Origin of the sequence: Flavobacterium sp. P21 (genome assembly GCF_050632225.1) — a bacterium.
Lineage (GTDB): Bacteria > Bacteroidota > Bacteroidia > Flavobacteriales > Flavobacteriaceae > Flavobacterium.
Genome location: NZ_CP192585.1, coordinates 4,840,620 through 4,955,962, shown reverse-complemented (window position 1 = coordinate 4,955,962; position 115,343 = coordinate 4,840,620). Strand labels below are relative to the sequence as shown.

At 34.3% G+C, this 115,343-nt stretch carries 90 protein-coding genes, 1 tRNA gene, 18 pseudogenes and 1 riboswitch (2 of these 110 cut by a window edge); of the genes and pseudogenes, 63 read left to right on the top strand and 46 right to left on the bottom strand.

Annotated elements, in window-relative coordinates; all coding sequences use genetic code 11:
* From ACQ9BO_RS24915 to ACQ9BO_RS24890, 6 genes and pseudogenes are all read left to right on the top strand, one after another.
* On the top strand, window positions 1-1,051 hold the 3' portion of the coding sequence (locus ACQ9BO_RS24915) for a glycoside hydrolase family 2 TIM barrel-domain containing protein (protein WP_431242908.1). Its footprint begins 2,096 nt before the window's first position; only the last 1,051 of its 3,147 coding nucleotides appear in the window; its start codon lies beyond the left edge, outside the window; it ends in the stop codon at window positions 1,049-1,051.
* 5 nt (window positions 1,052-1,056) lie between these two features.
* A pseudogene (locus ACQ9BO_RS24910) lies at window positions 1,057-3,377 on the top strand (glycoside hydrolase family 20 protein).
* 21 nt (window positions 3,378-3,398) lie between these two features.
* A complete protein-coding gene (locus ACQ9BO_RS24905) occupies window positions 3,399-3,668 on the top strand; it encodes an alpha-L-fucosidase (RefSeq protein WP_431242907.1) in 270 nt (89 codons plus the stop codon).
* A complete protein-coding gene (locus ACQ9BO_RS24900; RefSeq protein WP_431242906.1) occupies window positions 3,620-3,892 on the top strand; it encodes an alpha-L-fucosidase in 273 nt (90 codons plus the stop codon). Before ACQ9BO_RS24905 ends, ACQ9BO_RS24900 begins: the two co-directional genes overlap by 49 nt.
* A complete protein-coding gene (locus tag ACQ9BO_RS24895; RefSeq protein ID WP_431242905.1) occupies window positions 3,834-4,883 on the top strand; it encodes an alpha-L-fucosidase in 1,050 nt (349 codons plus the stop codon). Before ACQ9BO_RS24900 ends, ACQ9BO_RS24895 begins: the two co-directional genes overlap by 59 nt.
* A gap of 50 nt (window positions 4,884-4,933) precedes the next feature.
* Window positions 4,934-7,129 (top strand): GH92 family glycosyl hydrolase, encoded by a 2,196-nt coding sequence (locus ACQ9BO_RS24890; protein WP_431242904.1) that lies wholly within the window; start codon window positions 4,934-4,936, stop codon window positions 7,127-7,129.
* Between the two features lie 89 nt (window positions 7,130-7,218).
* On the opposite strand, the gene ACQ9BO_RS24885 is transcribed toward ACQ9BO_RS24890, so the two are convergent.
* From ACQ9BO_RS24885 to ACQ9BO_RS24860, 6 genes and pseudogenes are all read right to left on the bottom strand, one after another.
* A complete protein-coding gene (locus ACQ9BO_RS24885) occupies window positions 7,219-8,622 on the bottom strand; it encodes a discoidin domain-containing protein (RefSeq protein ID WP_431242903.1) in 1,404 nt (467 codons plus the stop codon).
* The gene (locus ACQ9BO_RS24880) at window positions 8,534-9,346 is read right to left on the bottom strand and encodes an alpha-L-fucosidase (RefSeq protein ID WP_431242902.1); all 813 of its coding nucleotides are present in this window, start codon (window positions 9,344-9,346) and stop codon (window positions 8,534-8,536) included. Before ACQ9BO_RS24880 ends, ACQ9BO_RS24885 begins: the two co-directional genes overlap by 89 nt.
* A gap of 36 nt (window positions 9,347-9,382) precedes the next feature.
* A complete protein-coding gene (locus ACQ9BO_RS24875) occupies window positions 9,383-10,825 on the bottom strand; it encodes an alpha-L-fucosidase (protein ID WP_431242901.1) in 1,443 nt (480 codons plus the stop codon).
* A 40-nt stretch (window positions 10,826-10,865) separates the two neighbouring features.
* A pseudogene (locus tag ACQ9BO_RS24870) lies at window positions 10,866-11,874 on the bottom strand (isoaspartyl peptidase/L-asparaginase family protein).
* 220 nt (window positions 11,875-12,094) lie between these two features.
* Window positions 12,095-13,726, bottom strand: a complete 1,632-nt coding sequence (locus ACQ9BO_RS24865) for a prolyl oligopeptidase family serine peptidase (protein ID WP_431242900.1) — start codon at window positions 13,724-13,726, stop codon at window positions 12,095-12,097.
* 38 nt (window positions 13,727-13,764) lie between these two features.
* A complete protein-coding gene (locus tag ACQ9BO_RS24860; RefSeq protein WP_431242899.1) occupies window positions 13,765-14,547 on the bottom strand; it encodes a hypothetical protein in 783 nt (260 codons plus the stop codon).
* 481 nt (window positions 14,548-15,028) lie between these two features.
* Between ACQ9BO_RS24860 and ACQ9BO_RS24855 the strand changes: the two genes are divergently transcribed.
* From ACQ9BO_RS24855 to ACQ9BO_RS24795, 13 genes and pseudogenes are all read left to right on the top strand, one after another.
* The gene (locus ACQ9BO_RS24855) at window positions 15,029-15,895 is read left to right on the top strand and encodes an AraC family transcriptional regulator (protein WP_431242898.1); all 867 of its coding nucleotides are present in this window, start codon (window positions 15,029-15,031) and stop codon (window positions 15,893-15,895) included.
* 359 nt (window positions 15,896-16,254) lie between these two features.
* Complete coding sequence (locus ACQ9BO_RS24850) at window positions 16,255-16,602, top strand: L-rhamnose mutarotase (RefSeq protein ID WP_431242897.1); 348 nt, start codon at window positions 16,255-16,257, stop codon at window positions 16,600-16,602.
* Window positions 16,589-17,074: an amidohydrolase family protein gene (locus ACQ9BO_RS24845; protein ID WP_431242896.1), complete on the top strand. Its 486-nt coding sequence runs from the start codon at window positions 16,589-16,591 to the stop codon at window positions 17,072-17,074. Before ACQ9BO_RS24850 ends, ACQ9BO_RS24845 begins: the two co-directional genes overlap by 14 nt.
* A complete protein-coding gene (locus tag ACQ9BO_RS24840) occupies window positions 17,025-17,417 on the top strand; it encodes an amidohydrolase family protein (RefSeq protein WP_431242895.1) in 393 nt (130 codons plus the stop codon). Before ACQ9BO_RS24845 ends, ACQ9BO_RS24840 begins: the two co-directional genes overlap by 50 nt.
* 72 nt (window positions 17,418-17,489) lie before the next feature.
* Window positions 17,490-18,269, top strand: a complete 780-nt coding sequence (locus tag ACQ9BO_RS24835; protein WP_431242894.1) for an SDR family oxidoreductase — start codon at window positions 17,490-17,492, stop codon at window positions 18,267-18,269.
* A gap of 158 nt (window positions 18,270-18,427) precedes the next feature.
* A pseudogene (locus ACQ9BO_RS24830) lies at window positions 18,428-19,764 on the top strand (alpha-L-fucosidase).
* A 116-nt stretch (window positions 19,765-19,880) separates the two neighbouring features.
* Window positions 19,881-21,785 carry a glycoside hydrolase family 3 N-terminal domain-containing protein gene (locus ACQ9BO_RS24825; RefSeq protein ID WP_431242893.1) on the top strand — a complete coding sequence of 635 codons (1,905 nt, stop codon included), beginning with the start codon at window positions 19,881-19,883 and terminating at the stop codon, window positions 21,783-21,785.
* A complete protein-coding gene (locus ACQ9BO_RS24820; RefSeq protein WP_431242892.1) occupies window positions 21,763-22,551 on the top strand; it encodes a glycoside hydrolase family 3 C-terminal domain-containing protein in 789 nt (262 codons plus the stop codon). Before ACQ9BO_RS24825 ends, ACQ9BO_RS24820 begins: the two co-directional genes overlap by 23 nt.
* Window positions 22,552-23,180: 629 nt before the next feature.
* On the top strand, window positions 23,181-23,369 hold the full coding sequence (locus ACQ9BO_RS24815) for a hypothetical protein (protein WP_431242891.1): 189 nt from the start codon (window positions 23,181-23,183) through the stop codon (window positions 23,367-23,369).
* The gene (locus tag ACQ9BO_RS24810; protein ID WP_431242890.1) at window positions 23,354-24,121 is read left to right on the top strand and encodes a substrate-binding domain-containing protein; all 768 of its coding nucleotides are present in this window, start codon (window positions 23,354-23,356) and stop codon (window positions 24,119-24,121) included. The genes ACQ9BO_RS24815 and ACQ9BO_RS24810 overlap by 16 nt, the downstream gene beginning before the upstream one ends.
* 274 nt (window positions 24,122-24,395) lie before the next feature.
* Complete coding sequence (locus tag ACQ9BO_RS24805; protein WP_431242889.1) at window positions 24,396-25,103, top strand: TonB-dependent receptor plug domain-containing protein; 708 nt, start codon at window positions 24,396-24,398, stop codon at window positions 25,101-25,103.
* Window positions 25,104-25,114: 11 nt separating this feature from the next.
* Window positions 25,115-27,727 carry a hypothetical protein gene (locus ACQ9BO_RS24800; protein WP_431242888.1) on the top strand — a complete coding sequence of 871 codons (2,613 nt, stop codon included), beginning with the start codon at window positions 25,115-25,117 and terminating at the stop codon, window positions 27,725-27,727.
* 144 nt (window positions 27,728-27,871) lie between these two features.
* Window positions 27,872-29,323 carry a SusD/RagB family nutrient-binding outer membrane lipoprotein gene (locus ACQ9BO_RS24795; RefSeq protein WP_431242887.1) on the top strand — a complete coding sequence of 484 codons (1,452 nt, stop codon included), beginning with the start codon at window positions 27,872-27,874 and terminating at the stop codon, window positions 29,321-29,323.
* 346 nt (window positions 29,324-29,669) lie between these two features.
* Here the strand turns inward: ACQ9BO_RS24795 and ACQ9BO_RS24790 are convergent, their stop codons facing one another.
* The 4 genes and pseudogenes from ACQ9BO_RS24790 to ACQ9BO_RS24775 form a co-directional block, all read right to left on the bottom strand.
* Window positions 29,670-30,287, bottom strand: coding sequence for a M28 family metallopeptidase (locus ACQ9BO_RS24790; protein ID WP_431245203.1), 618 nt, complete (start codon window positions 30,285-30,287; stop codon window positions 29,670-29,672).
* A gap of 181 nt (window positions 30,288-30,468) precedes the next feature.
* A complete protein-coding gene (locus tag ACQ9BO_RS24785; protein ID WP_431242886.1) occupies window positions 30,469-30,636 on the bottom strand; it encodes a hypothetical protein in 168 nt (55 codons plus the stop codon).
* Window positions 30,637-30,648: 12 nt separating this feature from the next.
* Window positions 30,649-31,980, bottom strand: a complete 1,332-nt coding sequence (locus ACQ9BO_RS24780; RefSeq protein WP_431242885.1) for an alpha-L-fucosidase — start codon at window positions 31,978-31,980, stop codon at window positions 30,649-30,651.
* 167 nt (window positions 31,981-32,147) lie between these two features.
* Window positions 32,148-33,829, bottom strand: a pseudogene (locus tag ACQ9BO_RS24775) (GLPGLI family protein).
* Window positions 33,830-34,377: 548 nt separating this feature from the next.
* Here ACQ9BO_RS24775 and ACQ9BO_RS24770 point away from each other — a divergent pair.
* The 12 genes and pseudogenes from ACQ9BO_RS24770 (at window position 34,378) to ACQ9BO_RS24715 (ending at window position 45,649) form a co-directional block, all read left to right on the top strand.
* The gene (locus ACQ9BO_RS24770; protein ID WP_431242884.1) at window positions 34,378-35,604 is read left to right on the top strand and encodes a glycoside hydrolase family 3 protein; all 1,227 of its coding nucleotides are present in this window, start codon (window positions 34,378-34,380) and stop codon (window positions 35,602-35,604) included.
* On the top strand, window positions 35,574-36,557 hold the full coding sequence (locus ACQ9BO_RS24765) for a glycoside hydrolase family 3 C-terminal domain-containing protein (protein ID WP_431242883.1): 984 nt from the start codon (window positions 35,574-35,576) through the stop codon (window positions 36,555-36,557). The genes ACQ9BO_RS24770 and ACQ9BO_RS24765 overlap by 31 nt, the downstream gene beginning before the upstream one ends.
* Window positions 36,558-36,679: 122 nt before the next feature.
* A complete protein-coding gene (locus tag ACQ9BO_RS24760) occupies window positions 36,680-37,324 on the top strand; it encodes a hypothetical protein (protein WP_431242882.1) in 645 nt (214 codons plus the stop codon).
* Window positions 37,321-38,876, top strand: a pseudogene (locus ACQ9BO_RS24755) (GH92 family glycosyl hydrolase). The gene ACQ9BO_RS24760 and the pseudogene ACQ9BO_RS24755 overlap by 4 nt, the downstream one beginning before the upstream one ends.
* 269 nt (window positions 38,877-39,145) lie before the next feature.
* Window positions 39,146-40,390: pseudogene (fucP, locus tag ACQ9BO_RS24750) on the top strand (L-fucose:H+ symporter permease); the annotation flags it as partial.
* Window positions 40,391-40,406: 16 nt separating this feature from the next.
* Window positions 40,407-42,062: pseudogene (locus tag ACQ9BO_RS24745) on the top strand (UxaA family hydrolase).
* Window positions 42,063-42,153: 91 nt separating this feature from the next.
* Window positions 42,154-42,919 (top strand): annotated as a pseudogene (locus ACQ9BO_RS24740) (SDR family NAD(P)-dependent oxidoreductase).
* Between the two features lie 84 nt (window positions 42,920-43,003).
* Window positions 43,004-43,858: pseudogene (locus ACQ9BO_RS24735) on the top strand (fumarylacetoacetate hydrolase family protein).
* Window positions 43,859-44,282: 424 nt separating this feature from the next.
* Entirely contained in the window at window positions 44,283-44,447 is a 165-nt protein-coding gene (locus ACQ9BO_RS24730; RefSeq protein ID WP_431245202.1) for a glycoside hydrolase family 20 zincin-like fold domain-containing protein, read from the top strand.
* Entirely contained in the window at window positions 44,428-44,784 is a 357-nt protein-coding gene (locus ACQ9BO_RS24725) for a family 20 glycosylhydrolase (protein WP_431242881.1), read from the top strand. Before ACQ9BO_RS24730 ends, ACQ9BO_RS24725 begins: the two co-directional genes overlap by 20 nt.
* Window positions 44,762-44,827 (top strand): hypothetical protein, encoded by a 66-nt coding sequence (locus ACQ9BO_RS24720; protein ID WP_431245201.1) that lies wholly within the window; start codon window positions 44,762-44,764, stop codon window positions 44,825-44,827. The genes ACQ9BO_RS24725 and ACQ9BO_RS24720 overlap by 23 nt, the downstream gene beginning before the upstream one ends.
* Before the next feature lie 43 nt (window positions 44,828-44,870).
* Window positions 44,871-45,649 (top strand): annotated as a pseudogene (locus ACQ9BO_RS24715) (beta-N-acetylhexosaminidase).
* A 125-nt stretch (window positions 45,650-45,774) separates the two neighbouring features.
* On the opposite strand, the gene ACQ9BO_RS24710 reads toward ACQ9BO_RS24715, so the two are convergent.
* A complete protein-coding gene (locus tag ACQ9BO_RS24710) occupies window positions 45,775-46,836 on the bottom strand; it encodes a WD40/YVTN/BNR-like repeat-containing protein (RefSeq protein ID WP_431242880.1) in 1,062 nt (353 codons plus the stop codon).
* 365 nt (window positions 46,837-47,201) lie between these two features.
* Window positions 47,202-47,275: transfer RNA gene (locus tag ACQ9BO_RS24705), tRNA-Met, on the bottom strand.
* 153 nt (window positions 47,276-47,428) lie between these two features.
* On the opposite strand from ACQ9BO_RS24705, the gene ACQ9BO_RS24700 reads away from it, so the two are divergent.
* Together ACQ9BO_RS24700 and ACQ9BO_RS24695 are read left to right on the top strand one after the other, a co-directional pair.
* Window positions 47,429-47,821 carry an START-like domain-containing protein gene (locus ACQ9BO_RS24700; RefSeq protein WP_132988366.1) on the top strand — a complete coding sequence of 131 codons (393 nt, stop codon included), beginning with the start codon at window positions 47,429-47,431 and terminating at the stop codon, window positions 47,819-47,821.
* A 54-nt stretch (window positions 47,822-47,875) separates the two neighbouring features.
* Window positions 47,876-48,711, top strand: a pseudogene (locus ACQ9BO_RS24695) (aminotransferase class IV).
* Here ACQ9BO_RS24695 and ACQ9BO_RS24690 read toward each other — a convergent pair.
* The 7 genes and pseudogenes from ACQ9BO_RS24690 to ACQ9BO_RS24660 all read right to left on the bottom strand — a co-directional run bounded on the left by ACQ9BO_RS24690 (window position 48,708) and on the right by ACQ9BO_RS24660 (window position 54,824).
* Window positions 48,708-49,268 (bottom strand): YqgE/AlgH family protein, encoded by a 561-nt coding sequence (locus tag ACQ9BO_RS24690; protein ID WP_026727618.1) that lies wholly within the window; start codon window positions 49,266-49,268, stop codon window positions 48,708-48,710. The pseudogene ACQ9BO_RS24695 and the gene ACQ9BO_RS24690 overlap by 4 nt on opposite strands.
* A gap of 128 nt (window positions 49,269-49,396) precedes the next feature.
* A complete protein-coding gene (locus ACQ9BO_RS24685; protein ID WP_431242879.1) occupies window positions 49,397-49,669 on the bottom strand; it encodes an HU family DNA-binding protein in 273 nt (90 codons plus the stop codon).
* A 179-nt stretch (window positions 49,670-49,848) separates the two neighbouring features.
* A pseudogene (gene fmt / locus ACQ9BO_RS24680) lies at window positions 49,849-50,795 on the bottom strand (methionyl-tRNA formyltransferase).
* Window positions 50,795-52,690 carry a RecQ family ATP-dependent DNA helicase gene (locus ACQ9BO_RS24675; protein WP_431242878.1) on the bottom strand — a complete coding sequence of 632 codons (1,896 nt, stop codon included), beginning with the start codon at window positions 52,688-52,690 and terminating at the stop codon, window positions 50,795-50,797. Before ACQ9BO_RS24675 ends, fmt begins: the two are co-directional and overlap by 1 nt.
* 65 nt (window positions 52,691-52,755) lie before the next feature.
* Window positions 52,756-53,289, bottom strand: a complete 534-nt coding sequence (locus ACQ9BO_RS24670) for an ATP-binding protein (protein ID WP_320568625.1) — start codon at window positions 53,287-53,289, stop codon at window positions 52,756-52,758.
* A 165-nt stretch (window positions 53,290-53,454) separates the two neighbouring features.
* The gene (locus tag ACQ9BO_RS24665) at window positions 53,455-53,892 is read right to left on the bottom strand and encodes a hypothetical protein (RefSeq protein ID WP_431242877.1); all 438 of its coding nucleotides are present in this window, start codon (window positions 53,890-53,892) and stop codon (window positions 53,455-53,457) included.
* Between the two features lie 17 nt (window positions 53,893-53,909).
* A complete protein-coding gene (locus ACQ9BO_RS24660; RefSeq protein ID WP_431242876.1) occupies window positions 53,910-54,824 on the bottom strand; it encodes an alpha/beta hydrolase fold domain-containing protein in 915 nt (304 codons plus the stop codon).
* Between the two features lie 253 nt (window positions 54,825-55,077).
* Here ACQ9BO_RS24660 and ACQ9BO_RS24655 point away from each other — a divergent pair, with 253 nt between their 5' ends.
* From ACQ9BO_RS24655 to ACQ9BO_RS24640, 4 genes are all read left to right on the top strand, one after another.
* Window positions 55,078-55,374 (top strand): DUF493 family protein, encoded by a 297-nt coding sequence (locus tag ACQ9BO_RS24655; protein ID WP_207294875.1) that lies wholly within the window; start codon window positions 55,078-55,080, stop codon window positions 55,372-55,374.
* Between the two features lie 4 nt (window positions 55,375-55,378).
* Window positions 55,379-56,098, top strand: coding sequence for a DUF4290 domain-containing protein (locus ACQ9BO_RS24650; protein WP_431242875.1), 720 nt, complete (start codon window positions 55,379-55,381; stop codon window positions 56,096-56,098).
* An 88-nt stretch (window positions 56,099-56,186) separates the two neighbouring features.
* On the top strand, window positions 56,187-57,500 hold the full coding sequence (gene murA, locus ACQ9BO_RS24645) for a UDP-N-acetylglucosamine 1-carboxyvinyltransferase (RefSeq protein ID WP_431242874.1): 1,314 nt from the start codon (window positions 56,187-56,189) through the stop codon (window positions 57,498-57,500).
* An 88-nt stretch (window positions 57,501-57,588) separates the two neighbouring features.
* Window positions 57,589-58,464 (top strand): cation diffusion facilitator family transporter, encoded by an 876-nt coding sequence (locus ACQ9BO_RS24640; RefSeq protein WP_431242873.1) that lies wholly within the window; start codon window positions 57,589-57,591, stop codon window positions 58,462-58,464.
* 171 nt (window positions 58,465-58,635) lie between these two features.
* On the opposite strand, the gene ACQ9BO_RS24635 is transcribed toward ACQ9BO_RS24640, so the two are convergent.
* From ACQ9BO_RS24635 to ACQ9BO_RS24615, 5 genes and pseudogenes are all read right to left on the bottom strand, one after another.
* On the bottom strand, window positions 58,636-59,163 hold the full coding sequence (locus ACQ9BO_RS24635) for a DUF5686 family protein (RefSeq protein WP_431242872.1): 528 nt from the start codon (window positions 59,161-59,163) through the stop codon (window positions 58,636-58,638).
* Window positions 59,126-60,640, bottom strand: coding sequence for a DUF5686 family protein (locus tag ACQ9BO_RS24630; RefSeq protein ID WP_431242871.1), 1,515 nt, complete (start codon window positions 60,638-60,640; stop codon window positions 59,126-59,128). Before ACQ9BO_RS24630 ends, ACQ9BO_RS24635 begins: the two co-directional genes overlap by 38 nt.
* 26 nt (window positions 60,641-60,666) lie before the next feature.
* Window positions 60,667-61,125, bottom strand: a complete 459-nt coding sequence (locus tag ACQ9BO_RS24625) for a carboxypeptidase-like regulatory domain-containing protein (RefSeq protein ID WP_431242870.1) — start codon at window positions 61,123-61,125, stop codon at window positions 60,667-60,669.
* 157 nt (window positions 61,126-61,282) lie between these two features.
* The gene (gene aroQ, locus ACQ9BO_RS24620; RefSeq protein WP_431242869.1) at window positions 61,283-61,696 is read right to left on the bottom strand and encodes a type II 3-dehydroquinate dehydratase; all 414 of its coding nucleotides are present in this window, start codon (window positions 61,694-61,696) and stop codon (window positions 61,283-61,285) included.
* A gap of 136 nt (window positions 61,697-61,832) precedes the next feature.
* Window positions 61,833-62,394, bottom strand: a pseudogene (locus tag ACQ9BO_RS24615) (porin family protein).
* A gap of 271 nt (window positions 62,395-62,665) precedes the next feature.
* Here ACQ9BO_RS24615 and ACQ9BO_RS24610 point away from each other — a divergent pair.
* The 7 genes from ACQ9BO_RS24610 to ACQ9BO_RS24580 all read left to right on the top strand — a co-directional run bounded on the left by ACQ9BO_RS24610 (window position 62,666) and on the right by ACQ9BO_RS24580 (window position 68,827).
* The gene (locus ACQ9BO_RS24610) at window positions 62,666-63,175 is read left to right on the top strand and encodes a hypothetical protein (RefSeq protein WP_431242868.1); all 510 of its coding nucleotides are present in this window, start codon (window positions 62,666-62,668) and stop codon (window positions 63,173-63,175) included.
* A 153-nt stretch (window positions 63,176-63,328) separates the two neighbouring features.
* Window positions 63,329-63,904 carry a porin family protein gene (locus ACQ9BO_RS24605; RefSeq protein WP_431242867.1) on the top strand — a complete coding sequence of 192 codons (576 nt, stop codon included), beginning with the start codon at window positions 63,329-63,331 and terminating at the stop codon, window positions 63,902-63,904.
* Window positions 63,905-64,126: 222 nt separating this feature from the next.
* Window positions 64,127-64,705 (top strand): porin family protein, encoded by a 579-nt coding sequence (locus ACQ9BO_RS24600; RefSeq protein ID WP_431242866.1) that lies wholly within the window; start codon window positions 64,127-64,129, stop codon window positions 64,703-64,705.
* Window positions 64,706-64,912: 207 nt separating this feature from the next.
* A complete protein-coding gene (locus ACQ9BO_RS24595; protein WP_431242865.1) occupies window positions 64,913-65,470 on the top strand; it encodes a porin family protein in 558 nt (185 codons plus the stop codon).
* An 88-nt stretch (window positions 65,471-65,558) separates the two neighbouring features.
* Entirely contained in the window at window positions 65,559-66,185 is a 627-nt protein-coding gene (locus ACQ9BO_RS24590; RefSeq protein ID WP_431242864.1) for a porin family protein, read from the top strand.
* An 81-nt stretch (window positions 66,186-66,266) separates the two neighbouring features.
* The gene (gene xerD / locus ACQ9BO_RS24585; RefSeq protein ID WP_431242863.1) at window positions 66,267-67,163 is read left to right on the top strand and encodes a site-specific tyrosine recombinase XerD; all 897 of its coding nucleotides are present in this window, start codon (window positions 66,267-66,269) and stop codon (window positions 67,161-67,163) included.
* Window positions 67,164-67,306: 143 nt separating this feature from the next.
* On the top strand, window positions 67,307-68,827 hold the full coding sequence (locus tag ACQ9BO_RS24580) for a PAS domain-containing sensor histidine kinase (protein ID WP_431242862.1): 1,521 nt from the start codon (window positions 67,307-67,309) through the stop codon (window positions 68,825-68,827).
* A gap of 79 nt (window positions 68,828-68,906) precedes the next feature.
* On the opposite strand, the gene rny is transcribed toward ACQ9BO_RS24580, so the two are convergent.
* From rny to ACQ9BO_RS24565, 3 genes are all read right to left on the bottom strand, one after another.
* On the bottom strand, window positions 68,907-70,466 hold the full coding sequence (gene rny, locus ACQ9BO_RS24575) for a ribonuclease Y (RefSeq protein ID WP_431242861.1): 1,560 nt from the start codon (window positions 70,464-70,466) through the stop codon (window positions 68,907-68,909).
* Window positions 70,467-70,675: 209 nt separating this feature from the next.
* Window positions 70,676-70,969, bottom strand: coding sequence for a cell division protein ZapA (locus ACQ9BO_RS24570; protein WP_132988385.1), 294 nt, complete (start codon window positions 70,967-70,969; stop codon window positions 70,676-70,678).
* Between the two features lie 7 nt (window positions 70,970-70,976).
* A complete protein-coding gene (locus tag ACQ9BO_RS24565) occupies window positions 70,977-71,267 on the bottom strand; it encodes a hypothetical protein (protein ID WP_431242860.1) in 291 nt (96 codons plus the stop codon).
* Window positions 71,268-71,446: 179 nt separating this feature from the next.
* Between ACQ9BO_RS24565 and ACQ9BO_RS24560 the strand changes: the two genes are divergently transcribed.
* The 4 genes from ACQ9BO_RS24560 to ACQ9BO_RS24545 all read left to right on the top strand — a co-directional run bounded on the left by ACQ9BO_RS24560 (window position 71,447) and on the right by ACQ9BO_RS24545 (window position 77,018).
* Window positions 71,447-73,129, top strand: a complete 1,683-nt coding sequence (locus ACQ9BO_RS24560; protein ID WP_431242859.1) for a M23 family metallopeptidase — start codon at window positions 71,447-71,449, stop codon at window positions 73,127-73,129.
* A 244-nt stretch (window positions 73,130-73,373) separates the two neighbouring features.
* Complete coding sequence (locus ACQ9BO_RS24555; RefSeq protein WP_431242858.1) at window positions 73,374-75,602, top strand: TonB-dependent receptor plug domain-containing protein; 2,229 nt, start codon at window positions 73,374-73,376, stop codon at window positions 75,600-75,602.
* Window positions 75,599-76,264, top strand: a complete 666-nt coding sequence (locus ACQ9BO_RS24550) for a hypothetical protein (protein ID WP_431242857.1) — start codon at window positions 75,599-75,601, stop codon at window positions 76,262-76,264. The genes ACQ9BO_RS24555 and ACQ9BO_RS24550 overlap by 4 nt, the downstream gene beginning before the upstream one ends.
* A gap of 31 nt (window positions 76,265-76,295) precedes the next feature.
* A complete protein-coding gene (locus tag ACQ9BO_RS24545; protein ID WP_431242856.1) occupies window positions 76,296-77,018 on the top strand; it encodes a hypothetical protein in 723 nt (240 codons plus the stop codon).
* 161 nt (window positions 77,019-77,179) lie between these two features.
* Here the strand turns inward: ACQ9BO_RS24545 and ACQ9BO_RS24540 are convergent, their stop codons facing one another.
* From ACQ9BO_RS24540 to ACQ9BO_RS24520, 5 genes and pseudogenes are all read right to left on the bottom strand, one after another.
* Window positions 77,180-77,881 carry a DUF2971 domain-containing protein gene (locus tag ACQ9BO_RS24540; RefSeq protein ID WP_431242855.1) on the bottom strand — a complete coding sequence of 234 codons (702 nt, stop codon included), beginning with the start codon at window positions 77,879-77,881 and terminating at the stop codon, window positions 77,180-77,182.
* 120 nt (window positions 77,882-78,001) lie between these two features.
* A pseudogene (locus ACQ9BO_RS24535) lies at window positions 78,002-79,832 on the bottom strand (ABC transporter ATP-binding protein).
* 233 nt (window positions 79,833-80,065) lie between these two features.
* Window positions 80,066-81,793 (bottom strand): phospho-sugar mutase, encoded by a 1,728-nt coding sequence (locus ACQ9BO_RS24530; protein WP_431242854.1) that lies wholly within the window; start codon window positions 81,791-81,793, stop codon window positions 80,066-80,068.
* Between the two features lie 44 nt (window positions 81,794-81,837).
* The gene (locus tag ACQ9BO_RS24525) at window positions 81,838-82,794 is read right to left on the bottom strand and encodes a glycosyltransferase family 2 protein (RefSeq protein WP_431242853.1); all 957 of its coding nucleotides are present in this window, start codon (window positions 82,792-82,794) and stop codon (window positions 81,838-81,840) included.
* Between the two features lie 8 nt (window positions 82,795-82,802).
* Complete coding sequence (locus ACQ9BO_RS24520; protein WP_431242852.1) at window positions 82,803-83,333, bottom strand: DUF4199 domain-containing protein; 531 nt, start codon at window positions 83,331-83,333, stop codon at window positions 82,803-82,805.
* Window positions 83,334-83,581: 248 nt separating this feature from the next.
* On the opposite strand from ACQ9BO_RS24520, the gene ACQ9BO_RS24515 reads away from it, so the two are divergent.
* Together ACQ9BO_RS24515 and ACQ9BO_RS24510 are read left to right on the top strand one after the other, a co-directional pair.
* The gene (locus ACQ9BO_RS24515; RefSeq protein ID WP_008464817.1) at window positions 83,582-83,836 is read left to right on the top strand and encodes a type B 50S ribosomal protein L31; all 255 of its coding nucleotides are present in this window, start codon (window positions 83,582-83,584) and stop codon (window positions 83,834-83,836) included.
* 198 nt (window positions 83,837-84,034) lie between these two features.
* Window positions 84,035-85,210 carry a GlmU family protein gene (locus ACQ9BO_RS24510; protein ID WP_431242851.1) on the top strand — a complete coding sequence of 392 codons (1,176 nt, stop codon included), beginning with the start codon at window positions 84,035-84,037 and terminating at the stop codon, window positions 85,208-85,210.
* A gap of 261 nt (window positions 85,211-85,471) precedes the next feature.
* Here ACQ9BO_RS24510 and ACQ9BO_RS24505 read toward each other — a convergent pair whose 3' ends face one another.
* Entirely contained in the window at window positions 85,472-85,915 is a 444-nt protein-coding gene (locus ACQ9BO_RS24505; RefSeq protein WP_431242850.1) for a PepSY-like domain-containing protein, read from the bottom strand.
* 349 nt (window positions 85,916-86,264) lie between these two features.
* Here ACQ9BO_RS24505 and ACQ9BO_RS24500 point away from each other — a divergent pair.
* The 3 genes and pseudogenes from ACQ9BO_RS24500 to ACQ9BO_RS24490 all read left to right on the top strand — a co-directional run bounded on the left by ACQ9BO_RS24500 (window position 86,265) and on the right by ACQ9BO_RS24490 (window position 90,746).
* A pseudogene (locus tag ACQ9BO_RS24500) lies at window positions 86,265-87,900 on the top strand (ABC-F family ATP-binding cassette domain-containing protein).
* A 384-nt stretch (window positions 87,901-88,284) separates the two neighbouring features.
* The gene (locus ACQ9BO_RS24495; protein ID WP_431242849.1) at window positions 88,285-89,295 is read left to right on the top strand and encodes a porin; all 1,011 of its coding nucleotides are present in this window, start codon (window positions 88,285-88,287) and stop codon (window positions 89,293-89,295) included.
* A 20-nt stretch (window positions 89,296-89,315) separates the two neighbouring features.
* The gene (locus ACQ9BO_RS24490; RefSeq protein WP_431242848.1) at window positions 89,316-90,746 is read left to right on the top strand and encodes an anion permease; all 1,431 of its coding nucleotides are present in this window, start codon (window positions 89,316-89,318) and stop codon (window positions 90,744-90,746) included.
* Here ACQ9BO_RS24490 and ACQ9BO_RS24485 read toward each other — a convergent pair.
* A pseudogene (locus tag ACQ9BO_RS24485) lies at window positions 90,743-91,047 on the bottom strand (N-acetyltransferase). The gene ACQ9BO_RS24490 and the pseudogene ACQ9BO_RS24485 sit on opposite strands and share 4 nt — an antisense overlap.
* 280 nt (window positions 91,048-91,327) lie before the next feature.
* Here ACQ9BO_RS24485 and ACQ9BO_RS24480 point away from each other — a divergent pair.
* The 5 genes from ACQ9BO_RS24480 to ACQ9BO_RS24460 all read left to right on the top strand — a co-directional run bounded on the left by ACQ9BO_RS24480 (window position 91,328) and on the right by ACQ9BO_RS24460 (window position 98,373).
* Entirely contained in the window at window positions 91,328-91,987 is a 660-nt protein-coding gene (locus ACQ9BO_RS24480) for an alpha/beta hydrolase (RefSeq protein WP_431242847.1), read from the top strand.
* Window positions 91,988-92,836: 849 nt separating this feature from the next.
* A complete protein-coding gene (locus ACQ9BO_RS24475) occupies window positions 92,837-93,412 on the top strand; it encodes a hypothetical protein (RefSeq protein WP_431242846.1) in 576 nt (191 codons plus the stop codon).
* A 171-nt stretch (window positions 93,413-93,583) separates the two neighbouring features.
* A complete protein-coding gene (locus tag ACQ9BO_RS24470) occupies window positions 93,584-96,376 on the top strand; it encodes a hypothetical protein (protein WP_431242845.1) in 2,793 nt (930 codons plus the stop codon).
* A gap of 757 nt (window positions 96,377-97,133) precedes the next feature.
* Window positions 97,134-97,955 carry a hypothetical protein gene (locus ACQ9BO_RS24465; RefSeq protein ID WP_431242844.1) on the top strand — a complete coding sequence of 274 codons (822 nt, stop codon included), beginning with the start codon at window positions 97,134-97,136 and terminating at the stop codon, window positions 97,953-97,955.
* Entirely contained in the window at window positions 97,915-98,373 is a 459-nt protein-coding gene (locus ACQ9BO_RS24460) for a hypothetical protein (protein WP_431242843.1), read from the top strand. Before ACQ9BO_RS24465 ends, ACQ9BO_RS24460 begins: the two co-directional genes overlap by 41 nt.
* Window positions 98,374-98,675: 302 nt before the next feature.
* Here ACQ9BO_RS24460 and ACQ9BO_RS24455 read toward each other — a convergent pair whose 3' ends face one another.
* Window positions 98,676-99,191, bottom strand: a complete 516-nt coding sequence (locus ACQ9BO_RS24455) for a DUF2892 domain-containing protein (protein WP_431242842.1) — start codon at window positions 99,189-99,191, stop codon at window positions 98,676-98,678.
* A gap of 168 nt (window positions 99,192-99,359) precedes the next feature.
* Between ACQ9BO_RS24455 and rpmH the strand changes: the two genes are divergently transcribed.
* Together rpmH and carB are read left to right on the top strand one after the other, a co-directional pair.
* Complete coding sequence (gene rpmH, locus ACQ9BO_RS24450; RefSeq protein ID WP_008464848.1) at window positions 99,360-99,521, top strand: 50S ribosomal protein L34; 162 nt, start codon at window positions 99,360-99,362, stop codon at window positions 99,519-99,521.
* A gap of 145 nt (window positions 99,522-99,666) precedes the next feature.
* The gene (gene carB, locus ACQ9BO_RS24445) at window positions 99,667-102,522 is read left to right on the top strand and encodes a carbamoyl-phosphate synthase large subunit (protein WP_431242841.1); all 2,856 of its coding nucleotides are present in this window, start codon (window positions 99,667-99,669) and stop codon (window positions 102,520-102,522) included.
* A 272-nt stretch (window positions 102,523-102,794) separates the two neighbouring features.
* Here the strand turns inward: carB and ACQ9BO_RS24440 are convergent, their stop codons facing one another.
* The 4 genes and pseudogenes from ACQ9BO_RS24440 to ACQ9BO_RS24425 all read right to left on the bottom strand — a co-directional run bounded on the left by ACQ9BO_RS24440 (window position 102,795) and on the right by ACQ9BO_RS24425 (window position 104,829).
* Complete coding sequence (locus tag ACQ9BO_RS24440) at window positions 102,795-103,190, bottom strand: DUF4252 domain-containing protein (protein ID WP_431242840.1); 396 nt, start codon at window positions 103,188-103,190, stop codon at window positions 102,795-102,797.
* Between the two features lie 87 nt (window positions 103,191-103,277).
* Window positions 103,278-103,859: a DUF4252 domain-containing protein gene (locus ACQ9BO_RS24435; RefSeq protein ID WP_431242839.1), complete on the bottom strand. Its 582-nt coding sequence runs from the start codon at window positions 103,857-103,859 to the stop codon at window positions 103,278-103,280.
* A 16-nt stretch (window positions 103,860-103,875) separates the two neighbouring features.
* Complete coding sequence (locus ACQ9BO_RS24430) at window positions 103,876-104,334, bottom strand: hypothetical protein (protein ID WP_431242838.1); 459 nt, start codon at window positions 104,332-104,334, stop codon at window positions 103,876-103,878.
* A pseudogene (locus tag ACQ9BO_RS24425) lies at window positions 104,321-104,829 on the bottom strand (RNA polymerase sigma factor). Before ACQ9BO_RS24425 ends, ACQ9BO_RS24430 begins: the two are co-directional and overlap by 14 nt.
* A 162-nt stretch (window positions 104,830-104,991) precedes the next feature.
* Between ACQ9BO_RS24425 and ACQ9BO_RS24420 the strand changes: the two are divergent.
* Window positions 104,992-106,464: a S41 family peptidase gene (locus ACQ9BO_RS24420; protein WP_431242837.1), complete on the top strand. Its 1,473-nt coding sequence runs from the start codon at window positions 104,992-104,994 to the stop codon at window positions 106,462-106,464.
* 70 nt (window positions 106,465-106,534) lie between these two features.
* Here the strand turns inward: ACQ9BO_RS24420 and ACQ9BO_RS24415 are convergent, their stop codons facing one another.
* The 7 genes from ACQ9BO_RS24415 to ACQ9BO_RS24385 form a co-directional block, all read right to left on the bottom strand.
* On the bottom strand, window positions 106,535-107,581 hold the full coding sequence (locus ACQ9BO_RS24415; protein WP_431242836.1) for a YncE family protein: 1,047 nt from the start codon (window positions 107,579-107,581) through the stop codon (window positions 106,535-106,537).
* Window positions 107,582-107,586: 5 nt separating this feature from the next.
* Window positions 107,587-109,440, bottom strand: a complete 1,854-nt coding sequence (locus ACQ9BO_RS24410; RefSeq protein WP_431242835.1) for a TonB-dependent receptor plug domain-containing protein — start codon at window positions 109,438-109,440, stop codon at window positions 107,587-107,589.
* Window positions 109,441-109,467: 27 nt separating this feature from the next.
* Window positions 109,468-109,672: riboswitch (cobalamin riboswitch) on the bottom strand.
* Between the two features lie 67 nt (window positions 109,673-109,739).
* A complete protein-coding gene (gene cobC, locus ACQ9BO_RS24405; RefSeq protein WP_431242834.1) occupies window positions 109,740-110,276 on the bottom strand; it encodes an alpha-ribazole phosphatase family protein in 537 nt (178 codons plus the stop codon).
* Complete coding sequence (locus ACQ9BO_RS24400) at window positions 110,261-111,058, bottom strand: adenosylcobinamide-GDP ribazoletransferase (protein WP_431242833.1); 798 nt, start codon at window positions 111,056-111,058, stop codon at window positions 110,261-110,263. Before ACQ9BO_RS24400 ends, cobC begins: the two co-directional genes overlap by 16 nt.
* Window positions 111,059-111,073: 15 nt before the next feature.
* Window positions 111,074-112,753 carry a nicotinate-nucleotide--dimethylbenzimidazole phosphoribosyltransferase gene (gene cobT, locus ACQ9BO_RS24395; protein WP_431242832.1) on the bottom strand — a complete coding sequence of 560 codons (1,680 nt, stop codon included), beginning with the start codon at window positions 112,751-112,753 and terminating at the stop codon, window positions 111,074-111,076.
* 185 nt (window positions 112,754-112,938) lie between these two features.
* The gene (gene cobU, locus ACQ9BO_RS24390; protein ID WP_431242831.1) at window positions 112,939-113,448 is read right to left on the bottom strand and encodes a bifunctional adenosylcobinamide kinase/adenosylcobinamide-phosphate guanylyltransferase; all 510 of its coding nucleotides are present in this window, start codon (window positions 113,446-113,448) and stop codon (window positions 112,939-112,941) included.
* 101 nt (window positions 113,449-113,549) lie between these two features.
* Entirely contained in the window at window positions 113,550-113,912 is a 363-nt protein-coding gene (locus ACQ9BO_RS24385; protein WP_431242830.1) for a DUF5522 domain-containing protein, read from the bottom strand.
* A gap of 95 nt (window positions 113,913-114,007) precedes the next feature.
* On the opposite strand from ACQ9BO_RS24385, the pseudogene ACQ9BO_RS24380 reads away from it, so the two are divergent.
* Together ACQ9BO_RS24380 and ACQ9BO_RS24375 are read left to right on the top strand one after the other, a co-directional pair.
* Window positions 114,008-115,149 (top strand): annotated as a pseudogene (locus ACQ9BO_RS24380) (ABC transporter substrate-binding protein).
* A 61-nt stretch (window positions 115,150-115,210) separates the two neighbouring features.
* Window positions 115,211-115,343: the start of an iron chelate uptake ABC transporter family permease subunit gene (locus tag ACQ9BO_RS24375; protein WP_431245200.1), read on the top strand. 836 nt of this gene lie beyond the right edge of the window; only the first 133 of its 969 coding nucleotides appear in the window; it begins with the start codon at window positions 115,211-115,213; the stop codon falls past the right edge of the window.

Sequence of the window (115,343 nt, the reverse complement as noted above, 5' to 3'; positions counted from 1 at the left end):
TGCTTTGCCAATTAATTTGGGAGACAAAAAGTTCAAAGAAGCATTTGTAAATATTAGTTATACATTAAAAGATGCTGAACCTCTTTTGCCGAAAGGTTTCGAAATTGCAACGGAGCAATTGCCTTATAAAGGCGAATGGAAAAACGACATTAAAATTGTTGGAGAAGGAAAAATAACAGTTGATAAAAAAGGAAATAGTACGGTTTTTAAAAGTGAAAATGCCGAAATTGCTTTCGATAAAAAAACAGGTTTCATAAATGGATATTCTTTCCATAATTTGCCAATTATTAAAGAAGGTTCTCAGTTACGTCCGAATTTATGGAGAGCACCAAATGATAATGATTTTGGAGCAAATTTCCAGAAAACATTGGTGGCTTGGAAAGAAGCAACAGAAAATCCGACTTTAGTAAACTGGACATTTTCAGCAACAAAAGACAATAAAATTTTGGTAAAAGCAACTTATAGTTTACCTCAAGTTTCTTCTACTTTAGAACTAAATTATGAGCTGAACAGCAACGGAGAGTTGAGCGTAAAAGAAGAATTAAATATTGACAAAACTAAAGAACAGCCGATGTTGCCTAGATTTGGAATGGAAATAATTGTTCTAAAAGATTTTAGCCATATGACGTATTACGGAAAAGGCCCACACGAAAATTATATCGACAGAAATTACAGTTCACAAGTCGGACTTTACAATCAAACAGTTTCTGAGCAATATTATCCGTACATCCGTCCGCAGGAAACAGGAAATAAAACCGATATTAGATTTTTGGAATTATCGGGAAATCAATTAAAATTGACAGTAACTTCAGATATTTTACTATCAGTTACAGCGCTTCATTATTTAAACGAAGATTTAGATGATGGCTTAGAAAAAGATCAAAGACACGCCGCCGAATTGCAAGAAAGAGATTTAACAAGTTTAAAAATCGATTACAAACAAATGGGAGTTGGAGGTATTGACAGCTGGCAAGCGTGGCCAATGAAACAATATCTTTTGCAAGACAAAAATTATCAGTATCAATTTAAAATAACACCATCTTTAAAATAATAGTTATGAGAACATTAAAATCTTTATTCCTCTTAATCTTCTTAGCAGTTTTAAATTCGGGTTATAGCCAGAAAGTTTTTACTGAAAAAGATATTCAGATTGTGCCTAAACCAAATCAGTTGGTGTTGCAGGCTGGATCTTTTGAGTTTTCAAAAAATACCGTTTTTGTTGCAACTAACGATTTTCAAAAGGATATTTCAAATGCCTTGATAAGTAAATTTGAAACTGTCGCTGGCTTTCGTCCTGTTCTGGGAGCGAAAGCGCCAAAGAGCAATTTTATTCAATTTAAAGTTGATCCAAATTTTCATAAAGAAGCTTATAAACTCGAGGTAAACAATAATAGCATTACCATTACAGCAAATGGAAATGCTGGTTTTATCTATGGATTAGAAACGATCAGACAATTGCTTCCAACAGCTATCGAAAGCAAATATGCCATTACATCTGCAAAATGGCAGATCCCGAATGTGACGATTATAGATGAGCCACGTTTTCAATATAGAGGCCTAATGCTGGATTTGTCGCGCCATTTCTTTGATAAAAACTATATTTTATCGACTATTGATCGTTTGGCAATGCACAAAATGAACGTTTTGCATTTGCATTTAGTGGATGATCAAGGCTGGAGAATTGAAATCAAAAAATATCCAAAATTAACCGAAGTCGGCGCATGGAGAGTTGATCAAGAAAATTTAGCTTGGAATGCCAGATTGGTTACAAATCCAGATGAAAAAGGAACTTACGGTGGTTTCTTGACACAAGAAGAATTAAAAGAAATTGTAAAATATGCTGTTACAAAAAATGTTGAAATAATTCCTGAAATCGAAATGCCAGCGCACGTAAGCAGTGCTATTGCGGCGTATCCGGAATTGGCTTGTTTTGATCAGAGAATCGGCGTTCCATCAGGCGGTCTATGGCCAATTACAGATATTTATTGTGCTGGAAAGGAATCGACATTTGAATTTCTTCAGAATGTAATTGATGAGGTAATTACTATTTTCCCTTCAAAATACATTCATATTGGAGGTGATGAAGCGACAAAAACCAATTGGGAAAAATGCCCGAATTGCCAAAAACGAATGAAAGATCATGATTTGAAAAACGTTCATGAATTGCAAAGTTATTTTGTTAAGCGAATGGAAAAATACATCAATTCTAAAGGCAAAAAACTAATCGGCTGGGATGAAATTTTAGAAGGAGGTCTTGCGCCAGAAGCAACCGTAATGAGCTGGCGAGGAACCAAAGGCGGAACTGAAGTATGAAGACAAGGACATGATGTGATCATGACGCCAGAATCTCCTTGTTATTTTAATTTTTACCAAGGACCTCAAAATGAAGAACCATTGGCTTTTGATGCTTATAATCCATTAAATAAAGTTTACGAATTTGATCCTGTTGTTTCAACTATGTCGGCAACAGAAGCAAAGCATGTTTTGGGCGGACAAGCAAATTTATGGGCCGAATTTCTTCCGGGACCAAAGGATTCTGAATACATGATTTTTCCAAGATTGGTCGCTTTATCGGAGGTATTATGGAGCACAAAAGAAAACCGCAATTGGAATGATTTTACAACAAGACTAACTTCATTATTCAAACGTTACGATTATTTGGGAATCAATTATGCAAAAAGTGCCTATTTGGTTACCGCTTCTTCAAGTGCAGATTTAGAGAAAAAACAAGTGAACGTGACGCTAAAAAATGAATTTCCAAATCCAGATATCCGCTATGTTTTCGGCCATAATAATATTGGTCAGAATGCAATAAAATATACAAATCCAATTCAGTTTAAAGAAACGACGGTTTTGAAAGCTTCTCTTTTTCAGGATGATAAACCAGTAGGGAAAACATTTACAGATACAATCGTATTTCATAAAGCAGTTGCGCATAAAGTAAATTATTTGACGCCGTATAATAAAAACTATACTGGCGACGGGCCTTTTACGATGGTAAATACCATTCGCGGTTCTAAAAATTTCCATGACGGACAATGGCAGGCTTGGCTTGTAAATGATATGGAATTGGTGATTGATTTTGAAAAACCAGAAAGTATTCAACAAGTTACAGTTGGAACATTAGAGAGTCAAGGTGCAGGCGTATTTTTTCCGATACAAATAAAAATTTTGCTTTCTAATGATGGCATTAATTACAAAGAAGTTGGAAAAGTTTCGCGTCCGTATGCGGCAAATCCAATTTCTGAATTGAAAGATTTTAAAATCAATTTCCAACAGCAAAATGCCAGATATGTAAAAGTGATTGGGATGAATTTGAAAAAAGCCCAAGAGGCGAAAGCTCATGGCTGTTTGTAGATGAAATTTTAGTGAATTAAATAAAATAACAAAATCATAGTATGAAAAAGGGAATATTCATTTTAGCATTATTATTTTCTGTGCAATTGTTTTCGCAGGCGATTTATGAAGATGAACGTTATGTACCAGAAACAGATCCTGCCGTTTTGAAAAATTTAGAAGAATGGCAAGGAAAAAAGTTTGGTCTTTTAATGCACTGGGGAACTTACAGCCAATGGGGAATTGTGGAATCTTGGTCGATTTGCCCTGAAGATTATGGCTGGTGCGAACGAAAAAAGGAAGTAATCCGAATAATTATACGGAATATGTAAAAGAATATGAAGGATTGAAAAAAACATTCAACCCAACAAAATTCGATCCGACGAAATGGGCGAAAGCGACAAAAGCGGCCGGAATGAAATACATGGTTTTTACCACAAAACACCATGACGGATTTACAATGTTCGATTCAAAATACACTGATTATAAAGTAACAGATGCAGACTTGTCCTTTCAGCACCAATCCGAAAGCGGATATTTTAAAAGAAGTTTTTAATGCTTTTAGAAGCGAAAATATTTCGACTGGAGCCTATTTTTCTAAACCAGATTGGCATAATGAAAACTATTGGGATCCTTATTTTCCTCCTTTTGACAGAAATGTTAATTATGATCCATCATTATATCCTGAAAAATGGCAGAAATATGTTAATTTTACACACAATCAAATTTTAGAGATTCTGACCAATTATGGCAAAGTTGATATTTTGTGGCTAGATGGTGGCTGGGTAAAAAAGAGAGATTTACAGAACATCAAAGAAAACTATGCCTCAAAATTTGAAGAAAACGAATCTAAAAACGGTTTTATAAAACATAGAGTTGTAGATCAGGATCCTAAAATGGATGAATTGGTGGTAAAAGCACGTCAGAAACAACCAGGGTTAATAGTTGTCGATAGAGCCGTTCATGGCAAAAATCAAAATTATTTAACTCCTGAAAATAGAGTTCCTGAAAAAACATTGCCTTATCCGTGGGAATCTTGTATTACCTCAGGTGGTGGATGGTCTTATACCCCTGATGCAAAATACATGACGGGAAGACAAGGAATTCATATGTTGATTGATGTGGTAGCAAAAGGCGGTAATTTATTACTGAATATTGCGCCAAGCCCAGAAGGCGAATGGCGACAAGGTGCTTATGATTTGTTGGTCGCTTACGCAGATTGGATGAAGGTAAACAGTACAGCAATTTATGATACAAAACCAATTGCTCCTTACAAGGAAGAAAATATTTGCATGACGCAAAATAAAGCAGGAAATGTATTTTTGTTTTATTTGGCAAAAGATGGAGAGGACAAAATTCCTTCAGTAGTGACTGTAAAATCTATTAGTCCTAAAGAAGGAACCAAAATTACAATGTTGGGTTCAAAAACTTCTTTAAAATGGACTAAAGAAGCTAAGGGCTTTAAAGTTGTGATTCCGGAAAGTCTGAGAAAGAACCTTCCTTCAAAAGAAGCATGGACTTTAAAAATTGAAGCGATTAACAAATAATATGATATTAAGAAAAATGAGAATTTCACGAGCAAGCATGTTTAATCAACATGTCGCTTTTTGGTATTACAGTTTCTGCGCAACAACCAGCAGAGTTTGTGAATCCATTAATTGGTACTTCAAATTATGGAGCGACTTTTCCCGGACCAATTGCGCCACGCGGCATGGCGAGTATAAGCCCATTTAACGTTGCAGGGACTAAAAACAAACCTTTAGAAAAAGATAGTCAGTGGCTGTCTAATCCATACGTCAATGAAAATACATTTTTGACGGGATTCAGTCACGTCAATTTGAGCGGAGTAGGCTGTCCAGATTTGGGCGTAATTTTGTTGATGCCAACAACAGGAACTGTTGAGACCAATCATTTAAAATATGGATCCACTTATTCTAATGAAATTGCCAAAACAGCTTATTACAGCGTAGATATTGACAAATATAAAGTCAAAGGTGAATTTACAGCATCAAAAAGGGTAGGAGTAAGCAGATTCACTTTCCCGAAAGGGCAAGCTAATATTTTGCTGAATCTCGGTTTGGGATTAACCAATGAAGAAGGCGCGATGATTAAAGTAGTTTCTTCGACAGAAATTGAAGGAATGCGTTCTGTAGGCTCATTTTGTTATAACAGTCCTGAAGATGCTTATCCGGTATATTTTGTAGCGAAGTTTTCAAAACCAGCTTCTAATTATGGTGTTTGGAAAAAAACACAAAAATATGATGGCGTAGAAGCACAATGGATGGGCTACAACGGGAAAACGCGAATGATGAAAAATACCATCAAAACGGTGGTTGGAGATAGTATCGGAACGTATTTTTCCTATCAGTTTGATAAAAAAGAAACAGTTGAGGTAAAAATTGGAGTCTCTTATGTAAGTATAGAAAATGCTCGCGAGAATTTAGAAAAAGAAACAGCAAATAAGCCATTTGATACAATTTACAAAGAAACTTACGACGAGTGGAATAAGGAACTTTCGAAAATTTTGGTCGAAGGAGGTTCTTATCAGGATAAAGTGATTTTTTATACTGCCTTGTATCACACTTTGATTCACCCAAATGTTTTAAACGATAGTAATGGAGAATATCCAGAAATAAAAAGAAGTGAGATTGGTAAAACAGAAGGAACACGTTATACAGTGTTTTCTTTATGGGATACCTACAGAAACATGCATCCATTAATGTCTTTAGTGTATCCGAAGCAACAATCTGATATGATAAAAAGCATGTTGGAAATGTATGATGAAAACGGCTGGTTGCCAAAATGGGAATTGAATTCGACAGAAACATTTACCATGGTTGGAGATCCGGCAAGTATTGTTATAGTTGATGCTTGCTTAAAAGGAATTCAGGATTTTGACATATATAAGGCTTACTATGCCATGTTAAAAGGTGCAGATCAAGTTGAAAATAATCCGTTGCGCCCTGGACTTAAGGAGTATTTGGAAAAAGGATATTTGTCAACTAATTATTCTGGTCCTGTTTCTACTACACAAGAATATAATATGTCAGATTATGCGATTTCACTTTTAGCGAAAGCTTTAGGTGAAAAAGAAGATTATAAGCGTTTTGCAAAACGTTCATTATCGTACCAAAAATTATTTGACAAAGATTTGAAATTACTTCGACCAAAATTAGCTAACGGAAAATGGTACGAGCCTTTTGATCCTGAAGCAGGAGCTAATTTTCAGGCAAATGTTGGTTTTGTTGAGGGCAATGCTTGGCAATATGCCTTTATGGTGCCACATGACATTAGGGGATATATTAAATTAATGGGCGGCGACAAACCTTTTTCTGAACAATTGCAAAAAGTTTTTGACACCAAACAATTTGATATGGCAAACGAGCCGGATATTGCTTATCCGTATTTGTTTAATTACATAAAAGGAGAGGAATACAAGAGTCAGGAACTAGTAAGAAAATTAGTGAGAGAACATTTCAAAAATTTACCAAATGGACTCCCAGGAAATGACGATACAGGAACCATGTCTGCATGGCTGGTATATTCAATGATGGGATTTTACCCGATAACGCCCGGAGATCCAAGTTATACAATTACAACACCAATGTTTGATAAAATAACGATTCAGTTGGATCCAAAATATTACAAGAGAGAAAATATTGTAATTGAACGAGAAGTCAATAGTGACGGAAAAATCAAAGAAATTCAGTTAAATGGCAAAAGCCTGAACAGTTATTTTATTTCACATGATGATTTTGTAAACGGAACAACATTGAAAGTGATTCAGGAATAAGAACACAATATGATCTAAAAAAATAGGCCGTTCATTTGAGCGGCCTGTTTTTTTATAAAAGCTTTAGGAAAAGCAATATTTCTGTTTTATTAGTTTTTTGTTTTTACTCCCAATTCAGCAACTGAAATATAATTTCCATCTTCACTGCTCTTGCCAATAAATTTAATAAATCTCGCTTTCTCCGAAGTTTTTAAAGTAATAATTTGCTCGACAGGATTGCTTTTGATATTCGAAAATTCGCCCTCAGCAACTGTTTTCCAGTGTATGCCATCCGTGCTTACTACCCATTGGTAATTTTTTACAATACCGCCTGTACCATTTTGACGTGGCAAATAAGATAAAGATGAAATTTCCATTTCTTGTCCCATATCTATTCCAATGGATTGTGGGAAAGGTGTTATGGACGTATTTTCGGTTGTACTCCAAAAAGTCATTTCATTATCATCAATAGCATTTGACGCTTTTTCTTTTTCTGGATTTTCAAAAGTAGCGGTAACTATTTTCCAATCTTTTTTGCAGACATTGAAAGATTGAATCACAGTTTCACTTGATTTTAAATCTGCACCAAAAGATTTTGCTTTGATATCGCCTGACAATAAAAATGAAAATGCACTTTCGTAAATCGGAGATTGAACTGTTGGTTCTGTTCCATCAATTGTATAATGAATTTGATTTACAGGGGTTTCTGTAGAAATAGAAACGTTTCCATCCTTATCTCTTTTAATCTTTGGAAGCGCTAATTGTTCTGGTTCTCTAAAAACACCTATATCACTCAAAGCAATACAAACTGGAGATTCTTCAATTCGGATTCTCAATTTTGAAGTTGAAATGTAATTTGGTAAACGAATAAGACGATTTGCTCCGATACTAGTTGCTTCTCCGACTTTTTTCCATTTTCCATTAAAAAAAGCATCAAATTCGACTTTTTCAATACGTTGGCCAAGTTTGATGTTTTCTCTTAGACGAATGATATTAAAAGTTTGTTCTTTATTCCATTCTAAAGTTACGAACGCTTTTTTTACCTCATCATTGGTTGCCCAATACGTATAACGATCATTGTCGGTAAGATTTTTGGTTCCGAAGAATATTTCATTATCGCCTCTAATTTCCGAAGCTTTGATCACAGCTGATTGGGCAAGATTATCGGCAAACAATTTCTTTAGAAAATCGCCAAAATCTTTTAGCGCTTTAACATCATTTGGATGCAACAAACCGTCTGTAGTAGGTGAAATTCCCAAATCCAGACAAGCGCCTCTTCCAACAGATTTCAAATAAATCTCAAATAACTCAGAAACCGATTTAACATGATTATCATCGGTAGTGTGATAAAACCATCCATTTCTTAGCGGGACATCACATTCTGCAGGTTTCCAGAATTTCCCATTTCGAGTTCCTTCCGGTGCTTTATCCGAATTTGTTTCCCCTGGAGCGGCAACTAATTTTCCTGCAGTTGGTTCTGGTGTAAAGGTCGCCCAAGACGTTTCTCGTCGCAAAACCTTGTTCGTTTCCTACCCAACGCACATCGCCATTATCTGCAAAAATAACTGCTCCCGGTTGTAGTTTTTTTGAAATTCCCCAAGTTGTATCCCAACCGTAATAAGTTGAGCGATCGATATTTCGTTTTTCTCTTTTTCCTCCATAATACCCGTCTCCACCATTGGCTCCATCAAACCATGTGATGAATAATTTTCCGTAATTCGAATATAATTCGGTTAATTGCTCACGAAATTTAGTTACATATTGAGGTGTTCCATAATATTCATTATTTCGGTCCCAAGGAGAGCAATAAAGTCCAAATTTCATTCCGGCATTGCGTGTGGCAACTTCAAATTCTTTGACCATATCGCCTTTTCCATTTCGAAAAGGGCTTTTACTGATGTTATAATCTGTAGTTTTTGTTGGCCATAAACAAAATCCGTCATGATGTTTTGCTACAAGAATTACTCCTTTAAAACCGCCAGCTTTTGCCGCATTTACAATTTGGCTGGCATCGAATTTTAAGGGATTGAAAATTTTAGGGTCGGCATCTCCATATCCCCATTCCTTATTTTGAAAAGTGGTTGGCGTAAAATGGACCAAAACATATTGCTCTAATTCTTGCCATTGCAAATGAGCTTCTGTTGGCAAAGCTCCATAAGGCGCTGGAGGACCAATTTTTTGAGCGTTCATCGACACAAAAACAAAACAACTAAAAAGCGTTAATAACTGTTTTTTCATTTTTTTAACTTTGATTCATTTGTCAATATAGGAATCTTAATTTATTTTTAGAACAATTGCTTCCGAAGATGCTAAAGAAGTTCTAAGATTTTGTGGAATGCTAACGATAACTCCACCTTGAGTTTTCTTAGTAGCCAATTTTTGTTTGGTAGCCAATAAAATAACTTTTGGGCTCTTTAAGTCTGTTTTAATGGTAATTTCTGCGGGTAATTCTTTTTCCTCTTTTTCAGGCATATAAATTACGTAGACAGCATTTCCTTTTTGTGTATAACCCACTTTTCCGTCTAAATAGGGAGCGACAGGTTTGGTATCATAAATTGCTTCGCCATTTGCAGAAAGCCATTTTCCTACGTTAGCTAAAGTGGTCTCAATTTTTGGATCAAATTCTCCTTTAGCATCCGGCCCAACTCCTAATAACAAGTTACCTCCTTTTACCACGATATTGGTCATCAATTGAATAACTTCTTTTGATGATTTGTAATGATCATTCGGCACCCATCCCCAAGCGCCACCAAGCGTAATGCAACTTTCCCAAGGCACTGTCAATGGTTTCTCCGGAGTTTTTTGTTCTGGAGTCAAATAATTTTCATATTCGCTAGGAACCCAACGATCTACGACAAGCATTCCCGGTTGTTTTTTACGGGCAGTTTCAGCAATATGTTTCATGTCGATATCCATATCGTATGGATATTTGCAAAATTCTTCAACCTTTTTATTTATTGTAGAAAGTGGTCGAACCCAGCATCCGTCAAGCCAAAGAATATCTACTTTTCCATAATTTGTTGTCAATTCATTTAGCTGGTTTTGAGTGTACTGAACATAGCTTTTCCAACGGTCTGGAAACTTTTTAATGTCATAAGTCGGATTTCTGTCTTTTGGCGGATAGTATGACCACCAGAAATTTTCAGTAGTCCAGTCTGGTTTTGAGAAGTAAACACCAACAGCCAGTCCTTCTTTTCTTGAAGCATCTAAAACATCTTTTAGTACATCAGCTTTTGGATTTTTTGCATAAGGCAATTCTGGATTTGTGATTTTAAAATCAGTAAATTTTGAATCGTACATGCAAAATCCGTCATGATGTTTTGAAGTAAAAATCATGTATTTTGCTCCTGCATTTTTGAACATTTTTGCCCATTTTTCAGAATTCAAATTCGTTGGGTTTAATTTGAATTTTGTATTTCTGTAATCACTGGCATATTTGTAATAATCATCATAGCCGTCTCTGGTTACCCAGTCTTCTGGCGCCAATCCCCAAGATTCCACAGTGCCTAATTGCGTGTAAAGTCCCATGTGGATTAGGACTCCAAATTTATAGCCTTGCCATTTGTCAAGGTTGGCTTTTACTTGAGGGTCTTTTGTCCATACGTAACCGGCTTCTTCTGATTTGTTTGCTTCCATACTGAAATCGCCTTGCGCGTGAACAGAAAGCGAGCCCGCCAAGACAAATGCAGTATATAGTAACTTGAATTTATTTTTCATTTTGTTTTTGGTTAAGTCTTTATTGATGTTGTTGATTTGATTACTTAATGTAAAAATCAGGATCAATTAATCGGTTTCCGGTTTCGTCGTAAACAGCATAGTTAAAACCACTCTGAACACAATACGAGACCGTAATCTCCTTTTTTGTTCAAAGCAATAAAGCCAACCTGAATATCTTTTAGGTTTTTATTTCTGTTTTTCATCAGTTTTACGACGCGCTGAACGGCTTCTTCACAAGCTTTTTGAGGAGATCTTCCTTGGCGCATTAATTCTACAACCAAATGGCATCCCGCAATTCTGATTACTTCTTCACCGTGTCCAGTTGCGGTTGCGGCTCCAATTTCGTTATCCACATATAAACCAGCACCAATGATAGGAGAGTCGCCAAGACGGCCGTGCATTTTGAAAGCCATCCCACTCGTTGTACATGCACCAGAAAGATTTCCGGCCGCATCCAAAGCGATCATTCCAATCGTATCATGATTTTCGATATTGGCAATTGGCTTATATTCGGAAGTTTTTAACCATTCTTTCCATTCTCTTTCAGAATCGGGAACTAATAAATTTTCTTTTTGAAAACCTTGTGACAATGCAAATTGAAGTGCTCCATCGCCAACCAGCATCACGTGAGGCGTTTTTTCCATTACGGCACGAGCTACAGATATTGGATGTTTGATGTGCTCCAAACAGCCGACTGAACCAATATTCGACATTTCGTCCATGATGCAGGCATCTAAAGTCACGCGTCCGTCGCGATCTGGTCTTCCGCCGTAACCAACGCTTCTTTCTTTTGGATCAGCTTCTGGAACTTTTACTCCAGCTTCTACGGCATCTAAAGCTCTACCGCCGTTTTTTAATACTTCCCAAGCCGCTTCATTTGCTTGTAAGCCAAAACGCCAAGTTGAAAGTACTATTGGTTTTCTAACTTTTCCTTCTGGAAGTTCATTTTGTTCCTCTTTAAGTTCTTCCGCATTTCCGGTGAAAGAATTCAATACAACGGCCGCCGATGCGATTGCAGTTGTTTTTAGAAAATTTCTACGATTTGTCATGTCTTGTTTATTTTAATCTGACTGAATTCAATCAGAAAGTAGTTTGTTTTTTGGTTGTAAATAACGCAATTTCAATAAGATTGTTTTTTTCTGTGAGAATAACGCTATTGGTTTGATACTCTGTCTTTATTTGCTAAAAATAGGTGTTTTTATTGAAATACTAAATCGTATTAGTAAAATTAACGTAACTGCTTATTCTAAATTTATTTTTTTATTCTAATTAGAAAAACTCTAAAGTTTTGGCAGACCAATTGTTATCAAAGAAACCTGTTACTTTCATATCTGGCAAACCATTTAAGAGCAAGTCGGTTTTGAAAATCATTACGTCAGGAAAGCCTGTAATTCCTGAAATGTAATTGTTAGCCCAAGTTGCTTTCATTCCTTTTTCAGAAGTTCCAGAAACGACGCCTACCATTGCTGTTTTACTGTCGGATCTTGGTACAACAAAATATGTCGCCAAATCATTTCCTTTTAATGTTCTGTTGTCAATTTTTACTTGCTGATTGTCAATTTGGATTGGAGAATTTTTCAGCAACAATTTCCATGCGCTGTTGTTCGAAGCATTTCCGTAGATAATCACATTTCGGTCTTTGTATTTCTCTAATGAAAATTCCTTGTCAGAAATGACATCGATGCTTCCGTTTCCTCTGTAATAGAAAGTTTCGGCATCAAATCGGGCTCTGTTTTGGTACCATTCTTTTTCCAAAGCCGAACCGCCCGTCGCATAAACGAAGACGACATTATTATCAAATGCAAATTTAAAACCGCCTTGGCGTTCTGCATATTTTTTAGCAGTATTGATTTCGTTGATTAGTGTCCATTTTTCATCTTTTAAAGCTAAAATGGCTTTTTTATCTGAAGCAATCCTCAGAATTTGATCGTCAATGTTGATTGTAATTTCTTTGTTTATTTCCAATGAAGGCAAATCCAATTCCAGTATTGAAGCATTTTTGGTTTTAACAGTAATTGCTCCTTTATCGATTTTGGCATTAATATTAGAAAAATCAAATGGGCGAATTTGTTGTTGCAATTTGATCCAATAATCCGTTGAAGAAACCGCTGGAGTTGCCGTATAGAAATCAATTTCTTTCACATTTTTATTTGCTGGAATGGTTTGGCGTTTGAAAAATTCAAAAATCGGGAACCAGTCTACAGAATGATCTCCGTACCAATGTTCTCCACCAGGATATTCGTAATAACAGAAATTTGGATGAAAAGTTCCCAAAATCTGACGCATTTCGCGCACTTGCGAAATCGGAACAGTCGAATCGGCGTCGCCATGAAGAATATACACTCCGTCTTGTTTTAAATTTTGAACAAGACTTTTTACACGTCCCGAATTTGCAGAACGTTTGATGGGTTCATAAGCTTTGAACATATCATGCATTTCATCTCCTTTATCAAATCCGTAAGTTGAAATATCAGGATAAGAAGCACATGGTGCAATTGCGACAAATTTTCCTGGATAAGTAGTTCCTAAAAACCAAGTTCCGTGACCGCCCATAGAGTGGCCTGTTAAATAGGTTTGCTCTGGAATTGTTTGGAATACTTTTTTGGCTTCTTCCAAAACTTCCAAAGCGTCGATTCTTCCCCAATCTTCCCAATTAAATCCAAAAGGACGACGGTTTGTCGCGGCAACAATAGTGACCCAATCTTTTTGTTTGTAAGCACGCGACTGATTTCTAGCTTCAACAGAAGCACCGTGAACCGATAAAACTAACGCTTTTGGTCCGGTTCCTAAAGCAGGAGCAATGCTGTAATATTGTACACTGTTGTCAACTTTACTAAGAAAAGTGCGTTCATGATGAACTGTAGCAGAACGTTGCTGAATTGGGAATTCTGTTTTGTCCAATACTTTCCCGCTTTTGTCAATTAGCGTAAGTTCTAATTTTAGCTCCCCACTAAAGTCTTTTTTGCGGCTGGAACTTTGAATTTTACTTTTCTTACAAACATCGGCATAATGGCGTCAGTATTGTATGATGCGGTTTCTCCGCTAGATAAATTCGCAACGATTTTTAAGTCTTTCAAATCCTTTTCAGTTGCATTGATGACACGAACTGAAGCCCATTTTTCGTCTTTTTCTCCATTGATAACATCCGGAAGGGTCAAGTCGCGTTTGGTAAATTGAATGTTTTTTGAAAGCGCAATAATTTTTGATTTTACGCGACCAAAACGTCCTTTTGTATAAACAAATTCGTTAGTTCCTTTGCGGAGTTTAAAGGGAATCAAAGTATATCCAAAATCATAATGATCTCCTTCATGAGGCATTCCATTTATATAGGTGCGCGTTCCGCCTGTTGTTTCTAAAAGTACGATTTGTTCTTTTGGAGAATTATATTCGGTAAACAAAAAAGCAGATCTCAAATCCTTTCCGCTAAAAACTCCAACTGAATCTACTTTAATCGTTTGCCAATCTCCTTTTTGCTTGTTCGGATTAACAAATTTTCCTGTTGCGTATTGCCAAGCTATCGGATCTTGTCCGTTGAAAAGCGTACCGCTTTTTTTGTCGGCAGGCAGAAAATAACCTTCAGTGAATTGATGCAAAACACTTCCTTCAGCGGTTGTTTCTATTTTTTCTTTGCCAAAATATTCCACAACATTTCCCGTAGTTTTAGTTTGCGCAGTCAAATTTGAACCGAGAGCAAGAAGGAAAATTAAGAGTTCTTTTTTCATTTGTTTTTTAGTTTTAGTTTTTTGTTCCTGTTTTTCCAATTAAGCTGTCGTTAAATAATTTTTAAGTTTAGAATAAAAAAGGAACATTTGTAGATTTTTAAAACGCTTTTAAATTTTGCTTAAAAACGTTTTGTAAAATTGGTTTTTAATCCAGATATGTATTTTTATCGAGAAATCACTTATTAATTCAATTCTATCATTTTGTCCCAAAAATGGACTTGGTTTTTGGGTTTAATTTTAGCTCTACTTTCAATGTTTTTAGGACTTTCGAAGTAAAAAGCAAGTCGGTTTTTTAGTTTAAAATAAGAGGTAAAAACAACTTTTTTTGATTTTTTTATCTTATTAAAACGATTTAGTATTGTGGAATGCATTTTTATATTATTTTTGTTTTTAGGGTAAATTAAAATTATATCTAAATCAATTTAATAATTAATTCAATTTTATCATTATTTAATTATTAATTATCATTATTATTCGGAAAATGAAAATCGTTAAAACTACTATTGCTTCTTATACAAATACATCGCTATCTGTATTCTCTCGTGAAGAGTCGTTTTTTCAGTCGCCTTTTCATTCACATCCAGAATTTGAATTGGTTTATATATTAGAAAGTCATGGCAAAAGAATTATCGGGAATTCTGTAGAGTCTTTTCAGCCGGGCGATATGGTTTTCCTTGGAGATGATATACCGCATGTTTGGCTCAACGATGAAATTTTTTATAAAGGAATTAATAGCCTTAAAGCAAAAGCCATTGTAATTTATTTTAGCCGAGATCTTTTTGGAAATTCTTTTTATGAATTGCCAGAAGCACAGGAAGTCAAAAAGTTTTTTGCTCAGGCAATAAAAGGCGTTTCCATTACGGGCGAAACCAACGCTTTGATCGCAAAAAAAATGAGTAAACTGCTTAAAAAGAAAGGTTTTGAAGTCGTAATGGGACTTCTTGAAATTTTATTTCTTTTGTCAAAAAGCAAAGATTTGCGATACATTAATGATAATTCATATGTGCCGGTTAATGAGGACAATAAAAATGATCGTCTTGCCGAGGTTTTTAAATATGTAAAATCAAATTACAAAGAAGAAATCTCGCTTGATGAAATTTCAAAAATCGCTAATCTGACACCGACTTCTTTCTGCAGAATGTTCAAAGCTAAAACCAAAAAGCCTTTTGTAGAATATTTAAATGAAATCAGAGTTTCAAATGCCTGCAAATATTTGATCGAAACCGATTTGGGTATTTCTGAAATCGCTTATGAATGCGGTTACAAAACGGCTTCAAACTTCAATAAACTTTTCAAGAAATTAATAGGTACGACACCAAAAGAGTACCGCAAAAATGCTTTGGTATAAGCTACAGCCTCCAATTGTAATTTTGTTAAAAAATAGGTGTTGGATTTTACTCAAAATTGAAATCATAGTTTTGAGGATTTTCTTTTATAACGTACTATTTTTTCTTATCTCATAATTTATTCCAAAAAAGTGAGCTAAAAATCTGTCTTTTTACTGGGTTTATTAAAAAGATAATAAATGCTTAATTAATGATAATTTTGAGCTAAAATAAAAGATTATAATGCAATAATTTTATTTTTTTAAGATTGCGATAAAACTCTGTTTCAAAATATAAAACGATTTAGTTGATAACTTGTACAGAAAAAAGAAACGATAATCAGTAATTTTAGGTCTCAACCTTAAATTTTAAATATAATACTATGGTAACTCAAAAATATTGTCTGGCATTAGATTTACATGAAGATCCGGTTTTAATGGCGGAGTACAAGAGATATCATGAAAAAATTTGGCCAGAAATAACAGAAAGCATTACCAATTCAGGAATTGAGAATCTTGATATTTATTGTGTTGGAAACCGAATGTTTATGATTATTGAAGCCAATGAGACTTTTACTTTTGAAAGAAAAGGTGAAATGGATGCTAATAATCCTGTTGTTCAAAAATGGGAAGAATTGATGTGGAAATACCAAAAAGCTTTACCATGGGCAAAAGAAGGCGAAAAATGGATGATGATGGAAAAAATATTTGACCTGCATGAAAATCGATAGCCACCAACATTTCTGGAAATATGAACCAGTGAAGGACGCTTGGATTACTGACGAAATGAACGTAATCAAGCGTGATTTTTTGCCTGCTGATTTAGAGCCCATATTATTCGAAAATCAGTTTGGAGGTTGTGTGGCTGTTCAGGCTGATCAAAGCGAAGAAGAAACACTTTTTTTGCTGGATTTAGCAAAAGAAAATCATTTCATAAAAGGAGTTGTGGGCTGGATCGATTTGTGTTCCGACAATATTGTTGAGCGTTTGCAATATTGTGCCAAATTCGAAAAATTGAAAGGTTTCAGACATATTATTCAAGCAGAAGCCGATATTGATTTTATGTTGCAACCAAAATTCCAAAATGGAATTTCGCAATTAACAAAACATAATTTCACGTATGATATTTTGATTTTTCCGAAACATTTGGAAAATGTCTGCAAAACTTGTGTCAAATTTTCCAGAGCAAAAATTTGTTATTGATCATTTGGCAAAACCAGATTTTAAAAATAAAGAATTCATAGATTGGGAAAACGGAATTCGAGCAATTGCAAAATTCCCCAACGTGATGTGCAAAGTATCGGGCTTGGTAACAGAAGCCGATTGGAACAACTGGACTAAAGCAGACTTTACACATTGTTTAGATGTGGTTACTGAGGTCTTTGGAATTGACCGCTTAATGTTTGGCAGTGATTGGCCTGTGAGTTTGTTGGTCGCTTCATATGCCGAATCGTGTGAAATTGTAGAAGACTATTTTTCAAAATTTTCAAAAATAGATCAAGATAAATTTTGGAGCAAAAATGCCATCAATTTTTATCATTTATAAAAAAAACGACCGTGATTGTGAGTTCAAATGTATTTGCAATCAAAAAACTATCTAACTAAAATAGCATACAAAATGAATCTTAACCTTACTGATAAAATAATTATTGTAACCGGCGGAGCAAAAGGAATCGGACTTGGAATCTGTAAAGTTTTGGCGGGAGAAGGTGCAATTCCAGTAATTGTAGGAAGAAGCAATGCAGATAATGAAAAAGCAATCAGAGAAATAGAATCTGAAGGAGGAAGAGCATTAGCAGTTTCTGCAGAGCTTACAAATCCTGAAGCTTGTAAAGATGCAGTCGATCAAGTTGTTGCATTATGCGGAAGAATTGACGGATTGGTTAATAATGCCGGAGTAAATGACGGCGTTGGTTTGGAAAGCAGCGATTACGAAAAATTCATGGCTTCGATTCATAAAAATCTCGTGCATTATTATTTAATGGCGCAATATGCATTGCCTGAGTTGAAAAAAACAAAAGGACCGATTGTTAATATTGGTTCAAAAACGGCTGATACCGGACAAGGAAATACATCGGCTTACGCGGCTTCAAACGGAGGCCGTAATGCGTTAACTCGCGAATGGGCTGTTGAATTGCTGAAATATGGAATACGTGTAAACGCTGTAATTGTAGCCGAATGTTATACACCACTGTATGAGACATGGATTAATACGCTTGAGAATCCGGAACAAAAATTAAAAGAAATAACAGCAAAAATTCCGTTTGAAAACAGAATGACAACTGCCGAAGAAATCGCTAATATGACAGTATTCTTATTGTCTGATAGATCAAGCCACACTACAGGGCAACTGATTCATGTAGATGGTGGTTATACACATTTAGATCGCTCATTGTAATCTGAAGATTAAGTAGCAAACAAGCTCAAATAAAATTGTAGCCACTTAAGATTTATATAAGTTGGTATTATAATCATACTGCACGGCAAAGCAGAAAGTAAAGATTTGCCATCACAACAATCACCATAAAACAGTTAAAACTACATAAAAATAAAAAAATGACCAAAAAGATAATCTTAGCGATTTTAGTAATTGGTACAACTATCGCAGGCTATTCGCAAAATAAAATTGAAGCAAAAGATATTGCTGAAAAAATGAAATGGTTTGAGGATGCGAAACTAGGAATCTTTATTCACGCTGGAATTTATTCAGTTGCGGATGTTTCTGAATCATGGAGTTTTCATAACGGAAAAATCTCTGTTGAAGATTATATGAAACAACAAAAAAGTTACACTTTAAGCAATTATGATCCTGCGACTTGGGCGGATATGATTAAAGATTCGGGAGCAAAATATGCTGTAATCACAACCAAACATCATGATGGTGTAGCGATGTACGATACTAAGTTGGGTAAATTGAGTTCAGTTAAAACGTGTCCTGCAAAAAAAGATATGATCAAACCATTTTTGAAGAATTGCGTAAAAGAGATGTAAAATGTGGTGCCTATTTTTCATTAATCGATTGGACTCACAATGATTATCCGGGATTTTTGAAAGACAAAGCACGATACGATATCAAGAAAGAGCCAGCACGTTGGGAGCGTTTTCAGAAATTTTTCCAAGGCCAAATTAAAGAAATTTCAGATTGGTACAATCCAGATTTGTGGTGGTTTGATGGCGATTGGGAACACAGTGCAGAGGAATGGCAGGCTGAAAAAACACGCAAAATGATGTTGGACAGAAATCCGAATACGATCATCAATGGACGTTTGCAAGGTTACGGAGATTATGATACTCCTGAACAAAATTTTCCAGTAGTGCGCCCAGCCTTCAAATGGTGGGAATTGTGTATGACAATGAACGAAAACTGGGGTTACCGCGTGAGCGACAACAATTGGAAAACACCTTATGAAATTGTAACGATTTTTGTAGATGCCGTTTCAAATGGCGGAAATTTATTGCTTGACATCGGGCCAAAACCTGATGGAACTTATCCTGAAACGGTTGTGTCAACTCTAAAAGAATTGGGAGATTGGAACAGAAGAAATGGAGAAGGGATTTTTGGAACTATTCCTGGAATTCCACAAGGGCATTTTTATGGGCCAACAACACTTTCTAAAGATTCAAAAACGCTTTATTTATTTGTTCACGGAAAAACTTCAGGTCAATTGATGTTGAAAGGTCTTGATAATAAAATTCAAGATATTACGGTTTTGGGTTCTAATGTAAAACTGACTCATAAAGTGGTTGGAAAAATTTCATGGAGCGCCGTTCCGGGATTGGTTTACATCGATCTTCCAGAAAGTGCAATCGATAAATATGTGACTTGTATCAAAGTTACTTTAGATGCGCCGATTAAATTATACAGAGGTCATGGAGGATTTCTGACAAACTAATAATTCTAAAATGTCATTTCCTAGATGGGGATGGCATTTTTTCATCTAATTTTTGAATTGATTTCATATAAAAGCCAATAAAACTAATGCCTTATAGGCGTTTCAATAATTTAAGCATGAACAAAAAAATATTTTTACTAGGTCTGTTTCTGGGATTTCAATCATTATTTTCTCAAAATACGCCAAAATATAAAAACCCAAAATTGCCTGTTGAAGAACGCGTTCAGGATTTATTGTCCAGAATGACGACAGAGGAGAAATTTTGGCAAATGTTCATGATTCCTGGTGATTTGTCTGATGGTGAAGCAAATTATAAAAATGGAATTTTTGGTTTTCAGGTTAGTGCCAAAGGAAGTTCTGATGCGAGCAATCAAATTTTAGATTACAGCGCCGCAAGTAATGCTAAAGAAACAGTAAAACTAATTAATAAAATACAGAAATATTTTGTTGAGAAAACACGTCTCGGAATTCCAATTATTGCTTTTGATGAAGCTTTGCACGGATTGGTAAGAGATGGAGCTACCGCTTTTCCACAATCTATTTCATTAGCGACAACTTTCGATCCCGGATTAGTAAAGAGGGTTTCAACAGCGATTGCATTGGAATCAAAAAGTCGCGGAATTCGCCAGATTTTATCGCCAGTTGTCAATCTTGCTTCAGATGTTCGTTGGGGTAGAGTGGAAGAAACGTATGGAGAAGATCCTTTTCTTTCTTCAAAAATGGGCGTAGCTTATGTTTCCTCGTTTGAAGAAAGAGGAGTAATTACAACTCCAAAGCATTTCCTTGCCAATAGTGGCGATGGTGGTCGTGACAGTTACCCAATTGATTACAATGAACGTTATCTGGAAGAATATCAGTTGCCACCTTTTCGTGCATGCTTTACAGAAGGAGGAAGCCGAAGTGTTATGACTTCATACAACACAATAAATGGCAGTCCATGTACAGCAAATGATTGGTTGTTGAATAAAAAATTAAAAGGAGAAATGAATTTTAAAGGATTCATTATTTCTGATGCGAATGCTGTGGGCGGCGGAAATGTACTGCATTATACCGCAAAAGATTATCCAGAATCGGGAGCAAATGCTATCAATAATGGATTAGATGTGATTTTTCAAACAGCTTATGATCATTATAAATTATTTCAACCGCCTTTCCTTGACGGAAGAATCGATATGAAAAATATAGACGAAGCCGTGGCTCGGGTTTTAAGATTGAAATTTGAATTGGGATTATTTGAAAATCCGTATGCGGATGAAAAAGAAACCAACAAATGGAATGGAAATCCAGCCCACAAATTGTTGTCAAGAGAAGCGACCGAAAAAGGAATCGTTTTGCTGAAAAATGAAAACAATGTTTTGCCGTTAAAAAAATCAATCAAATCCATTGCTTTAATTGGAAATGATATTACCGAAGCACGTTTGGGAGGTTACAGCGGACCGGGAAATGGAAAAGTAAATATGCTTGATGGAATAAAAGCAAAGTTAGGAGCATCGGCCCAAATAAATTTTGCAGAAGGAGTTGCAAGAAGAAGCAAAGAATATGTTCCGGTTCCATCTATTCAATTGGCAAGTATTGAAAATGGTAAAACCAAAAATGGCTTATTGGGTGAATATTTCAATAATGTACAATTAAGCGGAAGCCCTGTTTTGACTAGAGTAGATCAGGCAATTAATTTTGATTGGACACTTTATTCTCCAGATCAAGAAAAAATTAATTATGATTTTTATTCTGTCAGATGGAGCGGAAAAATAAAATCCCCAGAAACGGGAATATATAAAATTGGTTTTGAAGGTAATGATGGCTTTCGTCTATATCTGAATGGAAAATTAATTATTGACAATTGGAAAAGTCAAACTTATTCAACTAAACTCGTTGATTTCAATTTTGAAAAAGACAAAGAATACGATATTAAAGTTGAGTTCTTTGAATCGCAAGGGTATGCAAAATTTAAATTGGTTTGGAATGTTGGCGTTGCCAATGATTGGCAAAATAAAATAAATGAAGCAGTCAGCTACGACTAAAAAATCGGATGTTGCAGTAATTGCGACCGGAATCGAAGAAGGAGAATTTAACGACAGAGCTTATCTAGGTCTGCTCGGACATCAGGAAGAATTAATAAATGCAGTCGCCGCTACAGGAAAACCGGTCGTGGTAGTTTTGGTAGGCGGAAGTGCTATCACTATGGATAAGTGGATTAATAATGTGCCATCAATTTTGGATGTTTGGTATCCGGGCGAAGATGGAGGTCATGCTGTTGCCAATATTTTGTTTGGAGATCGAAATCCTGCGGGTCGTCTGCCGATCACTTTTCCAGTTTTTGAAGGACAATTGCCATTGGTTTACAACCATAAGCCAACAGGTCGTTCTGATGATTACACCAATTTAAACGGAGCGCCATTATTTCCTTTTGGCTTCGGATTGAGCTATTCAACGTTTGAATATAGCAATCTTCGTTTTGACAAAAAACAAATTGGAAAATCAGAATCGACAAAAGTGTATTGCACCATAAAAAATATAAGCAATGTTGATGGCGATGAGGTTGTTCAGTTGTATGTGCGAGATGTTTTGGCATCTGTTGCTCAGCCTATAAAACAGTTGAAAGGCTTTCAGAGAATTTCGCTTAAGGCTGGAGAATCAAAAGAAATCTCATTTGATATCAATAAAGAAACGCTTAAAATGTTGAATAAGGAAATGAATTGGGTTGTAGAACCTGGCGATTTTAGAATTATGATTGGCGCTTCTTCAAGAGATATTCGATTAAGAGAGATAATTACGGTTTCGGAATAGCAAAAGCGACTCAAAAAAGGAAAGGTTTTAGAATTAAAGACAAAAGAAACCAAATGAATTTGTGAGTTTTAGCGCTCAAATAAAAACGAATGCAATAAAAAGCTTACAACTTTGAAAATCAATAAAAAAGAAGGCATAAATAGAAGAAAAGGGATTTTCTCTTTTTGATAAAAAATACAAAAAACAAAAAGACAATTATTTATGAAGTTAAAAACAGAATGTGCAAGTAAAGCAATTGTTATATGAATATTAGTTAACATATATTTATGTTAAAAATGTCGCATTTTTCACGATTTTAAAGCATCATTTTTTGCAATATTGATTTTTATTGAATTTTTGCCCTGTTTTTTCGTTTTGTGAGAAAAATAATATTTCGATTTGTGTTGTGTAGTGTTTTATTTTCAAGCGGTTAGGCTTAAAATTTAGTTTTGAGTTTTTTAAATGTTAAAAAAAATAATTTAGCATAAAAAAAATACTAAAACGTTTTTGTAAATCGTTTTATTAAATATATATTTGTTTAAACATATTAACTAAAGTTTAAGATAAGCTTAACGTTTCATGAAAAAAACATCACCATTAAAGATATCGCCAAAGCGACAAATGTATCAGTTACAACTGTTTCATTTGTTTTGAACAACAAGGGCGAAAAGATGGGGATAAGCAAAGAAGTGATTAAGAAGGTTCTTAAAATTAGTGAAGAAATGAAATTCAAACTCAATATGATCGCCAGTAGTTTGAGAACAGGCAAAACAAGATCGATTGGGCTTATTGTAGAAGATATATCAAATCACTTTTTTCTGATTTGGCGAAAGTTATAGAAAGAGAAGCGATAGACTCTAATTACAGAGTATTTTATTGCAGTACAGGAGGAAGTGATGAACGTGCGGTGGAGTTAGTAGATAGTTTGTTGCAGGCTAATGTGGATGGATTTATCATAACGCCAACCGAAAACATGAAAAGTACGATTGATAGACTATTGGAACTTCAATGTCCAGTTGTATTAGTCGATCGTTATTTTGAAGGTCAAGAAGTAAGTCATGTAGTGCTTGATAATTTTGAAGGAGCAGAAAAAGCAACACAATTTCTTTTAGAAAAAGGATTTAAAAAAATTGCTTTTGTTACCAATTACTCACAGTTGATTCAAATGAATCTGAGGAAGCAAGGTTATGTTCATGCATTGAAAGAAGTCGGTTTATATGATGAATCAAGAATTCTGGATATGGATTATCAAATATCAGAAGATAAACGAATAGAAAGAATTTCTGAATTTTTGAATGCCAATACTGATATCGACGCCATATTGTTTGGAGCCAATTATTTGCTGTTGGCAGGATTACAATCTTTAAGGAAACTCGGGTTGAAAATTCCAATAGATAAAGCAGTGATTAGTTTTGATGATCATGACAGTTTCAGGCTTAATTCTCCTTCAATTACAGTGCTCGCACAACCAATTGAAGAAATGGGAAAGAAAACAGTAAAACTCCTAATGCAACAAATGACAGATGGAAGTGATTACGAGATTATAAAAGAAAAGAAAAAGGGAAGTTTAACTATAAGAGAGTCGGTATAGCATAATATTCCTTTTTTTAAAAACCAATTGCTAAAACGTTATAGTAGTAAAGAAAATAAATAACACAGAAAACTCAAACCAATTATTAAACAAAAAAAAACGCGTATGATATAAAAGAAAAAATAGAGATGTGACAAACAAGAAACTCAGTTGTTGCCAGATTGAGAAACTGGTAATATGAAAATTAAAGGTTTTAGTATCCAATGTTTTTTTAAATAATCAGAACCTTTTAATTTAAAAATAAAATTTAAACCAAACCAAACTAATATTAATTATGAGAAAACTGTTATACAAATCATTGTTAGTTTTTCTAATGATGTTGTGTTACCAAGGAGTAAATGCACAAAACAAGACAATCTCCGGTGTAATTACAGATAATACGAATTTGCCGGTTCCTTATGCAAATGTGAAAGAGAAAGGAACAAAGCAAGAGACAATTACTGATGAAAACGGAGGATTTAAAATTTCAGTAAAAGAAGGAGCTACACTTATTATTAGTGCAGTAGGATTTAAAACAGTAGAATTAAGAGCTACTGACGGAATGGACGTTAGATTATCTACTGCTACTAATGAACTTGATGGTATTACGGTTACTGCTTTGGGGCAAACTAAAAAGAACAAATCTATTGGATATGCCACAAGTATAATTAAAGCAGATGCGATTACTAAAACTGCATCGCCTACAATTGCAAACTCTTTATATGGTAAAGCGCCAGGTGTACGTATTACATCTGCTCCAGGTGGATCTGGGCCAATCAATATCCAGATTCGTGGATTGAATAGTGTTTCTGGTAAAAACCAACCACTTATCGTTATGGATGGTATTCCAATTCGTGATGGTGATGTTAACAATGGTGATTATTGGAACCAACCACGTATGAAAAGCAATGGTTTAGCAGATATTAACCCTGAAGATATTGAGAACATCTCGATTCTTAAAGGAGCTTCTGCTTCGTCGCATTATACGGTTCTGAAGCTGTAAATGGAGTTGTTTTGATTACTACAAAATCAGGTAAAGGGAAAAAAGGTTTAGGTATTGATTTCAGTACAAGCTATTCAGGAAATCAAATTGCTTACTTGCCAAGATTTCAATATGAAAGAGGTCCAGGTTGGACAAATGCTAACTACTCTTCAGGATATTTAGCACCAGATGGTTTTGCACATTATGATACTAATGGTGACGGTGTTGCTGATATGAGAGGAGTTTCAGCTAGTAGTAACAACTTCGGTCCTTGGTTTGATGGTCAGCCAATTATGTCTTGGGATGGTGTGGTTCGTCCATATTCTGCACAAAAAGACGGTTATAAAAACTTGTTCCAAAATGCATGGGATGCTACAACAAACGTGGCACTTACAAATACTACTGATAACAGTAATATTCGTTTTTCTTACACACATATTGAATCAGATGGATTGTCTATGGGTAACAGCAATAAGAAAAACAACTTAAGCTTAAATGCATCATTTAAAACAGGTAAATTCTTAAAAACTGATGTTATTGTAAACTACATGAACCAAAAGGTTAACAACCGTGCTTATGCTATGGACCGTTTGGTGAATAATTTTACAGGTATGCTTAGCCCATTTGATAATGGAGATTGGTATAGAGCCAAATACCAAACAAGTTTAGGTTACAAATATGTTCAAGGCGTAAATGGTCAGAGTTTAACTCCATCTGAAAACATTATTCGTAATGGATTCAAAGCGGATATTGGAGATTATTTTTGGAATACAAATGCTAAGCAACAAGATGAGATTACAAACCGTTTGATCGCTAGTGTTACAGAAACACTTACGTTTGGAGATTTTTCATTACGTGGTCGTGTTTCGACAGATTTATCTTCAGTAAATATCGAAAATAGAGATCCTGTAGAAGTTCCTTTAATTTATCAATTTGGAGGTGACAGATCTGGTGCTTTTGGAATGGAATCTCAAGATTACAACATTCTTTATGGGGAGGTATTGTTAACGTATAACAAAAAACTTAACGACGATTTTACTGTAGGGGCGCAAGTTGGTTTCAATGGTTCTCAAGAAACAGGTAAATTTTTAACTCGTTCTACAAATGGAGGATTGAGTGTTGAAGGATGGTACGATATGAATGCTTCTATCAATATGGCAAACAGTACTTCTAAAAGATATGAAATTTTGAAAGATGCTGTTTTTGGAACTGTTAATGGTAGCTACAAAAATTATTTATTCTTAGAAGGCACACTTAGAAGAGACCGTACTTCTACAATGAACCCAAACAACAATTCATTTACATACCCTTCTGTTAACTCAAGTTTCGTATTGTCAGAAGCAGTTAAATTACCAGAAGTTGTTAGTTATGCAAAATTACGTGCTTCTTGGGGAATTGTGGGTAGCTATCCAGAATCTTATTTAGCAAACGTTGCATTTAACCAGACTACATTGGGTACTCAAGGAACAACTACTCCTGTTTTGATTACAACATCTAATGCATCATATGGTAACGAAGGAATTAAGCCTGAAATGAAAAATGAGTATGAGCTTGGTTTTGAAACTAAATTCTTTGACAGAAGATTAGGTTTAGATTTTTCATACTATAATGCAAAAATTAAAGACCAAATTCTTCCTTTGACATTAGCGCCTACTACAGGAGCGAAATCTATCTTGGCTAACGTTGGAGAATTAGCTAACCACGGTTTTGAAGTTTCGTTAACAGGATCTCCTTTTAGAACAGAAAGTTTTTCTTGGGATGTAACATTCAACTGGGCTAAAAACGTAAACAAGCTAGTATCATTGTCTGATGGTTCAAAAGAATATTTGCATGCAGATTATGATGGATCAGCGACTCAATTGAAATCAGTTGTTGGTGAGCCAATGGGAGGTATTTATGCACACCCTGTTAAAACAGATGCTAACGGAAACAAAATGGTTGATTCTGACGGATACTATATGATCGATGGTGATAAATGGGTGAAATACGGATCAGCAATGCCTAAAGGTGTTGGAGGTTTGATCAATACATTTACTTACAAAAACTTCACATTAGATGTGAATATTGATTACTCTTACGGAGGTTATTTAATGCCGACTGGTGTTAACTGGATGACTTCTAGAGGTTTGACAGAAGAAAGTTTGAACTTCAGTACGAATGAGCGTGGTGGTTTAACTTACTACATGGATAATGGTAAAGGAGTTCAGGTTCCTAACAGTGCAACTGCAGGACCAGCTGGTCAACAACTATTCCGTGATGGTATGTTGATGGACGGTATAGCTCCTGATGGTACAAAAAATACAAATGTTATCTCTCAAGCGGGTTACTACAACATGACTTACAACTGGGGTGGACCTCAATACAGCGGCTCTCGTTATGAATTGTATATTCAAAAGAATGATTATGTTAAGTTAAGAGAATTATCATTGGCTTATAATGTTCCGTCTGCTTGGGCCGCAAAAATTGGAGCTACAAGATTAAGCGCTTCTTTCTTCGGACGTAACTTGTTTTTTATCTATAGAACAATTAAGGATATGGACCCTGAAGCAACTACTGCAGGAACAAGATGGGCTCAAAACGTAAACAACGCAGGTTTATCTCCAGCGACTAGAAGTTATGGAGTATCGTTAAGAGCATCATTCTAATTTGATAAATTCTAATTTAAAAAAATACAACATGAGAAAATTATTATATATATCATTAGCGTCAGCAGGACTTTTCTAGGTTCTTGCTCGCAGGATGATTTCGCAGATGCATATAGAGATCCATCTAAGATTGAAACTACAACTGTGCCTAAACAGTTCGCTGGATTCTTAAAAGTTAATTTTGAGGATGTAATTCCGTCATATTGGAACTATTTTACAGTTCTTAGATCAACTTCTCTTACGTACACTCAAGCACACGGATTTACCAATACTACAGGACGTTATATTCCTGGAGCGGCTACAGTTTACAGATGGGATAGATATTACAACTTTATTACACAATATAGAGAGTTGGAAAAAGCATTCGTCGCTTTGCCTGATGCTGAAAAAGCAGATAGCAGAATTTATACTATTGCTTCAACAATCTATTTGTATGATCATACACAAAAAATGATCGACAACTATGGTGATATTCCTTTTTCTGAGGCAGGTAAAATCAGTATGACAGGTGGTGATTATACTAAAGCAATTGCGAAGTATGATAGCCAAACTGAGATCTATGCAAAAATGTTAGATGATTTGAAAGGTTTTTCTACTGAATTGAACACAATTACTTTATCTACAAAAACGGGAGTAGAGTTCAAAAATCAGGATTTGATCAACAAAGGAAACTTGGTAATGTGGAAAAACTATTGTAACTCATTGCGTTTAAGAATCCTAAACAGAGTATCTGGAGTTTCTTCTTTAGCTTCGAGAGCAAATACTGAAATCGCTGAAATCATTGCTGAAGGAAAAATTGTTGATGAGAATGCAGAAAACATTGCTTTCAAAGTATATACTCAGGATACAGATTTAGATACTTCAGGCTTCTTCGATGCTTTAGAAACATCTAACAACAACGTTGCTCCAAAACCTATGATTGACCACATGAATGCTAATCTAGATCCTCGTGAGCAGTGGTTGTTTGAAAAAGGAGTAAATGCAACAACTTATGTAGGACTTGATCCATCATTGACTTCAGGAGCGCAAGATCAATTGCTTACTGATGGTAAAATTGCAATCTACAACAGATCTGTAATAAGTAGAAATGATTGGTTGCCTGGTACATTAGTTAACGCGGCTGAAATGAACTTGCTTCTTGCTGAGTACTACTCAAGAAATGGTAATGGAGCTACGGCAAAAATACATTTTGAGAAAGCAATCAGACAATCTATCGAATACTATGTAAGATTAGGAGATAAAGCAGATGATTTAACTTGGAAGCCAACTTCTGAGCCAACTGCGGCTGAAATAGATGCTTATATTCTTAAAATCAACTTTGCAGGCGCTACTACAGCGGCGGCTCAGTTGCAGTTAATTGCTTTCCAAAAGTACATTCACTTCAACATCATGCAAGCTGACGAAGCTTGGGCAGAACAAAGAAGATTGAAACTTCCAGCATTAACTTTCATGGAAGATGAAACAAGTTCTGTTAGAAAAACACCTCCTACACGTTGGACATATCCAAGTTCAGAGAGTGTTTATAACACTGCAAATTACAATACTGTAAAAGCAAATGATAATTTAAGTACCAAAATTTTCTGGGACGTAAAATAATTTCATTTTTAATGTTTGGTTAGTACTTGGTAAGCCCCAGATTCAGGAGATCCTGAGTCTGGGGTTTTGTTTGTGAAAACCTAATTTCAACAATGTGACAGTTGTTGAAACTCAACCAAACTAATATTGATCGAGTTGAGAAGACTCGATACTTTTAGAGACTTTGTTTTTTAGGAACTGTTACACTCTTTGTAAAATTTATTAAAAGAGATTTTGTTGTAAGAGGTTGATTTTTAAGTGGAAATAAAAGAATAAAGGAGCACAAAAAAAGGCGAATCTACTTTGATTCGCCTTTTTTAATCTGTATGATCTATGAAATATGTGATAAATTTGCATTCTCACTTTTCTAATTCTGCTTGATAAAAGTCAACGGTTGCTCATAATTGGCAATAGCCGTCAGAGCATTGTAAATGTATTTTGAAACCAAAATAGCTCCCTCGCTATTAATTAAAGCAGTGTCATCTTCTGGTGTATGATATTGCGGATGTCCGCCTGTATGCAGTCCGATCACTGAAATATTGTTTTTGTAAAAAGTAACATGATCAGAACCGCCTACATCTCCCGCAAACACAATTGAATTAAGTCCACTATTTTCGCCCAATTTTTTCATCAATTCTACACCGTCGGGAAAAGTGCCGGCGCCTCCCATATAAAGTTCTTTTTTATCGTTTAATCTTCCAACCATATCCATGTTGATCATCACTTTTACGGCATTTTTATCTACTGGCAAATGATTGACAAAATATTTAGAACCTAATAAACCTTCTTCTTCGGCACTGAAAGAAATAAAGATAATGCTTCTTTTTGGAGCAGTTTTAGCATGATGCAATTCTTCTAAAATAGATAATAAGGCAGAAACTCCAGAAGCGTTATCATCAGCTCCATTGTGAATCGCAAGCGTGTCTTTTTTCTTGCTTCCTGAGCCTTTTCCGCCCCATCCCCAATGATCATAATGCGCTCCAATGACGATGAATTCTTTTTTAGTTTTTCATCAGAACCTTCGAGATAGCCTACAACATTTTGCGTCGAAACACTATCTGATTTCATTTTATTGATATCTGGTTTTATGAATATTTTGAAAGGCTGGTAATAGTTGTTGTTGAATTCTTTAAGTCCGAATTTTTTGAAATATTTTTTGATGTAAGTCACGCTTCGTTATTGCCTTTTGTTCCGGCCAAACGACCTTCTAACTTATCTGATGCAAGATAAGTGTCATGTTTCAGAAATTTTTCTGCTGAAAATGTTGATTGTGCGTTTCCTCTTTCAGCAGTAATAAAAACAACAGCAGAGAAGAAAATAATTTTTTTAAACATTTGAAAATTAATTTATTGTATTTGCATTTCTATTATGGTATCGATTGTGTCCATTTTGATTCCGTTCAAATAAACAAAAGTCCCTTCTGGCTGTTGTTTGAATTTGATTTTCTTCTTGCTGTCCATCAAATAGCATTTTTTAATTTTTTGCTTCATTTTTGGAATAAAAATATAATCTGCTTGTTTTGGAGTATTGATGATGTGGGCAAACAGAGTTTTGTCTTTTGCCGTAAATACACCCCAATCTTGTGGTTTTGTAATATTGCCTCTTGTTCCGTAAATGCTGTTTCCGTTTTTGTTCATCCAAATTCCTATTTCTTTCAAAGTCTCAACAAATTCGGGTTGAATTGTTCCATCGGCCATTGGACCAACATTCAGCAAGAAATTCGCATTCAGACTTGCGGCGTTTATCATGTAATGCAATAAGTCTTTTGTCGATTTGTATTTTCTGTCATTAATATTGAATCCCCAAGAATTATTCATGGTTTCACAAGTTTCTAAGGGCAACTGAGAAACAGATTGTCCTCCAAATCCGGTAGTGTTTCCGCCTGGTAAATCTTTTTCAAATGCTTGGAAATCTTCTCCTTGAATTGGCAATAAATGGTGATTATTTGAAATCAAACAGTCGGGTTGAATCGAGTGAATCAAAGAATAAATTTCATCATAATGCCAATTGACTTTTGAAGTTAATGTTTTATCGGTGTCATTATCCAGCTGATCCCAATGACCATCAAACCAAATGCCACTAATTTTTCCATAGTTTGAAAGTATTTCAGTCAATTGTCCTTTCATAAAACGGATGTAGCTGTTCCAGTCACTTTTTTGCGTTCTGCCGGTTCCTTTTCCAGTTTTTCCGGTTTCGTATTGATAATCAGTTCTGGTCCAGTCTAAGAGAGAATAGTAGCAAAATAATTTGATGTTTTCTTTATGACATTCATCTGCGAGTTCTTTCAGCAAGTCTCTTTTGAAGTGTGTATTAGTAATTTTCCAGTCTGATAATTTGGTATCAAAATTACTAAAACCATCATGGTGTCGTGTGGTAAAAGTAATGTATTTCATGCCCGTCGCTTTGGCAATTCCAACCCATTTTTTGGCATCAAAATCTTGCGGATTAAATACATTAATCAATCTGCCATACTCTGTAACTTTGATGTTTTGGTTGTTCATAATCCATTCGCCATTTCCCAGAACACTATAAGGCCCGAAATGAATGAACATTCCAAATTTATCATCTTGAAATTCTTTTCGGTTTTTTAAATTTCCTTCCGTTGGTGTGTAATTTTGAGCAATTATTGGTGTTAAGCTCAGCGAGAAAAACAGCAGACAAAATGTGATTTTTTTCATGTTCTTGAGTTAAGTGGTTTGATAGTTAGATTTCAGAAAAAAACGATAATCAAATAAGTATTTTTGGTGAGAATATAATTCGTTGGACTTGATTTGGTTACGTCTCTTTTCTGAAATTTAAAAATAGAAAGACTTACGTTTAATAAATAAGTCGATATTATCTAAATTTAATTATCAATTACCTTTCTCCGATTAGAAATCCTGAAACATTCCAAGCACTGCTCGCTGGTTCCTTCTGGTTTTCCAAGCGGAATCATAACGCGAATGGTATGCTTTCCCGGAGTTAAATTTCCTAAGTCAATTAAATTTGGATTGGTAGTCGTTCCCGGACACCAGTTTGAACGGCTTAAGTCAGATGATGATAAACCGTTGCCAAAATTCCCCGAAGCCGGATTGCTCAATCGGTAAGAACCACAGTCGGTGCGCCAAGGTGTAAATCCAAAAACTTCTTTTCCATCAATAAAAATGGTATTTTTTTCTGCAGAAATTCATCGCCATTTCCCCAACCTCCGTGACCGGTTGTAGTATAACTCAATTTAAAATTTTTGTATCCCTCTGGCACTTCAAATGACATTTCTAATCCTTTTTCATTGTCAAACATAGTTCCGTATTCTTGACCTGCCATTTCCATTACATTGAGTGTGTTGAAAAGAGGAAGAATGTAATCGGCTTTTGTATTGTTGTCTTCGCCTTCGTGAATGGTAATATTCAAGCTTGCTTTATGTCCGCCGGCATCATAGTTCCCGATAAACATTCCGATATAAACTTCTTGATTGCTTAATTTTGGTTGCAACAGCGAAATATCTTGGCGATAAGAAACGCTATCCTGCCAAACTTTATTTTTTAATTGCAGATAGTTGAAATGTTTTACACCAAAAGGAGTGAAAAAACGCATCAATTCCAATAAAGGGGTGAAGTCCTCTGTTGCGGCAACTCCTTGATATTTTTTTCCGTTTCCATTTTCGTAGGTTGGTAATGATTTAACTCCGTCTTTCAATCCGTCAAGAAATGACATTTTTTTGTCCATCGGAATCATAAATACAGATCCTGTTCTGTCGTACGCATCACCATTCGATTGTTGCATTACGTCAACAAAAATGGCACTTCCTTTTTTGATTTCTGGAAGTTTTACTTTTCGAACGATGACTGTTCCACTTGCAAATCGCAAAATGCTGTCGTTCGATTTTGCATCAGAAACAAAATGAATCTGTTCTTTATTAAAAATAGGAATATTGATAAAACGGCTTTTCCACAATAAATCTTTATAAGTCAATTGATCGACAGTTTGTACATTCGGAATTTTTAAAAAAGATGGAATCGTTTTTAATGTTTCAATTTTTGATGCCGTAACAACATTATTTCCATTGCGGATTGTTTCTAAAACCAAACCTAAATCCTGTCCTAAAACTGAAGGCCCGCCTTTTAAGCCTAAATCGGTTGTGTACCAGATTTCGATTTTATTGGAATTTACCGAAGTTGTCGCTTTTTTGCACGTATAATTCAGGATTTTTTTGGTTTCATTGCTGAATTCAAATTTTTGTTTTCCTAAAGCTTCAGTATCATTATTAAGAATCGATTTGTCTTTAAGCTGTGCCCATTGCGAAATGGTTTTGGTATTGAAATCAATAAAAGTCTGCTCGTAAGGAAATGTTGCCTTTTGCTCTAAAATTTTAGAGGTACTAGTCAGACTCAATTCTTTGGAAGTGAACAAAATTAATGGATCTTGGTTTTCAGCAATTTTTCCGTTATAACTTCTTTGATAAGTAATTTTGATGGCCTTTGGCGCTTTTTGCCCAAATGACAATGTAATAACGAAAATGGCAAGTAATGTTAAGGAAATTTTTTTCATATTTGGTTTGGTTTTATGATTGCCTCTCATGCAATAGGAAGCAGTTCATACATAATTAGTTAATAAGAATATCCGAATATAGATTAATTTACTAAATCGATTTAATAAAATAAGATCAAAAAGGGATAAAACAATCAGAGAGTGTTTTTCATTGGGCGTTTAAAAAATTAAAAATGGGATTTAGACTCGAATCTCAGTACGAATTTCGTAAAAAGCTAAAGTAGAAAATTTTCAGTTGTGATCGAATTTAATACGGTCTTTTTTCTTAAAAAATTAGCTTTTTGTTTCTTATCAGCTATTTTATAAAGGTAATTGTTACTTAAATTTAGATAAAATCGAAGTATTATTTAAAGAAAAGATATTATATCTTTAAATTTCCGAAATTACACAGATTAATTAACTGTTTTGAAAAGACTTTATTTCTGTTTTACAGATAGTTGTGTTTTTTTTGAAATGTTTTGGATGGCTTTAGGCCTTTCTTTTTCGTTTGAATTGGTAAAACGTTTTAGAAGAAAAAAATAGATTATGAAATTTTAAATATTGCGATAATGAATTGTTTCAACACTTACCGATTTATACTGTTTTTTTGCCTTTGTATGGGATTTGCAAATGCACAAAAAACTCCAGCTTATAAAAACCAAAGTTTGCCAATTGAGAAAAGGGTAGATGATTTATTGAAACAATTGACTATTGAAGAGAAAATATCTTTATTAGGTTTTGAAAGCAAAGCAGTAAAACGATTGGATATTCCGCAATACAATTGGTGGAATGAATCGTTGCATGGTGTGGCAAGGGCTGGAAAAGCAACTGTTTTTCCTCAGGCTTTAGGAATGGCGGCTACTTTTAATGATCCTTTGCTAAATGAAGTAGCAAATGCAATTTCTACAGAAGCCAGAGCTAAAAATAATATGGCTGTAGCCAAAGACCGTCGCCTGCAATACATGGGATTGAATTTTTGGTCTCCAAATATTAATATTTTTAGAGATCCGCGTTGGGGAAGAGGTCAGGAAACTTACGGAGAAGATCCTTTTCTTACTGGAAAAATGGGAACGGCTTATGTTAAGGGATTGCAAGGAACTGATCCTAAATACATGAAAACGGCGGCTTGTGCCAAACATTTTGCCGTACACAGCGGACCAGAAAAAACAAGACATTCGATTGATGTAATTGTTGATGAAAAAGATTTGAGAGAAACCTATTTGTATGCTTTTAAAAAACTGGTTGATGCAAAGGTTGAAACGGTAATGTGCGCTTATAACAGAGTGAATTCTGAACCTTGTTGCACAGGAAAAACGCTTTTGCAGGATATTTTAAGAAAAGAATGGAAATTCGGAGGACATGTAGTAACCGATTGTTGGGCATTACAGGATATTTACGAAGGCCATAAAACGTTGCCAAATAGTGTAACTGTTGTCGCCGAAGCAATTAAACGTGGCGTAAACATGGATTGCGGCGGATTATTGCAAAAAGATGCCATCAACGCATTGAATCAAAAATTAATTACGGCACAAGATATTGATAACGCATTAGCGCCAACTCTGAGAACGCAATTCAAATTAGGATTTTATGACAAAGCCGAAGATAATCCGTACAGGAAATATGGTATAGACAGTATTGCTAATACGTACCACAGAAAGCTGAGTTTGAAAATGGCAGAACAAAGTATGGTCTTGCTGAAAAACGGTCAATTTGGCGACAGCAAAACAAAAGTATTGCCACTGAAAAAGAAGATTATAAATCAATTATGGTTGTTGGGCCAAATGCAGGCTCATTAGATGCGTTATTAGGGAATTATCATGGAATTAGCGACAAGGCAGTAAACTTTGTTGAAGGAATTGCAGGCGCCGCCGATCCAGACACGCGCGTGGAATATGACATGGGTTGCGATTTTACAAATACGACAGATTTTGGTGGCGTTTGGGTCGCTTCGATGGCAAATGTTACGATTGCTGTTATTGGTTTTACACCTGTTTATGAAGGCGAAGAAGGCGACGCATTTTTAGCCGATGGAAAAGGAGACCGAAAAAACATGGATCTTCCTGCTTCACATATTGCCTATATCAAAGCACTTAGAAAAGGAACAAAAACACCTCTTATCGCAGTAGTAACCGGAGGAAGTGCTGTTGATATTTCAGCAATTGAACCTTTTGTAGATGCTATTGTTTTTGCTTGGTATCCGGGCGAGCAAGGCGGAACTGCTTTGGCAAATCTTCTTTTTGGCAAATCTTCTCCTTCAGGACATTTGCCTGTTACTTTTTATAAATCTTTCAGTGATTTGCCAGATTACAATAGCTATGCAATGAAGGGCAGAACGTATCGCTATTTTGACAAAGAAGTACAATATCCTTTTGGTTTTGGATTAAGTTATTCTTCTTTTGGTTACAATTGGGTTCAACAGCCTAAGGAAGTCAAAATGAGCTCAGATAAAGTTTCAATGCAAATCGAAATCTTTAATACCGGTCAATATGATGCAGATGAAGTAGCTCAGGTTTATATTGAATATCCAAATATGGATAGAAAGCCAATAAAAGAACTAAAAGCTTTTAAACGTGTTTCTTTAGTTAAAGGAAAATCAAAAACAATAACATTGGAAATTCCATTAGAAGAACTTCAAAAATGGGACGATACGACAAAACAATTTAAAATCTATGAAGGAATTTACAATTTAAAAATTGGATCGAATTCAAGAGATACAGTGTTAGAAGGTAGTTTTGAAATTTCAAAGTAAGATAAAAACAAAAGCAAAAAACAGCGACTTGATTCTTTTGTCGCAAAAACAAAAAAAAACAAAAATGAATAAAAATATTAAAGCAAGCATTTTTTACACTTTTGGGCCTTTGCTGTCTGCAAATGCACAGTCAGACCAAACAAAATTTGACACAATATGTAGATCCTTATATTGGGACAGGATTTCATGGTCATGTTTTTATGGGGGCCAATGTTCCTTTCGGAGGCGTTCAACTAGGACCCGTAAATATTTCGCAAGGTTGGGATTGGTGTTCGGGTTATCATTATTCTGATCAAACCATTATTGGATTTTCACATACGCATTTAAGCGGCACCGGAATTGGTGATCTTGGCGATTTTTTATTTATGCCTGCAATTGGCAAAGTGAATTTGAAAAAAGGAACTGCAAAAGATATGGCAAACGGATATATCTCAGATTTTGATCGTAAAGATGAAACGGCAAAGCCAGGATATTATTCGGTTATTTTAAAGAAAAACAAAATCAAAGCTGAAATGACTGCTACCGAGCGAGTAGGCTTTCAGAAATATACATTTCCGGCTTCAGATCAATCACATGTTGTGTTGGATTTAGTAGAAGGAATTGGCTGGGATCGAGCGGTTGATACGTATATCCGTATAAAAAATGATACTTTGATCGAAGGTTATCGTTTTTCAAAAGGATGGGCAAATGATCAGCGAATTTATTTTGCGACCATTCTATCAAAACCAGCGAAAAAATCCAATTGTATGAGAATACAAAAGAAATGATCAACAAAGTAGTTTCGGGAGACAGCGCAAAAGCTGTTATTCATTTCTCCACTTCGAAAGATGAAGTTATTAAGATTAAAGTTGGTATTTCGCCAGTAAGTACTGAAAATGCTTTAATGAATATCAAAAAAGAAATTGCAGGTTGGGACTTCGAAAAAGTAGCAACTCAGGCAGATGAAAAATGGAATAAAGAATTAGGCAAAATGGCTGTAAAATCAGCTGATCCTGCCAAAATGAAAATCTTCTATACCGCTTTGTACCATACTATGATTGCGCCTTCTATTTTTAATGATGCTAATGGCGATTATTACGGTACAGATAAACAAGTTCACAGAGAAGCAGGATTTACCAATTTGACCACTTTTTCTTTATGGGATACATATAGAGGCGCAAATCCTTTATTTACATTGACACAGCCAGAAAAAGTTTCAGATATGATCAATTCGATGTTGGCAATTTATAAAGAATCAGGGCATCTTCCGGTTTGGCATTTAATGGGAAATGAGACTTATTGTATGCCGGGAAATAGTGCTATTCAGATTGTTGCTGATGCGTATTTAAAAGGAATAAAAGGTATTGATGGCGACTTGGCTTTTGAAGCTGTAAAAGCAACCGCAATGCAGGCTGATCGCGGGGTTAATTTTGTAAAAAAGCTAGGATATATTCCGGGAGATAGCTTGAGAGAATCAGTTTCTTATGGATTAGAATATGCAATTTCTGATGGGGCAATTGCCGCAATGGCAAAAAAATGGGAAAGACGGAAGATTATAATTACTTCTTTAATCGTTCAAAAGCCTACAAAAAATATTATGATCCTTCAGTTGGTTTTGTACGAGCAAAGTTAAGCGATACAGCATGGAGAACGCCTTTTGATCCGTTTAAATCCATACATGAAAAAGGTGATTTTTCCGAAGGAAATGCGTGGCAATATACTTGGTTAGTACCGCAAGATGTTGAAGGACTTATTGCATTGCTAGGCGGAGAAAAACCATTTGCAAAAAAACTGGATACTTTATTCACGATTTCTGGTGATATGGGGAAAGAAGCTTCAAGCGATATTACAGGTTTGATTGGGCAATATGCACACGGAAACGAGCCAAGTCATCACATTACATACTTATACAATTTTGTGGGTCAACCTTGGAAAACTGCTGAAAAGGTGCGTTACATTGTCGACAATTTATATACTGACAAACCAGATGGATTATGCGGAAATGAAGATGTTGGACAAATGTCGGCATGGTACGTTTGGAACGCTATGGGAATGTATTCTGCAAATCCTTACAACGGAGTTTATTGCATCGGAAGCCCTTCAATGGATGAATCAGTTTTAAAACTGGCCGATGGAAAAACGTTTACGGTAAAAGCTTTAAACAACAGTTCAAAAAATATTTATATCCAAAAAGCGACATTAAACGGAAAAGAATACACAAAAAGTTATATTCTCCATTCTGATGTTATGAAAGGTGGTGAATTGGTATTTACGATGGGAGCAAAACCTTCTAAAACTTGGGGAGTTTCTGCTAAAGATAGACCATATTCGGCACAGTAAATTGCTTTCGAAAACAAAAAACAAAAAATCCCAAATTCCAAATTTAACGATTTGGATTTGGGATTTTTTTATTGCCTGTATTCTTTTCAGAAAGCAATATTTTTTCATTCGATTTTTTTAGAATTGACAATTACTGATTAAACAAGGACAATATTGAATTAATACATATACCTCAGATATAGTATTTTTATATTTCCAATAACCACAAATTTTAATAAAAAACATATGGCTTTACTAACCGAACTGGATATGCAAAAAAAGTATCTTCTCAAGAAAATAAGAAATGGTTATTTCCTTTTATATTGGTTACCAGTCTTTTCTTTTTCTGGGGTTTTGTGCACAACCTAGACCCAATACTTATTCCACATTTAAGAAAAGCATTCAATCTTACCGATTTAGAATCTTCTTTAATCGATTCTTCTGTATTTGTGGCTTATTTTTTCATGGCTTTGCCTGCAGGATATATTATGAGGAAATACGGTTATAAATCAGGTATTATGATTGGATTGGTTATGTTTGGTATTGGCTCCATTTTATTTGTGCCGGTCGCTAATTCATTACAATATATTTACTTTTTGGGAGCCTTATTTGTTATTGCGTGCGGACTTACTTTTTTAGAAACTGCCGCAAATCCATATGTAACCATTTTAGGCCCATCTGAAACAGCAACAAAGAGATTAAACTTCTCACAATCGTTTAACGGACTTGCCGCTTTTATTGCACCTGCCTATGTGGGACCAATGATTTTATCGGGCAAAAATTTGACAAAGGCAGAAATGGATGCAATGGCTCCAGCAGATTTGCATGCTTATATTTTAGAAGAAGCGACAAGTGTAAAAATGCCTTATTTAATTTTAGGATTGATTATTCTTTCAGTAGCATTGGTTTTCTATTTTACCAATATGCCCGATGTAAAAGATGAAGATAAAGAAGGAGCAGAAGGCGCTAGTTTTTCAGGAGCTTTAAAATCGATGCGCTTGCGTTGGGGAATTTTAGCACAGTTTTTCTATGTTGGAGCACAAGTTTGTGTAGGTAGTTTTTTTATAAAAATGGCGACTACTTCTGCAGGTCTTGGCGAAGATGTAGCGGCTAAATATTTAGGTTTCTTTGGTCTGGCTTTTATGTTAGGACGTTTTGCAGGGACATTTTTCATGCAATACATTAAACCAAGAAAATTATTAATCATTTACGCCATCATTAATATTTTGTTATCCTTAGTGGCCATTTTTGGTTCGGGAATGATTGTGGTTTACACTTTAATAGCAATCGCCTTTTTTATGAGTATTATGTTTCCAACTATCTTTTCAATGGGAATCGACGGGCTTGGTCATAATACTAAAATAGGATCTTCATTGATTGTAATGGCTATTGTTGGGGGAGCTTTACTTCCTCCGGTTTTAGGATTGATTTCAGATATCACAGGAAGCATTCAATACGGTTATGTAGTGCCGCTGACTTGTTTTTCGGTGATACTATTGTTTGCATTTAACGGACATAAAACAAATAAAGCATAAATTCTATTTATATAATATGTTAGAAAACGGAGTTAAAAGATTGGTTATAAAAATGCACCCGGCAGATAATGTTTTGGTTGCCTTAACTGATTTAGCAAAAGGCGAAACAGTAACTTTTGAAGGGCAAGACTATGTTTTGACTGATACTATAAAAGCAAAACATAAATTTTATACAGCTGATTTAAAACAAGGTTCTGAAATCACGATGTATGGGGTTTTGGTTGGAAAAGTGCAAAGTGATGTTGCAAAAGGAAGTCTCATGACCACCGAAAATCTTAAACATGCTCGCTGAACCCTATCACTATCGAGATGTAGATTTCGAATGGCAAGCGCCGGATGTTTCGAAATACCAAAACAGAACTTTTAATGGATACAAAAGAAGCGATGGCCGTGTTGGAACAGCAAACTACTGGTTGTTTATTCCAACAGTATTTTGCGAAAACCGAAATTTGGATGTCATTCGCGAAGCGCTTCACAATGAATTAGGATATTCTGTTAGTGATAAATACACGCAATACACACATTATTTGCTTGAGGCTTATAAGAATGGAGAAGATTTGGACGCAATTGATGTTCAAATGACGCCGACTGCAAATGCAAATAGAATATTTAAAAATGTTGACGGAATCAAATTCCTAAATCATCAAGGCGGTTGCGGTGGTACGCGTCAGGATGCGGCAACTTTGAGCGCTTTATTAGCTTCTTACGCGAATCATCCAAACGTTGCTGGAATTACTTTATTAAGTTTAGGTTGTCAACATTTGCAGATTCAGGATTTTGTAAATGACGTTAAAAAGCAGAATCCGGCTTTTGATAAACCATTATTGGTTTTTGAACAGCAACAAGCCAAAAGTGAAGAACAATTAGTTGCCGATGCAATCAAAAAAACATTTGAAGGATTAGTCGAAATCAACAAATTCGAAAGAACTCCAGCGCCTTTAAGCGAATTGTGTTTGGGAGTAAAATGTGGAGGAAGCGATGGTTTCAGTGGCGTTTCTGCAAATCCTGCTGTTGGTTATACTTCTGATTTACTGGTGGCTTTAGGCGGAAAAGTACTTTTGGCCGAATTCCCTGAGTTATGTGGTGTAGAGCAAAATCTGATCGATCGTTGTACAAACGAAGAGGTAGCGACAAAATTCATTGATTTAATGCAATCTTACGATGCACTTGCACACAAAGTAGGTTCAGGTTTTCACATGAATCCATCGCCAGGAAACATTAAAGACGGATTAATTACCGATGCTATAAAAAGTGCAGGAGCCGCAAAAAAAGGAGGAACAGCACCAGTTGTAGATGTATTGGATTATACAGAACCAGCAACAAAAGCAGGTTTGAGTTTAGTTTGTACACCAGGAAATGATGTTGAAGCAACAACTGGTAAAGCGGCGTCTGGAGCTACATTAATATTGTTTACAACAGGATTAGGAACGCCAACAGGTAATCCGATTTGTCCGGTTATTAAAGTGGCGACAAATTCGGTATTGGCAAAAAAATGAGCGATATCATTGATATTGATTGCGGGCCAATTATTAGCGGAGAAAAATCAATCGAAGAAATGGGAGAAGATATTTTGGAATATTGCATCAAAGCGGCAAGTGGCGAAATTATTCCAAAAGCAGTTTCTTTAAATCAGGATGATTTTATTCCGTGGAAACGTGGTGTATCTTTGTAAAAATGAATTTCTTTTAAAGAAAATTAGATGTATAAAATGCAGGTTTGAAAAAGGTTAATGCTGAATTTTCAAATCTTTAAAAATAAAAAATATGTTTTCATTACAAAATAAAAAAGCAGTAGTTACAGGTGGCGGAAGCGGAATTGGAAAAGCAATTTCTGCTTTATTTGCAAAACAAGGAGCTGAAGTTCATATTATCGAACTAACGGAAGAAAGCGCTAAAGGCGCTGTTGCTGAAATTAAAGCGGCAGGAGGAAAAGTATTTTCTCATGCTTGCAATGTAGCAAACCAAAAGGAGGTAGTTGCAACATTTGAAAAAATTGGAAATATTCAAATTTTGGTAAACAATGCCGGTATTGCTCACGTTGGAAAAGTGGATAATACGTCAGAAGAAGATTTTGACAGAATTATGAATGTCAATGTAAAAGGTGTTTACAATTGTCTTCATGCATCTGTACCGCATTTAAGAGCTTCAGGTGGCGGTGTGATTTTAAATATGGCATCAATTGCTTGCGTGGGTTGGTATTCCGGATCGTTTTGCTTATTCAACAGCGAAAGGAGCAGTAATGGCTATGACATTATCTGTCGCTAAAGATTATATGGCAGAAAATATTCGTTGCAATTCAATTTCGCCTGCAAGAGTTCACACGCCTTTTGTAGATGGATTTATTGCTAAAAATTATCCAGGAAAAGAAGCCGAAATGTTCGAAAAATTGTCAAAAACACAGCCAATTGGCCGTATGGCTAAACCAGACGAAGTAGCGGCTTTAGCTTTGTTTTTGTGCAGTGACGAATCAGGTTTTGTAACTGGTTGTGATTATCCTCTTGACGGTGGTTTTATTAAATTGAACAATTAAGTGAAATGAGAACCGCTTTAAGATTTTAGAATTCAAAAACTTATGCAATCGAATAAGAAAAGTATAATATAATAAAGTAATAAAATGAAACTAATACGATTTGGTGAAGCTGGAAAAGAAAAACCAGGTGTTTTAATAGGCGAAAAAAGATTTGATGTATCCTCACTAGTAACAGATTATAATGAAGCTTTTTTGAGGAAGATGGATTAGAAAAATTAAAAAAGGCTTTAGAGAGCAATCCTGTCTTGCCAGAAGTTGATGCTTCGGTTCGTTTGGGTTCTCCGGTTGCACGACCTTCAAAAATAATTTGTATTGGATTGAATTATGTGGATCATTGCCTTGAAACGAATGCTCCAATTCCGACAGAACCAATTATTTTCTTTAAATCAAGCACCTCTTTATGCGGACCAAATGACAATTTAATCATCCCGAAAAACAGCGAAAAAACGGACTGGGAAATTGAATTGGCTTTTGTAGTTGGCAAAAAAGCAAGTTATGTAGAAGAAGCCGATGCTTTAGATTACGTTGCAGGTTATGCGGTTGCTGAATGATTACAGCGAAAGAGCTTTTCAGATAGAACGCGGCGGACAATGGGCTAAAGGAAAAGGATGTGATACTTTTGCGCCTCTTGGGCCATTCTTGGCAACTCAAGATGAAATAGAAGACGTTAACAACATTCCAATGTGGTTGACAGTAAACGGAAAAACATTCCAAAACAGTAATACTTCTAATTTGGTATTTAAAATTCCGTTTTTAGTGCATTATCTAAGTCAATTTATGACATTGCTTCCTGGAGATATTATCAGTACAGGAACGCCTCCTGGTGTTGGTTTGGGAATTAAACCAGATCCTATTTATCTTAAAGCTGGAGATGTTGTTGAATTAGGAATGGACGGTTTAGGCGACAGTAAACAGCTTGCTGTAGCTTATTCAAAATAGATTAGTTCAATCTTTTGATTTGATTAATAAAAGACACATAGAAACATAATTTTTAAGTTTCTATGTGTTTACAAAATTTATATTGATTTGAGCTAAAAATGTTGTCGTACACACTTCGGCATTTTTAGTTTTTAATGTTAATTAATAAAATTTAAACATGGTAAAATCATTTCTTTTTTCGCTTCTTTTCTGCAGTGCTATGTCTTTTGCTCAAGAAGTAAATATCATTCCATGACCGGTAAAATTGGTCAAAAATGCTGGAAGTTTTGCGATTAATTCAAAAACGAATTTGGTTGTTGCAAATCCAGAAGATAAAGCAACGGCAGACTTTCCTTAATAAATATTTGACCGATTATTATGGTTTTGCTTTGCCTATATCGAAAAATGCCAGTAAAAATTCAATTAAATTAATTAGTAAAAAAACATCAATGGACTTAAAGGCGAAGGATATGCTTTAAAATCGGATAAAAACGGTGTCGTAATAACTGGAAACTCGACTATCGGTACTTTTTATGGAATGCAGACGCTTATCCAGTTGTTGCCTACTGAAAAAAGCAATAATCTTGTTATTGCTCGCTGTAGACGTTAACGATGAGCCTCGTTTTGTTTACAGAGGCGCGATGTTGGATGTTGGACGTCATTTCTTTCCGGTTTCATTTGTGAAAAAATACATTGATTATTTGGCTTTGCATAAACTGAATTATTTTCATTGGCATTTGACCGAAGATCAAGGTTGGAGAATCGAAATCAAAAAATACCCAAAACTTACAGAAATAGGTTCAAAAAGAAATGGAAGCATCATTGGGAGATATCCAGGTACCGGAAGCGACAATACTGTAGAACAAGGATTTTATACGCGAGCAAGAAGTAAAAGAAATTGTGAAATATGCTTCAGACCGATTTATTACCGTAATTCCGGAAATTGAAATGCCAGGACATGGAAGTGCGAGCAATTGCCGCTTATCCTGAATTGAGCTGTTTTCCAAACGAGAAAACAAATCTTCCAGACAATATGATTTCTGACCTAAGCAAAAAAGAAATGGCAAATGGCAGGAACAAAATTGTTCAAGAAACGTGGGGAGTTCACGCCGATATTTTTGTTCCGACTGAAAATACTTTTAAATTTTTAGAAGATGTTATTGATGAGGTAGTGACTTTATTTCCGTCAAAATATATTCATATTGGAGGAGACGAAGCGCCAAAAGATGCTTGGAAAAAAAGCGAATTTTGCCAGCAGTTGATAAAAGAAAAAATCTAAAAGATGAACACGGTTTGCAGAGTTATTTCATTCAGCGCATGGAGAAATACATCAATAAGAAAGGAAGAACGCTCATTGGTTGGGATGAAATCTTAGAAGGAGGTCTCGCGCCTAATGCAGTTGTTATGAGCTGGAGAGGTGAAGAAGGCGGAATTGCGGCGACTAAAGAAAATCATCAAGTTATCATGACACCGGGAAGTCATGTTTATTTGGATCATTCTCAAACTAAAAATGAAAAAGAAGTTACCATCGGTGGATTTTTGCCGTTAGAAAAAGTCTATAGCTACGAACCGATTCCAAAAGAATTGAATGAGCAACAAGCGAAATACATTTTAGGAGCTCAGGGCAATGTTTGGACAGAATATATGGCGAATCCAGCTAAAGTTGAATATATGATATTTCCACGATTGAGTGCGTTAAGTGAAGTGTTATGGTCTCCAAAAGAAAACAAAGATTGGACTCAATTTCAAACTAAAATTGAAACCATGAAAAAACGTTATACGATTTGGGGAGCAAATTATTTCAAAGAGTAATCAAAATAAAAAAAGACAGTTCAAAGTGAGCTGTCTTTTTTTATAATTGAAAAGGCCACAATCGCATAAAAATTAAACTTTAATCTTAGCGGAAAAGCTTAAAAAAAAGACAATTTAGGGTTTAGTTATTTCTTCTTTATTGTATAAAATTCAGAATTGTTTATTCCATACCCCAAATCATTCTCAGGAAAACAAGTTAATCCCAAATAGATTGAGTTATTTAATTCTGATTTTGTCCAAGAATCTCCGCTATTAAAAGTTTGGAAACTTTGACTTCCTTGGAAGGTTGGGAAATCTCCACCTTTATAAGCTGAAACGGTTTCGATATTAAAACCCTCCGACTCGCTATTGAAATGTAAGGTGCCAAATGATGAAAAAGGAAACTTTACAATTTGCCAATTTAGCCCACCATCAGTCGTTTTATATATTTCTGTTACACCATCCATAAATCCAACAGTTTTATTGTAGAAGTATAAATTTCGTATAAAATTAGAAGTTGATACAGGTGTATTTATTGTTTGCCAATTGTTGCCATAATCTATGCTTTTATAGATTTTCTGATTTTCACCGCCTATAAATACGACATTGTCAATGCAGTAAAATTTATCATACACTGGCTTGATCGCTAGGTTTATAAATTCCCAACTTTCACCACCGTTTTCAGTTTTAGCAATATGATAGTTTGTAGAATTAGGAAGATCAGGAGTATATATCAAGGCTAAACCTTTGTTTTCATTGAAGAAATGTAATGATTTTATGCCAATATAATCTGCAAAAAGTTTTTTTGTCCAAGTCTTACCACCATCAGCAGTTTTTAAGAATACACTTCCTTTATCGCAATCTTTGCCAAGACAATTAGTCATTGCTTGCCCAGAAATAAATCCTACGTTTGGATTTATAAAATGTACCGAATTTAAATGCAAGTCTGTTCCTGAGTCTTGTTTTTCCCAAGTTACGCCTGAATTGTTGGTTTTGTAAATAGCGCCATTGAAACCAACTACAAATCCAATTTGAGGATTTATAAAAAACAAATCACGAGGATTTATATCAAAACCAAGCGGTGTTTTAGTAATCTCCCAATTCTTTAGAATTGTAGTGTTCTTAATTTCATTATTTTCCGAGCTATTATCACAACTTGTAAATGTAAAAAATGAAATTATCAAAAAAACGATATAATGTTTGTTCATAGTTCTTTTTTTAACAAAATGGTTATTGTTAATAAGATGGTAGTTATATTTTTTGGTTGCGTCCGAATTGAATGTTTTTTTATAAATACATGAAAAATAGCATTAATCTGTTTTTTTAAGTGGGAAATAAGATTATTAGAATACTTATTTGATCTTTTACTTTCTATTCTGTGCAGATCTTAGAAATTTAATTTTTTTGGTTGTTAGATTAGCTTTCGTAATCTTTAAGTGCGCAAGTCTTTTAGTTAAACTTTTGAGATAGATTTCGATAATTCCTCACTTGAGTTGTTTAAGTAAGATGTTTTTTTAAGCAAAAGGTAAATAAAAAACCCTTAAACATTTCTGTTTAAGGGTTTTGCCTTTTGTAGCGAGGACGGGAGTTGAACCCGTGACCTCAGGGTTATGAATCCTGCGCTCTAACCAACTGAGCTACCTCGCCTGGACTGCTATTAGGAGTAATTCCTGATTGCGGGTGCAAAGATAGAAATAATATTAAAGCATACAAGTATAAAATGAAGAAAAAAAATATTTTTAAAAACGCATTGTTTTTGGACATATATTCTTATATTTCGAAAAAATTAAACGCAAGCACATGGATTCAAAAATACGTTACGAAATCGAGTTCCCGATCAATTCTTCGCCGCAATTATTGTATCAATATATATCAACGCCGTCAGGTTTGTCAGAGTGGTTTGCAGACAATGTAAATTCAAGAGGCGAATTTTTTACTTTTATTTGGAACGACTCGCAGGAAAAAGCGCGTTTAGCATCTAAAAAAACAGGAGAAAAAGTGAAATTTAAGTGGGTTGACGAAAGCAGTAAAGACACTGAATACTTTTTTGAACTGCATATTTTAGTTGATGAATTGACTAAAGATGTATCATTGATGGTGGTTGACTTTGCTGATAAAGAAGAAGTAGGTGAGGCTAAACAACTGTGGGAGAATCAAATCTCAGATCTAAAACATCTTATAGGATCAGTTTAGTATAAAATTATTTTATCCCTTATATTTGCCCTGAACAAAATTCAGGGTTTTTTTATGATCAATTTTAACGGAAACATAGCGCAGGAAGAAAATATACTAACTCAAAACCGTGCTTTTTTATACGGAGATGGCGTTTTTGAAACAGTAAAGGTTTTAAAGAATAAAATTTTATTTCTGGAAGATCATTATTTTCGATTAATGGCTTCAATGCGAGTGGTAAGAATGGAAATTCCTATGGATTTTACAATGGAATATTTTGAAGAGCAAGTTTTGAAATTAGTGCAACAAAAAAATATTTCAGCATCAGCAAGAGCGAGAATTACTGTTTTTAGAAACGATGGCGGATTGTATTTGCCTCAAACTAATAATGTTTCGTACCTAATTAATGCGACCCCGCTTGACAATAGTGCTTATGTTTTAAATTCGAACGAATACGAGGTTGATTTGTATAAAGACTTCTATGTGGCCAAACAATTGTTATCGTCGATTAAAACGACTAATAAGATGGTAAATGTTACGGGAAGCATTTTTGCGCACGAAAATGGCCTTGCAAACTGTTTGCTGATCAATGACACTAAAAATGTGATTGAAGGCTTACAAGGCAATTTATTTATGCTTACGGGCAAGAAATTAGTAACGCCTCCTGTTTCTGAAGGTTGTTTGAATGGTATTATGCGCAAACAGATTTTGGCTTTAGCCAAAAAAGTTGAAGGCATAGAAGTGTCTGAAGAAATAATTTCACCATTTGACCTTCAAAAAGCGGATGAGTTATTCTTGACAAATGTAATCACAGGAATACAGCCGATTACTAAGTATCGAAAAAAGAGTTTACAAGCAGTCTAGCTCATTTATTAGTGCAGAAACTAAATGAATCCATATCTGAAAATTAATTCAGATACGGATTTTCAGGTGCATTTGACCAAATAAGATAATCACCTCCCAGCTCAATTATTTGTTCTTTCCAAAAATGAGTGGTGGATTTCCCGATAATTTTGTTCTTATAATTATTATCGGCGATGATCCAGGAGTTTCCCTGCATTTCATTTTCAAGCTGATTTTCATCCCAGCCGGTATAACCTAAGAAAAAGCGAATGTTATTTTTGCTAATAGATCCGTCGTTTATTAAGTCCTTCGTGGATTCAAAATCACCACCCCAATAAATTCCATTAGAAATCTCGACACTATTCGGGATCAGTTCAGGAATATTGTGAATGAAATATAGATTGTCCTGCTCTACAGGGCCTCCATTGTATATTTTAAAGTTGGCATCAATCTCAGGTATCAGGTCATTAATAGTGTATTTCAAGGGTTTATTAATGATGAATCCTATTGATCCTTCTTTGTTATGGTCTGCTAATAAAATTACCGATCTGTTAAATGATAAATCTCCAATTATTGAAGGCTCGGCAATAAGCAGGTGTCCTTTTTTTAATTTTTCTGAAATCATACGGCTACAATTTTTATTAAATTTAATCATAAAAAAATTAAAATCCCAAATAAAATCGTTAAACCGCACAAAAAAACCCTCCATGAGGAGGGTTTTGATTATAATATAAGTTTAGAGAACTTTCTTACTTAGTTCACTGCACCTTCTAATTCAGCACCAGCTTTGAATTTTACTACATTTTTAGCGACAATTTTGATAGTTTTTCCTGTTTGAGGATTTCTACCGTCTCTTGCGACTCTAGATGATACTGACCAAGATCCAAAACCTACTAAAGAAATTCTTCCACCTTTTTTCAAAGTAGCACCTACATTTCCTAAAAATGACTCTAAAGCTAATTTTGCCATGACTTTTGTGATTCCTGCATCAGCGACGATAGCATCGATTAATTCTGATTTGTTCATAATAATTAGTTATTAATTGTTGGTTAAAAAAATTGTTAATACACAAATTTAGTAGGAAATCCGTTGCGTGCAAGTGTTTTCTTTAATTTTAGCAATAATTGTTAATAACTTGCTTTTTTTGTTCATAAAGCAGGTTGTTCATCGACCAAAATCAGGTAGAAACCCCTGTTTTACTGAGTTTAATACACCTTTGCATCATCAGAAAAAGTGATGCCGTTTAAGATTTCTACTGCTTGCATTCTCTTTTTCCTGGAAATTGCAAACTTAAAAGTTGAATAAAGCCATCTTTTACTGCGATTTTTATTTCTTTTTTGTCGCTAACCAGTTTTCCAGATTCGTACGAATGCGCTTCTGCTATAAGTTTCGCTTCGTATATTTTAATGTTTAATTCTTCATTTTTGTCTTTCAGAAAACACCAAGCTGAAGGATAAGGACTTAGACCGCGAATCAAATCATTGATTTCTTGGCCTGATTTTGTCCAATCGATTTTGCAATTTTCTTTGTTTAGTTTGTAAGCAGTTTTGATGTCATCGTTATCTTCTTGAATTGTAGTGGTTACATTTCCGTTTTCAATAACTTTTAAAGTGTCGATTACAGTTGTGCTTCCAAGATTCATTAGTCGATCGTGAAGTTGTCCAGCATTTTCGGTTGGTTCAATTGCAATTTCCGAATTTAAGATCATCGCGCCCGTATCAATTTTGTCATCAATAAAGAATGTTGTAACGCCGGTTTTATTTTCGCCATTAATGATAGCCCAGTTAATTGGCGCCGCACCGCGATAATTTGGCAATAAAGAAGCGTGAAGATTAAAAGTTCCTAAACTTGGCATTTCCCAAACTACTTTTGGAAGCATTCTAAAAGCAACTACAATTTGAAGATTTGCATTTAAAGCTTTTAATTCGGCTAAGAAATTTTCATCTTTTAAATTGGTTGGTTGCAATAAAGTAAGATTATTTTCAAGCGCATATTCTTTTACCGCCGAATATTTTATTTTTTGTCCGCGTCCTGCAGGTTTATCTGCGGCAGTAATAACGCCAACCACTTCGTAATTGTTTTTGATAATGGTGTCCAAAATGCCAACGGCAAACTCTGGAGTTCCCATAAATATAATTCGTAATTTTTCCATTATGTTTTTAAAGTGTATTTATTGTTTGCCAGTATAATGATATGGTTGTTTTCTAGAAGTTCTTGAATGACTTCTATAACATCATTTGCGTCTAGCTTAATTTGATTTTGAATTTCGCGCGAAGTTAAGGCAGTTGCTTTTAATAAGTGAAGAATTTTATCAGCAATCGAATCGGCTTCTGTGATTTTTCCTTTTTGAGTAATGCAATATGAGCATACGCCGCAATTCTCATTTGTTTCTTCTCCAAAATAATCCAAAACCAATCTGTTCTTGCAGGTTTTGTCTTCCTTTATATAATAGAGTACAGACGAAAGCTGATCGCGTTTCAGTTTATTTTGTTTTTCAAGATATTTCGAAACTCGGTTTATCGTTAAATCATCTTCTCTGACTTCATTAAATAGAATTGTCGCATCGTTATTTTTTGATTTATATTCGATGATTTCTTTCTCTTTTAATTTCTCTAAAAGTGTAGTAACCTGTTCTTCTGTATGATTTGATTTTTTTGCAATTAGCGAAAGATTCAGTGGTGTTTTCATTTCATGAATTCCGGGATAAGTTCTTAAAATCGCCAAAATGATTTCTTCGTCATTCGGATTCAGACTCATGTATCGAATGACTTCTTTTGATTCAATCAAAAACTGCATCGTAACTTTTTCAGAAAATTCCTGAGACATCGTAATAATTCCCTGCTGATTCAAAAACTGCAAAGCATTGTATGTTTTTAAAGTAGGGAAGTCGTATTTGTTGCAAAAATGATTCATTTTAAAAGAATACGAATCGTCTAGACCTTCGCCATAAGCAATTTGAAAATAATTGCACAGTTTGATGTACATGGTTTTCAAAAACTTCTTATCGGGTAAAATATTTATGAATTGCTGTTCGGTTTGTGTCGCATCCGAATTATTATAAAGTAAAACGGAAAATGCTTTTTCGCCATTTCGTCCCGCTCTTCCAGATTCTTGATAATAGTTTTCAAGATTTTCTGGCAATTGCGTGTGAATAACTGTTTTTACATTGTCCTTGTCTATTCCCATTCCAAAAGCATTTGTAGCCACAATAACCTGTGCTTGTTCCGACATCCACAATTGCATGTTTTTATCTTTTTCTTGAGCCGAAAGTCCGCCGTGATAGTATGTTGCTCGAAAGCCTAAAGATTGCAATTGTGTCGAAATATTCAAGCACGATTTTCTATTGCGTACATATATAATAGAAGGTTGCGGATTTTTCTTCAAAATCTGCTCGACACGATATAATTTGTCTTCGACTTCAAATACCATGTATGCAATATTCTTTCTCTCGAAAGATTGCTGGAAAAGTTGGGTGTCTTTTAAACCTAATTCGGTTTTGATATCTTCTACAACTCTTGGCGTCGCCGTTGCAGTTAAAGCTAAAAAAGGAATTTTAGGAAAGAATTTTTTAAGTTCCGAAATTTTTAAATAAGCAGGCCTAAAATCATGACCCCATTGCGAAACACAATGCGCCTCGTCAATAGCAATTAAATTGATAGGAAGATTTTTGATGCGCTCCAAAATCCAATCCGATTGCAAACGCTCTGGCGAAAGATATAAGAATTTATAATTCCCGAATTGGCAATTATCTAAAAGATCAATAATTTCTTCAGTATGAATTCCTCCAGTAAGTGCAATGGCTTTGATATCTCTTTTTTGCAAATTCGCTACTTGATCTTTCATCAAGGCAATTAAAGGCGAAATCACAAGGCAAATTCCCTCGCGCATCATGGCGGGAACCTGAAAACAAATCGATTTTCCGCCACCAGTTGGCAAAAGCGCAAAAGTATCTTGGCCTTCTAAAACCGAATCAATAATTTCTTTCTGCAAAGGTCGGAAACTTTGATGTTTCCAGTATTTTAAAAGAATCTCTTGTGCTTCCTGCATGGCCAATGTGTTAAAGTTAAAAATTTAGAAATCAGTTTCTAGTTTTGCAACTTTAAAACCCGCCACTAAATTTTATCTAAGATATAAAGAATTCTGTTTTCAACCGTATCTTTTGGAACTTCAATCAAATTGTAACCGTATTTTTTATAGGTTTCAATAAGGTGATTTTGAATTTCCACTGCCTGTTCAAAATTTTCATAACGTTCTGTGTCGCTCTGATAAATTTCTTCCCAAGGCGGTAAAATAAAAGTTTTAGAATATTTGAAATCTTCGCATGCTTTTACAAAACTCTCTGGATATTCGTCGCCAATATAATCCATATAAGCCACAACATCAGGAATTCCGCGATCAATAAAAACTACATTATCTGGTTCTTCTTTGGCATTTTTAAATTGCTGAATGCGTCCTTCTAATAACATTTCGCTAAACAATAATGGCTGTTCCAAGAACAATTGCTCGATGCCTCTTTTTTGGGCTTCGAGAGTAACTTCTCTAGAAATTTCAGGGTAACAGCAGTAGCCACGAGCTACTAATTCGTTTATCAGCGTAGATTTTCCTGTACCAGGACCGCCAAGGAGAACTATGATTTCTTTTTGCACTATTCTAAAAATAAAGGGCAAATTTACCTAAACTTATTCATAATTAAAAAGAATATTTAGCAGAAACGAGAAATTTGGTATTTTGGGTGGACATTGTTTGTCACAACTGGACTTCAGTCCAGTTTAGGGATGTGTTTTGAAGTCTTGGATTTGTTTTAGGTTTTTTTAAAGTAATTTCAAATTATTGAAAAATAGAATTTTATGCTTAAATGGTTTTACTTCTTTAAAATATGCGATCTCACAGTTTTTTCCATTTTCAAAAAAGGTGTTTTCCTGGATAATTAGGTAATAGTATCTATTTTTCTTGTCAATTACCAAATAGAGATCATAAAATATGTAGCAAGTTTTGATGATTTCTTCTGAATCAAGTCTGGAAAAATCATATGGTTCTTGATTTCTTTTTAAGGCTAAAGCTATATTTTTTTGCGAATCGATAATTGATTTTAGATATGATAAAACATGGTTTTTGCTCGTTTCTTTCAATGTTTTTAAATAGAAAATACAATCTCCATTTTCGAATTCATGGTATTCTTTAGATAAAGATATTACTTGTTCTAATCTTTTTCTTTTGTTGAATTCTTTAATTTCATTTGAAGTAAGCATTTTTTTCTGAAAATTAATTACTCACAAAAAGAATATTTCCCAGAATCCTTCCCTTTTTTATTAGAAGGAATAATCAAATGCGATTGAAATCTTTTTCCTTTCAAAACATCATTCACAAAATCCAAAACATATTGCTGTCCTTGATGAAAAAGATAACCAGAGAATTCATGCCCGCCTCCACAAAAAGTAATCAGTTCAACATCTTTATGCAAATCATTCATTTGATTGTAAACTGCATAAGATCCAAAAAGAATCAACCAGCCCGAAGCATTTGTCGGGCAAGAACGATGCGAGCCCGCGGCATATGGAACTGTTTCATCACTATTTCCATGCGCCAATAACATCGGAATTGCTTTTTCTTTCGTAATTAAATTAATATCCTGAATTGCTCCCGAGCCTCCAATTAAACCTTTGTATTTGAAGCTTTCTGGAAGATTGCTTTTGTAAAGATTCATTAATTTGTAATCCCAAAAAGTCGCATGGTAGCTAATTTCTGCTCCAGCACTTATTCCCGAAATAAAGATTTTAGAAGTATCAAGGTTGTATTTATCTGCATTTTCGACTAAATAACCAGTCGCTTGCCACATATCACTAACACCAATCTGAATTGCTTTTATTTTTTCGGTCAAAGTTCCTTTGCAACCAAAATCTTTTCCTTTCATATACAAACTATACGAAATGCTGGCAACCGCATATCCATTTTGCGCCATGAATAGTGCGAATTCTTTTTCGCTGGTACGCTCTCCTCCAGAAAATCCTCCGCCAAAAGCAAACATGATCAATGGAGTTTTTTCGTTCGATTTTTTCTTTGGCATATATAAATCTAAATCCAGTTTTAAGGTGTCGTTTTGGAAATAAGTTAGGGTTTTAACTTCTTGTGCTTGGATGTTGTTGGTTATAAGCGCGATAAAAAGTAAAAGAATTTTTTTCATTGTAATGTTTTTTAATCTCGCAAAGACGCAGAGTCGCAAAGAAGTTTAAAAACTTTGCGTCTTCGCGACTTTGCGAGTAAATTTTGTAGTAATGCAATCTCAAATATAAGCGTAAAATTTACAATGAAATAATCTTCTAAATCTTTTTTCTCTGCACCTTTGTAACTTTGTAACTTTGAACCTTTTTTCGAAAGAAAAAATATAAAAAATCTAAATTCAAAAAGCGTATATTTGCGTTTATTTTTAATTACGAATGGAGAACGATAACGAAAAAAATACAGCCGAATTTTACGAAAGATTAAAATTAGAGCTTGACAACGCAAATACTTGGCCAGCAGAATATTTGTACAAGTTCATTGTGCCTTCTGTTGCAGATAATGTGGAGCGTGTTGAAAAAGCTTTTGATAGAATGGGAGCGGTGATTAAAACAACAAAATCAAAAACAGGTAAGTTTACCAGCGTTTCTGTAGATGTTACCATGCACAGTTCTGATGATGTAATCAGTAAATACAAAGAAGTTTCTACTATTGAAGGTATAGTTTCATTATAAACTTATGATCGAAAAATATAAAAGAGAAGCCGCAAGCGACGTTGTCTATAATTTAGAATATAATTCTGAAAGACAGCGATTAATAATTCCCGAATATGGTCGTCATTTACAAAAATTGATCGATCAGGCTACCGCTATTGAAGACGATGAAACGCGTAACAAAGCGGCAAAATATATTATTCAGGTTATGGGAAGCTTGAATCCACATTTACGTGATGTGCCAGATTTTCAGCATAAATTATGGGATCAGCTTTTTATCATGTCTGATTTTAAATTGAATGTTGAATCCCCATATCCAATTCCGTCAAGAGATGTTTTGCAGTTAAAACCAGATGCTTTGCAGTATCCGCAGAATTTTCCGAAATACAGATTTTATGGAAACAACATTAAATATATGATTGATGTTGCCAATAAATGGGAAGAAGGCGAAATGAAAAACGCTCTTGTGATGGTTATTGCAAATCACATGAAAAAATCTTTCTTGAGTTGGAATAAAGACACTGTAAAAGACGATGTGATTTTTGAACATTTGTACGAGCTATCAGGCGGAAAAATCAATTTGTTGCACAGCACCGAAGAACTTTTGAATACTACAGATTTGATGCGCACCAACAAACGTGTGTCAAACAAAACAGCTTCTGGCGGACAGGCAAAAACACAAAACAACAAAAACAATAAAGGAAGTAAACAGAAAAACTTTCAAAAAAACAATAATCAGAAATAAAAGGGGCTAAGATGCTAAGGGACTAAGATGCTAAGAATTTTACCTTAGAACCTCAGAATCTCAGAACCTTAGAACCTTAAAAAAATCTATGGGAATTTTTAAAATCGAAGGAGGAACTCCTTTAAAAGGAGAAATCACTCCGCAAGGAGCAAAAAATGAGGCATTACAAATTTTATGTGCCGTGCTTCTAACAGGAGAGAAAGTAAAAATTAATAACATTCCTGATATTATAGACATCAATAAATTAATCACTTTGTTGGGTAATTTAGGGGTGAAAATTCAACGCAATGAACCAGGTTCAATCACTTTTCAGGCTGATGAGGTTAATGTTGGATATTTAGAAACTGAAGCTTTCAAGAAAGAAGGTGGAGCGCTTCGTGGTTCTATTATGATTGTTGGGTCGCTTTTGGCTCGTTTCGGAAAAGGATATATTCCAAAACCAGGAGGTGATAAAATTGGTCGTCGTAGATTAGATACGCACTTTGAAGGTTTCATTAACCTTGGAGCAAAATTCAGATATAACAGAGAAGATCATTTTTATGGAGTAGAAACTCCTGAAGAAGGTCTTAAAGGAACAGATATGCTTCTTGATGAAGCTTCTGTAACTGGAACTGCAAACATTGTAATGGTCGCAGTTTTAGCGAAAGGAACAACTACAGTTTACAACGCCGCATGCGAGCCTTACTTACAGCAATTATGTAAGATGCTGAACTCTATGGGGGCTAAAATCACAGGAGTTGGATCCAACTTATTGACGATAGAAGGTGTTGAAAGCCTTGGAGGATGTGAGCACAGAATTCTTCCTGATATGATCGAGATTGGTTCTTGGATTGGTCTTGCGGCTATGACAAAAAGCGAAATCACCATCAAAAATGTAAGCTGGGAAAACCTAGGTTTGATTCCGAATACTTTTAGAAAACTTGGAATTACGGTTGAGAAACGTAATGATGATATTTATATTCCTGCTCATAAAGATGGATATGAAGTAAAAACAGATATCGATGGTTCTATCTTAACTATTGCTGATGCACCATGGCCAGGATTTACACCTGACTTGCTAAGTATTGTTTTGGTAGTGGCAACACAAGCAAAAGGAGATGTTTTAATTCACCAAAAAATGTTCGAAAGCCGTTTGTTCTTCGTGGATAAATTGATTGATATGGGAGCTAAAATTATGTTATGTGATCCGCACCGAGCAGTGGTTATGGGACATAATTTCGAATCTCAATTGAAAGCAACTACAATGTCATCTCCTGATATTCGTGCAGGAATCTCATTATTGATTGCGGCGCTTTCTGCAAAAGGAACAAGTACAATCCAGAATATCGAACAAATCGACCGTGGATATGAGCGCATCGATGAACGTTTAAGAGCAATCGGAGCAAAAATCGTGAGAGCTTAAAAAGTTGATTAGCCACGAATTCACGAATTTTTATTTTCAAAGATTATAAAAAATAATTCGTGAATTCGTGGCGAAAAAAATAGTCTAAATGACAAACGAACAAAAAGCTATAAAAGCTACTATTTTTAGTATAATAGGAAACACCTGCTTGGCACTTATAAAAGGTCTCGCAGGTTTTTTTGGCAATTCATATGCCCTGATTGCTGATGCAATAGAATCAACGACAGATATATTTGCGTCTTTATTGGTGCTGTTCGGAATCAAATATTCGAATAAGCCAGCTGATGAAAACCATCCTTACGGACACGGGCGCGCAGAACCTCTAATTACTTTTTTGGTTGTTGGGTTTTTAATTACTTCAGCAACAATTATTGGTTATGAAAGCGTTTCCAATATTGGAACTTCACATGATTTGCCAAAATCTTGGACATTATATGTACTTGGCGGAATAATTATCTGGAAAGAATATTCTTTTCGATTGGTAATGAAGAGAAGCAGGCAGACAAATAGTTCGTCCCTAGCGGCTGATGCTTGGCATCATCGAAGCGATGCAATTACTTCTGTTGCCGCTTTCATCGGAATTTCGATTGCGCTCATAATGGGAAAAGGCTATGAATCTGCAGATGATTGGGTCGCACTTTTTGCGACATTTTTTATTTTGTATAACAGTTACAAAATTTTCAGACCTGCGCTCGGCGAAATCATGGACGAAAATCTTCATGAAGATTTAGTAGAAGAAATTCGTGTAAAAGCTTTATTGGTTCCTGGAATTCTTGGGACAGAAAAATGCTTTATACGTAAAGCAGGAATGAAATACCATGTTGATCTGCATGCGATTGTTTCTGCCAAAATTTCGGTAAAAGAAGGGCACGATTTAGCGCACTTATTAAAAGATACTTTAAGAAAAGAGATTCCAGAACTTGGGCATGTTTTGATACATGTTGAGCCAGATGATTATAGTTAAAGATGCTGAGGTTCTGAGATGCTAAGATGCTAAGTTTTTTTCCTATTGGAAGCGAATGCCAATTTTGTCAGGCTGAGCGAAATCGAAGCCCATTCAAAGAAAGTCATTTTTTTTAGATCTTAAGAAGAGAAAAAACTTAGTATCTCAGAACCTTAGCAACTTAATATCTTTTTAATCTAAAACATTCAAAATCTTCAATCCAAATACGACACCATTCTGCTGTACGCCACCTTGATAAGAATGAACATAATCAACTCGGAATAATTTGAATTTTCCAAAACCTAGATTGTCTAAACCGACTGTGAATTCAGAATATGGTTTTCGGTCTGGAATTGCCAAACTATGAAATCCGATATTCATAGTTGATTTTAAAAGATTGATGAGTGGAATTTTATTGGTTACAAATCCCATGTCGTTGTGCTCTAAATGCATTTCAAAATAGCTGTCATTTGTTGAATTTGCATAATATGGCATTAGATTGAAAACATTCAAATAACGGTCTGTTGTGCCAATGTGAGTCTGATTTCCGTTGAAATGCCTATAATCCATAAAAGCGATGTTTTCGGCATTATAGAATTTTCCTGCTCTGAAATTTGTTCCTAGAATTCCTTTGTTTCCTAACGATAAATCATATTGGACAGAAGCGCCAATTCGCTCAAATTCATATTTTTTCTCGCTGGCGACGAAAGGCTTTTTCAAAAATTAAATATACGGTCGGGTATTTATCGTTTTTGACATTAAACCTTTCATTTGGTCTTGAAATGTATTTGTTCGCAAAATTAATTCTGGCACTCAACGCAGTTTTAAATAAATGATGTTGATCAAAGGCTGGTGTTGTGAAATCATTTGGCGCCAGTGGATTATTGGACGAATAAATATCATCCTGCTTGAAGAAAGAATAATCGGTTGTGTTGAAAAGTGGTTTTCGTTGTTCGTAAGCAATTTTTGCGTTGAGGTTTATTCCGTTTGCAACATCTTGACCGTAATTGATTTGGGCAAATTCCAAATTATACAATTTCATATAATTGTCTTTGAAAAATAAAGAACTTATCGAATTGACAAATTTTGTGATAGGTTCTGCATTATTAAATTGTGCTGTTTTTGTTCCTCCAGAAACATAAATCGAAGCGTAATTTATAGTGTTGAATCGATGGCTAAATTCACCTATGACGCGTAAACGATCGTCGGAAAAGCCGTAATTGAAAGTTGTGCTTATAGATGTGCTTTTCCCTTTTTCTTCATTCCATTTTCTAAATGAAAAGCCAGAATCTAAATTGAAGCCTTGAACAGTATTGAAACTTAAAGAGCTTATGTTTAATAATCCTTTGTAATTGAAAGAATAACTTTTGAATGTATTCTTATAATCATAGCCCATTAAAACATCCCAAACTTTAAATTTATTGTTTTTTGCGTCAATGGAATCCGTATATTTTCTTGATTTTCTAATGGTTAACAGACTGTCTTTTTTAGTATAATCGTTGCTTTCTTCAAGGGTTAAAGGAATTGGACGAATCGAATTCCAGAAAGCATCGTCTTTTTTATTAGCAAGCGGTTCGAAAGCCACAATTTCATTTCCGAAGGTTTTCTTTTCGAAAGAAGCTGGGAATTCATAATTGGAATACACATAATTAAATGTCCCAGAGAATTTAATTCCAAAAACACCAGCATTAAAAGAGAGCGATTGCGCATTTTTTGACCATATTTTATTTGCCGAATTATAGCTGAAGCTTTGTTTCAAGTTCATTATTTCGGTAAATTCATTTTTCATACGATAACCTTTGATATCTAAATCAATAGCATAAATCGCAAAACTATCATCAATAATATAGATGTAGCCTTCAAAAACGGGTTCTTTGTCTCGTTTTGGAGTAACTTTAATTTTGTTGATTTGATGGTTGTTATCGTCAAAAAAAGTACCTTCAAGTTTGTATTTATAATAACTGAAAGCATTATCGGCAATCGGAGAAATGAGTTTGATATCAAAATCTAAAGTGTTGTCGTAAAAATCATAAGTTGACAATGCGGCCGTATTGTAGCTGTATCCTCGATTGTTTCCGGAGATTTTCGAAGCGATTATTTTCTCTTTTAATTTATCGGGTTTCTCAAAAGAGATTTTGGACACGGTTTCAGATAAATATAAAATTCCTGTTCCAGTTGAATCTAAATTTGAAGCCATATCTTCGCCAAGATCAACTTTTTGGCCTAAGATTTTTTTGGCAAATCTTTTACTTTGAACATTCCTTTCGAATAAAAATCGGCTGTGTAGCGTCCTGTTTTATCTGAATTGTCTTTTTTGTTTGCAATCGCACTTTTTATGATGGCGTCTGCGGGATTGTTTTTAGGATCAATGACCACTTCATTTAACGCAAAACTTTCTTCAAACATTTTTACATCAAGAGTGATCGTTTTCGAGTCTGAGGAAACAACAATTTTTTGCGTTTTAAAGCCTAGATACTGAAAAATGATTTTGTTTTTGCCGGGCTCTTTTACATTTAATTGATATTTTCCGTGTTCGTTTGAAGTCGTTCCAACATAAGTATTTTCTTCAAAAACAGAAACAAATGGCAACGGATTTCCTTTTTCATCGGTTATTGTTCCTTTGATTTGGGCAAAGGCAGAAAATGAAAAAAATAAAAGGGCAGATAAAATAAAGTTTCTCATGTAAGTGGTTTATCTTACAAAAATAGAATAACTTGAATCTGAGGGTATTAATAATTTGTTAAATTCTAAACTGTAAAAAACAAATTAATTCGTTTGTCAGGCTGAGCGAAGTCGAAGCCTATTTTGTGCAGATGACTACGCTCAGGCTGACCGTATATTAAAGAAAAGATTGAATTGCCAATTCGTAGCTTTTTAATCCAAAACCTAAAATAACGCCTTTGGCATTTCCAGATAAATACGATTGGTGTCTGAAGCTTTCACGGGCATACGTATTCGAGATATGAACTTCGATTACAGGAGTTGTAACCGCTTTCATTGCATCTCCCAAGCCTATAGAAGTATGTGTATAGGCGCCTGCATTCAGAATAATTCCATCAAATGAAAATCCGACTTCCTGAATTTTGCCAATCAGTTCGCCTTCAATATTGCTTTGATAATAGTAAAGATCGATGTTTGGAAATTTTTCTTTCAACGTTTCAAAATAATCTTCAAAAGTTTGGCTACCATAAACTTCTGGTTCTCTTTTTCCTAAAAGATTTAAATTGGGCCCGTTGATAATACAGATTTTCATGTTTAAATTATTTATGTTGAGGTATTACATTTTTTGATATTGCGATTGAATTTTGGCATTGCCATTGCATTCTGTAAAAATAAAAAAACCGCACTAATTAATAGAGCGGTTTTTATAAAAGTATGTGATATTCTTTTTAGAACATGAATCCTGCAGAAAGCTGGAATACTGAGTTTTTAAGATCAGCATGCGTTGAAACTTCAGTCAAACCTAGACCATAACGCGCCTGAACAAAAAGCCCTTCAGTGATTTTTAGGCCAAGTCCAGCATTAACTGCAAAGTCAAAAGTTTTAGGATCTTGAACATCAAATTCTTTTTTATTACTTAATAAAAATGATGCCTGCGGACCTACTTCTAAACTTAAAGATTTAGTCATGTAGAATTTAGCCATTACTGGAATAGATAAATACCCAAGTTCATTTTTAAATTCGTCAACAGCATTTTTGTAAGTTGCTCCTTGTGTTGAATATAAAAGCTCCGGTTGGATTGAAAATTTTTCTAACAATTTTAATTCTGCTACTAAACCTGCATGATAGCTTGTTAAGCCTTCTTTGTCAACAGAAATTCCATCAAAACTAGCGTCCCCATGCTGATTGGCAAAGTTCACCCCAGCTTTTACCCCGATTTTTAATAATTGTGCGTGTATTGCAGTTGATGCTTGCCAGGAACATTACAGTCGCTAAAAATAATTTCTTCATAAAAATGTCTTTTAAAAATTGGTATTTTATATGTTATCTACAATTCAAAACTACATTATTTAGAATTTATTGTTTTACATGTTAGATTATAATATTATTAAAATTCTCACTTTTTAGAGGTTTTTCTCTTTGTGTTTGCTTTAAATATATGATTTTCAGTTGATTATTTGTAATCTAATTCTGTCTTATTTTATTGTTTTCTGATCTTATAAAGGAGTTTATTTAGTAAGTATATTTTTACTTTCGTTTTCGTAATTAAAAAAAATATATTATGAAAAAAGTTATTTTGGTCGCTATTGCAGTTTTGACATTCGGTTTTGCAAATGCACAAGAACAAACAGCAAAAGGAAAATGGTTAATTGAAACTAATACTTCTTTTGGAGCTACTCACGTTGGGAATACAGGCTTTCATTTGGAGTCTACAGATGGAGAGACAACTTGGGGAGCTGGTGCAGAAGGTGGATACTTTGTAGCAGATAATTTAGCGGTAAAAGCTGGTCTAGGTTATGAGGATTTTGGCCATAGTGCAAATGCTATTTCGTATAAAGTTGGAGCGAAATATTATTTATTAAATAAATTTCCTCTTGAGGCTTCTTATACAGGGATGAGCGTAAAAGGTTTAGATGAAAATCCTTCTTTTATTGGCCTACAAGGTGGATATGCGTGGTTTGTAGGTAAAAATGTCTCTGTTGAGCCAGGGCTTCGTTACAATATTTCTTTAAACGATGACTATTACAAAAGTGTTTTCCAATTCAATATTGGATTTGCATTACATTTTTAAACAAAAAACATTTAGTTAGTTTTTGTTGGCCTTCCTTGTTTTTTGAGGAGGGCTTTTTTTGAGTACTAATTTATTTGTTAAAAACCTAATTTGTTTTTAGTAAGGATAATTTTATATTTGATCAATTAAAATTTTAACCCAAAACAAATTAGAATGAAAAAAATAATTTTATCAGCTATTGCATTAATGGCTTTTGCATTTAGTAATGCTCAGGATACAAGATTTGGAATAAAAGGAGGACTTAACATTACAACCTTTGCAGGAGGAGATTATTGGGATGCCAATTCTCTAGTTGGTTTTCAAATCGGAGGTTTTGCTGAAATTAAAATCATTGACAGATTATCAATACAGCCAGAGGTTTTGTTTTCTACACAAGGAGCTAAACTTGAATTTGCTGGAGACGATTTCGACGAAAAATTAAATTACATCAATGTTCCTGTTCTGGCTAAATTTTACATTACAAAGAAGTTTACGGCTGAGGCTGGCCCGCAGTTAGGCTTTTTGGTTTCTGCAAAAAGCGAAGGTGAAGATGTAAAAGATAGTTTTAAATCTGTTGATACAGGGTTTAACTTTGGACTCGGATATAATTTCACTGATAATGTGTCTGCAGGAATTCGTTATACAGTAGGTTTATCTAATATTGCTGACTATGATGTAGACGATATTGATGAATATTACGATAGTCCAAAAAACAGTGTTTTAGCTTTGACTTTGGCATATAAGTTCTAATTTGATTTTTTAAATCAAAATTTTAAAAACTTCCTCATTTTTTGAGGAAGTTTTTTTTGAAAGTGATCATTAAAGTAGATTTTGTTTTAATGTTATATTTTGCATTTAAAAAAATGATCAAATTTATTTCGCAAGCACTTTTGTTGTTACGTTTTCCCGTAAGGTTTATGATTATGTTGCTCTTATATTTGGTCTATTAATTTTAACCCAAAACAAATTAGAATGAAAAAAATTATTTTATCAGCGATTGCACTTATGGCTTTTGTATTTAGTAATGCTCAGGAAACTAGGTTTGGAATAAAAGGAGGATTGAATCTTACAAGTCTTACGGGAGATTCAAGTTCTGATGCGCTTGTTGGGTTTCAAGTTGGTGGTTTTGCTGAAATTAAAATTATTGAAAGATTAGCTATTCAGCCAGAGATTTTGTTTTCTGGACAGGGAGCTTCCTATGAATCGGTAGGTGGTCCTGATGGTTCGTCCGAATTAAAACTGAATTACATTAATATTCCTGTATTAGCAAAGTTCTACGTGACTAAAAAATTTACAGTTGAAGGTGGGCCACAGTTAGGGTTTTTAATTTCGGCTAAACATAATAGTAAAGATGTTAAAGACCTTTACAGAACGGCAGATTATGGGTTTAATTTTGGTGCAGGTTATAATTTTACAGATCATCTAGCAGTAGGTTTGCGTTACACAGTAGGCCTGTCTGGTGTTTTTGATAAGGATTATGATGATATTTATGATTACTATGATAGTAGAAAAAATAGTGTTTTAGCATTGACTTTAGCTTATAAATTCTAATCTGAGTTTTTAAAATATTTTTAAACCCTTCTTCACAATATGAGCAAGGGTTTTTTATGTTTTGTAATTTCAAAAGAAATGGTTGTCAAATATTATTTGCAACGTTAATCGATAAAATTTGTGCAATTACGTTTTTCCGTAAGTTTTTTCATTATAGTGCTCCTATATTTGGCTCATTAATTTTAACCAAATAAAAAAGAATTAAGAATGAAAAAAATTATTTTATCTGCAGTTGCAGTTATGGCATTTGGATTTGCGAATGCACAAGATGTTAAATTTGGAGTAAAAGGAGGTTTGAACTTTGCTAATCTAGGCGGTGATTTAGATGGCGATGGTGTAACAAGCTTTCACGTTGGCGCTTTAGCTGAAATTAAACTAAGTGACAAATTTGCAGTGCAACCAGAGGTATTGTTTTCTGGACAAGGAGCAGATTTTAGTGAAGATGGCTTTGACTCTACATTGAAACTTTCTTATTTGAATGTTCCAGTTATGGCTAAATATTATGTAATTGAAAAGTTAAGCATTGAGGCTGGACCTCAAGTAGGATTTTTGTTATCTGCAAAAAATGAGGATGAGGATATTAAAGACTCTTTCAAAAGCGTAGATTTTGGAATTAATTTTGGAGCAGGATACGACTTTACAGAACACTTTTTTGCGGGAGTGCGTTACAATGTAGGTTTGTCAAATATTGCTGATGTTCCAGACGAGGCAGATTTCAAAACTAATAACGGTGTTTTCTCGGTATCTGTAGGATATAAATTCTAATAAAATAAAAAGAAAACAAATTAGCCTTTCGTTTATAATGGAAGGCTTTTGTGTGAAAAAAATAATTAAAAAACAAAGAAATCAAAAAATGAAAAAAATTATTTTATCTGCACTTGCAGTTATGGCATTTGGACTTGCGAATGCTCAAGATGTTAAATTTGGAGTAAAAGGAGGTTTGAATCTTTCTAACTTTTCTGGTGATACTGAAGGTGTAGATTTGAAATCTAAAGCAGGATTCCATGTAGGGGGTTTTGCAGAAATTAAGTTATCAGATAAATTCGCAATCCAACCAGAGCTTTTGTATTCAACTCAAGGTCCAAAGGCAGTAAATCAAATGGGAGAAGATGAAAACGGGATAACTTATACAGGTGATGTCTGTTTTAATTTATCTTATATAAATGTTCCGGTAATGTTTAAATATTATGTTGCGGAAAAGTTTAATATCGAAGCAGGTCCGCAAATCGGTTTTTTAACTTCTGCTAAAATGAAAACAACAATTGATGGTTTTAATGGTTCAAATGAAATGGATGTTAAAGATATTTTTGAGTCGATTGATTTTGGTTTAAACCTTGGAGCGGGTTATGATTTTACAGATCATTTTTCGGCAGATATTAGATACAATCTTGGATTGGCAAACATTGCAAAAACAGAAGATGGTGATGATTCAAAACTTCATAACGGTGTTTTTTCATTATCTGTAGGCTACAAATTCTAATTTTAGAAAATCTCATATTTTAAAACCTTCCTAAATTTCAGGAAGGTTTTTTTATATCCAAAAAGTATTTACTTTGTAAGTATGAATTGGAACCGATATATAAAAGATTATCAATCGTATTTGCGAATTGAGAGAGGCTTGTCTAAAAACACAATCGAAAACTATGGATTTGATATAGAGCGATTATGCCTTTTTTTGGAACAAAATAAAATTGAGGTTTCGCCGGTGAAAATTTCAGATGAAACTTTGCAACAGTTTATTTACTCGGTAGCAAAAGAAGTGAATCCGCGTTCGCAGGCCAGAATCATTTCGGGGTTGAAAAGCTTTTTTAATTATTTGATTTTTGAAGATTATAGAAATGATAATCCTCTGGAATTAATCGAGAGCCCAAAAACTGGGAGAAAATTGCCTGATACATTATCTGTCGAAGAAATAGATGCCTTAATTGCAACAATTGATTTGAGTTCCAATGAAGGAGAACGCAACAGAGCAATTTTGGAAACTTTATATGGGTGCGGTCTTCGTGTTTCAGAATTGGTTACGCTTAAAATATCGGATCTCTATTTTGATGAAGGTTTTATAAAAATTACTGGAAAAGGAAATAAAGAACGCTTTGTTCCAATTGGAAAACTGACTAAAAAATATATTGAGATTTATAAAGATGAAGTGCGTCCTGATTTGAATATTAAAAAAGGTCATGAGGATACATTATTTTTAAACCGAAGAGGAAATCAGCTTACACGTGCGATGATTTTTACAATCATAAAGGACTTGGCAGTAAAAGTTGGTTTGCATAAAAATATCAGTCCGCATACATTGCGTCATTCTTTTGCAACGCATCTTTTAGAAAACGGGGCCGACTTAAGATCCATTCAATTAATGTTGGGGCATGAATCAATTACCACAACAGAAATTTATGTGCATTTGGACAGAAGTTTTTTAAAAGAAGTAATGCATACTTTTCATCCAAGAAAGTGATTTTTTTTGCTTTAAAGTTAATTTTTATTTCAAAAATTAATATATTGTATGATAATTTCTACTAAAAGCAAATAAAATCGACAAACTGCACGTTTTTTGATTTGAGAGGTAAAAATGACTCAATTTTGCATAAATGTTATTATATGGTTTTTGATTTGTATGGAAATGAAGATTGCCTTGAAGTAAATAATTTTTATAAAAAATTATTGGCTGAAATGCCTGATTTGCTTTTTCAATTTGTAATCGATAACAATAACAACTATTCTTTCCCACTTGTCAGCAAGTCTGCTGATGATATTTTCGAAATTTCTGCTAAAGAATTTACGAATGATATTAAATTCATAATCTACGATAGAATATTTCCGCAGGATCGAGATTTGTTTTTTCAGTCTTTAGTTAAAGCGCGAAAAGAAATTAAACCTTGGGAAGTTGAATTTAGGGCAGTTTTGCCAAAGAAAGGACTTCGCTGGTTTAAAGTAGCTTCAAAAACAGAATTGTCTTCAGATGGAAATGTTAGCTTCTTTGGCCATGTTTCTGATATCACAGATTTAAAAGATAAAGAAGAAAGGCTTCGTATTTCTGAAGAAAGATTTCAGTTTGCCCTAGATGCCTCTACAGTTGGAATTTGGGATTGGGATATGGTGACCAACCAAGTTTTTTATTCTTCGCTTTCTCTCAAGATATTAGAATTAGAATCAACAGATATTTTTGATGATCCAGAACGTTGGGACAAAATTGTTCATCCGGATGATCTTCCTAAGTATTATTCAGATATTCATGAGCATTTTGATAACAAGATTCCTTATTATGAAAATTACCATCGTGTAATGACGTCAAGTGGCAATTACAAATGGATTCTCGATCGCGGAAAAGTTATAAAACGCGATGAAAACGACAAGCCTTTGCGAGTAATAGGAACACATACTGATGTTTCTCAACAAAAAGAAAAAGAGCTTGAGCTGTTAAAAACAATGAAATTATACAGCGATCAAAATAGTAGATTGTTGAATTTTTCGCATATCGTTTCTCATAATCTAAATACGCAGGCAGGAAACATAAAATCGATATTAGATTTTATCGATGCTGATGTTGACAAGCAGACTGTAAGCGAAATGCTGGTGCATTTAAGAACCGTTTCGAATGATTTGAATGATACGATTTCAAACTTAACCCAAATTGTAAAAACGCAAAGCAATATCAATATTGCTGTTGTTCCCTTGAAGCTTTGTGAATACATAGAAAAAACTATTTCAGCGATTAAAGGTTACGACAAACGCAAAAATGTGACCATCGTAAACAATGTTCCAAATTATTTGACGATAAATTTCAATCCGGCTTATCTAGAAAGTGTTTTGTTGAATTTTACCACAAATGCAATAAAATATGCGCATCCTGATCGTGATCCTCTGATTGTTTTTGATTTTGCAATTGAGCCAGAAGGACATAAGTCATTAAAAATTACAGATAATGGTTTGGGGATTGATTTGGCGGTTCACGGCGATCTTTTATTCGGAATGTATAAAACGTTTCATAAGCATGAAGATGCGCGCGGAATTGGCCTTTATATCACGCGAAATCAAATCGAGGCAATGAAGGGGACTATTTGTGTTGAAAGTAAAGTAGGAGTGGGCACAAGTTTTAAAATTATATTCGGCGATTTATAATTTCGTTTTTCGAATAAGAACATAAAAACAAAAAAGGCTATCTGAAAAGATAGCCTTTTTTGTTTATTTGAAAAGAGAATTACTTTGCAATGTTCACTGCTCTCGTTTCTCTAATTACTGTTACTTTTACCTGACCTGGATAAGTCATTTCAGTCTGAATTTTTTGAGAAATTTCAAATGATAAGTTTGCGGCATTATCATCAGAAACTTTTTCACTTTCTACAATTACACGAAGTTCTCTACCAGCCTGAATTGCATATGCATTTTTAACACCGCTGAATCCGTAAGCAACATCTTCAAGGTCTTTCAAACGCTGAATATATGAATCAAGAACTTGGCGTCGTGCTCCCGGACGAGCTCCAGAAATCGCATCACAAACCTGAATAATTGGTGATAATAATGATTTCATTTCAATCTCATCGTGGTGTGCTCCAATCGCGTTGCAAACTTCTTCTTTCTCACCATATTTTTCAGCCCATTGCATCCCTAAAAGTGCGTGTGGCAAATCACTTTCTGTATCTGGCACTTTTCCAATATCGTGTAATAAACCAGCTCTTTTTGCAAGTTTTACGTTCAAGCCTAATTCAGTCGCCATGATACCGCAAAGTTTAGAAACTTCTCTAGAGTGCTGTAATAAGTTTTGTCCGTAAGAAGAACGGTATTTCATTCTACCTACAACTTTGATCAATTCAGGGTGTAACCCGTGAATTCCTAAATCTATTACAGTACGTTTTCCAACTTCAATAATTTCGTCATCGATTTGTTTTGCTGTTTTTGCAACAACTTCTTCAATTCTTGCTGGGTGAATACGTCCATCAGTTACAAGTTTATGTAATGACAAACGAGCGATTTCTCTTCTAACTGGATCAAAACAAGAAAGGATAATAGCCTCTGGAGTATCGTCAACAATAATTTCTACACCTGTAGCCGATTCTAAAGCTCTGATGTTTCGTCCTTCACGTCCAATAATTCTACCTTTTACATCGTCAGACTCAATGTTGAATACAGAAACACAGTTTTCAACTGCTTCTTCAGTTCCAACTCTTTGAATTGTATTAATGATGATTTTTTTAGCTTCCTGTTGTGCAGTAAGTTTAGCCTCTTCAATAGTATCTTGAATGTGCGACATTGCTTTGCTTTTAGCTTCGGCTTTTAAGCCTTCAACTAATTGCTCTTTTGCTTCTTCAGCAGAAAGTCCTGAAATTACCTCAAGTTGTTGTAATTGGCTTTTGTGAAGTTTGTCAACTTCAGCTTGTTTTTTGTCCAAAAGCTCAATTTTATTTTGATATTCAGCAGTTTTAGCCTCAAAATCATCATTTACTTTTTTAGCTTTCGAAAGTTCATTCGAAACTTGAGATTCTTTATCACGCACTCGTTTTTCTACTTCAGCAACTTTTTTATCACGTGCTAAAATAACTTGTTCGTGTTCCGATTTTAATTCGATAAAACGCTCTTTTGCTTGAAGAATTTTATCTTTTTTAATATTTTCAGCTTCTAAATTAGCATCTTTCAAAATTGAAGTCGCTTCTTTTTTAGCGTTTTTGATTAGATTAGAAATATTGCTTTTCTCGATGATTTTAGCAATTGCAAAACCAGTCGCAATTCCTACAATACCAATAATGATCGTTATGATGCTCATGTTTGTTAGGGTTTATATATAAAAAAAGCCTACATTAATTGCTTGTATAAACTCGTAAAGACAAGTTTTGAGCTAACTCACTGTTCAAGTTTCCCAGCCAAAAGGAGGGCATACTATAGTAGCGACGATTTGCTCATTCTAAATTGTTAGTGTTGAGTTTACCAATTGTGAACTAATGTAGGCAGTATCTTAGTTTCTGTAAAGAACGTTTATTTTTCGAGATATTGATCTAATAGCGAATTTAATTTTTTAATTCTTTCGATGGTTTCTTCTCCATCGATTGCGTTATCAATTTGTTTTTGTTCAACTTGTGATGCAAATTGCAATGCACACATAGCTAATACATCTTGTTTGTCACGAACTGCGTAATTTTCTTCGAATTGCTTAATCATTGTATCAATTTTTTTAGAAGCACTTCTAAGTCCTTCTTCCTGAGCAGGTTCAACCGTTAAAGGGTAAACACGATCTGCAATTGATATTTTGATTCTAAGCTTTCCGTCCATGTTTTTACTAATCTGATAGTTGCGCTATACAGTAATCAATTTCGCGAATTAATGAATTTATTTTAAGCTTTGTCTCTCTCTTGTTATTGTCGTCGCCGAGCAACGAATTGGCTATTTTAAGTGTCTCATATTGCTTTTTCAAAGCTTCAATTTCTTCAGATTGCTTCTGGATAATTTGCACAGCTTTGGCTAGTTCTAATTGTAAATCCTGATTGTTTTTCTCCAAACCTTTTGACTTCTCAAAAAGCTTCTCGACTTTATATTCAAGAGTATCAATTATTTCGGCAATTACACTCATTATAAATCCTATTCATTACTTAATCATACAAAGTTAGTATTCCTTTTTATTAATGCAATTTTTTATCGATTTTTTTGTAGTTAAAATAACCAAATAGATGAAATTCAGTCAATTGTATTTTTGTAGCTAAATACTCGGTTTTGGCCTCATATTTTTTTATCTTAGCAAAAATGTTGTTTATGAAATTTACCTTGTTCACCTTATTATTTAGTCATTTTATTTTTGCTCAAAGCCAGTATCCTAAAGATTATTTTCGCGCCCCACTTGATATTCCGATGCAACTTTCTGGAAATTTTGGAGAGCTGAGGCCTAATCATTTTCACGCGGGTTTTGATTTAAAAACAAATCAAAGAGAAGGCTTGAATGTATATGCTGTGGCTGATGGATATATTTCAAGAATCAAGATTTCGACTTTTGGCAATGGGAAATGCATTTATATCACACATCCAAACGGGTATACTTCTGTCTATGGACATTTACAAACTGCAGTTGGCGCTGTTCAGGATTATATTCAAAAAACGCACTATAAAGAAAAAGCTTTTGAGATTGAAATGTTCCCAAAACCGGATGAATTGCCTGTAACAAAAGGCCAATTGATCGCGCTTTCTGGAAATACAGGATCGTCTGAAGGGCCACATTTGCATTTTGAGATTCGTGATACAAAGTCAGAATTTGTGATTAATCCAATGTTTTTTGGCTTTGATAAAAATATAAAAGATACCAAAAAACCTACTTTGTCAAGTTTGTATGTTTATCCGTTGTATAATTCTGTAGTCAATCAGTCAAAACAGCCACTGATGCTTAATTTGGTTTTGCAAAAAGATGGAACTTATCTTGCAGGAAAAGTTAAAACAAACGGGAAAATTGGTTTCGGAATTAATGCTGTCGATACCGATGATGTTTCTTTTAATAAAAATGGCGTTTTTAATGTCTCGACTTTTTTAAACGGAAATCAGAATTATAATTATCAGTTTAATACGTATTCATTTGATGAAATGAGATTTATCAATGCCTTTATCGATTATCCGAGATATAAAAAGACAAGCCAGCGTATTCAGAAGCTTTTTATGAAAACGCCTTATGCGCTAAGCATTATTAAAACGGATTCTGTTAGAGGAATAATTTCGGCGCGGCCAAATTTAGCTTCAACTTACAGAATTGAAGTTTCAGATTACAGTGGCAATATGAATTCAATCACCGTTCCAGTTGAATATGATGCCGAAACACCGCTTATTCCAGAGGAGCCAATTACGTCAAAATATTTTGTGAGATATAATAAAGATACCAATTTTGAAAAAGATAATATGTCTGTGTTTTTTCCGGCAGGTACTTTTTACGAAGATTTTAATTTGAATTTTGATGTGAAAAACAACAAAATATATATTCATGAAGATGTTATTCCGGTACATTCAAATTTTACGATTACAATTAAAGATGATACTTATGATGAAGCTTTGAGAGACAAACTTTTCATAGGAAGAAGCGGTAGTTATAATGCAACTTCCAGAAAAGGAGATGTTTTTACAGCGAAATCAAAAACTTTAGGTCAGTTTGGATTGGTTTTGGATACTATTGCGCCTAAAATTTCAATCGCAAAACCAATTCAAGGAAAATGGATTAGCGATGTAAAGAAAATACAACTTACAATAAGTGATGCGGGATCAGGAATTAAATCTTATAATGGTTACTTGAACGGAAATTGGATTTTGTTTGAATATGATAATAAAACTAGAAAAATTACACATACTTTTGAGGATGCGTTTTTGCTTGAAGGTGAAAATAATCTAAAAATCGAAGTGGCTGATAATGTTGGAAATATCGGTTTCTTTGAAACTAATTTTTTTAGAAGTCAACAAAAATAAAATCTAAACGTTTGAATAAATATAGGCTAATACTTGTTTTCTTTTTTTATGCATCGGATCTATTGCATTTTCTCAAAATGCTCATGTTAAAGGTGTTATTTTAGATACGGAAAATCATCCAGTTGCAGATGTTAATATTTCGTATCTAGGAAATGTTGTTCAGTCAGATCAAAATGGAGTTTTTGATATTGAAGTGTCAGCAAATAAAAAAGTGTCTTTGATTTTTACCCACGTTTCTCTAAAAATGATGAGCCTTGTGGTAAGTTTGAAACCAAACGAAGTTTTTCTTTTTAATCCGGTAATGAGCAGTTCGGCCGAGCAAATGGGCGAAGTTTTTGTTTCTTCTAAAAATAAAAAAAGAGTTCAAGGCATTGTGAATGTTGAACCCGAAACGATCAAGAGAATTCCTGGAGCAAACGCTGGAATAGAAAATATTTTAAAAACTTTGCCGGGAGTAAACTCAAATAATGATTTGAGTACGCAATATGCAGTGCGTGGTGGGAATTACGATGAAAATTTAGTTTATGTAAATGAAGTCGAGGTTTATCGTCCTTTTTTGATTCGCTCTGGCCAGCAAGAAGGTTTGAGTTTTACCAATACTGATTTGGTGCAAAATGTCGATTTTTCGGCAGGAGGATTTCAGGCTAAATTTGGAGACAAATTATCTTCTGTTTTAGATATTACTTACAGAAAACCAACTCAGTTTGGCGCCGCTTTTGAAGCTAGTTTTTTGGGTGCAAGTGTTGCTGTTGATCTAGTTTCTAAAAATAAAAAATGGTCCGCCGTTACTGGAATCCGTTACCGAAATAATAGTCTTTTGGTAAATAGTCAGGATACTGAAACAAACTATACTCCAGTTTTTGCTGATATTCAAACGAATATTAATTATGATATTTCTGAAAAATGGCAAATGAGCTTTTTAGGGAATATTTCTCAGAATAAATATTCGTATCAGCCATTATCTCGTCAAACGAATTTTGGAACAATTGATCAGCCAATGGCTTTGACGGTATATTATGACGGTCAGGAAAAAGATAAATATGAAACGTATTTTGGGGCTTTAAAAACTACTTACAAAGCTTCTCCAAGTTTGACTTTAAAATTAATTGGTTCTCTTTTTCATACTACAGAACAGGAACATTTCGATATTTTGGCACAATACCGTTTAGGAAATGTTGATGAAGATGGAAATGTTGAAAATATCGATTTTACGCGCGGTATCGGTTCTCAATTAAATCATGCTAAAAATGATCTGGATGCTTTGATTGCTAATGCAGAAATAAAAGGTTTTAAAGAATGGATGAATGATAGTGAATTGGAATTTGGCTTGAAATATACTCGAGAATCGATTCGTGATCGCGTGGTCGAGTGGGAGGTAATCGATTCGGCTGGATTTTCAATTAATCCGCCATTGGTAATTTTGCCTAAAAACAATCAGCCGTATCAGCCTTATACAGGGCCGTTGTTGCCTTACCAAGATGTTAGAGCGACAAATTTTAATACAATAAATAGACTTTCCGGCTATATGCAGTTCAATAAAAAAACGGCTATTGGCTCTAGTCAGGCTTGGTATCATGTTGGCGCGCGTTTTCAGAGTTGGAATGTCATGGGCGCTTTAGAAGAAGGTAAAAATCAGTTTGTTTTAAGTCCGCGCGCTCAATTTGCAATAAAACCTGATTGGGATATGGATATGGTTTTTAGGGTTTCAGGAGGATTGTATCATCAGCCACCGTTTTATAGGGAGCTTCGTGATCTAGATGGCGTTGTTCATCCAAATGTAAAAGCGCAGGAATCAGTTCACATTGTTTTAGGGAATGACTATAATTTTAAAATGTGGAATCGTCCTTTTAAGTGGGTAACCGAATTGTATTATAAATCACTTTCCGATGTCAACGTATATTCAATAGATAATGTGCGAATTCGATATATTGCCAATAATAATGCAAAAGCCTACGCGCAAGGTCTTGATTTTAGATTGAATGGGGAATTTGTTCCAGGGACAGAATCTTGGGTGAGTTTTGGATATTTGAAGACCGAAGAAAATTATGAAAACAAAGGATATATTGCCAGACCAACAGATCAACGTTTGAAGTTTGCGATGCTATTTCAGGACTATATGCCAAATATTCCGAGTGTGAAATTATATCTGAATTTAGTCTATAATACTGGGCTTCCAGGCGGAGCACCTGCATATTCAGATCCATATTTATATCAAAACAGGTTGAATGACTATAGAAGGGCTGATGTAGGTTTTGCAAAAGTTTTTGTGGATAGCAGTACAAAAGTTGCCAAAGCAAAATGGCTGAAAGATTTCAAAGAATTATCAGTTGGATTAGAAATTTTTAATCTTTTCAATAATCAAAATGCAATTACAAATACTTGGGTTCGCGATGTGTATTCTAAAAATGAGTATGCGATTCCAAATTATATGACTTCGCGAGTTTTTAACGTTAAGATTAATGCGAGGTTATGATAGAGAAACGTGAAAAAAGAAAAAGAATTTTTTACGTTCCGGGGATGATTTCTTTGGTTTTGATTCCTTTGTTCTGCTTGTATCATTTTTATAAAGTTGATGCCTTTAAGGTTTATACGTCGATAGAGCTAAGTATTCCTCTTGGGAATGAATTTGAAAAGTATAAATTTTCGACTCTAAGAAAATATAAAGTGTTTAGTTTTGACGGAAGTCAATCTGAAAAGAAAAATTTAAATGAAATGAGACTTTATCTTAGAAAACTTAGAGTTGAAAAAGATACTGTAAATGGCATTAAGGTACATTTTGGTATAAAATCAAATTATCAAACATTTATCACGACTCTTGATATTTTGGCAGAAGAAGAGGCTCCTACTTGGATAACAGATAAAAATGATATTTATATTTTAGGAAGCAGTAATACCTATAAAAAAGTTAAAGATGCAATTGATCATCGTAATATGAATTGTGGTACGGGAGAACTGATGAGGAAACAAGCTTACTGGGCACAAAAAGAAGCAAAAGAAGAAGAAATGCATAATTTTCAAGTTTCTTTCTTTAAGCAAAAATGGAGATCACTTTCTTTAGGTTATTTAGGACTTATATTCTTAAATATCTTCGTTTTAGTAAAATTCAATAAAGCCAAAATTTACAATCAAAAATAGTATATTTGATATTCTAATATAATTGCCACAAATGAAAAACTATATAAAATATATCGCCTTAGTAATTATCGGAACTGCAATGAGTTGTAAGGACGAAGTGAAGAAGCCGAAAGTGATTTATGATGCTTCAAACAAAGCTAGTGTTGTGGCTAAAACCGATTCAACTCAAATTGAGATTGCTGATTTGCCGATTCAAATGGAAGGAACAAATTATTTGATTCATCCTGTGGGCGATTTGAGAGTATATGAAAAAGGCTCAAAAGCACGTTATGGTTCATCTAGTGTAAATGATGTAAGTTTCACAATTTCGAATCTAGGAGAATATGAAATTACAGGATATCTTCAGAATTTAAAATTCCAAAAAGTAGATTCAGATTCTATTCGACCTTTATCAGATAAACCTGTTTTGATTTTAACGGCAACTTATTTGAAAACAGTTGCAGATAAAACTCAGAATAAAGTAATGGTTTATACGCTAACAGATTCTGATACCAACAAAGATGGTAAAATTGATACTGGAGATATTAAAACTTTATATTTGAGTAATATCAGTGGTGAAAATTTCACAAAGGTTTCGCCAGATCTTCAGGAATTAGTAGATTGGAGTTTAATCGAATCTAAAAACCGTTTGTATTTTAGAACAATTGAAGATACTAACCAAAACGGCCAGTTTGATAAAAACGATGTTCTACATTATAATTATATAGACTTGACTTCTAAAAAATGGGAAGTTAAGTCCTATAAACCGATCTAAGGTTCTGAGATACTAAGATTCTAAGTTGCTAAGATTTTAAAAGCCGTTTAAAAGTATTTTTAAACGGCTTTATTGTTTTTAGAATATAGAATCCTTTTAATCTGTACAATCTGTGGCTAAAAAAAACTTAGCATCTTAGTATCTTAGAACCTTAGCAACTTTTAAATCAAAATATCGCTTTCAAGATCAGATTTCTCAATTTCAAAACCAAAATCCAAACGTTCAACTAATTCAATTACCAGTTTTTTATACCAGTTTTCAGATTTTGGATGAATGTAAATCTTCTCGATCAATTGATTGATGTCAACATTGATTTTTAATCCGTCATTTAACTTTAAAGTGCTTTTAGAAGTGTCGGTAATAATACGGACTTCGCGTTCGTATTGAAAACTTTTTCGTTTAAACAAAAAAGGAAAGAACAAATCATCAAACGGAATATATTCTTTTTTGTAGTCGATGTAGTTTACTTCGCCGATATATTGGTCAAAATTATTTTCGGGTTTTAGTGCCTTTTGCAATCTTCCAATGGTGGATTGAATAGCAAGGCCTTCGCTGTTTTGTGTAAAAATCTGCCACATGGCAAAGGATTCATATTCGTTGATATGCCAACTGCTTATTGCAACTTTTTCCCGATGCGTTTTGTAATAATTTAAAAAGTCAGGATTATCGACGGCCAGTTTTTTGATTTCTTCATAAGTCGGTTCACTGAAAGTCCCTTCATATTGGTCTTCAAATTTGTCGGAACGCGACATGAATAATTTTTTCGAAAGCAATAAATCAAGAAATTTAGATAAGTCAAGATACTTCCAAACGATAGTATCTGGATCTTCGGGCAATTTTATACTCGGATTATTGATGTACATTTTTTAAAGAATTATCAATAGCTACCTAAAGTTATAAAAATAAAAACAGATTAAGGAAAATTAAATGGTGTTTTAATATTTCCTTAATCTGTAAAAATGATTTATTTCTTTTTATGAATCTTAAGATTCGAAAGACTGCATTGTAACTAGTTTGTTGTAAGTTCCGTTAAGAGCAATTAATTCTTCGTGAGTTCCTTGCTCAACGATTCTTCCTTTTTGCATCACTACAATTAGGTCTGCTTTTTGAATGGTTGAAAGACGGTGTGCAATTACAATTGAAGTCCTGTTCTGCATCATGTTTTCAAGCGCAACCTGAACAAATTTTTCGCTTTCGGTATCGAGCGCTGACGTTGCTTCGTCCAAAATCATAATTGGAGGATTTTTAAGAACTGCTCTGGCAATAGACAAACGTTGTTTTTGTCCCCCTGAAAGTTTGTTTCCGCTGTCGCCAATGTTAGTGTAGATTCCTTGAGGAAGATCTTTTACAAATTCATAAGCATTTGCAATTTTTAGAGCCTCGATAATTTCATCATCTGTCGCGTCAAGTTTTCCTAATGAAATGTTTGCTTTGATTGTGTCATTGAATAAAATACTGTCTTGAGTAACTAATCCCATTAAACTGCGCAATGACTGCAGATTCATATCTTTGATGTTGATTCCGTCAATTGAAATTGTTCCGTCGTTAACATCATAAAAACGGGTCAACAAATTAGCAATGGTACTCTTTCCACTTCCGGATTGGCCAACAAGGGCAACAGTTTTTCCTTTTTGAATTTGAAGAGAAAAGTCTTTTAACACAGTTTCATCTTCATATTTGAAATTGATGTTTTGAATGTCTATTTGTTTGTCAAAAGAAGTTTTTTCAATTGCGTTTTCTTTGCTTGTAATAGGGTTTTCCTGCTCTAAAACTTCTAAAACACGTTCTGCTCGCGGCATTTCCTCTTTTTACTCCGTAAGATGCCTTAGAAATTGCCTTTGCAGGAGTTAGAATATTGTATGCCAATCCCATATAGGCAATAAAAGAAGCGCCGTCAAGAGTTTTATCGATCAAAACCATTTGACCACCGTACCAAAGCAAAATTGCAATTACGGTGATTCCCATAAACTCACTTGCAGGAGATGCCAAATTCTGGCGATTACCAATACTATTTGATAATTTGAAAAAACGCTCAGTTGAATTTTGGAAGACATTATTAAAATAATTTTCAGAATTATAGCCTTTAACGACTTTTAATCCGCCGATAGTCTCTTCAATAGTAGATAAGAAATGTCCTTGTTCCTGTTGTGCTTTAGAGGATTGCTTTTTAAGCTGTTTTCCGATCAAAGAAATAATATAACCTGAAACCGGAATGAAAATAAACACAAATAAAGTCAGTTTTGGACTTATGAAAAGCATGGCTCCAATCGTGAAAACAATCGTTAAAGGCTCTTTTACTATAAGTTCTAAAATAGCAAGAAAAGAGGTTTGCAATTCGTTTACATCTGCAGAAATTCTTGAAATTACGTCACCTTTTCTTTTTTCAGAATAGAAAGATAAAGGCAGTTCTAATGTTTTTTTGTACATCGCATTACGAAGGTCTCTCAAAACTCCATTTCGTAAAAAATTGATGAAAAACATAGCCAGGTAATCTACTAAATTTTTCAATAAAAAGATAGTGATAACTCCTGCTACCATTATAGATAGTGTACGTCCTACGCCATATTGATCAGTCGTTTGTGTTACAAAATAGCTTAAATAATTTTCAGCATAAGTTTTAATGTGTAATAATCCTTCGTAAACTGGCTTAACAGTATTTCTTTTGGTTTGGTCGAATAAAACCTGAATCATAGGAATTAATGACATGAATGAAAGTGTGCTAAAAAGTGCGTACAATACATTGAAAAAGATGTTGAGATACGCATATCTTTTATAAGGATATATAAAAGGAACTATTTTTTTGAAATTACTCATTTATGTTTTTTGATGTTATTTTCTTTTTTGTTGATGGCTTTACTATTATTTAATTATTTGGTAAAGCAATTTTCACTGCACAAAATTAATCCAATTGAGGTGTTTTCAATTTCTTTTTGCTTTTTTTTATAAAAAAAACTCTGACTTGCATTTCAAGAATGCAAATCAGAGTTCATTATAATGTGTTTTTTCAATTGTGCACAATCGTGCGTAATTGGAAAAGGATTCAAATTTTATTTCAATTGCATATCAGCAATAATATTCTGTATTTTTCCGTCTAAGAATTTCTCTGCTTCTTCGAATTCTGAAACTGATTCGATTTCTGCATTTACACTGATATAGAATTTGATTTTAGGTTCAGTTCCACTTGGTCTTGCGCAAATTTTAGAACCGTCTTCAGTATAATAAATCAATACGTTAGATTTTGGGATATCCATTGTAGATTCTTCCCCAGTCAATAAATTTAAAGCAATTGAAGAATCGTAGTCTTCAACCATAATCACTCGTTGTCCATTGATTTCTTTCAAAGGATTTTGACGCAAATTGATCATCATTTGGTTGATTTCTTCTAAACCTTCCATTCCTTTTTTGGTTAAAGAAACTAGATATTCTTTGTAGAAACCATTTTCAACATACAGTTGTAAAAGCTCTTTGTAAACTGAACTTCCAGTCGCTTTTGCTTGTGCGACAACTTCACAGATTAATAAAGTAGCGACAACGGCATCTTTATCTCTTACAGCATCGCCAACCATAAAACCAAAGCTTTCTTCTCCGCCTCCAATAAATTGAAGTTCAGGGAAATCTTTGATCATTTTTGCAATCCATTTAAATCCTGTCAATCCCACTTTGCATTCAACACCATAACTCGTTGCCAATTCCATGATCATTGGAGTCGAAACGATTGTTGAGCCTACAAATTGTTTTCCGTTGATTTTACCAGCTTTTTTCCATTGTTTTAATAAGAAAGAAGTCATTAAAACCATTGTCTGATTTCCATTAAGCAAGATTAATTTGCCTTCATTATCTCTAACTGCAACGCCTAAACGGTCACAATCAGGATCTGTTCCAACAACAATGTCAGAGTTTGTTTTTTCTGCTAGAGCAACAGCCATTGCTAAAGCTTCAGGTTCTTCAGGATTTGGAGATTTTACAGTTGGGAAATCTCCATCTGGAATAGCTTGTTCAGGAACGATGTGCACATTTTTGTAGCCTGCCTGCGATAAAGTATCAGGAACTGATTTTATAGAAGTTCCATGCAAAGAAGTAAAAACAATATGTAGGTTGTCTTTTGCTTCAGCAGGAGTATTGAAACTTGCATTTTCAATAGATGATTTTACAAAAGCTTTGTCGATTTCAGTGTCAATGTATTTGATCAGGCTTTCGTTGGCATCAAATTTAATTTTGTCGTAGCTTAAGTTTTCAATTACATTGATAATAGCTTTGTCTTGCGGAGGAACAATTTGTCCGCCATCTTGCCAATATACTTTATATCCATTGTATTCTGGCGGATTGTGAGAAGCCGTTAAAACGATTCCGCATTGGCATCCTAAATATTTAAGTGCAAAAGACAATTCAGGAGTTGGTCTCAAATCTGAAAACAAATAAACCTGAATTCCGTTTGCAGAAAAAACATCGGCAACAACTTTTGCCAAAGTGTTACTATTGTGACGACAGTCGTAAGCAATAACTACTTTTAAAGACTCATTTGGAAAAACTTCATGTAAATAATCAGATAATCCTTGAGTGTTTTTTCCTAGCGTATATTTATTGATTCTGTTGTTTCCAATACCCATAACGCCACGCATTCCACCTGTTCCAAATTCTAGGTTTTTATAAAAACTTTCCTCTAGTTCTTTTGGAGAAGTTGTCATCAATTCTTTAACTGCGACTTGAGTTTCTTTGTCAAATGTTGGTGTCAGCCATTCATTTACGGCGCTTAATATGTTAGGTGCTATATTCATGTCAATTTTTTTATTTAATTATTATGCAGGGTTTGTATGTCGCATTAAAAGTTAACTTCGCGAGCTACTTTGTATCTTGCTTCGTTGCTTTTGGTTCTTAAAATGATTTCGCCTAAAAATCCAGCAAGGAATAGCTGAGTTCCTAAAATCATTGTGGTCAAAGCGATATAAAACCAAGGATTGTTTGTAACAAGCGTATATTTCATTCCTTCGTACATGTGATACAATTTAGAAATACCAATATAGCCTGCTGATAAAAATCCTATAATGAACATCAGAGATCCAATTGCGCCAAATAAGTGCATTGGCCTTTTTCCGAATCGTGATAAAAACCAGATTGTAATTAAATCTAAGAATCCGTTTATAAAACGTTCCATTCCAAATTTTGTTTCACCATATTTTCTGGCTTGATGGATAACCACTTTTTCGCCAATTTTGTTGAAACCTGCATTTTTGGCCAAAACCGGAATGTATCGGTGCATTTCACCTGAAACTTCAACGTTTTTGACAACCGCATTTTTATATGCTTTTAATCCGCAGTTAAAATCATTCAATTCTACTCCAGAAGTTTTTCTAGCGGCCCAGTTGAATAATTTTGAAGGCAGATTTTTTGCTACAACAGAATCATAGCGTTTCTTTTTCCAGCCCGAAACCAAATCAAATTTTTCTTTGGTAATCATTTCATACAATTCCGGAATCTCATCAGGACTGTCTTGCAAGTCAGCATCCATTGTGATGATAACATCGCCTTGTGCTTTTGCAAAACCAGCATGCAAAGCCTGAGATTTTCCAAAGTTTTTCATAAAACGAATCCCTTTTACATTAGGGTTTTCGTTAGAAAAACTTTCAATAATGTTCCAAGAATCATCTGTACTACCATCATCTACAAAAATGATTTCATAAGAGTAATTGTTAGATTGCATCACTTTAATGATCCATGCATAGAGTTCTTTAAGTGATTCCTCTTCGTTTAGAAGCGGTATAAGTATAGATAAATTCATTTATATTTTTATTCTTGAGTAGTTTTGCTTTTGAAAAATGCGACCAAAATTAATCCTAAAATAGAGTAAAGGGCAAGACTGAAGGCTAATCCTTTAAGTTGTTCTAGAGTTGAAAACGGGCTGGTTTTTCTCATTTTGTCCAATGCTTCATTTATAGCAGAAGCTGGGGTTCCGAACTTTTGCAATGTTTCGGCCATATATTTTATAAGATATTCTCCTATAGTTTGTTTTGCGTCCGGATCAATAACATTAAATAATAAAATACTGAAAGATGTTGAAATTAATAGAGCAATAAGCGTGGTAATGAAATAGGTTGTAAATGCATCTTTGAAAGAGAACAGGCCATTGATTTCTTTTTTGGTTTTTGTCAGTAATAGGATTCCAATTACCAAATAAATGACAAAGCTCATTGCGCCAATCCATCCAGAAACAAATAATTTAAGATCTATTGAATAGATGCTTGCTGTAATTAATGCTAGAATAACTCCTAAGACAATTCCGTAAGTAATACCATTCTTTTTTATAACTTCATTAATCATATTTCTATATGTTTTAAAATTAATCCACAAATATAGTAATTCCCACTATAATCGTAGATAAAAAAAGCTTTTCGAAATAAACTAAAAAAAGTGAGTTAAGTATTTGTTTATTAAAAAAGAATTGTAAATTTGCACACTCAAAAATAATTAAATTTTTAAACAAAAAAGAGTATCGTTTGTTTATACCTTTTTCTAATCGCGAAAAAGCTTCAAAATAAAAATGCTCTAAACAATAAATAAAAAGAAAGATGAAAAAAGGAATTCACCCAGAAAATTACAGATTAGTTGCATTTAAAGACATGTCAAATGACGAAGTTTTTATCACTAAATCTACTGCAGATACAAAAGAAACAATTGAAGTTGACGGAGTTGAGTATCCAGTTGTAAAAATGGAGATTTCTAGAACATCTCACCCTTTTTATACTGGTAAATCTAAACTTATCGATACTGCAGGACGTATTGATAAATTCAAAACTAAATACGCTAAACACGCTAAAAAATAATAGCTGTTTTAAATTATACAAAAGCCTTCCAGATTTGGGAGGCTTTTTTTGTTGTTATGGTAATTGGTTTGGTTTAGAATGCGTAGTTTATGAATTCATTATGAACTACTAAAACAAGTTTAGTGAAAACATAAATATTTGTAACTTTGACCTCGATAACCAAATCAAGATTTTAACAAGTACCAAATTTTTTTATTTATGAATTACATTCTTTTTGACGGTCCCGTTCGGAATGCTTTATTACCTTTTACTTTTACGAGGCCTGTGGCTGATATCCTAATCGGAATTATGACAATTCGCCAAAAATGGGAAATGCGCCTTGGCTCAACAATAACAACAATTACTGAAGAATATTTGTCTGAAAAATTTCCGATGGTGGAAATGGAAGAAAACGTAATGATCAACGCGGCTTATTTGCCAAATGATAAGCTTGCCGAGATGGTTTCTGATTTAACTGCAAATCAGGCAATTTTTAAAGGTGAGGATGTAATTGCTTTTTTCGCATCTGAAAATCAAGAAGAAGTTGATTTTGACTCTTATGAAATTATTCAGTATAATGACGATTGTTTGACTGTCGAACATACTTGGGATATTTTTTCTAAAAATGATGCCGCAATCCGAGCTGATTTTGCCTTTTTGACTGAAGATAGAAAATCACAGCCAATTCCGAAAAGCGTAAATGTTATTTCACCTGAGAATATTTTTATTGAAGAAGGAGCAAAATTGGAGTTTGTAACTTTAAATGCTTCAAATGGTCCTATATATATAGGTAAAAACACCGAAATTATGGAAGGAACCGTAATTCGTGGGCCATTTGCTTTATGTGAAAATGCAATGGTGAAAATGTCAGCTAAGGTTTATGGGGCAACAACTGTTGGACCCGGATCCAGAATTGGCGGGGAGGTTAAAAATTCAGTTCTTTTTGCTAATTCGAATAAAGGTCATGAAGGATTTTTAGGTGATTCTGTTTTAGGTGAATGGTGTAACATTGGTGCCGATTCAAATAATTCAAACCTGAAAAACAATTACGAGGAAGTGAAATTATGGAGCTATGAAACAGAAGGTTTTGCAAAAACCGGGCTTCAGTTTTGCGGTTTAATGATGGGAGATCACAGTAAATGTGGAATTAACACAATGTTTAATACAGGAACTGTGGTTGGCGTAAGCGCGAATATTTTCGGATCTGGTTTTCCGAGAAATTTTGTTCCGAGTTTTTCTTGGGGCGGTGCTCGCAGGATTTACAACCTATGTAACAAAAAAGCTTTTGAAACTGCAAGATTGGTAATGAGCAGAAGAAATATTGAATTTGATGCTACTGAAGCCGCAATTATGGAGCACATTTTTGAAGAAACAAAAAAATGGAGAAAGGATTAATTAGATAATTAGTCAATTTGAAAATTAGATAATTTTTCAAACCCGACAGGTTTTTAACACCTGTCGGGTTTTGTTTTTTATATGTCTTTAAACTGGACTGAAGTCCAGCTCTACAATATAAATCGTTCTTGCGGAATTTTAAATGAGAGCCAAAGGCTCGAACCTTATTGTAGGGCTGGACTTCATTCCAGTTTAGGAATAGAATGAAAAAAATGTTTTGAGATTTAGGTATTATTTAATTGGCATATTTTCAATTTTAATTTATTTGTCAATCTTGACGAAGTCTTCTTTTAAATTGAATTTTAATTCTAATCCGTTGCTCAATTTTGTTTCATAACCTGAACTGCCAATTTCTATTTTGGTTACTTTTTCTTTTGGAAAATTTGCTTTTAAGTAAGAAGCAATCTTTTTAGGAACAATAGATTTTGGGATTTTATCATTTTTTCCGTCAACTTCTTTCCAATTTCCTTTCTTGTCAAATTCAATTTCAATCTGGTTGTCATATTGAACTTTGTATTCTGTAGAAAGGATTTCTTTGTCTTGTAATATATAGCTCGGTTTTTTAGATCCAAAATGGGTCTTTAAAAATGTTTGCGCGTTCGCTGGCAAAGCTTCTTTTTTAATGACGTTTTTTTGTGCAATTGCAGAAAAACCAAATAGTAATCCTGCAATTAGATAAACAGTCAGTTTTAATTTCGTTTTCATATTTTGCTGATTTTTAAATTCTTATACAAGGTAAGATTAAAAATTTGAAATAGGAAAAGACAATTAAGGTTTCGTATACTGAAATCTAGCTCTGGAATATAGCCACCGAGCCAAAGGCTTTCTTATTGTTCCGCAAGAACCTATTATATTGTAGGGCTGGACTTCAGTCCAGTTTAGGAATAGAATGTAAAAAAAATGTTTTGAGATTTAGAGATTGCCTAATTGGCACATTTTCAAAATTATCTAATTATCAAATTGGCACATTATCTAATTAAATCTATCTTTGCGGCACGAAAAAAATGGATAGTCGGTTAAACGATTAACCGATTAAACAAATTAACAAGAACAAATGATTACAGTTAACGATATTTCGGTTCAGTTTGGCGGAACTACACTTTTTAGCGATGTTTCTTTTGCTATAAACGAAAATGACAAAATTGCCCTTATGGGTAAAAATGGTGCGGGGAAATCGACACTTTTAAAAATAATTGCAGGAGTAAGTAAGCCTTCGACTGGAAATATTTCTGCTCCAAAAGAAGCTGTAATTGCATATCTTCCGCGACATTTGCTTACTGAAGATGGCGCTACAGTAATGGAAGAAGCGTCAAAAGCTTTTAGCGAAATTTTCACAATGAAAGCTGAAATCGACGAAATCAATGAGCAATTGACCGTTCGTACCGATTATGAAAGTGACGAATACATGAAATTGATCGAAAGAGTTTCAGATTTAAGCGAGAAATTTTATGCAATTGAAGAAGTAAATTACGAAGCAGAAGTTGAGAAAATATTAGCAGGTTTAGGTTTTGTGCGTGAAGATTTCACTCGCCAAACTTCTGAATTTTCTGGTGGATGGAGAATGCGTATCGAATTAGCTAAAATTTTATTGAGAAAACCAGATTTGATTTTGCTGGATGAGCCAACAAACCATATGGATATTGAAAGTATTCAGTGGCTGGAAGATTTCTTGTTAAACCAAGCAAAAGCAGTTGTGGTAATTTCGCACGATAGAGCGTTTGTAGATAATATTACAAACAGAACTATCGAAGTTACGATGGGAAGAATTTATGATTACAAAGCAAAATACACACATTACTTAGAATTAAGAAAAGATCGTAGAATCCACCAACAAAAAGCATACGATGAGCAACAAAAGATGATTGCTGAAAACCGTGCTTTTATTGAGCGTTTTAGAGGTACATTTTCTAAAACAGACGCTGTTCAATCTCGTGTTAAAATGCTTGAGAAGCTTGAAATAGTAGAGGTTGATGAGGTTGACACTTCTGCATTACGATTAAAATTCCCACCTGCGAGCACGTTCTGGGCAATATCCTGTAATTGTAAAAGAGATGTCTAAAGCTTATGGCGATCACGTTGTCTTTAAGGATGCAAATATTGTAATCGAGCGTGGACAGAAAGTGGCTTTTGTTGGGAAAAATGGAGAAGGAAAATCAACAATGATCAAAGCGATTATGAAAGAAATCGGTGTTGATTCTGGAAGCGTTGAAATTGGTCATAATGCTCAAATTGGATATTTTGCTCAAAATCAAGCGGCTTTGTTGGATGAAAATGCAACGATTTTCGAGACAATCGACAGTATTGCGGTTGGGGATATCAGAACACAAATCAAAAATATCTTAGGAGCTTTCATGTTCCAAGGTGATGATATTACGAAAAAAGTAAAAGTGCTTTCTGGAGGAGAAAAAACACGTTTGGCAATGATTAAATTATTGTTGGAACCTGTAAACTTGCTGATCCTGGATGAGCCTTCGAATCACTTGGATATGAAGACGAAAGATATTATTAAAGATGCTTTGAGAGATTTTGATGGAACTTTGATCTTGGTTTCTCACGACCGTGATTTCCTTGACGGATTGGCAACTAAAGTTTTTGAATTCGGAAACAAAAGAGTAAAAGAACATTTTGAAGATGTTGCTGGTTTCTTGGCACACAAAAAAATGGATTCTATGCGAGAAATCGAAAAATAAAATTCATTTCATATTAAATACAAAAGCACAAGTTGATTCTTGTGCTTTTTTTATTCTGGTATTCATAACAATATTTTAATGCAATTTTTTTTACAATGATTGTTTTTTTAGTATTTTAGTAATCCCATTTCGTGTTGATTATTAAGTAGTTTGCTTTTTTGTTTTTAAAAGCATAGTACTGATTTTGAATTTAGTTAAATAATAACCTTGTTTTTATCTATTTGAATTCTATGAATAAAACACTACTAATTCCACTATTTTTTTCTTTCTAACCGCTTCCTTTGGGCTTTATGCTCAAGGAGATGTAAATCAGGGCGAAGAAAATGATAAAAAAGAAAAACAGAAGGTGAAGTAAAATATCCCCAATACCAAATTAAAGGCCTTTTGCAGGCAAGATATCTAAAAAGTTATGGAGAGAATGTCGATGTGATGGGGGTTCATCATTCTACTGGTGATGTTGTTCAGGAGTCTTTTGATATTAAAAGAATGCGTGTTGGTTTGAATACCAAATTAAGCGAAGCGACAGAGGTTGTTGTTTTAGTAAATCTTGCTGATTTTAAATCTGATACAAAGGGAAAAGTTCTTGAAAATGCTTACGGAAAATATACTTTTAGTAAATACATAGCTTTAACGGGAGGCCAGTTTCGACCAGCATTTGGAATCGAGGAGCTTGTTCCTGTTGATATCATTAAGTCGTTTGATTTTTCTAATCAATATTATGAATTTGGGAAAAATGGCTGGACCAGTTTTCAAATTGGTGCATCCGCGACAGGGTCTGTTGATCTTGGAAAAATCCCTTTAAGCTACGCTCTTTCTGTTTTGAATGGAAATGGCAAAAATGTAGAAATGGATAAAGATAACGGAAAACAGTATTCTACAAGAATGGTTTTTGGATTGTCTAAAAAATATAAAATCAATCTGGGTTTGAATGGTGGTTTTGGGCAGGTTTTTAAAGAAGATGTTTTTGCAATAGGGGCAGATTTCACCAGTGATTTTAAACTTACAGACCGATTTAGTTTAGATCTTCAAATTGAGTACAAACAAGGTACGAATCATAATTTGTATTATTCTTTGCCAGTCGCTTCAAGAATTGGAAGTGTCGATGGTTATCAAATGCGAGGTATTTATTTTCTGCCAAATTTGAGATATATTGTCGATTATAAGAAATTAACTGCTTTTGAATTTTCTTGCCGATACGAAACTTTTAATCCGAACTATAAAATTGATCCTAATGTTAGGCAGACTTATACGCCAATGGTGAGTCTTGAGTTTGGAAAAGCGTACACGGGCCGAATCGAGTTAGGTTTTCAAATTGATCGATATGATCATGAAATTCCAGATACATCAACATACAATAATGACTTGTTTTTACTACAACTCCAGCTTAGACTTTAATTAATTTAAATCTCGTTTTTATGAAAGAAGTACAAATCCCCCAGACCCTGATCACACTTGCTGTAGGAATTGCAATTTGGTTGATTCCTGCGCCAAATGGTGTTGTTGTTGAAGCTTGGCATTTGTTTGCCATTTTTGTTGCTACAATTTTGGGAATTATTCTAAAAGCGGCGCCAATGGGAACCATGTGTATGATTGCGATTGCGCTGACAGCTTTTTCACAGGTTTTAGCTCCAGGTGATGCTGGAAAATCAATAACATTGGCTTTGAAAGGATTTGGAGATAAGGTAATTTGGCTTATCGGAATATCATTTTTTATTGCACGAGGATTTATTAAAACAGGTTTAGGAAACCGAATTGCTTTTTTGTTTATTCGAATTTTTGGAAAAAGCTCACTCGGACTTGCGTATGGTTTAGGATTTGCTGATTTAGTTTTAGCTCCAGCGGTTCCAAGTAATACTGCTAGAGGAGGAGGAATCGTATATCCAATCATGAAATCAATGTCAATGAGTTTTGGCTCTATGCCGGATCAACCAGAAACACATCGAAAATTAGGATCTTACCTTACATTGAGTAGTTATAATGCAAATTTGATTGCTTCGTCAATGTTTTTGACAGGTACAGCAAGTAATCCAATGTGTCAAAAGTTTGCGGCTAATCTAGGAATAAAAATAAGTTGGATTTCTTGGGCAATTGCGGGAATTGTTCCGGGGCTTGTCGCTTTTTTTGTGATTCCGTTTGTGTTGTATAAAATATATCCGCCAGAATTGAAGAAAACTGGAGATGCGCCTCAGATTGCGGCTCAGAAATTAAAAGAAATGGGGCCAATCACCCGAAATGAATGGATGATGTTGCTGACATTCTTTATTTTATTGTTTTTATGGATGACTGGCGATTTGTTTTCTATAGATGCAACAACAACGGCATTTATCGGTTTGGTTATTTTGCTTTTGACTTCAGTTTTGACTTGGGATGATGTAAAAGCTGAAAAAGGTGCGTGGGATACAATTGTTTGGTTTTCGGTTTTAGTAATGATGGCGAGCTCGCTAAATGAACTCGGGTTCATAGCTTGGTTCAGTGATTTGATCAAAGCTGAAATAGGCGGACTAAGCTGGCAAATGGCTTTTCCTATAATTATATTGGTTTACTTTTTTAGCCATTATCTTTTTGCAAGTGCAACGGCACACGTAGCGACCATGTATGCGGCTTTGTTAGGAGTAGGAGTTTCACTTGGAATTCCAGGCTTGCTTTTGGCTTTTATGCTTGGTTTCGTAGGTTCGCTATATGGAACTTTAACGCATTACGGACATGGACCAGCACCAGTTTTCTTCGGAAGCGGTTATGTCGACCTAAAAAGCTGGTGGGTCAAAGGCCTGATAACTGGATTAGTTATGCTCTTTATCTATATGGTAATTGGAGGTTTGTGGCTCCGATTAATTGGTGATTTTTAAATCCTGATTCCAGGAGGAAGCAATTCTTTGTATTTCGGATTTTTTTGAAAAAAGTCACAATTTTTGGGTGGATAGGCACAACTCTGAATTTCTTTTCGGTATTGAGTTCCATGATGCTTTTCAGCATCTTGTCAATTGCAACTTGATTGTCAAAGCCTTCTGGTGTGTTGATTTTGGTTAGAAAGATTTTCTTTTCCTGAAATGAATATTCGACAGAAAGCATGCCTTCTGGCGCGATAGTTTCAAATTGTCTTGCAAAAGCATTGTCTTTGACTGGGGCAGTAATTTCAGTTGATTCCATAATTTGTCATTTTTTTAGTAGGTTAAAATATAAAACGATTTAGGCAGTGCTCAGTTTAAAGACTTAAGTAAGAATGTTAAACGTGAACGATTTGGACTGCAAAGTTAATCATTTGATTTTCAATATAAAATTATTTTTTGCAGACTTGGTTTTTTGCATATTTTGTAATTTAATTTGTTTTAATATATAATTATGGTGTAAGATTTGCAGTGCATATTGTTTAAAAAAGTAAATTTATCTTGAAATTTAGATTTGTAATTAAATTACCCTTTTTGGACAAATGAGTAAAATTCCTGTTTATTTTATGCCCGGCCTGGTCGCTAGTCCAGCCATTTTTGAAAGAATTAAATTAGATGAATCTGTTTTTGAAACTCATTTGCTTGAATGGGAAATTCCAAAGCAAAAAGAATCTTTGTCTGATTATGCGCTTCGTATTGCTCAAAAAATCAAACATGATAATCCGATTTTGATAGGAGTTTCATTTGGCGGGATTTTAGTGCAAGAAATTTCGAAACATATAAAGGCTCAAAAAGTAATCATTATTTCTAGCGTTAGAAGCAATGCTGAGTTTCCACGAAGAATGAAAATCGGGAAAACTACAAAAGCATACAAACTCATTCCAATGAAGCTGATTTTGAATATTGAAAATCTGGCAAAATATTCTTTTGGAGAAAAAGTAAATAAACGTATTAAATTATACGAGAAGTTCTTAGCAGTTCGTGATCTTAATTACCTGCAATGGGCCGTAGAATCAGTAATTTTATGGGATAGAAATGAAGTTGATGACAATGTCATTCATATTCACGGTGATCAAGATGATGTTTTTCCAATAAAATACATCAATAAATGCATTGTTGTAAAAGGAGGTACTCATATTATGATCCTTAATAAATATAAATGGCTGAATGAAAATTTACCTTCAATAATTTTAGAAAGTTAATTATCAACTTATAAATTTCAAATTCCGGTTCTTATAATCATTGTCAAAGTTTTATACGCATTCTTGGATTTGCTAAAACAGCAATTTTTATAGTCGTTATTTAATGCTTTCTGCTTGATTTTCATAAAATTAAATTTCTTTTTCTAAATAAAAACTTTCTTTTGCAGGCTTTTTATGGTTTGTTTTCTTGATTCTGCAAATTTATCTTCATTGTCTTTTTTTATTTTTTGTAGATAATTGTCATCTATTTTATCTTCTGTCATTTATACCTCAATTTTAAGCCACTATTTACTGCTGTATTTGAGATAAATTTCAATTAATTTCAATATATATTTATTTTGGATGTCACTACCGTTTTGCTATTGCATGAAGCAAAGTTCTTTTGTTGGCATCAAGAATTTTCTCTAGTTGTGCAGTTTCTAAATTGGAGGAAATTGCTTTTAATTTTTTGGTTGAAAAATATCTTCTGTTTTTATTATCGACTTTAAAATAAACTCCATAATCGACAAGAGTAAAGCAAAAATCTATAAATCTTAATACTCTAATATTTTAGATCCCTTGTTTTTTAAATAAAATGTGGGTCAAAATATTATACAAGTTAGAATATCGATTACTCAATTCATGGAGTTAATTTAAATGATATTAAAAGAGAATATGTTAAAATAGAACACAGAAAAGAAAAGCATACTATTAAAGTTTATTTAAACATAAGTTTTTAATAACTAAAAGTCGTTGGGTGTTATGTCTTAAATTATTACAGCAAAAACTTTTACTGGCAAGTGGCTGATTATTTGAGGGTTAATTTTATGGTTTTTTTAACATTAAAAAATAACAACTAAAACAATGAGTATGAAAAAGAGTGTAATTATGCTTTTATTGATCCAGAGCGGATTTGTAATGGCGCAAGCCAAGATTGTCGTCACGATGAATGGCGAAAAAGTAACTATACATCCTAATGCAGATAACGGATTAACTGCAAATGAAGGTTTTATAGAATTGGGAGGGGCTTTGATCAAACCTACTACACTGACGACAACAGATGTAAATACACTTGCAATAAAAGGGTTGCAGAATGGCGGCGCTAGTGATAATATAGTAGTTGTAGATGCAAATGGTGTTTTGAAAACTTTTTCCGCGGAGGCTCTTTCCAGTGCAAAAGGAGTTAAAATTATCAATGATAATTATACAATTGTTCCTTCTGATTATACTGTAATAGCTTCTAAGCTTTCGGGTGATATTACTATTGCACTTCCGGATGCTTTAGCAAATAAAGGCAGGATTCTAATCATCAATCAGGATGATATAACAAACGATTCTGGAAATGAGGTTACGGTTAAATTTAATAAAGACGTAATTTATTCAGACAATTTCAAAATAAACGAATTAGCGAGCACCATTTTATTCTGCAACAGGAGGAACGCTTAAAATTACCCTGCAGTCAAACGGTACAGACTGGTACGCAATTTCCTCTTTATAATTCAATAAAAAAACAAAAAATATCATTTTATCAGGTGTTTAATTATGCCTGGAGGTTTTTATTCTAAAAATTTAAATTTTTAGAATAAAACTGAATAAAATAATTCAATAAAAAATATAATGAAAAGAAATCTATTCTCTTTATGGCTTGTTATTATAGCCATATTATTTTCGATAAGCACGCAGGCCCAGATGACCGTAGGCGGGAAAAAGGCTCCAGAACCTTTTTCGGTTTTGGAGTTGCTTAATAAGGGCGGACTTCGATTGCCACAAATGACAACTTTGCGGCGTAATGCTTTTGCAGTACAAAACAAAGTACAAGGAGAAGGGCTTACAATTTATAATATAGACACAAAGTGTGTTGAATATTGGAATAAAGTGCGCTGGGTGTCTTTATGTGAAGGAACGTCGCAAATAACAATTAGTCCTGAGCCTTGTATTAATGTCCCTGCGGATGCTTCAGGATGTAATAATACATTTACAGTTACTGATCCTGGTTGTCCAAGTGGACCGTTTAATATTAGTATTGTTGCCGGTAGTGAGTATGCTTACCTAACCAATGTAGATAATACAAATGGAACATTTAAAATAGCTTTCAGACCAAATGAAACTGTAAATCAGCGTACCGTATTGGTACGTGTAAAAAGTAATTGTTCAAATTTATTCAAAGACTTTTTATTTTCTCAAAACGGGGTAGATTGTAGTTCTGCGTATTATGCTACACCAAACATAACACCATCAAGTAGTACCTTGTATTTGTGTGTAGGTGGTGCAGTGTATTTATCAGTTCCTTCTAGTACACCTAATCTAGATAAATTAATCTGGACTCGTAACGGTATTGAAGTAGCTCGCGGAGTTTCCTATTATGTTGCTACTCAAAAAGGAGTATATAATATTTCTATGGGCGCCGTTGGTTGTAATACCCAATCATCAAATGAGCGCAATGTTGTAGAATCAGGTACAGTTATACCTGTAAACCTTTCAGCTGTTGCCTCTAATAATGGTATTATTTGCGGTCCCAATTCGGTTACTCTTACCGCATTCGGAGCCAATCCAAGTGGTATTGTTTGGTTTCATAATGGAGTAGAAGAAAGATCAGGTAGCCCTATAGCTATAAGTGGTGCTAGTAGTGTTGGAGAATGGTTTGCAGTAACAAAAAGTGGAAGCTGTTATTCTAGACCTTCTAATAGTGTTATGATAACTAAAAGCCAAGCTACAGGACAGGTAAGCCTTCCAGCATCAGATGTACTGGTAAATGGAAAACAGTTAAACAGCTATAGTTCATTTTGTGGAGGTGCTAGTTTAGATTTAAGTATTGCCAATAAAATCAATAATGTTACTTATACTTGGTACAATGGAACAGATGTTATTTATACCAATCCGTTTATAGTACCTACTTATCAAACTAAACTGTCGTTGCGTTTAGTAGCTACAGATAATACCGGCACATCCTGCCCGGCTGAAGCAAGCGCATTAGATAAAAATATTACTACTGGCAACGCTCCAACACAGCCTACTATAACAAGTACAACAAATGGAACAATTTGCGATGGCAATGCCACATTAAAATTAGAGCCAGCAGTAGCAGGTAACTATACTTATATTTGGTATCAGGATGGCGTAAAAATGAGCCAAACTAGTCAAGAAATTACAGTTTCTACACCAGGGGCAGTATACAGCGGTAGCGTTACAAACGATACAGGTTGTACAAGTCCATTGGCTGTGGCATTTACAATACCAGCAACTGTATCTAGCAAGCCTGTACTTACATGGGGATATAAACCAACTTCTGCTAATTATGGTACAACGGTAACTGTACAAACTAACATCAATTTTGGACCAGCAAGTTCTTACACATGGACTGTAGACAAAGGATCAATTATTGGTTCTGGTGCAAGTATTGCAATCGCATTACCACCTTCAGGAACTGATGGAGCTAATTTAAATGTTAAAGTTATTGCCAAAAATAACTGTGGCAATTCAGCTGAATTAACTGGAGAAATTGTAATGAATAGTGTATGTCCAATACCTATTGTTGAGGCTCAGTCTTTGACTACTCAAAATATTACAGTTGGGTCTTCTGCAAGTGTGTCAGTATCTGTTTCAAACGGAGTTTCACAAACATATCAATGGTATAGCAATACAAGCGCTAGTACATCTGGAGCTACACCAATAGGTTTTTCTAATTCACCAAGTTATAGTTATACTCCTCCTCAAACAGCAGGTACCTATTATTTGTATTGTGTTGTAACTAACAATTGTGGCAGTAACCCAAGTGGGGCATCGCCTATATTTACAATTAACAGCACAGTAAGCCCGGCTGGTATACCTTCAGGAACAGGTTCTTTAATTGGTAGAACTTGTTTTGATATTGCAGAAACAGAAGGAGGGGCCACTTGTGGTTCGCTTTCATCTCGCGCGACAAATAAGGCAGATTTTAACAAACCTGGTATTAATACACAAACGTATACATTCACACCTTCGGGAACTGTAAGTAAAGTTCGTTTTGCATACGTAGAATCAATTAAAGGAATTGTGACTTCGTTTAATCCTGTTGTTGATAAGTCACAAACCCTTAACATATCTACACCTGTGACAGCAACGTTAGTTTACAGTACGTCATTAAGCACCGGTTCTCAAGGTGCGGGTAAGGCAAAAGGGAATGCATTCACTGTAGATATATATGTAATTTATAATGATAATGCTAATGGAACAGGTACAGACAAAACAGTAAAACTAACAGCACAAATAAAAGATTGTGTATGTTGTGGAGCATTTGTGGGACCTTTGGATTGGAGAGAATTTATGTGCCATAATTTAGGTGCAAATACAGCTACACCCCTTTTTCGCCGTCACCTGGTTTGGTTGGAAATTATTATCAATGGGGGTGAAAAACCCTGGATTTGTGACTAATCGTGCCGCTAGAAGTAGTACCGCTTGGGTAGATGATTATGGTAATAAAACTGACAATGATCCTTGTCCTCAAGGTTATCGTGTACCAACGAGATCAGAATGGTCCGGAGTAATATCGAACAACGGTACCCTCACTTCTACAGGCACAATAGGCGATGCTTCAACCTTAGGACAAGGTGGTCTGAAAATTGGACCAGCTTTATTTTTGCCAACTACAGGACTTTACAGTTGGGACGGTAGTGGTCTAAGCTCTGGTCTTGTCTATGTGTATTGGTCTTCTACTTATATTCAGACCAATAAGGCTGGGGCCGCGGTTAGTAGTTCTCTAAATTCATTATCAACTGCAAACCCTGCAGACCCAAATTTAGGTGCGAATATACGTTGTATTTCTAGTTATAAACCATAAACATAGCTGAAAAATAATATAGCCTGCCTTTATTGAGACTAAGTATTTTCTCAATAAAGCAGGCTAAATTGCCAAAACAGAAACTAGAAAGCTATGCTTTTCGCTCATAATCATTTACATGAGATAAAAGCATAGCTTCTTTTTATTTTTTAGTTCATTATAAAATTAAAAAAGAATATAAAAAAACAATTGCAGAGCTAAGTTTGATAGGAAATATTGTTACGTTCCAAGATTAACTAAAGCTCAGAAATTAACTAAAAAGACTTTTGCGATTTTCAATTTTCTATCCCAAACAGGATTGAAATGTGAAAAAGTCATTTTATAAAATCTGGAATATAAAAAAAATAAAACATGAAAAAACTACTAACAGGGTTTGCTCTTTTGGGTTTTGTTGCGGTTGCACAGGCACAAACTATAAGTGTACAGTTTTCGCGTTTTGCAGGAAAACAATATGTGTATGTTTTAGAGCGAGGTGAGAAAAAAGACACCATTAGCAATGGTAAACTAGATGAGCAAGGCAAAGCAGTGTTTGTAATTCCTAAAACGCAAAAAGGCTATGCGGGAATTTCTCATTTTGTGCTTATAGATGGGGGAGGAATGGATTTTATAGTTAACAAAGAAAACTTTTCTGTAACTTGTCTGGAAGAACAGCCCAATTTTGAGAACACAAAATATACAGGTTCTGCAGAAAATGATTTTTTAAATCAAAAAATTAAAGAGCAGAAAGTAATTTTAGACAAAGTTGGTTTTGCAGACTACGGTTTTAATTTGTATAAAAATGATGAGCCATTGTATATTGCTTTTCAAAAAGAAAAAGAAAATCTGCGGCAACAGTTTACAGGTTTAAAAAAAGAAATAGCGAAAAGCACATTGTACGTCGCTCGTTTTGTAGAAATATACCAATTTTTAATTGGTATGGGTAGCAGTTTTGACAAAACGCAAGAAGAAAAAGCAAAAGAATTTAATCTTTTCGTAAAAGAAAAACTCGATATGCAGGTTTTATACAACAGCGGTTTCTGGAACCAAACTATCGAAGGCTGGGTAAACATGCAAAAAGAAGTTTTAAAGGATGATGTAGCCTTGCTTGCAGACGCCAAACAGATTATGTCAAGAATAAAAAGCAAGGAAGTTTATGCTCGCTTTTACAGAAAAAATAATAAAAGAATTTACTAGAGCTGGAAAAGATGATTTGGTGGATGAGATTACGGCATACGCCACAAAATCTGGAAAGATTGAAAACCCTAGCAAGAAATTTCAAAATGTGATCAACGGTCCTGTTGTTGGTGCAAGTGCTCCATCGCTTCAAATTGGTTCTGCAAAAAAGACAATTAATAAAAAAACGATCTTATTATTTTTCGAATCGGGTTGCAACAACTGTGAAAATGAAATTCACCAATTGTTAGGAAATTATCAGATTCTAAAAGATAAAGGTTATGAAGTAATAAGCGTGGTCGCAGACATGACTAAAGAAGCCGGAGACGGTCACAATCATGAATTTCCGTGGAAAGAGCAATTGTGTGATTATAAAGGGTTCTCAGGGCCAAATTTCCAGAATTACGCAATAATAGGCACGCCAACTTTTTCATCATAAACGAAAAAGGAATAATTACAGGTCGATATGCGAGATTAATCGATACAGGAATTCTTAATTAATGAATTTTAAATTATGAATTACAAACAAAAAAAGCAGTTCGAAAGAACTGCTTTTTTTGTGCTCAAATCTGTCATTGTGAGTAACGAAGCAAACACACGACTTTTAAACTTTATTAAAATTATAAGCACTAAGTGAGATTGCTTTGTTCCTTGCAATGACGTTAGATAAACAGCTTAAAATAAAAAATCCCAAACTCACATTGGAATTTGGGATTTTCAATATTATAATTTAAAGAAAATTTAGATTTTCTTCATTTGCTCTTTCATCATAGAAATTTGCTCTTTCAGCATTCCTTGCTTGTCTAATTTCTTAGCTTCGTTTAATAAATTAGTCGCTTCAAGTTTTCTACGTCGTGACATTGCAACTCCTGCAAGGTTTAATTTGGCTACAGCCAAATCCATATCCATTGATAATCCAAGCTCGATTGCTTTTTTGAAATGTTTCTCAGCTTGATTGATATTAGTTTGAGATAACATGATTCCGTGAAGGTAATTGAAGTATCCTTGTTGTTTTCTTACTAAAGTCGCTTCAGGATTTTTGATGTATGCAAGCCATTTTTGAGCTCCAGCAAAGTCTTGTTTTCTTAATTTAAGGAAGGCTAAAAGGATGAATTCATTTTTGAAATAAAGAAAAATTGGAATTGCAGTCAGTAAAATCAAGAATATACCATTTCCGATATTACTTTCTGTAAATTGCCAAATGCCCGCCACCACTAGAAGTGCGGCCAAAATAAGTTTAATATTTTTGTGAAACATAATTAATGTAAATTTGTGATTGCAAATATAGTAAAAGGAATTAAAAATATTTTTATAAAAGTACTTGCCAGAAAAAAAGTCTTTGTATATTTGCACTCGGTTTTTGAACAACGATATCCAAAACCAAATAAACGAGTTAATAGATACCATTTTTAAAGATACAAAGCAATGAGCAAAAGAACATTTCAACCATCGAAAAGAAAAAGAAGAAATAAGCACGGATTTATGGACAGAATGGCTTCTGCGAATGGAAGAAAAGTTCTAGCGCGTAGAAGAGCAAAAGGAAGACATAAATTAACTGTTTCTAGCGAGCCTAGACACAAAAAATAATGTTTGTATAAACATACATAAGGCGATTACTTTTTTAGTATCGCCTTTTTTTATACCTTTTCGGTAATAAATTTGTAACTTTCTAGTTTAGAATACACTATGAAGGTTTTTTAAAGCACTTATATAACTACACAATACATACAAAATGCCTAAAGACACATCAATAAAATCAGTTTTAATAATAGGTTCAGGACCTATTGTTATTGGTCAAGCTTGCGAATTCGATTATGCAGGATCTCAATCTGCGCGTTCGATTCGTGAAGAAGGAATTGAAGTTATCTTGATTAACTCGAACCCAGCAACGATTATGACCGACCCATCTATGGCCGATCATATTTATTTGAAACCTTTAACTACAAAATCGATTATTGAAATTCTTAAGGAACATCCGCAAATTGATGCTGTTTTGCCTACAATGGGAGGGCAAACTGCTTTGAACTTGTGTTTGGAAGCTGAGGAAAAAGGAATCTGGCAGGATTTCGGAGTAAGATTAATCGGTGTTGATGTAAATGCAATTAATATTACTGAGGACAGAGAGCAGTTTAAACAGCTTTTAGAAAAAATTAATGTACCAACTGCACCTGCAAAAACAGCTACTTCTTACTTAGAAGGAAAAGAAATTGCTCAGGAATTTGGTTTTCCACTTGTAATTCGTCCTTCGTTTACTCTTGGAGGAACTGGTGCGACTGTGGTTTATAAAAAAGAAGATTTTGATGAGCTTTTAACTCGCGGACTTGAAGCTTCTCCAATTCATGAAGTTTTAATTGATAAAGCTTTGATGGGATGGAAAGAGTACGAGTTAGAGCTTTTAAGAGATAAAAATGACAACGTGGTAATTATCTGTTCGATCGAAAACATGGATCCAATGGGAATCCATACTGGAGATTCGATTACAGTAGCGCCAGCGATGACATTATCTGATACAACTTTCCAAAAATTACGTGACTACGCCATCTTAATGATGAGAAGCATCGGAAATTTTGCTGGAGGATGTAACGTACAATTCGCAGTTTCGCCAGATGAAAAAGAAGATATCGTAGCAATCGAGATCAATCCTCGTGTATCTCGCTCTTCTGCTTTAGCATCAAAAGCGACTGGATATCCAATTGCAAAAATCGCTTCTAAACTGGCTTTAGGATACAACCTAGATGAGTTGCAAAACCAAATTACAAAATCTACTTCGGCTCTTTTCGAACCGACTTTAGATTACGTAATCGTAAAAATACCACGTTGGAACTTCGATAAATTTGAAGGTTCAGACAGAACTTTGGGTCTTCAGATGAAATCTGTAGGTGAGGTTATGGGAATCGGACGTTCTTTCCAAGAAGCGCTTCACAAAGCAACTCAATCTTTAGAGATCAAGAGAAATGGTTTAGGTGCTGACGGAAAAGGATACAAGAATTACGAACAAATTATCGAGAAACTAACTTATGCAAGCTGGGATCGTGTTTTTGTAATTTATGATGCAATTGCAATGGGAATTCCGTTGAGTACAATTCATGAAATTACAAGAATCGATATGTGGTTCTTGAGACAATATGAAGAGCTTTATATTTTAGAAAAAGAAATTTCGAACTACAAAGTTGCTGATCTTCCAAAAGAATTATTGCTTGAGGCGAAACAAAAAGGTTTTGCAGATAGACAATTAGCTCACATGATGAGTTGTTTGGAAAGCGAAGTGCATACTTTACGTACAAATATGAATATCAACCGTGTGTTTAAACTGGTTGATACTTGTGCGACTGAGTTTAAAGCAAAAACACCATACTACTACTCAACATTTGAAGCTGAAATCGAAAAAGCAAACGGAGAACGTTTTGTAGATAACGAAAGTATTGTAACAGATAGAAAGAAAGTAATTGTTTTAGGTTCTGGGCCAAATAGAATTGGACAAGGAATTGAGTTTGATTACTCTTGTGTACACGGAGTTTTGGCGACTAAAGAATGTGGTTACGAAACGATCATGATTAACTGTAATCCTGAAACGGTTTCTACTGACTTTGACACTGCTGATAAATTATACTTTGAGCCAGTTTTCTGGGAGCATATTTATGACATCATTCAACACGAGAAACCAGAAGGTGTAATCGTTCAGCTTGGAGGTCAGACTGCGCTTAAATTAGCGGATAAATTATCTAAATACGGTGTGAAAATCATCGGAACTAGTTTTGACGCACTTGACTTAGCAGAAGATAGAGGAAGATTCTCAGACTTATTGACTGAATTAAACATTCCTTTCCCAAGATTTGGAATCGCTGAAACTGCTGACGAAGCTTCAAAATTAGCTAATACTTTAGATTTCCCACTTTTAATTCGTCCTTCTTATGTATTAGGAGGTCAGGGAATGAAAATTGTAATCAACAAAAAAGAGCTTGAAGAGCACGTAATCGATTTGTTGAAAGCAATTCCTGGAAACAAATTATTACTAGATCACTATTTAGCTGGAGCGATTGAAGCTGAAGCTGATGCAATCTGTGATGCTGATGGAAATGTTTACATCATCGGAATTATGGAACACATCGAGCCTTGTGGAGTTCACTCGGGAGATAGTAACGCAACATTGCCTCCTTTTAACTTAGGAGAATTTGTAATGCGACAAATTAAAGACCATACGCATAAAATTGCTAGAGCTTTAAAAACAGTAGGTTTAATCAACATTCAGTTTGCGATTAAAGATGATACAGTTTACATCATCGAGGCAAATCCAAGAGCTTCAAGAACGGTTCCGTTCATTGCAAAAGCTTACGGAGAACCTTATGTAAACTACGCTACAAAAGTAATGTTGGGCCACAATAAAGTAACTGACTTTGATTTCAACCCACAATTAAACGGTTTTGCAATCAAACAACCAGTTTTCTCTTTCAGCAAGTTCCCGAACGTAAACAAAGCGTTAGGGCCAGAAATGAAATCAACAGGAGAAAGCATCTTGTTTATTGATGACTTAAAAGACGATCAATTCTACGAATTGTACTCTAGAAGAAAAATGTATTTGAGTAAATAATCTCAGATTCTGTTATAAAAGAAAAGCTCCAATGAAAATTGGAGCTTTTCTTTTATATTCAGTCACAATAATACATTCCGATTTTCCGTAGAGACGCACTGCAGTGCGTCTACGTCCAGTATTCATCGCAATTGATTTTGTGTTTTGTTGATATATTTTGCGTATAAGACGCACTGCCGTGCGTCTCTACAATATGCTTTGTGTGTTTTTATGGATAAAAAAAGCTCCAAAATTATTTGGAGCTTTTTCTGATTAAAGTAAGATTGATGATTTTATTTTATCAACTGTTGCAAAGGCTTCAGTTGTTCCATATTGATATTCGATTTTTGTATTACCGACATCAATGTCATAATGTTATTCGGATTCATGTTTTTTCCTAAAACGCGTATTACAGCAAAGCCATTTTCTTTTCTGTTGGCAAAAACTACAAACTCTTCGATATTTTCATCTGTACCAACATAACTTATTGAAGCGCCGTCTTTGCCAGAACCCACTTTCATCAATTGCTGATATTTTGGGTCTTTTAAAATGGCATTTACTTTTGTGCGTTCTGTTTCAAATTCGGCTTGATTTTTATCTGTCGCTTTAAAAGCTAAAATATTCATTTTGTCAAATGATTTGATAGCTTCATTTTGTTCCGCAGTTAAATTTGTTTTGTCTAAATTCAAAATATTAGAAGAAACATCAATTGCGATAAAATCCTTTTTTCGTTATGTTCAACAAAATATTTTTGCAATGATGGTTCAGAATTACAACTAACTAAAGTCAGTAATACTAAAAGGGCTGAGGTAAAAACACGAACTTTCATGATTATTTTTTGCCTTTAGAGGCTTTTTTAAGTCGCTTCCGCCAGGAAGTTGCATCTTGTCTGTCAATACTGAAATTTCATTTAAATCAAAATTACCAGTCAAGGATAATAAAACTGTTTCATCTGTTTTTGCACCATCAACAAACATCAGCAATTCTTTTATTTGAGAGTCGCTAGCGCCTGATTTTACCATTATTCGAACATTTTTTCCACTGTCGTTTACTCGCATTAATTCTTCAAGACCAGCAGTTTTAATGTATTTGTCAGCAGAAGCTTTCATATCAGCTTCTATTTTAGGATTCTTAGTCGTAAACACTTTTAAGTAATCTAATTTTTTGATCAGATTGATGTATTGTTGTGTTTCTTTGTCAGAAGCATCAACTTTTACTTTGCTCATTAAATCGAACATTTTTTTGTTTACAATTACCGATGTTACGTCATCTTGACCGTCAAATTTGTCAAAAGCGCCTTGTGCATAGAAAGAATGAGTGAAAAAGGCGAAAACTAGTGTTATGATTAAATTTTTCATTTTTGATTGAATTTAATTACTGTTTAAAAATTTTGTTTTTTGATTGTTCATATTCGTTAATGTATTGCACACTTTCAATACCTACATTAACATTGTTTGATAAAAGTGCCAAGGCCTTTTGTGTTGCTTTCAGCGCTTCTTCAGGATTGTCATAGGTTCCTAATTCTGACTGCGCTACAGCTGGAGCCGCAGTTTTTTCGCTTACAAAGAAATAAGTCCCAATTCCTAGTAAAACAACAGCTGAAGCCGCAATTGATAACCACGCCACATTTCGTTTCTTAGTTTGTAGTGGAATCTTTTGCGTTGATTTTTGTTGTTTTACCTGAGAGAAATAACCAAACATTGGCTGATATTGCTCTAAATGTCGCGCAACATTTGGAGATGAGAAGTATTCTTTTAGTTCCTTTTCTTCAGCAATAGTGGTTTCTCCCTGAAAGTATTTTTCTAATATATTTTCTATTCTATCTAATTCCATAACTGTGTGTGTTAACCATTGATTCTCTAATTTTTTTCTCGCTCTAGAAAGTGCTACTCTAATAGCGGTTTCATTCATGTTGACAATTTTTGCAATTTCATCAAATTCATATTGCTCAACATCGCGAAGCTGAATTAATATTTGAAGCTGTTCTGGCGGCTCATTTATAATTTTCTCAACCCATTCTAAGCTATCAGAATCTTCCAGTTTTTTGTCTAATTGAGGCTCACGGTCTGTAAAATTGTTGTGTACAATTTTAAGGTTTCCGGTTCTTTTAGATTTTAATTGATCCAGACAATAATTTTTTGTCATGGTCATGGCAACTGCTTCGATATTATTGTAGGAATCTAAACTTTCTTTCTTGTTCCATAATTTTACCATCACTTCCTGAGTAGCATCTTCAGCTTCTTCGGTGCTGATGAGCAATCTTTTTGCCAGACGAAAAACTTTGTCTTTAAAAGGATTAATTAATTCTATAAACACATTCTGATTCATAAAATTGGTTGGTTATTCGTTAGCTTATATAGTCAAGACGAGGCACTATTATTTTTGTTACAGCCACTTTGAAAAAAATTACAGAAAAAATGAAATAAACTTAATAGAGTTAAAACTAAAGGTAGTATTTTTACGTTAATAGATTACCAAGAGCATTTATTTATGAAAACAATATTAAAAAGTTTATTACTAATTTTTTTGCTAGCTTTTGCTTTGCAATCTTGTGAAGATCAAGATGATGTCGAAGCTCCAGCAACTTTGCAAGTAAATGATTTTATCTGGCACGGATTAAATGAAGTTTATTTGTGGCAAGCTGACGTGCCAAATTTAGCAGATGATAGATTCAGCACCAAAGCTGAATTAAACTCTTATTTATCTGGATATTCTGATCCGGAAGAATTATTTCAAGATTTATTAAATAAACCAATTAGTAAATATCCTGCAACGGCAATTGACCGTTTTAGCTGGATTGTGGACGATTATACTGTTTTAGAGCAAGAACTCAACGGAATCACAAAAAATAATGGTGTCGATTTTAAATTGACCCGAGTATCATCTGGATCTAATGATGTGGTAGGTTATGTGCGTTACATTATCCCAAATTCGGATGCTTCAGGTAAAGCTATAAAAAGAGGGGATTTGTTTACTTCTGTTAATGGTACAAAACTTACAGTTTCAAATTATCAATCTTTGTTGATTGCTCCAGATACCTACACTTTGGATTTGGCTGATTATAACGGATCAGCATTTGTTTTGAATGGTAAATCGGTTACTTTGACTAAAACAGTTTTAGAAGAAAATCCTATTTTGATCAATAAAGTAATTGCATCTGGAGGCCATAAAATTGGTTATTTGATGTATAACGGATTTTATTCTGATTACGATGCTAGACTGAATCAAGCTTTTGGGGAATTAAAAGCACAAGGTGTTACAGATTTGGTTTTAGATTTAAGATACAATGGTGGAGGATCTGTGCGTTCTTCAACTCGTTTGGCTAGTATGATTACTGGGCAGTTTGATGGAAAAGTGTTTTCTAAACAGCAATATAATCTTAAATTGATGGCTTCAATGACGACAGATGATTTGGAGACTTTAAATCAGAGATTTGTGAATAGTATTGACGGAACCGCTTTAAATAGTTTGAACTTATCAAAAGTTTATATTTTGACGACTTCAAATACTGCTTCGGCAAGTGAATTGGTTATAAACGGATTAAAACCATATATCAATGTTGTTCAAATTGGGGAAACCACAATAGGTAAAAATGTGGGTTCTTTTACGGTTTATGATTCGCCAACTTTCACAAAAGAGAAAGTAAATCCAAACCATAAATATGCTATGCAACCATTGGTTTTCAAAATTACGAATGCACAAGATTTTGGAGATTATACATCTGGATTGACCCCTACGTATGTTCAGTTAGAATATATCAACAATTATGGTGTTCTAGGAGATCCTTCTGAGCCATTATTGAATTTAGCAATTTCTAAAATTACTGGAGCTACAGCTAAAAAGATTCAAACCGACAAATCTTTTATTTTGCCTTATTTAAACGATTCGAAAAAAATCAACGGATTACGAGACGAAATGTATTTAGAGAATGCTCCAAAAGGATTTTCGAGATCATTAAAATAAAAAAAGGCTTTCAGAAATGAAAGCCTTTTTTTCAAAAAAATCCAAAAACTAATTTAAAAATAAAGGTATATTAGTTGAAGTAAAAACCATTTGGTCCAACTCCTACCGTTAATTCTTTTTGTGATACACCACTTAAATTGTAAATGTAAGCTTTGCTATTTGAAGCGTAATCTCCTGCATCGGCAATGAAAATTTTGTCATTGTTTACCGCAAATCCATAAATAGAGCCACCAGTAGAAAGCGTTGCTGTAAAGATTGGAGCGGTTGTAGCATCAGTAGCTGTAGTGTTAATAGCGTATACAGCTTTGCCTGCAGTGTAGTAAATTTTATCATTGTAAATGTCCAAATATCCTGCACGTCCTTGCGCTTGTGGAATTGTAATTTTTGAAGCTGTTTTATCAGAAAGTTTTACTTTGATAATTTCGCTATTAGTTCCTGAAAGGCCTCTTAGAATGTAAAGTATGCCGTCTTTTACTTCCATAGTGTCAGCATTGTATCCAATAGTTACAGGTGTCTCCAATGCTTTTGTCGCTGGATTTACAACTAATAATTTATCGCTTGAATAAGGTTCTGTAATATATAATTTGCCATTTTCTAATAAAATTCGGTTTGCAGTAGCATTCAATTCAATTTTAGACTCTACTTTGTTTGTAGCCAAATCAATTACAGCGATGTAATCGTCAGTATCACCAGTTGCTGGATTGCTGTACGAATAAGTATTTGCGTTAGTTACATAGGCTTTTCCGTCTTTTACAACACCATATCTTGGGTTTGCTAATCCGCTATCAACTTTTGCAATTAATTTAAATGTGTATCTGTTTACAACATCAATTACATTAGAGCCGCCAGCAATGATATACGCTTTATCTCCGTCAAAAAAGATGTTTTGAAGATATACTCCCGCAAAATCTCCAGCATTTGCAGTTTTGTAAACGTCAGCAGTAAAGTTTGATAAATCATCACTCGCAAAAGAAACAGATCCACCACCAGAATTTCCTTCGTTTAAGATGAAAAAACCATTATCATAAACTCCTTTCGGATCATTGTCATCATCGTTAGAACAAGAAACAAAAAGCGAGACGCTGATTGCTAATAAAAATAATCTAGTTAATTTCATTATATTTAAAATTTAAGGTTTAAGTACATATTAAAATTTCTTCCAGGCATTGGCCTGTTTTCAAGACTTTCATAATTTTCGTTCCAAATATTCAATACTTGAAATCCGAGTTTGAAGGAGTGCAGAAGTTTAAAATCATAATCGATTCCTATATTTGAAACCATATAAGCATCAACAATTTCATTTGGATCATTATCTGCCTGCGTATACACAAAACCATTATACAAAAATTGATAATAAGCTGAAATTCGGCTTCTTGAATACGAAACAGAAGCAGTTACTTTATTAAAAGGAACAAAAAACAACTGTTTGTCAGTTTCTGTGTTTTCTGAAACCGTGTATGCATAAGTAGCATTGGCTCCAAAATAATTTTTGCCATACTGTTTTTTCCAGCTCAGTAAAGTTTCGGCACCATAACTGTTGACTTTATCTGTGTTTTCGGGTCTCCAGATGCCCCCGCTTCCTGGGACCCATCGCAATAAATCGGTAATTTTGATGTAGTAAAGTGTTTGCGTAAGCGAAATATTTTTGAAAGTAAACACATTTCCAATTTCCGCTTGATACGAACTTTCTGGTTTTAAATCAGGATTTCCGCCTTCTTCCCAATACAAATCATTGAAAGTTGGAATTCTGAAGTTTCTAGATAAATTCACTTTCAAATTATACAGTTTTCCAAATTGATAAGAAGAACCTAAATTGAATAAAACTGGTGATTTGTAATTATCTGTGAATTCTTTTCGAATGCCAAATTCAGTCTTCCAGTCTTTAGAAAAATCTTGTTTTACTAATAATGCGACAGAGCTTATTTCTCGCGTATTATCCCCAAAACCGCTTCCGAATCCTTTTGTTCGATTGTAATCTAAAATCCCGTTTAATTGTGTTGATTTGAAAAGTGTGTATCCTAAATCAGCTTTCGTAATCAAACTTTCTGTTTTTCCAAAAGTGTATTGATTAAGAGAATTGTTAGGGTAATATTGGTAATTTTCAAAAATGTATGCCGTTTTGAAATTGGCTTTAAGCTTGCCAAAATCTCCGTCATATTCAAGTAAATTTCTATTGAAACCGTTTACATATTTGCTTGGAGTTTCAGATTCAGTTATTAAAGAAGTATTTCGGTCCGTATTGGAAGTTTGCGTGTATAATTTTAAACTGTTTTTTGCATCAAATTTATAGCCCAAATTTGCACTCATTGTGATGACGTCATATTGCCCGTTTTGATTCCAACGCTGTTCACCTTTCCAAGTATATCGGTTCAAATATTTATAGTCGTTTGTCGAACTGTTTTTTGAAAAACCAATTTGGGCGCTCCACTTTTGATTGGAAATATTAGTTTTATAATTAATCCCAATGGTATTAAAACTTCCGTAATCAAGTTTTAAATTATTCTCAAAACGATTATAAAATGCCAAATCGTTGTTTAAATGGACAGTTCCGCCCACAGCTCCACTTCCGTAAATAACACTTCCTCCACCAGCTTTTACACTGATTGAATTGTAATCTGCTCCAGAAATGGTGTTGAAATCAGTGCTTCCATTCATTTGCGAATTGATATTAATTCCATTCCAGATAACCGCGGTTTGAGAAGAAGTTGTTCCTCTAAAAGCTACTGTCGAAAGCATTCCGCGACCGTATTCTTTAAAATAAATTGTAGAATTGAAGTTTAATAAATCAGTTAACAAAGCCTCATTTTTATTGATAACAGAATCATTGAGTTTTAAAACTGATTGTGATGTAGAATATTTTTTAAGATTGGAATCAGAAACTAAAACTTCTTTTAAACTAGTAATAGAATCTTTCTGCGCCCAAATCAATTGGCACAACAACAATAAACTAAAAGCGAAATATTTTTTTAAAGTCATAATTTCTACACTCTTTTTCCCGAGAGTTCGATCTTTGTTTAAAAGGCAGGTCTCCTGGCTTGCGTCTTGTTGTTTGCCTTCCCATCACGCAAGGCGTGACAGTGGTTTGTAGATAACAACAAGCATTCTTTTCAGAACTAAGCTTACAGTTGCGGGTACAGCTCAAGATTTTACTTGATTCCCTTTTAATGTGTTTTTTTATTAAAACACAACCTTAATTTTGCGCAAAGATAAAGTTAAAATTATTGAATTTTCAAATTTGTTTTACCTTTTCTGATAAATTCTGAACAAAAGCGTTGTCAAAGCTCAATTTTAATGACTTGACCAAAATCAACTTTATTTTGAAAAGCCTCTTTCAAAGGCAATGAAGTTTGATGGCATAAGATACTTCTGATGATTCCAGCATGCGCAACAATAACAATTGGATGTTTTACATTTTTGGAAATATTGTTCAACAAAAAGTTACCAACGCGATCATGTAATTCCACAAAAGATTCTCCGTTTGAAACTTTAATATTTACGAAATCTTCCATCCACGGATTGAGTTGTTCAGGCGGAATTTCATTCCAGTTTTTGAGTTCCCAATCGCCAAAATTCATTTCTTTCAATCGGTCATCTTCGTGATAGGAAATGGTTTTGATATTATTTTGAATATGTTTTGCCAAAGTCACACAACGCTTTAACGGACTAGAAAAAATAATTGCTTCAGAAGGCAATTGCAAAACGATTTCATTAAAAATAACATCAAAAGGAACAGCGATATCAACATCAGATTGGCCATAACATATTCCTTTTTCGCAGATGGTTTCAGTATGGCGAACTAGATAAATTTCCATATAAAAATAAGGCTTAAGTAAAAAATAACTTCGCAGACTTGCTGTGTGGCGCCAAGACAATCGCCAGTATATCCGTCAATCCATTTTTGAAAATATCGTGCTAAAAAATATCTTGTCAAAAAAACAGGAATTAAAACTAACAGGATTTTTATCTGAAAAGAAAAGTAAGCGAGCATCAGCAACGGAATTAACCCGAAGAAAAAAGATCCAAAAATTTCTTTCCAAGTATGTTGTTTTGCGATCGGTTTGCTTTTGCTTGTTGCATCATCTCTCGAATATTCATGAGTGAAAATGATACTGATTGCAGTCAAACGGCTTAAAGAATGCACTGAAATAAAAAACAAGAATAGCAGAAAATAGTTGTTGTCATTTTTGAAAATTAGAATAGATTCTGAAAGCAATTTAAATTTAGCTAAAAACAACAAAACCAATCCAATTGCTCCGTATGCGCCAATAGCGCTATCTTTCATAATCATAAGGATTTTTTCTTTAGTCCAGCCACCGCCAAATCCGTCGCAGACATCTGCAAAACCGTCTTCGTGGAAAGCTCCTGTTGTTAAAATCGAAGCGATTATAGCAAAAATTACAGCGGTTTCTGTTGAAAGAAATAAAGAGAAAATATAGAAGGAAAGAAATGAAATACTCCCAACAATCCATCCGATAAAAGGAAAATAACGGGTTGCTTTGTTCAAATAATCAGGATGATGCGTAATGTTTTTTGGACATGGGATTCTTGTATAAAACATTAAACAGGTGAAGAAGATGTGTAGTTCTTTTTTCATTTAAAATTTTGATGTTTATTTCTTACTTACTCCAGCACTTTCAAAACTTGCCATTTCATTTAGAAAAGCCTCCGCCGATTTTAAAATTGGGAAAGCAATTGCACAGCCGGTTCCTTCGCCCAAGCGCAAATCTAGATTTAAAATTGGTTTTGCCTCAAGGTAATCCAAGAGTTTTAGATGTGCTCTTTCGGCAGAACAATGACAAAAAACGGCATTTTTTATAATTTCAGGATTCATTTTGGTTGCAATTAAAAATGCAGTACTGCAAATAAATCCGTCAACAAGAATCAGCATTTTATTTTCGAAAGCAGTTAGCATTCCGCTTGCCATTTGCAGAATTTCAAAACCACCAAAGAAAGCCAATTGCTCTTTTAATTCGGCTTGGCCGGAATAATTTTCAATTGCTTTTTTTAGAAGATTTTGTTTCTGAATCAATTTTTCATCGACAACTCCCGTGCCTTTTCCTACACATTCTTCAATCGGAAAGCCAGTCAAAAGGCTCATTAAAACCGAAGCTGTTGAAGTATTTCCAATTCCCATTTCGCCAAAACCAATACAGTTTGAACCTGTTTTAGCGATTTCTTCAACGATTGATTTTCCTTTTTCAAAACACAATTGAAGTTCGGTTTGGCTCATGGCCGGTACATGCAAGAAAGACTGTGTTCCTTTACCAATTTTAGCATTAATCAAATTTGCATTTGTTGGAAAATCATAATTGACACCAGCATCGACAATTGATAATTGAATGTTATTTTGTTTGCAAAAAACATTAATTGCCGCGCCTCCGTCTAGAAAATTAGTAACCATTTGGCGTGTTACATCTTGCGGATAAGCGCTTACACCATGATTTGCAATTCCGTGATCAGCGGCAAAAACAAACATATATGGATTTGTGATTTTCGGAGTTAAAGTTTCAAAAACTGTTGCTATTTGAAAAGCGAGCGTTTCTAAAGTTCCTAAAGCACCAATTGGCTTTGTTTTTGAATCTATTTTTTCTTGAAGAAGTTTATCAAAATCGGTTGCAATTTTATTTTTTGATGTGAAATTAGTTGTGATTTCTGAAACAGAATTTTCGTTTACATTTTGAATTTCTGTACAAATTGGAGCTTCCGATTTTTGTTTCCAATGCAATTGCCGCAACATGGGTTGATTGTCATAGTTTGTTGCAGGTTTTCCTATGCAGAAATATCCTAAAGGCTCAATGTTTTCAGGTAAATCTAATATTTTTTTAAACTGATAATAATTTAAAATGGAAACCCAGCCCATGCCGTAACCTTGTTCTGTAAGCGAAAGCCAAATATTTTGAGCCGCACAAACCGAACTGAATTTTACAGCTTCATTGCTTCCGACAGTTCCAATAGTAAACTGATTCAAAACCGAACGATCATAAGCAATTATCAGTCCGATTGGAGCTTCTTCAATTGCCTCTAATTTCAGGGATCTGTAAAGTTCTTTTTGCTCCGGATTGGCGGTAAGTTCTTCGGCTTTTTTGTTGTACTCTAAAAACAGATTTTTAATGGCTGTTTTGACTTCAGAAGATTTTATAAGGTAATATCTCGTTGCATCTGTAAGCCCGACAGAAGGCGCCCAATGTCCAGCCTGCAAAGCTTTTTGGATTACTTCATCAGGAACTTCATCGGCAGTAAAATGTCGGGTATCACGGCGTGATTTTAATATATCATCTAAATGGCTCATTTTCAAAAATCAATAGCAATTTCAAAAATCAATTTCAATATCAATGGCAAAAGTTTATGCCCATTTCAAAAATCAATTTCAATTTATTCTTTGTGTAAAGATACTTTACGATATTGGAATTTTAGGATTTAAAATTTAGAATTTGTTCTATTGATTTTTGCCATTGATATTGAAATTGAATTTTGTTAACCTTTGATTTTGACTGGAATTCCCGAAACCATCAAAACTACTTCATCAGCATTTGAGGCTAAAAACTGATTCATCCAGCCTTGTAATTCAGTAAATTTTCTGCCAATGTGTGTATCCGCGTGAACACCCATTCCAATTTCGTTGGTAACAATTATTAGAGTTACATTCTCTTGATTGGCAATCGAAAGAAATTCTTTTTTGGCTTCTTCTAAAGATGCGGCGACATCATTTTTAGTGTCAACAAAAAAGTTAGTCAGCCAAAGCGTAACACAATCAATAAGTGCAACTTTTCCTGAAAAGTCAATTTCACTAAGATATTTTTCTTTCTCAATATTGGTCCAGCGTTCGTCGCGCTCTTGCTGATGGCGATCGATTCGGTTTTGAAAATCGGAATCCCATTTTCTGGCCGTTGCAACATAAAGAGGCGAATCAGAAAGTTGTAAAGCTAAGTTTTGGGCATAATTGCTTTTTCCTGATCTTTCACCACCAGTTATCAAGTATATCATTTTTTTGTTGAGTTATAAATTATGAGTCATGAGTTTCGTTTGGCAAGTTATGAATTAAATGAAGCAACAACTCATAACTCATAATTCAAAACTCATAATTATTAATAAGGGCAATGACGACAACCGTTTCCGCAACAGTTTCCTCGTTTGAGATGGTACCAAGTTTTAAAAACCATATTGCCATTTTCCATATAATAGTCAATTCCTTCGATAAGTTTGTCTATTTTTGGTAATAATGTCGCCTTGTTTTTTGTTGCTTTTTCAGGAGTTATTGTTTCTATATAGGCATCAATTTTATCTTCACAGGCTTCTTTAAAACAAACTGGGCACAAACAGTCGCCTCCTTCTGAAAGATTAAAAATTGGTGGGTAATCGTTGCACCAGCATTTTTGTTCAACCGAAATATCTCCACAGCTGAAAGAAGCCTCACAGCTTGAGCAAATTTTTGTTTTTGTGGTATTCATAATGTAAAGATACAATTTGTTGAATTTTGTAAGAATAAAAGTAAACAAAAAAATCAGAAAATGATTTACCTTTGTCCCTATCCAAAACGTTAAATATGAAATTTTATTTACCTAAGTTAGTATTTTTTCTTTCTTTTTTTATTCTTACAAGTTGTAAAAAAAGTGAGAATATTGAAACCGTAAAATCAGAAACTGCAAAAAATAGCATCGAGTTTGCTTCAGGACTTTCTATCGTAAAACAAGAAGGTTATTCTGTAGTTACAATCTCAAATCCTTGGCCTAATGCAAATAAGGATTTTAAATATGTACTAAAAGAGAAAGATGCTAAAGTTCCGGACAGTCTTCAAACTTATACAACAATAAAAGTGCCATTAGAGTCAGTAGTGGTGACTTCGACCACTAATATTCCGTTTTTGGAAATGTTGGAAGTTGAAGATAAATTGGTTGGTTTTCCACACACCGATTATATTTCGTCTGAAAAAACAAGAGCACTTATTGATAAAGGTTCGGTAAAAAATGTTGGACAAAATGAAAAATTAAATATTGAGCAACTGATTGAATTATCACCAGATTTGATTGTGACTTTTGGCGTTGACAACAACAATCCGATGTTGGATAATTTGAAAAAAGTGGTTTGAATGTTTTGATTCAGGGCGATTGGATGGAACAGTCTCCACTCGGAAAAGCGGAATGGATTAAGCTTTATGGCGCTTTATTTGGTAAAGAAGACAAAGCAAAAGAATTGTTTGATAAGATTGTGGAAAGTTACAATCAAGCTAAAAAATTAGTAGCAGATAAACCGGCAACAACAAAAGTTTTATACGGTTCTATGTATGAAGATGTTTGGTATGTGGCGAAAGGAAATAGCTGGGTCGCACAATTTATGAAAGATGCCAAAGCCGATTATTTATGGAGTAATTTAAAAGGAACAGGAAGCGAAGGTTTGTCTTTTGAAAAAGTGTTGGATAAAGCGAAAGAAGCAAATGTTTGGGTGGTTTCAGGTTCTTTTAAAACTTTAGAAGAATTACAAAAAGCAAATCCGCATTATGGTGAATTTGATGCTTTTAAAAATAAAACAGTTTATTCGCTGGAAAGTAAATTTGGAGCAACTGGAGGAACTATTTTTTATGAATTATCACCAAGTCGTCCGGATTTGGTTTTAAAAGATTATATCAAAATTTTCCATCCGGATTTATTGACGGGTTATGAATTTACTTTTGCATCAAAACTGAATTAAATTGGCAAACAAAAAGCGAAATACCATTTTATTTGTCGTTTTGTCTCTTGGACTTTTGCTGATGTTTTTCGCGAGCATTAGTTTAGGATCTGTTACAATTCCGTTAAAAGAAGTTTTTAGTAGCTTAACAGGCGGACAGGCGACAAAATCAACTTGGGAATATATTATTATTAATTATCGTTTTCCAAAAGCCA

Bases quoted from the DNA above. Each gene is read 5' to 3' on its own strand.
- ACQ9BO_RS24905 (WP_431242907.1), top strand. From the start codon at position 3,399: ATGAAAAAGGGAATATTCATTTTAGCATTATTATTTTCTGTGCAATTG.
- ACQ9BO_RS24895 (WP_431242905.1), top strand. From the start codon at position 3,834: ATGCAGACTTGTCCTTTCAGCACCAATCCGAAAGCGGATATTTTAAAA.
- ACQ9BO_RS24890 (WP_431242904.1), top strand. From the start codon at position 4,934: ATGTCGCTTTTTGGTATTACAGTTTCTGCGCAACAACCAGCAGAGTTT.
- ACQ9BO_RS24880 (WP_431242902.1), bottom strand. From the start codon at position 9,346: ATGAAAAAACAGTTATTAACGCTTTTTAGTTGTTTTGTTTTTGTGTCG.
- ACQ9BO_RS24875 (WP_431242901.1), bottom strand. From the start codon at position 10,825: ATGAAAAATAAATTCAAGTTACTATATACTGCATTTGTCTTGGCGGGC.
- ACQ9BO_RS24860 (WP_431242899.1), bottom strand. From the start codon at position 14,547: ATGAAAAAAGAACTCTTAATTTTCCTTCTTGCTCTCGGTTCAAATTTG.
- ACQ9BO_RS24855 (WP_431242898.1), top strand. From the start codon at position 15,029: ATGAAAATCGTTAAAACTACTATTGCTTCTTATACAAATACATCGCTA.
- ACQ9BO_RS24850 (WP_431242897.1), top strand. From the start codon at position 16,255: ATGGTAACTCAAAAATATTGTCTGGCATTAGATTTACATGAAGATCCG.
- ACQ9BO_RS24845 (WP_431242896.1), top strand. From the start codon at position 16,589: ATGAAAATCGATAGCCACCAACATTTCTGGAAATATGAACCAGTGAAG.
- ACQ9BO_RS24840 (WP_431242895.1), top strand. From the start codon at position 17,025: ATGTCTGCAAAACTTGTGTCAAATTTTCCAGAGCAAAAATTTGTTATT.
- ACQ9BO_RS24835 (WP_431242894.1), top strand. From the start codon at position 17,490: ATGAATCTTAACCTTACTGATAAAATAATTATTGTAACCGGCGGAGCA.
- ACQ9BO_RS24825 (WP_431242893.1), top strand. From the start codon at position 19,881: ATGAACAAAAAAATATTTTTACTAGGTCTGTTTCTGGGATTTCAATCA.
- ACQ9BO_RS24820 (WP_431242892.1), top strand. From the start codon at position 21,763: ATGAAGCAGTCAGCTACGACTAAAAAATCGGATGTTGCAGTAATTGCG.
- ACQ9BO_RS24805 (WP_431242889.1), top strand. From the start codon at position 24,396: ATGAGAAAACTGTTATACAAATCATTGTTAGTTTTTCTAATGATGTTG.
- ACQ9BO_RS24785 (WP_431242886.1), bottom strand. From the start codon at position 30,636: ATGTTTAAAAAAATTATTTTCTTCTCTGCTGTTGTTTTTATTACTGCT.
- ACQ9BO_RS24780 (WP_431242885.1), bottom strand. From the start codon at position 31,980: ATGAAAAAAATCACATTTTGTCTGCTGTTTTTCTCGCTGAGCTTAACA.
- ACQ9BO_RS24770 (WP_431242884.1), top strand. From the start codon at position 34,378: ATGAATTGTTTCAACACTTACCGATTTATACTGTTTTTTTGCCTTTGT.
- ACQ9BO_RS24765 (WP_431242883.1), top strand. From the start codon at position 35,574: ATGGTTGTTGGGCCAAATGCAGGCTCATTAGATGCGTTATTAGGGAAT.
- ACQ9BO_RS24760 (WP_431242882.1), top strand. From the start codon at position 36,680: ATGCACAGTCAGACCAAACAAAATTTGACACAATATGTAGATCCTTAT.
- ACQ9BO_RS24710 (WP_431242880.1), bottom strand. From the start codon at position 46,836: ATGAACAAACATTATATCGTTTTTTTGATAATTTCATTTTTTACATTT.
- ACQ9BO_RS24700 (WP_132988366.1), top strand. From the start codon at position 47,429: ATGGATTCAAAAATACGTTACGAAATCGAGTTCCCGATCAATTCTTCG.
- ACQ9BO_RS24690 (WP_026727618.1), bottom strand. From the start codon at position 49,268: ATGATTTCAGAAAAATTAAAAAAAGGACACCTGCTTATTGCCGAGCCT.
- ACQ9BO_RS24685 (WP_431242879.1), bottom strand. From the start codon at position 49,669: ATGAACAAATCAGAATTAATCGATGCTATCGTCGCTGATGCAGGAATC.
- ACQ9BO_RS24675 (WP_431242878.1), bottom strand. From the start codon at position 52,690: ATGCAGGAAGCACAAGAGATTCTTTTAAAATACTGGAAACATCAAAGT.
- ACQ9BO_RS24665 (WP_431242877.1), bottom strand. From the start codon at position 53,892: ATGCTTACTTCAAATGAAATTAAAGAATTCAACAAAAGAAAAAGATTA.
- ACQ9BO_RS24660 (WP_431242876.1), bottom strand. From the start codon at position 54,824: ATGAAAAAAATTCTTTTACTTTTTATCGCGCTTATAACCAACAACATC.
- ACQ9BO_RS24655 (WP_207294875.1), top strand. From the start codon at position 55,078: ATGGAGAACGATAACGAAAAAAATACAGCCGAATTTTACGAAAGATTA.
- ACQ9BO_RS24650 (WP_431242875.1), top strand. From the start codon at position 55,379: ATGATCGAAAAATATAAAAGAGAAGCCGCAAGCGACGTTGTCTATAAT.
- murA (WP_431242874.1), top strand. From the start codon at position 56,187: ATGGGAATTTTTAAAATCGAAGGAGGAACTCCTTTAAAAGGAGAAATC.
- ACQ9BO_RS24640 (WP_431242873.1), top strand. From the start codon at position 57,589: ATGACAAACGAACAAAAAGCTATAAAAGCTACTATTTTTAGTATAATA.
- ACQ9BO_RS24630 (WP_431242871.1), bottom strand. From the start codon at position 60,640: ATGGCTTCAAATTTAGATTCAACTGGAACAGGAATTTTATATTTATCT.
- ACQ9BO_RS24625 (WP_431242870.1), bottom strand. From the start codon at position 61,125: ATGAGAAACTTTATTTTATCTGCCCTTTTATTTTTTTCATTTTCTGCC.
- aroQ (WP_431242869.1), bottom strand. From the start codon at position 61,696: ATGAAAATCTGTATTATCAACGGGCCCAATTTAAATCTTTTAGGAAAA.
- ACQ9BO_RS24610 (WP_431242868.1), top strand. From the start codon at position 62,666: ATGAAAAAAGTTATTTTGGTCGCTATTGCAGTTTTGACATTCGGTTTT.
- ACQ9BO_RS24605 (WP_431242867.1), top strand. From the start codon at position 63,329: ATGAAAAAAATAATTTTATCAGCTATTGCATTAATGGCTTTTGCATTT.
- ACQ9BO_RS24600 (WP_431242866.1), top strand. From the start codon at position 64,127: ATGAAAAAAATTATTTTATCAGCGATTGCACTTATGGCTTTTGTATTT.
- ACQ9BO_RS24595 (WP_431242865.1), top strand. From the start codon at position 64,913: ATGAAAAAAATTATTTTATCTGCAGTTGCAGTTATGGCATTTGGATTT.
- ACQ9BO_RS24590 (WP_431242864.1), top strand. From the start codon at position 65,559: ATGAAAAAAATTATTTTATCTGCACTTGCAGTTATGGCATTTGGACTT.
- xerD (WP_431242863.1), top strand. From the start codon at position 66,267: ATGAATTGGAACCGATATATAAAAGATTATCAATCGTATTTGCGAATT.
- ACQ9BO_RS24580 (WP_431242862.1), top strand. From the start codon at position 67,307: ATGGTTTTTGATTTGTATGGAAATGAAGATTGCCTTGAAGTAAATAAT.
- rny (WP_431242861.1), bottom strand. From the start codon at position 70,466: ATGAGCATCATAACGATCATTATTGGTATTGTAGGAATTGCGACTGGT.
- ACQ9BO_RS24570 (WP_132988385.1), bottom strand. From the start codon at position 70,969: ATGGACGGAAAGCTTAGAATCAAAATATCAATTGCAGATCGTGTTTAC.
- ACQ9BO_RS24565 (WP_431242860.1), bottom strand. From the start codon at position 71,267: ATGAGTGTAATTGCCGAAATAATTGATACTCTTGAATATAAAGTCGAG.
- ACQ9BO_RS24560 (WP_431242859.1), top strand. From the start codon at position 71,447: ATGAAATTTACCTTGTTCACCTTATTATTTAGTCATTTTATTTTTGCT.
- ACQ9BO_RS24555 (WP_431242858.1), top strand. From the start codon at position 73,374: ATGATGAGCCTTGTGGTAAGTTTGAAACCAAACGAAGTTTTTCTTTTT.
- ACQ9BO_RS24550 (WP_431242857.1), top strand. From the start codon at position 75,599: ATGATAGAGAAACGTGAAAAAAGAAAAAGAATTTTTTACGTTCCGGGG.
- ACQ9BO_RS24545 (WP_431242856.1), top strand. From the start codon at position 76,296: ATGAAAAACTATATAAAATATATCGCCTTAGTAATTATCGGAACTGCA.
- ACQ9BO_RS24540 (WP_431242855.1), bottom strand. From the start codon at position 77,881: ATGTACATCAATAATCCGAGTATAAAATTGCCCGAAGATCCAGATACT.
- ACQ9BO_RS24530 (WP_431242854.1), bottom strand. From the start codon at position 81,793: ATGAATATAGCACCTAACATATTAAGCGCCGTAAATGAATGGCTGACA.
- ACQ9BO_RS24525 (WP_431242853.1), bottom strand. From the start codon at position 82,794: ATGAATTTATCTATACTTATACCGCTTCTAAACGAAGAGGAATCACTT.
- ACQ9BO_RS24520 (WP_431242852.1), bottom strand. From the start codon at position 83,333: ATGATTAATGAAGTTATAAAAAAGAATGGTATTACTTACGGAATTGTC.
- ACQ9BO_RS24515 (WP_008464817.1), top strand. From the start codon at position 83,582: ATGAAAAAAGGAATTCACCCAGAAAATTACAGATTAGTTGCATTTAAA.
- ACQ9BO_RS24510 (WP_431242851.1), top strand. From the start codon at position 84,035: ATGAATTACATTCTTTTTGACGGTCCCGTTCGGAATGCTTTATTACCT.
- ACQ9BO_RS24505 (WP_431242850.1), bottom strand. From the start codon at position 85,915: ATGAAAACGAAATTAAAACTGACTGTTTATCTAATTGCAGGATTACTA.
- ACQ9BO_RS24490 (WP_431242848.1), top strand. From the start codon at position 89,316: ATGAAAGAAGTACAAATCCCCCAGACCCTGATCACACTTGCTGTAGGA.
- ACQ9BO_RS24480 (WP_431242847.1), top strand. From the start codon at position 91,328: ATGAGTAAAATTCCTGTTTATTTTATGCCCGGCCTGGTCGCTAGTCCA.
- ACQ9BO_RS24475 (WP_431242846.1), top strand. From the start codon at position 92,837: ATGAAAAAGAGTGTAATTATGCTTTTATTGATCCAGAGCGGATTTGTA.
- ACQ9BO_RS24470 (WP_431242845.1), top strand. From the start codon at position 93,584: ATGAAAAGAAATCTATTCTCTTTATGGCTTGTTATTATAGCCATATTA.
- ACQ9BO_RS24465 (WP_431242844.1), top strand. From the start codon at position 97,134: ATGAAAAAACTACTAACAGGGTTTGCTCTTTTGGGTTTTGTTGCGGTT.
- ACQ9BO_RS24460 (WP_431242843.1), top strand. From the start codon at position 97,915: ATGCTCGCTTTTACAGAAAAAATAATAAAAGAATTTACTAGAGCTGGA.
- ACQ9BO_RS24455 (WP_431242842.1), bottom strand. From the start codon at position 99,191: ATGTTTCACAAAAATATTAAACTTATTTTGGCCGCACTTCTAGTGGTG.
- rpmH (WP_008464848.1), top strand. From the start codon at position 99,360: ATGAGCAAAAGAACATTTCAACCATCGAAAAGAAAAAGAAGAAATAAG.
- carB (WP_431242841.1), top strand. From the start codon at position 99,667: ATGCCTAAAGACACATCAATAAAATCAGTTTTAATAATAGGTTCAGGA.
- ACQ9BO_RS24435 (WP_431242839.1), bottom strand. From the start codon at position 103,859: ATGAAAAATTTAATCATAACACTAGTTTTCGCCTTTTTCACTCATTCT.
- ACQ9BO_RS24430 (WP_431242838.1), bottom strand. From the start codon at position 104,334: ATGGAATTAGATAGAATAGAAAATATATTAGAAAAATACTTTCAGGGA.
- ACQ9BO_RS24420 (WP_431242837.1), top strand. From the start codon at position 104,992: ATGAAAACAATATTAAAAAGTTTATTACTAATTTTTTTGCTAGCTTTT.
- ACQ9BO_RS24415 (WP_431242836.1), bottom strand. From the start codon at position 107,581: ATGAAATTAACTAGATTATTTTTATTAGCAATCAGCGTCTCGCTTTTT.
- ACQ9BO_RS24410 (WP_431242835.1), bottom strand. From the start codon at position 109,440: ATGACTTTAAAAAAATATTTCGCTTTTAGTTTATTGTTGTTGTGCCAA.
- cobC (WP_431242834.1), bottom strand. From the start codon at position 110,276: ATGGAAATTTATCTAGTTCGCCATACTGAAACCATCTGCGAAAAAGGA.
- ACQ9BO_RS24400 (WP_431242833.1), bottom strand. From the start codon at position 111,058: ATGAAAAAAGAACTACACATCTTCTTCACCTGTTTAATGTTTTATACA.
- cobT (WP_431242832.1), bottom strand. From the start codon at position 112,753: ATGAGCCATTTAGATGATATATTAAAATCACGCCGTGATACCCGACAT.
- cobU (WP_431242831.1), bottom strand. From the start codon at position 113,448: ATGATATACTTGATAACTGGTGGTGAAAGATCAGGAAAAAGCAATTAT.
- ACQ9BO_RS24385 (WP_431242830.1), bottom strand. From the start codon at position 113,912: ATGAATACCACAAAAACAAAAATTTGCTCAAGCTGTGAGGCTTCTTTC.